Origin of the sequence: Pseudomonas sp. AL03 (assembly GCF_029960815.1) — a bacterium.
In the GTDB taxonomy this organism is placed as follows: Bacteria; Pseudomonadota; Gammaproteobacteria; order Pseudomonadales; family Pseudomonadaceae; genus Aquipseudomonas.
Genome location: NZ_JASBRE010000002.1, coordinates 1 through 115,343, shown reverse-complemented (window position 1 = coordinate 115,343; position 115,343 = coordinate 1). Strand labels below are relative to the sequence as shown.

Genomic DNA, 115,343 nt, shown 5'->3' with positions numbered 1-115,343 from the left:
GGCGACGCCGAGCTGGTGGGCATTCAGAAGAAAATCATTCTGCACGCACGCCGCCACAACAAGGCGGTGATCGTGGCGACGCAGATGATGGAGTCGATGATCCAGAACCCGATGCCGACCCGTGCTGAAGTGTCCGACGTGGCCAACGCCGTGCTCGACTACACCGACGCCGTGATGCTCTCGGCTGAAAGTGCGGCCGGCCTTTACCCGCTGGAAGCGGTGCAAGCCATGGCGCGCATCTGCATCGGCGCTGAAAAGCACCCGACCAGCAAGACCTCCAGCCACCGCATCGGCAAGGTCTTCGAAAGCTGCGACCAGAGCATCGCCCTGGCGGCCATGTACACCGCCAACCACTTCCCGGGTGTAAAGGCGATCATCGCCCTGACCGAAAGTGGTTACACGCCATTGATCATGTCGCGCATCCGCTCGTCCATCCCGATCTACGCGTTCTCCCCGCACCGCGAAACCCAGGCCCGCGCGGCCATGTTCCGTGGCGTTTACACCGTACCGTTCGACCCGGCATCGCTGCCGCCTGAGCAAGTCAGCCAGGCCGCGATCGACGAGTTGCTTAAATTGGGCGTTGTGGAGAAAGGCGACTGGGTCATCCTGACCAAGGGCGACAGCTACCACACCATCGGCGGCACCAACGGGATGAAAATCCTGCACGTTGGCGACCCGATGGTCTGAGTGACAATGCGCTGAAAAACAAAAGCCCCGCCATGTGAATGGCGGGGCTTTTTGGTTTTTGATGATCGTTCCCACGCGCAGCAAAGGAATGCCTCAACGGACGCTCCGCGTCCGCTCTAGGGACGCGGAGCGTCCCGGGCTGCATTCCCACGCGGAGCGTGGGAACGATCGACCGCGAGAATCAATGCCGGTTGAAAAACGCTGACAACATCGAAAATCAGCGCTCAACCACGGAGCACAAAGACATCCGCCAGCAGTTGATTGCGCGGCAATCCCGCCAGGTACAAGCATCGGGCAAAGGCATCGACGCTGTCGGGGGCACCGCAGAGTAAGGCCAGGGTTTGCCGGGAAACAAGCCGCAGTTGCGCCAAAGCCTCTGGCAACTCGGCCGCCGTCCAAAGCTCGATGCTCAGGTTCGGGCGGCTGGCTGCCATGGCCTGCAGCGGTCTGGCCAGATAATGCTCATCGGCATCATGGGCCAGGTGAATAACACGGATGACGCCTTGGTGATCCTGTCGCAACGCTTCACGCAAGACGCCAAACAACGGTCCCAATCCGGTACCGGCCGCGAGCAACCAAAGGGGGCGGGCGTTCCAGTCCAGGTCGTAATGCAATGCCCCGCCGCGCAACTCGCCGAGACGGATCGAGTCGCCGATCTTGAATTGACGGGCAGCATCGCTGAATTCCCCCGACTGGCGACACTCGAGATGGAACTCCAGAAACCGGTCTTCATCCGGCAGGCTGGCCAACGAATACGGGCGCGCCACGTTGCCCGCCCACAACACCAGATGCTGCCCGGCGCTGTAGCGCAAAGGACTCCGAGGGATCAGGCGCAAACGCAACACGCTGGTGCTCAACCAATCGACAGCCGCCACTTCGGCCGGGCGGCCATCCTGCTGAGGATCGAAGGTGTGCACCTGCAAGTCCTCGACCACCTGACACTGACACGCCAGGCGCCAGCCTTGCTGACGCTGGTCTGCGCTCAGGGCATCGGGTCGGCTGTCACTCGGCAGCCCTTGTACACATTGCACCAGACAGGCATGGCAACTGCCGGCGCGACAGCTGTAAGGCACAGACACGCCGTTCTGATTCAAGGCATCGAGCAAGTTGCTGCCCGCCGCCACCGACCATTGGCGTTCGCCGACCCGTAACTCAGGCATCGACGTTCTCCCACGCCGCCGCGCAACGATTGCGACCGTCACGCTTGGCCCGATAGAGCGCCTGATCGGCGCGCTGCAAGGCCTCGTCGAGATCGTCGCCCAGTTCCAGCAACGTCATGCCCGCCGACAAACTGAGATGGCTGACGTTGAGGCCGACCAGTTCGACATCCGTGAACGCAATGCGCAACCGCTCGCAACATGAGGTCAGGCGTTCGGCGTTGCAATCGGGCAACAGCACGACAAATTCTTCGCCGCCGTAACGGGCCAGAACATCACCCTCACGCAAGCAAGCGCTGGCCACGGCGGCAAAGGCTTGCAGCACCTGATCGCCCGCGGCGTGGCCGTGGACATCGTTGATCCGTTTGAAATGGTCGAGGTCAATCAGCGCCAGTCCATGCACGACATCGGCGTCCATGGCGTTGAGCTCACGGGAGGCCAGGCGCAGGAAATGTCGGCGATTAAACAGCCCGGTCAGTTCGTCGGTGGCCACCAGGTCTTCGAGCTGGCGCATCATCCCGCGCAGGGTGTCCTGATGCGCCTGCAAGGCAAATCGGCGCTGACGCATGCGTTGACGCGAGTCCTGGACGTAACGGGCATAAAGCTCCAGCCAGACCAACACGATGAGCAGCACGCACACCTGCAACGCGGCCAACGCTGGGTCGGGTAGCTGGAATTGGTAGCCCTCCCACAACGTGATGGCGCTGAAACTTGCGAACACCAACAGCGCGCACCGGAGAAAGGCCAGGCGCGAAAGATGAAACAACCCGAACAGCAGAATCAGCACGTAGAACACCAGAAACGCGCCACGAGCCTCATCCAGATGGGCGATCAGCCAGGTTTGCCAGCCCAGCCCCAGCAACACTTGCGCTTCGGTCAGGCTGGGGTCGGAAAAACGCAGGTTGCAGCCGCTGTAAAACACCGCGAACAACGCCGCCTGGCTGATCACCACCAGCGCACTGCCGATGGCCACATTGGCCAAGGGTTGCTCGTAATGACCCGTGAAAAACGCCAGCCACAGCAGCAGCAAAGCCAGGGCGTAGGTGCCGGCTGCGAGGGCAAAGCGTTTAAGTAACAAGCGCTGGATGGCGTTATGGGTCAATCGTTGACTCACCGTGCGAAAGAAGGCTGCTTGAGTGTCCTACTCTACAGACCGAATGCCACTGTAGTAGCGTGCCTGATAAATGACCATTCAATTTTCAGGGCGGAAAACTGGCGTCAAAGCCATGACCCGGTTTCCCCTGAACACAACATTCCCTGTAGCAGCTGGCGGAGCCTGCGTCCGGCTGCGCAGCAGTCGTCAATCCTGCGTATGCGGTCTACCTGACATACCGAGGTGTATGGTTTTACGACTGCTACGCAGCCGGACGCAGGCTCCGCCAGCTGCTACACGTATTGCGTCGAGCGACAAAGTCAGTCCAGGTCGCGCCACAGCGATGCGGTCCATGCGACCAACGATTGACTACCGGCGCGTGTGCCCGCCACCGAGGCGCGGTATACTGCCGCGCCTTTTTAGCGTCGCGCCAGCAGCCCCGGCGTGCCTTAAGAGGTGCTTGCAACCGACCGATGCACCCAAGCTGCAAGCACCTTATTGAATGTTCCCGTCTTTTAGAGGAGCGCGACTCATGACCGTGATCAAGCAAGACGACCTGATACAGAGCGTTGCTGACGCCCTGCAGTTCATTTCCTATTACCACCCCGTGGATTTCATCCAGGCGATGCACGAGGCCTACCTGCGTGAAGAATCGCCGGCAGCTCGCGATTCGATGGCGCAGATCCTGATCAACTCGCGCATGTGTGCCACCGGCCACCGCCCGATTTGCCAGGACACCGGCATCGTCACCGTGTTCGTACGCGTGGGCATGGACGTGCGCTGGGATGGCGCCACCATGGGCCTGGACGACATGATCAACGAAGGCGTGCGCCGGGCTTACAACCTGCCGGAAAACGTTCTGCGTGCTTCGATCCTCGCCGACCCGGCGGGCGCTCGTAAAAACACCAAGGACAACACCCCGGCCGTTATCCACTACTCCATCGTCCCGGGTAACACCGTGGAAGTGGACGTGGCGGCCAAGGGCGGCGGCTCCGAGAACAAGTCGAAAATGGCCATGCTCAACCCGTCCGACTCGATCGTCGACTGGGTGCTCAAGACCGTTCCGACCATGGGCGCCGGCTGGTGTCCACCGGGCATGCTCGGCATCGGCATCGGCGGCACCGCCGAGAAAGCCGCGGTGATGGCCAAGGAAGTGTTGATGGAATCCATCGACATCCACGAGCTGAAAAAGCGCGGCCCGTCCAACCGTATCGAAGAGATGCGTCTGGAGCTGTTCGAGAAGGTCAACCAACTGGGCATCGGCGCCCAAGGCCTCGGTGGCCTGACCACCGTGCTCGACGTGAAGATCATGGATTACCCGACTCACGCCGCTTCGTTGCCGGTGTGCATGATCCCGAACTGCGCCGCTACCCGTCACGCGCACTTCGTGCTCGACGGTTCCGGCCCGGCATCCCTTGAAGCGCCACCGCTGGACGCCTACCCGGAAATCGTTTGGGAAGCCGGCCCATCGGCTCGTCGTGTCAACCTCGACACCCTGACCCCGGAAGACGTGCAGAGCTGGAAGCCGGGCGAAACCGTCCTGCTGAACGGCAAGATGCTCACCGGTCGCGATGCTGCGCACAAGCGCATGGTCGAGATGCTGAACAAGGGTGAAACTCTGCCGGTGGACCTGAAAGGTCGCTTCATCTACTACGTCGGCCCGGTTGATCCGGTGCGCGAAGAAGTGGTCGGCCCTGCCGGTCCGACGACGGCCACGCGGATGGACAAGTTCACCCGTCAGATCCTCGAGCAAACCGGCCTGCTGGGCATGATCGGCAAATCCGAACGCGGCCCTACTGCGATCGAAGCGATCAAGGACCACAAAGCCGTTTACCTGATGGCGGTCGGCGGCGCGGCTTATCTGGTGGCGCAAGCCATCAAGAAATCCCGCGTTGTTGCTTTCGCCGAACTGGGCATGGAAGCGATCTACGAGTTCGACGTGAAAGACATGCCGGTGACCGTTGCGGTCGACAGCAAGGGCGAGTCGGTACACATCACCGGTCCTGCCATCTGGCAGAAAAAGATCAGTGAAAGCCTGGCGGTGGAAGTGCAGTAAGCGCTTCAACCTGCCACCACGGCCGGGTCATCTCTCAGATGCCCGGCCGTTTTTTTTGTGTCCCTTTTACTGTTCGCTATATAAGACTGACTTTCCCACGTCATTCGTTCTAAAAATACTGACCTCACCTGTCATATCTGACAGGTCACGCGGCCTGCTGATCTTGTTAGCTTTGCTCCATCCCGCGATACCGTTGCAACAGGCGGACGCAAAGCCGAAACAGGATCAGCCCCATGGAAGAACAAGCCTCCCTGAGCATCACTGAGCCCTCCATCGCCAAGAGTGCTTCCATTGCCACGATTGGCAAAAGCTGGGGATCGGTCGGCGTGACGGGCAGTGCCTCGTTCGAGTTACCGCTACCGCTTTCAGGCGGGCGCGGATTCGATCCTGCACTGGCGCTGAGCTATGACAGCCAGGCCGGTAACGGTCCGTTCGGTATAGGCTGGCGTTTGGGCGCCAGTGCCATCACTCGCCAGACCAGCAAGGGGGTGCCCGATTACCTCGACGTCGACATCATGGTTGGCCCCGGCGGCGAGGAGCTGATGCCCGAACTGGATGACGAGGGCAAGCCAACCTCCAGAATCGAGACCCAATACCGCGAGCTCGATATTGGCGAGCACCGCGTGGTGCGCTACTGGCCACGGGTCGAAAGTTCGTTCGATTTGATCGAGCATTGGCAACCGAAAGAAAGCCCGCCCTTTTGGCTGGTGCACGGGGCCAATGGCAGTCTTCACGTCTATGGCAAGTCTGATGCTTCGCGCCGTGCCGAACCGGTCGACCCGGCCAACCCTGACGCGCCGCCGCGTATCGGTGTGTGGTTGCTGCTCGAAAGCATGAACCCCCATGGCGAACATATCTGTTTCGACTACAAGCCCGAAGATCAGACGCACAACCCGGATGACTCGCACGACTATCGTGCCCAGCGTCACCTGCACCGGGTGCGTTACGGCAATGCCCGGGCCAGCAAAGACTTGTATGCCTGGACCGTTGAAAACCCGGCGAGCCTGGACTGGCATTTCCACCTGGTGTTCGACTACGGCGAACGCACCCTCGATCTGGAAGAGAAACCACTTTACGGACCGCCGTTCGATGAACCCGGCGAGGGTTATGGTGAGTGGCAACTGCGCAGTGATCCCTTCCACAGCTACACCTATGGTTTTGAACTGGGGACCCGACGCCTGTGCCATCAAGTGCTGATGTTTCATCACTTCCCAGAGCTGGGCTCAAATCCGGTGCTTGTTCGGCGATTGCTGCTGCAATACCAAACGACCTTCCTGGAATACACCCAACTGGTGGCGGCGCACTATCAGGCGTACGACGCCAGCGGCACGGTGGAAAACATGCCGCCGGTGGAGTTCGACTATTCAGGCTTCGAACTCAATAAGCAGTCGAGCCCGTTCTTCCCCTTCGAAAACATGCCCGGCATCGAGGACGGCGCGCACCACCAATGCGTCGATCTGTTTGGTGAAGGCGTGCCCGGATTTATCTGTCGTTACGACCGGAGCTGGTATTACCGCGAACCCTTGCGCTCGCCGACGGAGGCCGATGAAATCCATTACGGCCCATGGACAGAACTGAGCCGCATCCCCGTGGCCGATCGCAATCAACCGACCTATCAGGCGCTGACCGATCTGACCGGCGACGGCCGGCTCGACTGGATCCTCGCCTCACCCGGCGTGAGCGGTTTTCACACCCTCAATCCCGATCGCAGCTGGTCAGGGTTCATTCCCTTTTCGGCGTTCCCGGTGGAGTTCTTCCACACGCTTTCACAGTCTGGCGACTTGATGGGCGACGGGCTCAGTTCGATGGCGCTGATCGGCCCGCGAAGCGTGCGCCTGTACGCCAATCGGCGGGAGGACGGTTTCGCCCAGGCTCAGGACGTGGAGCACAAACCGGACACCGACCGCCTGCCGCTGTTCAGCAACTCACGCAGCGAACTGGTGATGCTGAGCAACTTGCTGGGCAGCGACATGAGCGAGCTGTGCCGCATCCGGCACGACGAAATCAAATGCTGGCCGAACCTCGGTCAAGGCCGGTTCGGCAAGGGTTTTGTCATGAGTACCCTGCCCTTCGACTACGCAACATTCGACGTGGCACGCGTGCGCATCGCCGACCTGGACGGCTCCGGCGCACCGGCACTGATTTATCTGAAGTCCGACGGTTTCGAGATCTATTTCAATCACGGCGGCAATGGTCTGGAGCAAACCCCGGTTACAGTCCCCTGGCCTGACGCCATCCGTTACGACAACCTGTGCCAGGTCACCCTTGCCGACCTGCAAGGCCTGGGTTGCGCGAGCCTGATCTTGACCGTGCCGCACATGGCGCCGCGGCACTGGCGCTACGATTTCGTCAGCGCCAAGCCTTACATGCTGGTGGCCAGCAACAACAACATGGGTTGCAGTACGCAGGTGATGTATCGCAGTTCCGCGCAGGAATGGCTGGATGAAAAACCAGCGACCAACCCAGTGTGCTACCTGCCGTTCCCCGTACCTGTGGTCAAACAACAAAACCAGCTCGATGAAATCACCGGTAACCGCCTGAATCAGTGTTTCCAGTATTTTCAGGGTTATTACGATGGCCGGAACCGCGAGTTTCGCGGCTTTGGGCTGCTGCGCCAGACCGACAGCGAAGCCGGCGCACGTGCTGCAGACGACATCGGTTTTACCGCCCCGGCGCTGGTCTGCACCTGGTTCCATACCGGGCGGCTGATCGATCTACCACGCGATGGCTACTTCAATCGTGATCCCGATGCCCTTGCATTGAAGCCCACGTTGTTTTGCCAATATCACCGCAACGACCATTTTGATGACCCCGTTGCGCCCGCCGACGAAGCCACCGCCCACGAAATCGCCCGCGCCCTCGCCGGTTCTGTGCTGCGCGTGGAGACCTACGCCGCCGACGATGACCTGGCCACGGCGGTGCCTTTCGCTGTGGAGGAAAGTCGTTACAAGGTCCGCGAACTGCGCAAAAAGGCAGGCCATGACGCTTACCCGATCATGCTGCCCTTGCCGCTGGAAAAGATCAGCTATCAGTACGAACGCTTCCAGAATGACCCTCTGTGCCGGCATGAAATCACGTTGGGCCATGACGAGTTCGGTTTGCCTGTGCATGCCATTACGGTCAGCTACGCACGACGCAGAAACCCGGATGATGACGAACCGCCGTTCGATGACGTTGATGAAAAGAAATGGTGGACGGATGCTCACGACCCGGCCCAACAGTCCTACTACCTGAGCGAGTCACGAACCACGTTCATTCACTTGAAGGAAGACCTGCAAGGCTGGCGACTGGGCCTTCCCTATCAGCAACGAGGCAATGCAATGGTGTTGCCCAAGGGGGCGGCACCTGCAGGACTTACTCCTGCAGATATCTCCTATGAACGGTTTATCGATCTATACGCCTCGCCCGAATGGGTCGCTCAGAGGCTACTGACCACGCAGTCTGTCAATCGCTACCTCAAGACTGACGATCGAACATTGCTTGCCGATGGCAAGGCCGATTTCGAGGCACTGCGGGCACCGCTGGAAATTGCACAACTGGACAAGACCGCACTGGAAGCCTACGACACGGTGCCGTCGCTCATTATTCGGGACGAGCTGGAAAGAGTCGGCTACTTGCCCATGCCCCTGGTGCTGGGGGTAGACGAGCTGGCAGACAAGGAGGAGGACGAGGAGAGAAATCTATGGTCGTCCCGCTATGGTTATGCCAAGTACGGCGAACTCGATAGTTTTTTCAACGTGATTGAGTACAACGAAACGCCAAGTCACGGCATCACGACCGCCCGTTACGACGCCTACTGCCTGCTGCCGAGCAGCATCAAGCAGCCGGATGGGTGCGAGGCCCGTTTCGAATATGACTATCACGCGCTGCAACTCATGCACAGCATCGACGCCAATGACAATGTCGAGGAAGCCCTTTACGAGCCGTCCGGACAACCACTTGCCATCAGTTTTTATGGAACCGAAGACGGCGTGGAGGTCGGTTTTCGCCCCCTCGACGAACACGTACGCCCCGAGGACCATCGTCCTGACCCAGCGATCGACGATCCGAAAGGCGCCCTGCAAAATGCGGCCAGTGTATTGCGCAAAGACCTGTTCAGCTGGATGGGTGAACTTCCCGTTTCCGTCAGGCAGACACCTGACTGGCTGAACACCTGGATCGCACAAGGTGACGTGCTACCCAGCCTGCACGTTCGCGCCAGCGCCCGTCATCGCCTGTCCCGGCTTAAATCCCTGAGCGGACCTGAACAAGCGCTGCTCGATCTGATCGACACCGTTCCCCGCGAACCCGTGCACAGTGTTGTCCTCACCGCCGACCGGTACCACGACGATGATCTGCAGCAAATCCAGATCATTAAAGCCTTCGTGGATGGTTTTGGCCGGCCATTGCAGATCAAACAATTAGTCGAACCCGGCCCTGCTTTTGTGGTGGAAAACGGAGAGCTGGTGATTGAAAACGGCGAACCAAAGGTTGCGCATGCCGATCCGCGCTGGCGCGTCAGCGAACGTGTGGAATACAACAACAAGGGATTGCCCGTGCGGGTGTTTCGCCCGTACTTCGCCAATGGGCACCGCTATATCAATGACCATTCCTTCCGTGAATTCGGCCATCACGATCAGAACTTTTACGACGTGCTCGGTCGCCCGAACAAAGTCATCAACGCCCGAGGGGATGTTGCGCTTGAAATCATTCATCCCTGGTACACCACCAGCCTGGACTTTAATGACACCTACGTTGCTCCACCTGAAGGTGAGCTAAAGGCAGGCAAACAATGACAACGACGGTTCATTGGCGCACCCCGAATGTGACGGCCATTGATAGTCGCGGCTTACCGATTCGCCAAGCCGAGTACTTGCGCAAGGTCATCGGCGGACCGCTGGCAACCCTGCTCACTCGCCAGCACTACGACGCCGCCGGGCGCCTGGTCGAGCAATCGGACCCGCGATTGTTCGGGTTCATCCCCAATCTGACTACGGTCTACCACCTTTCCGGTGAGCCGCTCAAAGTCGACTCCGTCGATGCCGGTTGGCGTTTGACGCTGCCCGGCGTGGCCGGGGAAGCGCTTCAACATTGGGACCAACGCGGCAGTCATTGGCGCACCACCTACGACCCTCAGTTACGCCCGATTGCCATCGAGGAAAACGGCCAGCCAAACGTCGAAATCTTTACCTATGCCGACGCCTCGGCCGATCCCGCCCACAACCTGCGCGGCCAGCCGACCGAACAGTTCGACCGCTCCGGCACCTTGAGGCTCGACAGCTACAGCCTGCTGGGGCAACCACTGCGCGAAACCCGAACCCTTGAGGGCGAGCCCTACCGCAGCAGCCGCATTTACAGCCCGCTCGGCACGGGGTTGAGCCAGACCGATGCCGGTGATCACCAGCAGCAATTGCGCTACGACATTGCCGGGCAGCTCAAGCAGGTTCAGCTGCGGATAAAAGGAAGCTTGAACTGGCAGCCAGTTCTGAAACACGCGCAGTACAACGCCAATGGTCAGATCACCGACCAACGCGCCGGCAATGACGTGTTCAGCACCTGGACCTACGATCCCGCCGATGGGCGCCTGTCCAAGCAACGAGCGCAAAAAACCACCGAGCCGGCTCTGCAAAACCTTGAATACTTCTACGACCGTGTCGGCAACATCACCCGCATCCTCGACCACGTCTTCACACCGACGTTTTTCGCCAATCAGCGGGTCGATGGCCACCGCGACTTCACCTACGACTCGCTGTACCGGCTGACCAGCGCCAGCGGCTACGACGACGGTCCACCTTCGGACATCCCGGGCCGGCCGCAGCCAACCGACCCCAACGACCGGCGCAACTACACCCAGACTTACCAGTACGATCACGGCGGTAATCTGATCAAACTCAGCCATGTGCGCGAAGGCGCCAGCCATACTCGCCAGATGTTCATCGACCCGGTCAGCAACCGTGGCGTGCGCTGGACCGAAGGTGATCCCGACCCGCAATTCGACAGATTGTTCGACCGTCATGGCAACCTGTTGGCGTTGCAGCCGGGGCGAGGTTTGCAATGGAACGCTCGCGATCAACTGGAGTGGGCGACATTGGTCCATCGCGACAACGGCCCCGACGACGCAGAGCATTGCCGCTACAGCCAGGGTGCACGGGTCTTCAAACGCCAAGAAACCCACACCACGAAAACCAGCCACTTTCACGAAGTACGCTATCTGCCGGGACTGGAAATCCGCACCCGCGACAACGGCGAAGAACTGCACGTGATCACCCTCGTCGGCGGCTTCGGCAGCGTCCGTTGTCTGCATTGGGTGACGGGTAAACCGACCGGTATCGACAACGATCAATTGCGCTACACCCTGGACGACCACCTGGGTTCCTGCCTGATGGAACTGGATCAACAGGCGCAACTGATCAACCACGAAGGCTACTACCCGTTCGGCGCCACGGCGTGGATGGCGGTGCGCTCGCAGATCGAAGTGGCGTACAAGTTCATCCGTTACTCGGGCAAGGAGATGGATGTCAGCGGGTTGTATTACTACGGCGCGCGATACTACGCGCCGTGGTTGCAACGCTGGATCAGCGCCGATCCGGCGGGGGATGTGGATGGCCTGAGTCTCTATGCGTTTGTGGGCAACAATCCGCTGAGCTATTTCGATAATCAAGGCAAAAAAAGAACACCCAGCGAGTTGAAGAATAGAATTGTCAGCGGTTTCCAGTTTCTATCCAGCGTCCATCATGAAATGGACACCTTGGACAAACAGCTCTCTGATCTTTCCCACCCGGCTGCATTCCGGTTGAACATTCTGAAAAACCTTGTCTATCAAATCGCCAACGGCGCTGTTGGCTGGTACACGTCATTCCACGGCGCAGGCGCCGCTGGCGGGGCCATTCCAAAATTCACCAACGCCAATCCGCATTTATCGGGCGGCGTGTTCGGCATGCTTCTGGGCAACAGAGTCGCCGATAAAAGTACCGGCTTGTATGCCCAACTGATGAGCCCCTTGAAACTCGACACCCCCATCGTGCCGGATCCTTCCGCGTTCAGCGCCGACACGCTTAAAGAACGGGCAGGATTGGGCCTGGCGGGAAACTCCAACGAAAATCTGTTTCGCCCTGCGACGGGTGATGAATTTATGGCTAACTCGATTGCACTGGTATCCAGAACGGTCGGGGCCTACATCCCAGGAGTCGGGGAAGCCTTTGCCATGGCGAAAGTGGCCGAAGACGCGAACCGGGCTGAGGAAGGGCTGTTCCAGATAGAGCTGCATGAAATCGAGTCGACGCTTGAGCAGTTGCGCGAAGCGACTGTGGGCGTAGCGGCACAGATCAATGCGGATTTCGCCGAACTGGGCATTAAAGAGTTTTATGACCAAGACCAATTTTATTTGAGGGATCTTGTACTAGGACGCGTGGGCACCGACAAGGCAAGCACGGTTCACCAGGCGAACCTTTCACCGTTCAAAGAGCGCGCGATAGGTGACATTAAGCGTACGCAAGTGACGCTAAAACGATACGGTCGACAGGTGGCAGAAAAAACCGCCAAAAGAGCGGCCTGACTTCGAACGAAACAGGTTGAAGGGAATTGCGATGACTGGCTCCGGGCAGGTGCGCTCTTTTGATGTCAGCGCCAATGACAATAACGGCATGCTACCGCGCGGTGTTGCGTCCCTGCACCACCGTACGCCGACACTGTTCGTCAACGACAGTCGCGGTTTGCCCGTCCGGCAAGTGGATTATTTGCGCAAGGTAGATGGCGGTGTTGTGGAGGGCCTCGTCACTCGCCAGTTGCATGACGCTGCCGGTCGATTGGCCGAGCAATGGGATCCGCGCCTGTTCGCCAGCGCCCCCAAACCCAACCTCGCCACCGTTTACAACCTGACCGGCGAACCACTCAAAGTCGACAGCGTCGATGCCGGCTGGCGTCTGAGCCTGCCGGGGCTGGCCGGTGAAGCGTTGCAACGCTGGGATGCGCGCGGCAGTCATTGGCGCATGACCTACGACAATCAACTGCGCATAGTGGCGGTCGCAGAAAATGCCCAGCCGGACGTCGAAACCTTTACCTACGCCAATGCCTCGGCCAACGCCGCCCACAACCTGCGCGGCCAGATGACCGCGCTGAAGGATCCCTCGGGCACCGTCACGTTCCACAGTTTCGCCCTGCTCGGCCAACCGCTGCGCGAAACCCGCACCCTCGATGCCGAAGCCTTTCTCAGCCACCGAACCTACAGCGCCTGCGGCGCCCTGCTCACGCAAGTCGATGCCGGTGGTCACCGACAGCAATTGCACTACGACCGTGCCCGACAACTGAATCATGTATCTCTGCAGCTGGCTGGCGCCGCCGAGCCGGAAGAGATTCTGCACGAGGCCCATTACAACGCCGCCGGTCAGCTCACCGAGCAACTCGCCGGCAATGGCGTTCTGAGCAGTTGGTTCTACGACCCGGCCGACAGTCGTCTGCTGCGGTTGCTGGCGCAGAAGGATCAGGAAAAACCATTGCAGGATTTTCACTACACCTACGACCCAGTGGGCAATGTTCTGCGCATCGAAGACCACAGTTTGGCCACCGTGCACTTCGCCAACCAGCACATCGATGGCCATCGCCAGTTTATCTACGACTCGTTATACCGCCTGACCGAAAGCCACGGTTTCGAGGGTGACATTCCCCACCTGCAACCGGGGCTGCCGGCACCGATCCGGCCGATCGACCCGGGCCGTCGCTTCAATTACACCGAGCATTACGAATACGACGCCGGCGGCAACCTGACCGAACTGCGGCATGTGCGTGAAGGCCACAACCTCACCCGACAAATGCGCATTGCCCCTCACAGCAATCGCGGTGTGCGCTGGCCAGCAGGCGATCCGGATCCGGTTTTCGACGAGCATTTCGACCCTCACGGCAATCAGCTGTGCCTACAACCCGGCACGCTGCCGCTGGCATGGAACAGCCGCGATCAACTGGCCAGAGTCACCGTGCTCCAGCACAGCAACGGCCTGCCCGATGACGAAGAGACTTACCGCTACAGCCAGGCCGAGCGGGTGTACAAATGCTCGCTGGCTCACACTCCGTCGATCACCCATCGTCGCGAAGTTCGCTACCTGCCAGGCCTGGAAATCCACACCCGCAGCGACGGCCAGCAGTTGCACGTGATCGTGCTGCCGGGCGCCCGCTGCCTGCACTGGGTTAGCGGCCAGCCCGCCGGCGTTGAGGCCGATCAGCTACGCCACAGCCTCGACGATCACCTTGGCTCGTGCTCACTGGAACTCGATCGCCAGGGCGGCGTGATCAGTCTGGAAATCTACTACGCCTTCGGCGGCACCGCGTGGTGGGCGACCCGCTCGGAACTGGAGGCCAGCTATAAAACCGTTCGTTACTCGGGTAAGGAAATGGACGCCAGCGGACTGTACTACTACGGCGCCCGTTACTATGCGCCATGGTTGCAGCGCTGGATCAGCCCTGACCCGGCGGGGGACGTGGATGGGCTGAATCTGTATCGGTTTGTGGCGAACAACCCTTTGCGCTACATCGATCAGCTCGGCACTCAACAGGAGGAAAGCCCAGCCCGACAAAAACTCATCGAGCACGCCGACTTTCTCGACACGACCAACCGCGAACTGAAAAAACTCAATTATCAGCTCTATAACCTCACCCGCACCCGCGACATCTATAAAACGGCGGGCAAAAAACTAGTGTTCAGCGTGGCCAGCTTCGCCGTCACAATCAAGGCCGGGGCATTCGGCGCAGTGCTTGGTGGCGGGGCAGCCAGTTTGACCGGGCCGGCGGCGCCGGTACTGGTTCCCGTAGCCGCAGCGATCACCGGCATCTTTTTTGCGGACGCCGCGAGCAAAGTCATGGAAAAACTGGGCGACGAAACGACCTTGGGTTACACCATCACTCCCGACCCCGTGTCACTCTCCGTCACTCGCCTGAAAGGTAAAGCCTCGACCGAGCCGTTCAGTATCACGGCAGTCGTAAAGAGTTTCAGCCCGGAGTCCTCGGCAGGCTTGACCAAACTTGGGATTGAAACCACCGCCAGGGCCATCGGCAAGAACCTCAAGGTGCCCTACCTGAAACAGGCGTTGGCTTTCGCCCGGCAAGCCTCTCAACTGACAGAAGCGCTCAACGGCGCTTTCGGCCAGGGTGATCTGGATCGGATCAGTGCACAGCTCGACGCATTGGAACGTCATTTCGACAAAGAAAACAGCGTCATACAGCTAGCGTTGCAGACTCTGACAGAGGCCGACGTCAAAGCGGCTTCGGTTCTCTTTGGTGCAGACGGGATGCCAGTGAAGACCTCGCCCCACGACCGCACGACCCTTGAACAAGAAACAACCATCGCGCGCGGCAAGATAAAACATGCCAGAAACTTGATCAGCAGGGTGTCCCAGTATTTAGCGCAGACACAACATGCGGCGTAATCCCTTGGCGCAACGGAGTGTGAAAACGTGGCCTCATCCATTCATCACCGCACGCCGAACATCAAGGGCTATGACCCGCGCCGCTTGCCTGTCAGGCAAGTGGAATACCTACGCACGTTTTCCAGTGATACGCCTGCCGCCCTGAAGACTCGCCAACAACACGATGCAGCCGGGCGCCTAATGGCGCAATGGGATCCGCGCCTGCCCATACCCAACCTCGTGACCGTTTACGGGTTGGGCGGCGTACCCTTGAAAGTCGACAGCGTCGATGCCGGCTGGCGGCTAAGCCTGCCGGGGCTGGCCGGGGAAGAGCTGCAGCATTGGGATCAACGCGACAGTCACTGGCGCACTACCTATGACCTTCAGCTACGTGTGGTCGCCCTCGAGGAAAATGGCCAGCCAAACGTCGAAACCTTTACTTATGCCGATGCCTCGGCCGATCCCGCACACAACCTGCGCGGCCAGTTGATCGAACAGGTCGATGCGTCGGGCAAACTGAGCCTCGACAGCTATGACCTGCTCGGTCAGCCACTGTTTGATTCCCGCACCTTCCACGATGCCAAGGCCTTCATCAGCCGTCGCACTTTCAGTCCACTGGGCGCGGCGCTGGAGCAGACTGATGCCGTTGGACATCGGCAACAGTCGAGCTACGACCTCGCTGGAAACCTCACCCAGGTGCAATTGCAGCTCAGCGGACACACCGACTGGCAATCGGTATTGGAGGACGCCAGGTACAACGCTGCCGGACAGATCGTCGAGCAGCGAACCGGAAACGGCTTGACCAGCCGCTGGATGTACGATTTGACCGACGGACGCCTGCTCCAGCAAACCGCACAAAAGGATCAGGCGTCGGTTCTTCAGGATTTCGAATATCAATACGACCGGGTGGGCAACATCACCCGCATCCTCGACCACGTCTTCACACCGACGTTTTTCGCCAACCAGCGGGTCGATGGCCACCGCGACTTCACCTACGACTCGCTGTACCGGCTGACCAGCGCCAGCGGCTACGACGACGGTCCACCTTCGGACATCCCGGGCCGGCCGCAGCCAACCGACCCCAACGACCGGCGCAACTACACCCAGACTTACCAGTACGATCACGGCGGTAATCTGATCAAACTCAGCCATGTGCGCGAAGGCGCCAGCCATACTCGCCAGATGTTCATCGACCCGGTCAGCAACCGTGGCGTGCGCTGGACCGAAGGTGATCCCGACCCGCAATTCGACAGATTGTTCGACCGTCATGGCAACCTGTTGGCGTTGCAGCCGGGGCGAGGTTTGCAATGGAACGCTCGCGATCAACTGGAGTGGGCGACATTGGTCCATCGCGACAACGGCCCCGACGACGCAGAGCATTGCCGCTACAGCCAGGGTGCACGGGTCTTCAAACGCCAAGAAACCCACACCACGAAAACCAGCCACTTTCACGAAGTACGCTATCTGCCGGGACTGGAAATCCGCACCCGCGACAACGGCGAAGAACTGCACGTGATCACCCTCGTCGGCGGCTTCGGCAGCGTCCGTTGTCTGCATTGGGTGACGGGTAAACCGACCGGTATCGACAACGATCAATTGCGCTACACCCTGGACGACCACCTGGGTTCCTGCCTGATGGAACTGGATCAACAGGCGCAACTGATCAACCACGAAGGCTACTACCCGTTCGGCGCCACGGCGTGGATGGCGGTGCGCTCGCAGATCGAAGTGGCGTACAAGTTCATCCGTTACTCGGGCAAGGAGATGGATGTCAGCGGGTTGTATTACTACGGCGCGCGATACTACGCGCCGTGGTTGCAACGCTGGATCAGCGCCGACCCGGCGGAGGATGTGGATGGGCTGAATCTTTATGCGATGGTGGGGAATAACCCGATTGTCTTTACCGACCCCACCGGCCAGTCTCTCGAAAACTTCATTGATGGTTTTCTGGAAACATCACAGCAACGGGATGAGAGAAAAGTGCGAAGCGCCAAAGGAAGTGCCCGACCAAGTCTGTCTAAGGCTGTTGACAAACATACAGCTATAGTGGGGCTCTCCGAACGCAGGGCAAAGGAAGCCCAAAGACAAATTCTCAACCATCGCTCGGCGAAGGCTTATGGAGCCTCCGCCGCGATCAGAACAGCCCTCCATATTGGAAGCCAGGCGGTCTCCTATGGCGCCGGTATTGCCATCGGTCTGGGAACAACGGCACTGGGTGCCGCCGCCGGCCCGGCAGGCGTAGCGACAGGTGCCGCCTTGGGGATCGTGACAAAAAAAGCAGTAAGCCTGGGTTTGGATTTTGCCTTGGAGCGATCAGGCCTGAGTGCATCGGTCAAATTCAAAGCCGGAAAGTTGGACCCGCAAAGGATCGTTGCCAAAGGTGAATACAAGACCGGGAGTTACAACTCTTACATCACCAATAAATTCAAGGGAATTGTGAACGGGGTCATCGCACTGAACCAAAAGGGCTGGTTAAAGGGAGCCAAAGAAGGCACCAACTTGGGAGCAACCACCGGGATGAAGTTGGCGGGTACAGCAATGTCCAGCGAAATCAGTGCGGGGTTTTCCGGCGCCCTGGGCCTGCCTGAGATAGTGCATGAAGTCATAGGTGCCGCGGCCAAACTCTCCCCAGAGAAAATTGCGAAGGCCGACTCAAATATTAGCCATCTGATCGACACGTTGAATACCAATATGAACAACATTGAGGCGATGTTCGGGGCTGCTGGAGTGAAGGCGATTAATACATACAGCGTCGTCCCCAGCAAATTCTACACCCCCTCCGGCGATACGGTCGAAAGCCTCAGGAAAATGACAAACAGCGCCATCCATGAGCTGAAGTATACCCAGGCAATGCTGCACTCTCGGTCGTCCAGATTCACCGCCGTGTAAACAGAGGCCACCGCCGAAGCAGTAACGAACGTGAGCGGCATGTTATGGTGCCCGCCCGAACGCCAACCTGTTTCCCACAGCATGCTGCCGACTTCCCGTACCGTGCGTTTGTCGTTGTATACCTTGTTGATCCTCGCCGGCGCGGCCCTCGCGGCCGGTTTGGCCATCCGTCACGCCGAGCGTCAGGCCTTGGTGGAAGACGCTGCCCGCGCCAATCAACAATTGGCGCTGTACGCGACGTCTCTGCACACCCTGATCGATCGCTACCGCGCCCTGCCCGCCGTGCTGGCGCTGGACCCGCAGTTGCGTTCGGCGCTGGCCGGCCCGGTCAACGCCGAACAGCAAGCGGCACTCAATCTGAAACTGGAAAAAATCAACGGCGCAGCCCAATCCTCGACCCTGGAACTGCTCGATCACACCGGCCTTGCCGTCGCGGCGAGCAACTGGCGCTTGCCCAGCAGTTATGTCGGCCACAATTACGGTTTCCGCCCCTACTTCAGCCAGACCCGCACCCAAGGCACGGGGCGCTTTTATGCCGTCGGCGTGACCAGCGGAATTCCCGGTTACTTCCTGTCCAGCGCGGTCACCGATGACAACGGCCAGTTCCTCGGCGCGATGGTGGTGAAACTCGAGTTTCCGGAACTGGAGCGCGAGTGGCGTCAGGGCAGCGACACCCTGCTGGTCAGTGACGCACGCGGCATTATCTTCATCGCCAACCAGCCGGGCTGGCGCTATCGCTTGTTGAAACCGCTGAGTGACAGCGATCACGCCGAACTCAAGGCTACCCGCCAATACGACAAACAACCGCTCACACCGCTGGAATACCAATCGGTCCGGCGCTTCGACGACAACAGTGATCTGTCGCGGGTCGTGGGGCCTGACGGGACCGCAAATTACCTGTGGGAATCGCTGCCGCTGAGCACTGAAGGCTGGACGTTGCATCTGCTACGCCGCCCGCAAGTCGCGTTCGAAGACAGCCGCAACGCCGGGCTCGCCGCTGCCGGGCTGTGGCTGGCGGTGGTGTTTCTGTTGCTGTTTCTCAATCAGCGCTGGCGTTTGGCCAAGCTGCGCCAGCGCAGTCGCGAAGAGCTCGAACAACTGGTGGAAGAACGCACTCGCGACCTGCGCACCGCTCAAGACGGTCTGGTGCAATCGGCCAAACTCGCCGCACTCGGCCAGATGTCTGCCGCGCTGGCCCATGAAATCAACCAGCCGCTGACCGCCCAGCGCATGCAGCTTGCTACTCTGAGACTGCTGCTCGATCACGGTCGGGTCGATGACGCCTACAAGGCGCTCAAACCGGTGGATGACATGCTGACGCGCATGGCCGCCCTCACCGGTCACCTGAAAACCTTCGCCCGCAAAAGCCCCAGCGGTTTACGCGAACGCCTGGACCTGGCGGCGGTGGTGGACCAATCGTTGCAGCTGCTCGACACACGGTTGCGCGATGAACAGGTGAGCACGGTGCTGCACCTGACGCGCCCGGCGTGGGTGCGTGGCGATGCGATTCGTCTGGAACAGGTGCTGATCAATTTGCTGCGCAATGCCCTGGACGCCCTGCAGGACAAACCCTGCAAACGCCTGGAAATCCGTCTCGAAGCCGACGAACAACTCTGGCGCTTGACGGTCACCGACAACGGTGGCGGCATTGCCGAAGAGCACTTGGCGAACGTGTTTGATCCGTTCTTCACCACCAAACCGGTGGGTGATGGCTTGGGCCTCGGGCTGGCCGTATCCTTTGCCATCGTTCATGAATCGGGCGGACGCCTGAGCGCCGACAATCATGCAAACGGCGCGGTGTTCACCGTGACGTTGCCCATCGACCTGGAGGCGCCTGGCTCATGCTGAATTCCGTGATGGTGGTCGACGACGAAAGCAGTATTCGCAGCGCCGTCGAACAATGGCTGAGCCTGTCGGGGTTCGAGGTGCAGTTGTTCAGCCGCGCCGATGAATGCCTGGCGCAGCTGCCCAAGCATTTCCCCGGCGTGATCCTCAGCGACGTGCGCATGCCCGGCATGACCGGCCTGGAACTGCTGGCCGAGGTTCAGCGCCGCGATGCCGACTTGCCGGTGATTCTGCTGACCGGTCACGGCGATGTGCCGATGGCAGTCGACGCCATGCGCGATGGCGCCTATGACTTCCTCGAAAAACCCTTCAGCCCCGAAACCCTGCTCGGCAGTCTGCGCCGCGCGCTGGACAAGCGGCGGCTGGTGCTGGAAAACCGCGCCTTGCACGAGCAGGCGGACAACCGCGCCAAACTCGATGCGACGCTGCTGGGCGTGTCCCGTGGTTTGCAGACGCTGCGTCGGCAAGTGCTGGACCTGGCGACGCTGCCGGTCAATGTGTTGATTCGCGGTGAAACCGGCAGCGGCAAGGAGTTGGTTGCCCGTTGCCTGCATGACTTCGGGCCACGCGCCGACAAACCGTTTGTGGCGCTCAATTGCGCGGCAATTCCCGAGCAGTTGTTCGAGGCCGAGTTGTTCGGCCATGAGAGCGGCGCGTTCACCGGCGCGTCGGGCAAACGCATTGGCAAGCTCGAATACGCCGATGGCGGTACGCTGTTTCTCGATGAGATCGAAAGCATGCCGCTGGCCCAGCAGGTGAAATTGCTGCGGGTGTTGCAGGAGCAGAAACTGGAGCGGTTGGGCTCGAATCAAAGCATCCGCGTGGATTTGCGAATCATCGCCGCGACCAAACCTGACTTGCTGGACGAAGCCCGGGCCGGACGTTTTCGCGAGGATCTGGCCTATCGGTTAAACGTGGCCGAGTTGCGGCTGCCGCCGTTGCGCGAGCGGCGTGAAGACATTCCATTGTTGTTCGAGTCGTTTGCGCAGAACGCAGCCGAGCGTTTGGGGCGAAGCTTTCCACCGCTGAGTGGTCCGCAGTTGAGCCATCTGCTGAGCCACGACTGGCCGGGCAATGTGCGCGAACTGGCGAATGTTGCCGAACGTCAGGTGTTGGGCCTGGGCGAGCCGGAACCCGTGGGGATCGATCCCGGGCAGTCGCTGGCGGCGCAGCAGGAAGCGTTTGAAGCGCATTGTTTGCGTGCGGCGTTAACCCGGCATAAGGGCGATGTGAAAGCGGTGTTGGAAGAGCTGCAGCTGCCGCGCCGGACCTTTAATGAAAAGATGCAGCGGCATGGCCTGACCCGCGAGATGTTCCTGCCCGAATGATCGTTCCCACGCTCCGCGTGGGAATGCCTCAACGGACGCTCCGCGTTCGGCTTTTGGGACGCAGAGCGTCCCGGGCTGCATTCCCACGCAGAGCGTGGGAACGATCAGGTTCGGCGAAAATCCGCTTGTCACCCTACGCACCATAAGCGGATTTCCGCTCACTTGAGCTTCACCCCCCCTCTAAACCGGCCCTCTTCGATATGGCACAGCTCCTGCTATAGCCCAAGCAGGCTGCGTTTCAACGCGCTCCACAAAAACAATTAAATGAAGGATCCATCATGGATAACTCACAAACCCTGCCTCTTGGGTCGACCGCTTCGCCTGCCAAAGAAAGAACCACTGCCAGTCGCATCAAATCGATCTTCAGCGGCTCTGTCGGCAACATGGTCGAGTGGTACGACTGGTACGTCTACGCCGCGTTCTCCCTGTACTTCGCCAAAGCCTTTTTCCCCAAAGGCGACACCACCGCGCAACTGCTGAACACTGCTGCGATCTTCGCCGTGGGCTTCCTGATGCGCCCGATCGGTGGCTGGTTGATGGGTCTGTACGCGGACCGCGCCGGTCGCAAGAAAGCGCTGATGGCTTCGGTGTACCTGATGTGTTTCGGCTCGCTGCTGATCGCCCTGAGCCCGGGTTATGAAACCATTGGCATCGGCGCGCCGATCCTGCTGATTTTCGCCCGTTTGCTGCAAGGCCTGTCGGTCGGTGGCGAGTACGGCACTTCGGCGACGTACCTCAGCGAGATGGCGACCAAGGAACGTCGCGGCTTCTACTCCAGCTTCCAGTACGTGACCCTTATCTCCGGCCAGCTCATCGCCCTGGCGGTGCTGATCGTCCTGCAAAACGTGCTGACCACCGAAGAGCTGTATGCCTGGGGCTGGCGTATCCCGTTCGCCATCGGCGCGCTGTGTGCCGTGGTCGCGCTGTACCTGCGTCGCGGCATGGAAGAAACCGAGTCGTTCACCAAGAAAGAGAAAGCCAAGGAAAGCGCCATGCGCACCTTGATGCGCCATCCGAAGGAACTGATGACCGTGGTCGGCCTGACCATGGGCGGTACGCTGGCGTTCTACACCTACACCACGTACATGCAGAAATACCTGGTGAACACCGTCGGCATGAGCATCTCCGACTCCACCACTATTTCGGCGGCGACGCTGTTCCTGTTCATGTGCCTGCAACCGATCATTGGCGGGCTCTCGGATAAAGTCGGTCGCCGACCAATCCTGATTGCCTTCGGTGTTCTCGGAACGCTGTTCACCGTGCCGATCCTGACCACCCTGCACACCATCCAGACGTGGTGGGGCGCGTTCTTCCTGATCATGGCGGCGCTGATCATCGTCAGCGGCTACACCTCGATCAACGCGGTGGTCAAAGCCGAACTGTTCCCGACCGAGATTCGTGCACTGGGCGTTGGTTTGCCGTATGCGCTGACCGTGTCGATCTTCGGCGGCACCGCCGAATACATCGCGCTGTGGTTCAAGAGCATCGGCATGGAAACCGGGTACTACTGGTATGTGACTGCGTGTATTGCCGTGTCGTTGCTGGTGTACATCACCATGAAAGACACCCGCAAGCATTCGCGGATCGAGACGGACTAAGTCCGCAATCGACACAAAAAAAGGGGCAGACCTTAGCCGGGTCTGCCCCTTTTCTTTGAATAGTCACAGTCCCCCAGTAGGAGCGAGGCTTGCCCGCGAAGGCGTCGTGTCAGCCAACATCAATGCTGAACTTGAAATCGCCTTCGCGGGCAAGCCTCGCTCCTACAGGGGGTCTCGTCGCTGGAAATAACTAATTCATCCTTACACTATGAACGCCCTCCGCACACCTCCCAGGAATTTACTCCATGGCTGACGATATCCATTTCTACGAACCCGCCAACGGCCACGGTCTGCCGCATGACCCGTTCAACGCGATCGTTGGCCCGCGTCCCATTGGCTGGATTTCCTCTCAGGATGCCAATGGCCGCTTGAACCTGGCGCCTTACAGTTTCTTCAACGCGTTCAACTACATTCCGCCGATCATTGGTTTTTCCAGTGTCGGGCGTAAAGACAGCCTGAACAACATCGAACAGACCGGCGAGTTCGCCTGGAACCTGGCGACCCGTCCGCTGGCCGAACAGATGAACCAGAGCTGTGCCATGGTCGCGCCTGAGGTCAACGAGTTCGAACTGTCCGGGCTGACGCCGGCAGCGTCGAAAATCATTCAGGTGCCACGGGTTGCTGAAAGCCCGGTGTCCTTCGAGTGCAAGGTCACGCAGATCATTCAATTGCAGCGGGCAGACGGCGAAGTGGTGCCGAGCTGGCTGATTCTCGGCGAAGTGGTCGCCGTGCATATCGCCAGGTGGCTATTGAAGGATGGCGTGTACGACACCGCCGCGGCAGAACCGATTCTACGCGGCGGTGGGCCAGCGGATTACTTCCAGCTGGGGCCCGAGGCGTTGTTCAAGATGTATCGGCCGGGGGCGAAAAGGTAATTACCAGATCAGGTCGCCGTCTTCGCCGACGCCTTTGAGGTGTGTCAATTCCAGCGCGGCGGCTTCATCGGCATCTCGGGCAGTTTTGAAGGTTTGCTCTGCGAGCAGCTTATGAAAGCGCGGCGCACCCGACCCACCGATGGCTTTGGTGGCGATTGCGGCGTAATAACCGCCTTCACGAGGTACGACGGCAGATACGGCTTCGAAGGTGTCAAAGGCTTTGCGTGCCATGGCGCGGATCCTGGCTAATTGAAAGTTGAGCCATTAAACCCTCAACCGGCCAGTTTGTGTACCGGTGCCTGCGGGTGACCGAGCGCCTGTCCCACCGAGACATCCTTGAAGGTATGGAAATCCAGGCTGTTGACCACCCGTTCCTGGATCACCTCGGCGAAAATATCCATGGCCGGGCTGTTGAAATACGCCGTAATGGCCTGTTGATTGATCCAGAAACCAGACACCAGCCACAACTCGGGATCGCATTGCGAATACTGCAGGGCAAAACTCAAGCAACCCGGTGCACTGCGAGACGGCTCGATCAAAGCGCTGAGGCGCGCACCGAGTTCCGCTGAACGCCCGACACGGGCACGGACAAAGGCCATATGACTGACGGGGATCTGCGTAGACATGTTCAACCCTCCCAGGTACTCGAGTGGCAGCCGTGGGACGGGCTGCGACAGGATCCAAGGTTAAGCGCCCGGACGCCGCGCCGTTAGTCGATTCCTGCCGGCTTGTTGCACAATCCTGCGACGCTGCATCCCGCACCTGTAACAACGAGTCAATGCTGTTACAGGACTGAAACACGACTTTCAAGCAAGTTTTCCCGACCATAAGCTGCCAAAGCAGCGCAACGCTTCAACCCCGTGCAGAATCAGGCAAGCTTTTGGCAGGATGTGTCTACCGCGTTGTCTTGCACAAACTTAAGCTCGGCTCATTACCAACGCCTCACCGAGGATGCCCTGCATGTCGTCGCTCGATCAATTTCAAGCCCCGCTGGACGCCGACATGGAGAAACAGCGCACGGAACTGGCCGCCATCATCCGCCGCAACACCCAGGAGGATGGCAGTTATGCCACTGCCGTCGGCTCGCTGTTCATGTCGCGACATAGCCAATCGCATAACTTCGCTCCGGTCCTGGCGCAACCGGCGCTGTGCATCATGGCCCAGGGGCGCAAAGAGGTTCGGCTGGCGGATGAATACTTCAATTACGACCCGCTGAATTACCTGGTGGTGTCGGTCTCGATGCCCCTGAGCGGACGTGTTGTGAATGTCTCGCCCGAGGAACCGATCCTCGCCGTTCGGCTGGACATCGACCCGACGGAAATCACAGCGCTGATTGCCGATGCCGGTCCCTTGGGCGTGCCGACCCGCCCCACCGGTCGCGGTCTGTATGTCGAACAAATCGACACCGCAATGCTCGACGCCGTGCTGCGACTGGCCCGGTTGCTGGAGACCCCGAAAGACATCGCCATGCTCGCGCCGCTGATTCGTCGGGAGGTCCTCTATCGGTTGTTGCGCAGCAAACAGGGGCATCGGCTGTATGAAATCGCCATCGCCAACAGCCAGAGCCACCGCATCAGCCAGGCGATCAAATGGCTCAACGGCAACTATGAACAGCCGCTGCGCATCGACGATCTGGCGAAGGAAGTGAACTTGAGCGTGTCGACGTTGCATCACCGGTTCAAGGCGATGACGGCGATGAGCCCGTTGCAGTATCAGAAGCAGCTGCGCCTGCAAGAAGCGCGGCGGTTGATGCTGGCGGAAGGGCTGGAGGCTTCGGCGGCGGGGTATCGGGTGGGGTATGAAAGTCCGTCGCAATTCAGCCGGGAGTACAGTCGGTTGTTCGGCGCGCCGCCGCTCCGGGATTTGGCGCGGTTGCGGTTGACCGTGTAGCTGAATTGAAACGCCCCCTGTAGGAGCGAGGCTTGCCCGCGAAGGCGTCGTGTCAGTCAACATCTATCTGAATATGAAATCGCCTTCGCGGGCAAGTCGGATCGCCGCACCGCTCGCTCCTACAGGGTTGGTGGTGTTTTTAGGCGCTGAGTACGCGGCACGCCTCAGCCGGCAACGTCACTGACACCGGATTGCCAATGCTCAACCCAAACCCCTGACACGGCGTACTCAACGCCGTAAACGAAACCCCCGAACACTCCACAGTCGTTTCAATCGTCGCGCCGATATCGCGCACGAACGTCACCTTACCGAGCAACCGATTCCCCGCCGTCGCCTGTGGATGCGACAGCTGCAGGTCTTCAGGGCGAATCAGCATTTTGACTTTCTCCCCCACCACAATGCTGCTGCAGATCGGCACTTGCAGCGCAGCGCCACCCGGCAACCCAATCTTCCCGTTGCCCAGCGCCGTGGCCGGAAAGATGTTGCCCGATCCGATAAAGTCCGCGACGAATTCGTTGGCCGGGTGCCGATAAATCTCAATCGGCGTGCCCACTTGCTGCACCCGATGCTCACCCAGCACCACCACGATATCGGCCATGGTCATGGCTTCACGCTGGTCGTGGGTCACCAGGATGGTGGTGATGTTCAAGCGTTGTTGCAGCTGACGGATTTCCACTTGCATCGACTCGCGCAATTTGGCGTCCAGCGCCGACAACGGTTCGTCGAGCAGCAGAATTTTCGGGTGATTGGCGATCGCGCGGGCAATTGCCACGCGCTGGCGTTGACCGCCGGAGAGTTTCGACACCGGACGGTCGATCATTTCCTGCAACTGAATCAGTTGCAGCAACTCCACCACTCGCGCCTGCTGATCGGCCTTGCTGACGCCACGCAGTTTCAGCGGATAGGCGATGTTCTCCCCCACCGTCATGTGCGGAAACAGCGCCAGCGATTGAAACACCATGCCGAAATTACGTTGATGCGCCGGGGTGTGGCCGATGTCTTCACCGTCCAGGCGAATCTCGCCGCCGCTCAGGGTTTCGAGCCCTGCAATCATGCGCAGCAAAGTGGTTTTGCCGCAGCCCGAAGGGCCGAGAAAACACACCAGTTTGCCCTCGGGCAAATGCAGGTTTACATCTTTTACCGCGCAGGCCGAGCCGTAATGTTTCTCGACGTTTTCCAGAATCAGACCAGTCATGTTGCACCTCAAGAATCAGAACGAAACGCCACCTTCACCGACCAGCTTCTCCAACGCCCAGATCAGGACGAAGTCGATCAGCACGATCAGCACGGCAAACGAGAAAACGGTAGGGTCGAGCGAAGACACGGTGCGGCTGTACATCCAGATCGGCACGGTCATGACGTCGATGGTGTAGAGGAAGTAGGTCACGGTGAATTCGTTGAACGAGACGATGAACGCCAGCAGCATGCCCGCCAGGATTCCCGACTTCATCAGCGGCACCACCACATCGATAATCGCCCGGGTCGGCGAGGCACCGAGCATCTGCGCGGCCTCTTCGACTTCGCTGCCGATGGACAGCATCGCCGCCGTGCAGTTTTTCACCACGAACGGTAACGCCAGGATCACGTGAGCAATCACCAACCGCGAGGTGGTCATTTGAAACGGCAGGCTGTCGAACACCAGCAGCAACGCTAGCCCCAACACCACCATCGGGAACACCAACGGCAACGACATCAATTGCAGCGCCACGGCTTTACCGCGGAACTCACAACGGGTCAGGGCATAAGCCGCCGGCACTGCGACAATCGTCGCAAACACCATGGTCAGGCACGCGACCATCAGGCTGGTGGTCATGACTTTGCCGAGGCTCAGCACATCGCTGGAATCCGGCGACACGAAGGTGTTCCAGGCAGCCTTGTACCATTGCAGGCTGTAGCTGCTCGGCGGGAAGTCGAGGTTCGACGCACCGCTGAACGACATCACGATCATCGTCAGGATCGGCAACACTGCCAACAGCAGAATGAAGCCCGACAGGATGCCGGCAAACTTGCCGGTCTCGCCGGGCAGCAGCCCATAACGCTTCTTGATCACAGAGCTCATTGCGAAGCCTCCAGCATGCGCCGACGACGGCCAGTGATGTATTCGGACAAGGTCATGATCGCGAGCGTGGTGACAATCAACACCACACCGGCAGCGGACGCGGCGGGCCAGTTCATCAGCGGAGCGATCTGGTCATGGACCATCACGGCCAGCATCGGCACGCGACGGCCACCGAGCAGCAACGGCACCACGAAGCTGCTGGCGTTGTAGGCGAACACCAACGTCGCGCCAGTGATGATCCCCGGCATACTCATCGGCAGCACCACCTGACGGAACACTTGCAAACGGCTGGCGCCCAGCGTGGCGGCGGCTTCTTCATAAGTACGGGCGACCCCGCGCATAGCGCTGGCTATCGGCAGCACGGCCAACGGGAACGCGGTTTGCACCAGGCCCATCAGTACGCCGTTCTGGTTGTACAGAAACATGATCGGTCGCTTGATCAGGCCCAGGCCCATCAGCGCCTGGTTGAGCATCCCGCCCGGGCCGAGAATCACCAGCCAGCCGTAGCTTTGCAGCAGCAGGTTGACCAGCAATGGCAGCAGCACCGCCGCGAGGAAGATCCGCCGTACGAAGGGTGAGGTCAGCCGCGACATGGTGTAGGCCACCGGAATCGCCAGCACCACCGCGATCACCGCGCTGATCAGCGCCAGACGCAGGGTCAGCAGCAAGGATTTGAGGTAATACGGTTCCAGCAATTGGGCATAACTGGCCAGGCTGAACCCGGTCCATTCCGCGCCCTTGGTGCCCACGCTCATGCGCAGTACCAAGAGGCTGGCGGCGATCAATACGCCCAGAAACAGCATCGACGGCGAGAGGAAAAACCAGGCACGCGTCGTCGGCGAAACACCCCGTTTGGTGCGCGATGGAGCGGCGCTTACCGGATGAGTCAAAGGTTGGTGTTCCATAGCAAAGGTCTCGTCAATGGAAGATCGTGGCGAGTGCTGCGCACTCGATCGCGGGCAAGCCTCGCTCCTACAGGTATTGCGACGCTCTTGTAGGAGCGAGGCTTGCCCGCGATGAGGTTCGAAGAACCTCCCTGCGATTCAGATCAGGAAGAAAAGATTTCCGTGTAACGACGAATCCATTGGTCATGCACGGAGGCCAGGAAGGCGTTGTCGTGCATGATCGCCTTCTCGGCAATCTGCTCCGGCGTGAGGATGTACGGGCTCTTGCGCGCTTCGGCGGAGATGATCGCCTTGGCGTTGACCGGACCGTTGTAGATGTCCTCAGCCATCTTGCCCTGCACCAGTGGGTCCAGAGAGTGGTTGATGAAGGCGTAGACCAGGTCGGTGTCACCCGGACGATTCTTCGGCATGACCGAGAGCATCAAGTCGGTGTAGAAACCTTCCTTCATGCCGAACGTGGCGCCCAGACCGTAGGCTGGATCGCGGATCTGTTTCGGGAAGAATGCCGGTGCGTACAAGCCACCCATGTCCAGGGAACCGGTGCGGAACAGTTCGGCGATCTGGTTCGGGTTTTCACCCAAGGTCACTACACGGTCCTTGAGCTCGGCGAGTTTCTTGAAGCCCGGTTCGATGTTGTGCTCGTCACCACCGGCCAGTTTGGCGGCGATGATGATCAGGTCCATCGCTTCGGTCCAGTTCGGCGGCGGCAGGAAGATGTTCGGCGACAGGTCGGCGTCCCACAGGGCGGCGTAGCTGTCCGGCGCTTCTTTAACGGTGCGGGTGCTGTAGACCAGACTGTTGCACCAGAGCAGGTAACCGATGCCGTGGCCATTAGCGCCGGTGCGGTATTTCTCCGGTACATCGACCAGGTTGGGGATGCGGTTGAGGTCGGGTTTTTCCAGCAGGTTGGCCGCGGCCAGACCTTCGGCGCCGACGCCGGCCAGGGTGATGATGTCGTACTGCGGACGATCACCAGCGGCCTTGAGTTTGGCGACCATTTCCGAGGTACTGCCGGTGCGGTCAGCAATGACCTTGCAGCCGTACTTGTCCTCGAAGGTTGCCGCGATATTGCGCAGTGCCGCGAGGCCGGTGTCATCGGACCAGGTCAGCAAACGCAAGGTCTTGCCCTGGAAGCGTGTGTCACTGGCGTTGGCCCGGATGAAGGGCATGCTCATGGCCGCCGCAGCTACCGACGCCACGCCCACGGTTTTGATGAATTGACGTCTGTTTAAATCATGCTCGCCCATGAAGGACTCCCTTTGTTTTTTTAAGTATGAGGTTGGTCGCAACCGTTGCATCCGCGCGGTCAGATCGGCTTAAAGTCCCCGGTTTCAAAGGGTTTGAGCTGAAATGACCGCTTCATCCTGAGGTCGTGCAAAACACCTGACTATCGAAAAAAACTCATTGTAGCCATGACGTCAGTGCATGCCTCATCAAGAGGCAGGTACTGACCGTTTTCGAGCCGTCAGAGCGCCCGAATCACGTGTTTGATTTCCTGGAAAGCCTGCAAACCCCACGGCCCCAACTCGCGGCCGATGCTGCTCTGTTTATAACCTCCCCAGGCGGTCTGCGGGAAGATCACTTGCGGCGCGTTGATCCACACAAGCCCCGCCTGCAAAGCGTTGGCAACCCGGTCTGCAGCTTCCGCGTCGCGAGTGACGACGCTGGCCACCAGACCGAACTGGCTGTCGTTGGCCAGGGCAATCGCCTCGGCTTCAGAGGCAAAATTGCGCACGCAGATCACCGGCCCGAAGATCTCTTCACACCACAACGCACTGTCCAAGGGCACATCAGTGAAAATCGTCGGCTGCAAAAAATAGCCGCGCGGCAGGTCTGCCGGACGATTGCCGCCGCACATCAGCTTGGCGCCAGCACTCAAACCGCGATCGATGTGGCCGAGCACACGCTGGTATTGCGCCTGATTGACCAGTGCGCCCATCTCCACGTTCGGATCGAACGGGTCGGCCACGCGAATGGCTTCGGTGCGGGCCTTCAAACGAACAAGAAATTCATCCGCCAGTTCATCAGCGACCAGCACACGGCTGGTGGCCGAACACATTTGCCCGGCGTTGAAGAAACCACCGCCACAGGCCACTTCCACGGCCAGTTCGATGTCGGCGTCTTTGAGCACCAGCAGCGAGGATTTACCGCCCAGTTCCAGGCTCACGCCTTTGACGGTTTCCGCCGCGCGTTGCATGACCTGCACGCCGACGGCGTTGCTGCCAGTGAAGGAAATCTTGGCCACGCGCGGGTCGGCCGACAACGGCGCGCCGACGGCCAGGCCGGTGCCGCAGACCAGGTTGAACACACCCTTGGGCAGACTGGCCTCAGCGATGATCGCCGCCAGTTCCAGTTCTGGCAGCGGTGTCACTTCGGACGGCTTGAGCACCACGCAGCAACCGGCGGCCAGGGCCGGGGCGAGTTTCCAGGCGGTGGTGACCATCGGGAAGTTCCACGGCACGATCAGGCCCACTACGCCGCAAGGTTCGCGGCGCACACGAGCGCTGAAATCGTCGGTAGGCAACTCGACATTGCTGTCCTGCCTGGCGTCCAGACCTTCGGCTAAACCGGCGTAATAGTCGAACGTGGCGATCACGTCATCGACGTCGATGGCCGCTTCGAACAGTGGTTTTCCGTTGTTGCTCGACTGCAAGTGCATCAACTGTTCACGACCGGCCTGCACCCCCGCAGCGATTCTGCGCAGGATCGCGCCGCGCTCGGTGCCGGTGGTTTTCGACCATTGCTTGAAGGCGTTGGTCGCGGCAGTAACGGCGTGATCGACCGCGCGCTCATCGCCGCCATTAACGGTGGTCAACAGGGCTTCGGTCGCCGGGTTGATCACCCGCAAATGTTCGTTGCCGGCCGACCATTGGCCATCGATGAACAGACCGTCCAGTGCCGTTGGGAAAGTCATGCGGAAAGTCATTTCGATACCGCCTTCATCCACTGGGTCTGATCGATTTCAATCAGGGTCGGGCCCTGGCGATCGGCGGCGGCACGCAGTGCGCTGCGCAGTTGTTCGACACCGTTGATGGCTTCGGCTGCACAGCCCAGCGCCTTGGCGACACCGATGAAGTCCGGGGTGTAGATGTCCACGCCAACCGGCTCGATGGCGCGGTTGACCATGTATTTCTTGATCTCTTCGTAGCCCTGGTTATTCCACAGCAGGACGATCACCGGGGTGCGCGCTTCCACGGCGCTGGCCAGTTCCGGCAGGGTAAATTGCAGGCCACCGTCGCCGATCAGGCACACCACTGGAGGCCGAACACCCCCTTCGACGCTACCGCCGAGCCAGGCGCCGATCGCCGCCGGCAAGGCATAACCGAGGGTGCCGTAACCGGTGGACGAGTTGAACCAGCGACGCGGACGTTCCGGGTTGAACGTCAGGTTGCCGGTGTACACCGGTTGGGTCGAATCGCCGACGAATACCGCGTCTGGCAGTTCGTGCAGGACGGTTTCCAGGAAGCGGGTCTGGGCCAGGGTCGGAGCGTCCCAGGTGGCGGCCAGTTCGTCTCGCAAGCGTGCGGCACGGACTTGGCCCCAATCGTTACGGCGCTCGGCCAGCGAGTGATGGGACAGTCCGCTCAGCAAGGCTTGAGCCGCGTTGCGCGAGTCGGCCACCAACGCGACCTTTGGCGGGTAATTACGCACGGTCTGGTCAGCGTCGATGTCTACACGCAGCAGCACACCGGGAATCTCGAAACCGCCCGCGAAGGTGATGTCGTAATCGGTCTCGGCCAGCTCGGTGCCGATTGCCAATACCACGTCAGCCTCGGCCACCAGAGCGCGAGTGGCGGCCAGGCTCTGGGTTGAGCCGATCAGCAACAGATGGTTGGATTCGAGCATGCCTTTGGCATTGATGGTCAAGGCCACCGGGGCGTCCAGCAGTTCGGCCAGTTCAGTCAACTCGGCGGCGGCATCGATGGCGCCGCCACCGGCGAGAATCAGTGGGCGCTTGGCACCGGCCAACAGCGCGGTCATGCGGCTGATGGCGCTCGGCGAGGCACCGGCGCGGTCGATGTTCACCGGGAGACTGCTGAGCAGGTCGTCGGCCTCTTCAACCAGCACGTCCAACGGAATTTCAATGTGCACCGGGCGCGGACGACCGGCCTGGAACAGGGCAAAAGCACGGGCCAGCACGCCCGGCAATTCAGCCGCCGACATCAAGGTGTGGGAGAACGCCGCCACGCCGCCGACCAATGCGCTCTGGTTCGGCAGCTCGTGGAGCTTGCCGCGACCGCCGCCCAACTGGCTGCGCGATTGCACGCTGGAGATCACCAGCATCGGGATTGAGTCGGCGTAGGCCTGGCCCATGGCGGTGGTGATGTTGGTCATGCCAGGGCCGGTGATGATGAAGCACACACCCGGCTTGCCGCTGGTGCGAGCGTAACCGTCGGCCATGAAACCGGCGCCCTGTTCGTGACGCGGAGTGACGTGGTTGATGCTCGAACGGGCCAGCCCGCGGTACAGCTCCACGGTGTGAACCCCGGGAATGCCGAACACCTGCTCGACCCCGTAATCTTCGAGTAACTTGACCAATACTTCGCCGCACGTCGCCATGTCTTTGCCCTTCTTGTTCGTTTGAGACGCCGGGCCTGCGCAGTGTTTATGATGCGTGGGCAGGTCCAGGGATGGCCTCATTGGAACGGGCGACACGTAGCCGCAACAATGGATAAAAAGTCATACTAGCCATGTCCTCACGTCATACCTTGGATCCCAATGAAACGACTGCCTCCCCTGCCGGCGCTGCACACTTTTCTGATCACCGCGCAGTGCTGCAACTTCACCCGGGCTGCCGAACAGCTGTACATCACCCAAGGTGCGGTGAGTCGGCAGATCGCCGGGCTGGAAGCACATCTGGGTTATGAACTGTTCATCCGCCAGGCCCGGGGCCTTGACCTGACCGCCGAAGGACAGGAGTGGCTGCCACGGGTGCAGCAGATTTTCGGCTTGATCGACGAGGCGGTGGAGCAGATCGGCGAGAAGCGCGAAACCCTGCAACTCAAGGCCCCGACGTGTGTCATGCGCTGGCTGTTGCCGCGGCTGTTGCAGTGGCAAAGGGAGCGCCCGGACGTGCCGGTGGAATTGACCACCACGGTCAAACACGGCGTGGACTTTCATCGCGAGCAATTCGATGCAGCGGTGATGTACGGTGCACCGCCGGACGGTTCATTGGTGTCCCAACACCTGTTTGATGAACAGCTGACGCCGGTCTGTTCCAAGCCGTTGCTCGACGGGACGGTGCCGCTGCTGACGCCGGAGGATCTGGAGCAGCACATGTTGCTGCACCCGACCCGGGATGAACGAGACTGGAAGGCCTGGCTGGCAACGGCTGATATTCGCCTGAGCAATGTCGGCAAGGGCCAGCATTTCGAAACGCTGGATCTGGCGATGTCGATGGCGTCCCAAGGGACCGGCGTGGCGATCGGGGATTGGTCGTTGATTGGTGATGATTTGAGCGCCGGGCGGCTGGTCATGCCGTTTGACTTGAAGGTGAAGACGGGGTTGGCGTATTACCTGGTTTTCCCCGAGAAACCCGGGCCTTCGCCGAAGTTGAGGGAATTGATGGGGTGGTTGGTGGAGCAGGCTCAGGCGCGTTGAGCCGAACCCTGTAGCAGTTGGCGAAGCCTGCGTTCGGCTGCGCAGCAGTCGCAAAACCAGACACCTCCGTGTGTCAGAAAAATCGTGGGTATCGGGTTTACGACTGCTTCGCAGCCGAACGCAGGCTGCGCCAGCTGCTACAGGTTTGCGGTGTTGCGGGAATCAGTAGCCCACTGTAAACCGCTGCCGCGAATGTGTCGGTGTTTCCACTTCATCGAGCATTGCAATCGCATAATCAGCAAACGTGATCCAGCTCCGCCCTGCACTGCTCACCAACAAATCATCCTTACCAACCCGAAACGCCCCCGTACGCTCCCCCTCAACAAACTCCGCCGACGGCGACAGGAAGGTCCAGTCCAGCTCCTTTTCCTGACGCAGGTTTTCAAGAAACAAAGCGCCTGCACCCGCCTCAGCCTTGTACGCCTGCGGAAATCCTTCGCTGTCGATGACGCGGGTTCCGTCCGGCAGCAACAGCGAACCGGCACCGCCCACCACCAGCAGACGTTTCACGCCGGCCTTTTTCATTGGACTGACCACGGCGCTGGCAGGAAGCGTCGTGAAGTGCGCGGCGCTGATCACCACGTCATGGCCAGCGACTGCCGCTTGCAAGGCTTCGGCGTCGAGCGCATCAACATTTTTGCTGACCACTCCGGCACGCTGGCCGATCTTCGAGGTGTCGCGGGCGATGGCCGTAACGCTGTGACCACGACGCAGCGCTTCTTCCAGCAGTTGGCTACCGGCACGACCGGTGGCACCAATGATTGCGATCTTGCTCATGACGTTCTCCAGTGTGGATCAGTGTGAGTGGGTGAATCGGGTTACCACTTCATCTCGCCCTTGGCGACTTTGGCACTCAGTTCCAGAGAGCTTTCTTCACCCAGTGTCGGGTAGCGTTTTTTCATCGCGGCGATCAGCGCGGCGGCGTCTTTTGCCTTGGCGGTTTCTTCGTCGAAAGCCTTGATGTAATCGGCGGTGAACTGCACAGCGGCCAGCGAACGGACGCTCTCACCCAGGTAATGACCCGGCACGATGGTTGTCGGCTTCAAGGTTTCAATGGCGTGCAGCGTCGTCAGCCAATCGGCATGGGACTGCGACGTCTGGGTGTCGGCCATCCACACGTGAATGTTTTCTGCGACGACGACGCCACCGACCACGGCCTTGATCGAAGGGATCCAGACAAAGGTGCGATCCGGTTGCTTGCCGTCAAGACCCACCACCTGCAGTTTCTGTCCTTCGAGCATCAGGCTGTCGCCCTTGAGTGCATCCGGCACGATGGTTTTGGCCGGTACGTCGGTGCCCATTTTCGGGCCCCAGAACGCCAGTTTGCCGTCGACGGTTTTTTTGATGTGATCCACGGTCGGCTGCGAGGCGAGCACTTTGGCTTTGGGGAATGCGGCGGTCAGGGTGTCGAGGCCGAAGTAGTAATCCGGGTCGCCGTGGCTGATGTAGATGGTGGTCAGTTGCTTGCCGCTGGCGCGGATTTTTTCGACCACGTGCTCGGCCTGGGATTTGCCGAATTGTGCATCCACCAAAATCGCGTCTTTCTCGCCGCTGACCAACACCGAGGTCACCGGGAAGATCGCCTTGTCGCCCGGGTTGTAGACATCCAGGGTCAGGGTCGATGCCGCCGCTGCGTGGGCGGCGAAACCGAGGGTGGCGGTGGCCAGCAAAATACGTTTAAGCGAGGTGAAGCCGATCATCTGTTGCTCCGTTGTCCGAATGCCATGCTTGGCGATGGGACAGAGCTTAGTTGCATGACTCAGTACAAAAAATGCGATGCTGGAACATAGTTTGTTTCTGAAAGTGGTCAAATCATGGATCGTCTACAAGCAATGCGGGTGTTCGTCACGGTGGTTGACCTCGGCAGCCAGTCGGCCGCCGCCGATCATCTGGACCTGTCACGGCCCGTGGTTTCGCGCTATCTCGCGGAGCTGGAGGATTGGGTCGGCGCACGCCTGATGCACCGCACTACGCGCAAGTTGAGCCTGACCGCCGCCGGCAGTGAAATCCTGCCCCGTTGTCGGCAAATGCTCGACCTGTCCACGGACATGCAAGCCGCCGTCAGCGAACCGGACGATGCGCCGCGCGGCGTGTTGCGAATCAGCGTCAGCACGTCGTTCGGTCAGGCACAACTGGCGGATGCCATGGCCGCTTACGTCAAACGTTACCCCGGCGTCAGCATCGACCTGCAGATGCTCGACCGCACGGTGAACCTGGTGGATGAGCGCATTGATCTGGCGATTCGCACCAGCAACGACCTGGACCCGAACCTGATCGCGCGGCGGCTGACGGTCTGCCGCTCGGTGATCTGCGCCTCCCCCGCTTACCTGCTCGAGCACCCGACGCCACTGCGGGTCGAGGACCTCAGCCAGCACAATTGCCTGACTCACTCCTACTTCGGCAAAAGCCTCTGGCATTTCGAGGAGGACGGTGAGCAGGTGTCAGTGCCGGTGCAGGGCAACATCAGCGCCAACGAAGCCAGCACGCTATTGCGCGCGACGATGGCCGGCGCCGGGGTGGCGATGCTGCCCAGTTATCAGGCCGGTGTGCCTATCCACAGCGGCGAATTGATCCGCCTGCTGCCCCACGCCGAACCTCGGCAAATGAATGTCTACGCGGTGTATGCCTCACGCAAACACATGCCGGCGACACTGCGCAGCATGCTGGATTTTCTGGTGCTCAGATTTCCGGAAGAGCCGGCGTGGGATGTGGGGCTTTAAGGAGAGATCGTTCCCACGCTCTGCGTGGGAATGCCTCAACGGACGCTCCGCGTTCGGCTTCAGATGGGACGCGGAGCGTCCCGGGCTGCATTCCCACGCGGAGCGTGGGAACGATCAATCGGGCATACAGGGCCCGACTGGCTGGCAACTCACTGGCGCTGACCTATGCTGAAAGCAGTACCGAAGGGTATTCGTTCAGAGGTCAACGCCATGAACATCAAAACAAGAAGATACCTCGCCATTTTCATCACCTGCGCGGCCACGCTCGCGCTGTATGGCACCGCAGCCTGGCGCGTCGAGCAGTTGCGACAACTGCCCCGTGAATACGCGAGCTGCAACTTCGAGCGCTGCATTCCCCACAACGCGACCCTCAACGCCCTCCGGTAACGAAGGAGATCAGGCCTTGTTGTCCTGATCGGCCTTCAAACGGTCGCGAAATGCCTTGGGCGAGATCCCCACTCGACGCCGGAACAGGCGCGTGAAGTTGGTCGGATCAGAGAACCCCAACACGTCGGACATCTCATAAATGGTCATGCTGGTATAGGTCAGCAAGCGCTTGGCCTCCAGCAACTGACGCTCGTGCATGATCTGCAACGCCGGTTGTCCCGCCAGCTCTCGGCAGGTGCCGTTGAGGTGGGACACGGAAATCCCCAGCCGATGGGCCAAGTCCTCGACCTTGACGTGTTGGCGATAGGTCTCTTCCACCAGTTGGATAAAACCGTTGAGGTATTCCCGGGCACGCTGCGGACGCTGGCTGGCGTTGCGGCGGGAAATCACCTGGCGGCTGACCCACACCATGATCACGCCGACCAGCGAATGCATGAGCATTTCGCGAGCTGGTTGGTGGCCGGTGTATTCGTCTTGCAGCGCTGAAAACACGCTGTTGAGGTATTCGCCTTCCTTGCCCGCGAGATAACTTTCGGCCTGCGCCAGGGCGTTCACAGCATTGCCCAGTTGCGCCTGAAGATGGGCGACCAGCGGCGCGGCAAGGGTCACCACAAACCCTTCGACGTCCTCGGAAAACCGATAGCCATGCACCGATAACGGCGGCAAAACCAGGATCGCCGGTTCGGTCAATTGCGTACGTTTGCCTTCGATTTCAAGCTCTGCCTGACCTTTGAATACGAAGAGCAACTGACACAAATCGGCGTGGCGGTGGGGTTTGATTTCCCATTGATGTTCGCGGCTGTGTTTGGAAATGGTTTCACAGTGCAGCAAGTCCGGGGTTGGCCAATCCAGGCTTTCACCGTAGAGCTTGAACACTGGAATCGAAGGTAGGTCAGGCTTGTTCATCACTTCAATCCAGGCCTCGGGGGTAGCGGGCGATAATCGCACCGATTGGCAGAATGTACAGATATCGGCTCAGTTTTCCCCTTCAATTGACAGACTCTCGGGGGAAAAATGCAAGCACTCGATCCATAAAAATAATTCACCGGGCATGGTCGCGTGGCACTTGCGAGTCTTGAAAACAATGAAAACGCTGAAAACTCAAATCGCCATCATCGGCGCTGGCCCCTGAGGTCACCCCCAACCTCATGGCCGCTCGTCGGGAGGCGCGGTGGGTGTGGCGTTGATGTCTGCACTGCTGCTGGCGTTGTTGCAGGACTCAAATTTCGCCCACTTGGCAGGCTCTTCGATGATTGCCGAGGGCAGTTCGGGGAATGTGCTGCTAGACGGCTTGAACGCCGCGCCGGGGGATGCGCAGAACGCCTTGCGCGCCGAACTGCTGATGACCTTCCGGCATTTGTTGATGGTCAGCGCGGCGGTGTCGCTGCTGGGGCTGGCGGCAGCGATTGCGATGCCGAACAGGGTGTTGCGTGGGCGGGAAGATAAGGTTCGCTGATCTCTGATACCGATCGTTCCCACGCTCTGCGTGGGAATGCAGCCCGGGATGCTCCGCGTCCCAGCCGAAGCGGACGCAGAGCGTCCATTGAGGCATTCCCACGCAGAGCGTGGGAACGATCAACAGCTGCTACCCACGCCGGTTGAGGCTCACTGCCTTGCGCGCAGCTGCTGCTGCAGATTCTGGATCTGCGCTTGAAGGGTGTTGATGTTGCGGGTGACCTGGCCACGGAAAGCGTCAAATTCGGCGGTGTTGGTCGCCCCTTGGGCAGGGGCCGGGCGATTGTCCTGTTCGCTTTTGAGCACAATGACTTCCTGCTCCAGACGCTCGATGGCAGCGCTCGGGTTGCCTTGCTTCTTCAGCGCGACGATGTCGGCGCCGAGGCTTTTCAGCTGTGCGTCGAATTTGTCTGTGTCCGCCGGCGCGCTTTTCAGCACGGCCACATCGCTGTTCAAGACTTTGACCTGAGCCTGTAATTGAATGGTGGCGGTCTGTTGCTCAGTGGTCTGAGCGGTCATCTGCGCCAAGCGTTTGTCCAGCTCGGTGCTCTGAGCGGTCATCTGCGCCAGGCGCTTGTCCAGCTCCGAAGTCTGGCCGGCAACGCCTTGCTGTTGTTTGCTCTGATCCTGAAGTTTGCTTTCCAGCTGCTTGATTTGCAGCTTCAAGGCTTCGCTGTCGCTGCTGACGTTGGTCTGGCTGGCTACAACCTTACCGGAAATGTCCTGCAAGCGCCCCGCCGCATCCTCACTGATACGCGCGAAACTTTCCTGGGTCGCCACCAATTGCTGTTCCATCAGCGAGAGCTGCTGAAAGCTCCACCAGGCAAGACCTGCAAAAGCAAAGAACAAGGCACCCACCAATGCCCACAGCGGGCCGGTGCTCGCGCTTTTGACGTTGACTACTGGCGCGGTCCGCGAATGCACGGAGGTGCGAGCGGTGGTCGGAAAATCATCGTCGTCGAGGCTTTTGGCACGCAGGCTCGGTACATCGTCGAAGTCGTCGTTGGCATCGTTACGCATGGACATTGAGTCAACCTTTGTGGAACGCGGTGATGGCTTGATGCGGCGCAGTATAACCCCCACTGCCGCATCGATTGACCCTGAACCCCGAACTCGGTTCAGTGTTGCCGCTCGTAACCCTGAGTCAGTGAATGTCCTGGGCCTTCCACCAGCCACAGAATTCATCGAGGGCGGTCCAGAGACTGACTTTGGGATCGTAGTCCAGATATTGCTGGGCGCGGCTGATGTCCAGGGTGAAATTTTTGTTCATGACCTGCATGCCCAGGCGCGACAGGGTCGGTTCGGGACGACCCGGCCACACCTTGCACACCCCCTCGTTGAGCGCCGCCACGGCGTAGGCCAAACCGTAGGAACGGTATCGGGTGACCTGTGGGACTTCCATCTTGCGCATCACGTAATTGACCACGTCCCACAGCGGAACCGGCGCGCCGTTGCTGATGTTGTAGGCCTTGCCCAAGGCCGAACCGCTGGCCAGCAAACTGCTGAGCAACGCTTCATTGAGGTTCTGCACGCTGGTGAAATCGACCTTGTTCAGGCCGTTGCCGATGATGGCGAGCCGTCCCTTGCGCTGCATTTTCAGCAATCTCGGGAAGATGCTCATGTCGCCGGCCCCTGTCACGAAACGCGGGCGCAGGGCAAGGGTTTCGAGGCCGAACTCCTGAGCGCCGAAAACCTTTTGCTCAGCCAGGTACTTGGTGGCGGCGTAGGGATGTTTGAAGCGCTTGGGCACCTGTTCTTCGGTCAGGCCCAGGTGATCGCGACCATCAAAGTAAATCGACGGCGACGACACGTGCACCAGTCGTCGAACCCGCTGTTTCAGGCAGGCCTCGACCACGTTTTCCGTGACCTGCACGTTGCCTTGATGAAAGTCCTGATAACGCCCCCACAAGCCGACCGCGCCGGCGCAATGCACCACGGCTTCGACGTCTGAGCACAGGTCGCGCGCCAGTTCCGGCTCGCTCAAGTCGCCCTGGATGAACTCGGCGCCACGGCGCACCAGATGCTCCACACTTTCGGCCCGGCGACCGTTGACCCGCACGTCCAGGCCTTGCTCCAGGGCGAAACGCGCAAAGCGCCCGCCGATGAAGCCGCTTGCGCCGGTGACCAGAATCTTCATGAATTGCTCCGAATATTTCGTTTTGCGTTTTGCATATAGCGTAGGGCGTGAGGACTTGACGCTGCCCATCAGTCCAACGGCACCAGCCATTGCTTTGACGAGCGCACCAACTGATCGGTCAGTAACCCCAGTAACTGACCGCCATTGCGCCAATGATGCCAGTACAGCGGCACATCGATCGGCTTATCTGGCAGAAGCTCCACCAATACGCCGCGCTCCAGTTGCTCGCGCACCTGCAGTTCAGGCACCAGGCCCCAACCGAGTCCCGCTTCTATGAGACGGATGAAGCCTTCGGACGAGGGGCATAGATGGTGTTCGAATCCGCCATCGACGCCGAGGGAGGCGAGGTAGCGATGCTGTAGGAAATCGTCAGGGCCAAAGACCAGCGCTGGCGTTTTCGACAACAGATCGGCACGCACACCTTCAGGAAAATGCCGGGCAATGAACGTCGGACTGGCCAACGCACGGTAGCGCATGGCCCCCAGCAAAACGCTGCGCGCGCCGGCCACCGGTCGCTCACTGGCGCAGACACACGCCGCGACTTCACCGGCGCGCATGCGTTTGAGGCCGACGGTCTGGTCTTCGACCACCAGATCGAGCAGCAGATGCTGCTGCGCGCAAAAATCCGCGACCGCCACGGCCCACCACGTGGCGAGGCTGTCGGCATTCAAAGCGATGCGCAGGCGTTCGGGCAAGCCTTCTTCGTCGAGTGCCGGCACCAGGGTTTGCAAGTCACGTTCAAGCAAACGCACCTGCTGCACATGGTTGAGCAGTCGTCGGCCGATTTCGGTGGGCGCCGGCGGTGTAACGCGCACCAGAACCGGTTGACCGACCCGCGCCTCGAGCAATTTGATGCGTTGAGAGATCGCCGACTGGGACAAACCCAACACCTGCGCAGCACGTTCGAAACCGGCCTGCTCAACCACCGCAGCCAAGGCAGAAAGCAATTTATAGTCGAACATCAGTTTTCCTAATGAGCGATCAGCATGATTGGTTTTTCTTATACAGCGTTGCACCGGAGAATGGCCAGCAAGAACTCTTGAACAAGGATCATCGACATGGCTGGCGAAACTTCATTGGCAACCCTGCTGCGCAGCATGAGCCCGCAACTCAACGTCGGCGAATACGTGTTCTGCACCCTGCGCGACGGCAAGTTGCCCGCGGGCCTTGAGATCGTCGGCAGTTTCCGCGAGCAGGAAGGTCTGACAGTGATTCTGGAACGTTCCCACGCCGAGAAGGCCGGTTTCAGTTTCGATTACATCGCGGCCTGGATCACCTTGAACGTGCACTCGGCCCTCGAAGCCGTCGGCCTGACCGCCGCGTTCGCCACGGCATTAGGCCAGGCCGGCATCAGTTGCAACGTGATTGCCGGCTATTACCACGACCATTTATTCGTCGGCCAGGCCGATGCCGAACGCGCCCTGCACGTGCTGCGGGATCTGGCGGCCAACGCGGAGTAAACATCTTATGTGGCAAAGTTATGTGAACGGCCTGTTGGTGGCCGCAGGGCTGATCATGGCGATCGGTACTCAGAATGCGTTTGTGTTGGCTCAGAGCCTTAGGCGCGAACATCATCTGCCCGTGGCGGCACTTTGCGTGACCTGCGATGCCTTGCTGGTGGCCGCCGGGGTATTCGGCCTGGCGACGGTGCTGGCGCAGAACCCGACGTTGCTGGCAGTCGCCCGTTGGGGTGGCGCGGCGTTTCTGATTTGGTATGGCAGCCTGGCGTTGCGTCGGGCCTTCTCGAAACAGAGCCTGCAACAAGGTGAAAACAAGACCGTGCGTTCGCTGCGCGCGGTGATGCTCAGCGCTCTGGCCGTGACCTTGCTCAACCCGCACGTTTATTTGGATACGGTGCTGCTGATCGGCTCCCTCGGCGCACAACAAACAGAGCCCGGCGCTTATGTGGTGGGAGCCGCGAGTGCGTCGTTGTTGTGGTTTTTTACCTTGGCATTAGGCGCCGCATGGTTGGCGCCATGGCTGGCCCGGCCAAGCACCTGGCGGATTCTCGATCTGTTGGTAGCGGTGATGATGTTTGCAGTGGCCTTTCAATTAATCGCTGGCTGATTATTCCAAAAGCCTCTGGAACCTCTATTCCACACAGTTGTTGCGTGGTTATGCCGCACCCCCGGTGCTATGATCCGAACCCGGCGCCGCAAAGAGTACAAACTCCCCGGCGCTTGTCTGGCCGCCCGTGATCGGCCTTGCGCTCACCGCAACTGACCTGATTAGGAGAATCATCATGGCTTTCGAATTGCCGCCGCTGCCTTACGCACACGATGCCCTGCAGCCGCACATTTCCAAGGAAACTCTGGAATACCACCACGACAAGCACCACAACACCTACGTCGTGAACCTGAACAACCTGGTGCCAGGCACCGAGTTCGAAGGCAAGACTCTGGAAGAAATCGTCAAGTCTTCCTCGGGCGGCATCTTCAACAACGCCGCTCAGGTCTGGAACCACACTTTCTACTGGAACTGCCTGGCGCCAAACGCCGGCGGTCAACCAACCGGCGCACTTGGCGACGCCATCAACGCAGCCTTCGGTTCGTTCGACAAGTTCAAGGAAGAGTTCAGCAAGACGTCCATCGGCACCTTCGGTTCCGGTTGGGGCTGGCTGGTGAAAAAGGCTGACGGTTCCCTGGCCCTGGCCAGCACCATCGGTGCCGGCAACCCGCTGACCAACGGCGACACCCCGCTGCTGACCTGCGACGTCTGGGAACACGCTTACTACATCGACTACCGCAACCTTCGTCCAAAATACGTCGAAGCGTTCTGGAACCTGGTCAACTGGAAATTCGTGGCTGAGCAGTTCGAAGGTAAAACCTTCACCGCTTAAGATCGACGCCAGTCAAAAAACCCGGCTTTTGCCGGGTTTTTTTTTGGGCCAGGAAAAGTCTTGCGGCGGCAGTTGGACCACCTTCGCGAGCAGGCTCGCTCCCACAAGGACACCACTGCACCTGTGGGAGCGGGCTTGCTCGCGAAGAACGATGACGCGGTAGAACTGACTGAACGCCTATTCCTGCGGGTCGACGATATCCAGCGCCCGATTAACGGCTAAGTCCGCCAACATGACGATCTGCGCAATGGCCAACGCGGTACTGCGCTGGGAGCCGCTCAGGTAGGTGGCGAAATCGCTGGCCAGAACACTTGCCGAGGCCAATGACTCACAGGCGTGGGCCAGGAGGGATTCGGTGTTCATGTCCGGGGAGATCAGGAACATGGGGCTGGGGTTGTAGGGTTTGGAGCTGTTGAAGGGGGGATCGGGGATTAATTTATCCAAGGGAATGCCTATGACGTTGGGTGCCATTCCCTCGCCGTTTCTCACGCGACGAAGAGGTGGCAGCTATGTGCGAGGTGAGAAACCGGTCATAGACACCCGGCCAGACCGAAGTCTGCCCGCACACAGCCGCCATAACGCATATGCAGCAGATAAGCTGGCGGCAATTATGCGGATACTGGCGATGGATGACTATGACTTGCCGGGTTCTCACACCCGATCGCTGAGTTTTCAGCGACACCCAAAAGGTTATTGAACCCGCTTCCTACGGGCAACCTGAAAACCTCGTGGGAAAGGTCTGGTTTTTTTACCGCTGTTTAAACGGACGCATCCGTTGCCTGTGCGGCCGCTATCGCGAGCAAGCTCGCTCCCACATTCAAAACGTGTACATCAGCAGAAACCAGAGCAATTTCCCACGATGAAACCAGCCTTCAGCCCCTTGCCCCAACGCCACAGCCGTCTAACATCAATCAAACGGAAAATATGTCCACATCCCCCTCAAGTTGAAGGACTCAACAACCGACACAGTACAACTAGCGCAAATACTCCATACGACAGCATTTCGGCCAAGCTACAGGCAAAACCCTATGTGATTGATTGTCCCTTTGACTGACATCACCGGATTGCCAATACTCATGGCAACTTGACGCTACCCGCACGGAACAAGGAATGACTCTTTGAAGCTGGAACTCAAGAACAGCTTGTCGGTGAAGTTGCTCCGGGTCGTGCTCCTGTCGGCATTGATCGTCGGCGTGGTCTTGAGCTGCGCTCAGATCGTTTTCGATGCCTATAAAACACGCCAGGCCGTGGCCAGCGATGCCCAACGCATCCTCGACATGTTCCGCGACCCCTCGACCCAGGCCGTCTACAGCCTGGACCGCGAGATGGGCATGCAGGTTATCGAAGGCCTGTTTCAGGACGACGCAGTGCGCAAGGCCTCCATTGGCCATCCCAACGAGGCCATGCTCGCGCAAAAGTCTCGCGAGTTGCAGCATTCCGGCAGTCGCTGGCTGACCGACCTGATCCTCGGCAAGGAACGCACCTTCACCACCCAACTGGTGGGTCGCGGCCCTTACAGCGAGTATTACGGCGACCTGAGCATTACGCTCGACACCGCCACCTACGGCCAGGGTTTCATCGTCAGTTCGGTGATCATTTTCATCTCCGGCGTATTGCGTGCCATGGCCATGGGGCTGGTGCTGTACCTGGTCTATCACTGGCTGCTGACCAAACCGCTGTCGCGAATCATCGAGCACCTCACGGAAATCAATCCGGACCGCCCCAGCGAACACAAAATCCCGCTGCTCAAGGGGCATGAAAAGAACGAATTGGGGATCTGGATCAGCACCGCCAACCAGTTGCTCGAGTCCATCGAGCGCAACACCCATTTGCGCCACGAAGCGGAAAACAGCCTACTTCGCATGGCCCAGTACGACTTCCTTACCGGTCTGCCGAACCGCCAGCAATTGCAGCAGCAACTGGACAAAATTCTGGTAGACGCCGGCAAGTTGCAACGTCGGGTCGCGGTATTGGTGGTCGGCCTGGACGATTTCAAAGGCATCAACGAACAATTCAGCTACCAGACCGGCGACCAACTGCTGCTGGCCCTCGCCGATCGCCTGCGAGCTCACAGCGGACGCCTCGGCGCCCTCGCCCGCCTTGGTGGCGACCAGTTCGCCCTGGTTCAGGCCGATATCGAACAACCCTACGAAGCGGCCGAACTGGCCCAAAGCATTCTCGATGACCTGGAAGCGGCGTTCGCCCTCGACCATCAAGAGATTCGCCTGCGCGCCACCATCGGCATCACCCTGTTCCCCGAGGACGGTGACAGCACCGAAAAACTGCTGCAAAAAGCCGAGCAGACCATGACCCTGGCCAAGACTCGCTCGCGCAACCGTTATCAGTTCTATATCGCCAGCGTCGACACCGAGATGCGCCGACGTCGCGAGCTGGAAAAAGACCTGCGCGACGCCTTGGCCCGTAACCAGTTGTACCTCGTCTACCAGCCGCAGATCAGCTATCGCGATCACCGAGTGGTGGGTGTCGAGGCGTTGATTCGCTGGCAGCATCCCGAGCACGGGCTGGTTCCGCCAGACTTGTTCATCCCCCTGGCCGAGCAGAACGGCACCATCATCGCCATCGGTGAATGGGTGCTGGATCAGGCGTGCAAGCAATTGCGCGACTGGCATGACCAGGGTTTTGTCGACCTGCGCATGGCGGTAAACCTGTCCACGGTGCAACTGCACCACGCCGAGTTGCCACGGGTGGTCAACAACCTGCTGCAGATGTACCGCCTGCCGCCCCGCAGCCTGGAGCTGGAAGTCACCGAAACCGGCCTGATGGAAGACATCAGCACGGCTGCCCAGCACCTGCTCAGCCTGCGCCGCTCCGGTGCGCTGATCGCGATCGACGACTTCGGCACCGGTTACTCGTCATTGAGCTATCTGAAAAGCCTGCCGCTGGACAAGATCAAGATCGACAAGAGCTTCGTTCAGGATCTGCTCGATGACGACGACGATGCGACCATCGTTCGGGCCATCATCCAGCTGGGCAAGAGCCTGGGCATGCAGGTGATTGCCGAAGGCGTGGAAACCGCCGAGCAAGAGGCCTACATCATCTCCGAAGGCTGTCACGAAGGTCAGGGCTATCTCTACAGCAAACCGCTGCCGGCGCGGGAATTGAGCGCGTATCTGAAACAGGCTCAGCGCAGTAACGCGGCTATTTTGTAAACATCACAAGATCGCAGCCTCGTTTCACTCTGTAGCAGCTGTCGAGTGAAACGAGGCTGCGATCTCTTGATCTACGACACAAACCCCGCGTGAATAAGAAATATTTCCAAGCACAACCCTTTACACATAATGCGAAAGATTTGCATTATGTCGCAGCTTTGCGCGCTTGCTGCGCCATTCCACCCCCTCTCGAAGCAGGATGTTCGCCATGATTCGTATGCCTCTGGCTACCGCCAGTCTGTTGGCCATCGCTATTTCCCTCGCCGGTTGTGGCGAAGGCAAAGACAAAGCTGTCGCTGCGCAGGCGCCGACTCCGGCGGCCAGCACCTCAGCCCCGGCCGCCGCACCTGCCGCTGCCGGTAAAGTCGACGAAGCAGCCGCCAAAGCCGTTGTCGCGCATTACGCCGACATCGTCTTCGCCGTTTACAGCGATGCCGAATCCACCGCGAAGACCCTGCAAACCGCCGTCGACGCCTTCCTCGCCAAGCCGAACGCCGACACCCTGAAAGCTGCCAAGGCTGCCTGGGTCGCTGCCCGCGTGCCTTACCTGCAGAGCGAAGTGTTCCGCTTCGGCAACACCATCATCGACGACTGGGAAGGTCAGGTGAACGCCTGGCCACTGGACGAAGGCCTGATCGACTACGTCGACAAATCCTACGAGCACGCACTGGGTAACCCGGGCGCCACGGCCAATATCATCGCCAACACTCAAGTTCAGGTCGGCGAAGACAAGGTCGACGTGAAAGACATCACCCCGGCAAAACTCGCCAGTCTGAACGAGCTGGGTGGTTCCGAGGCCAACGTTGCCACCGGCTACCACGCCATCGAATTCCTGCTTTGGGGCCAGGACCTGAACGGCACCGGCCCTGGCGCCGGCAACCGTCCAGCGTCCGACTACCTGGAAGGCAAAGGCGCAACCGGCGGTCATAACGATCGTCGTCGCGCCTACCTGAAGTCCGTGACCCAACTGTTGGTCAGCGACCTGGAAGAAATGGTCGGTAACTGGAAGCCGAACGTGGCCGACAACTACCGCGCCACCCTGGAAGCCGAGCCTGCCGAAAGCGGCCTGCGCAAAATGCTGTTCGGCATGGGCAGCCTGTCCCTGGGCGAACTGGCGGGCGAGCGCATGAAGGTTTCCCTGGAAGCCAACTCCCCGGAAGACGAACACGACTGCTTCAGCGACAACACCCACAACTCGCAGTTCTACGATGCCAAAGGCATTCGTAATGTGTACCTGGGCGAGTACACCCGCGTCGACGGCACCAAAATGACCGGCGCCAGCCTGTCGTCCCTGGTAGCCAAGGCTGACTCGGCTGCCGACACCGCGCTGAAAGCCGACCTGGCTGCGACCGAAGCGAAGATGCAGGTTATCGTCGATCATGCCAACAAGGGTGAGCACTACGACCAGCTGATCGCTGCCGGCAACACTGCTGGCAACCAGATCGTGCGCGACGCTATCGCTTCCCTGGTCAAGCAGACCGGCTCGATCGAAGCCGCCGCTGGCAAACTGGGCATCAGCGACCTGAACCCGGACAACGCTGATCACGAGTTCTGATCAACGCTGTCTGAGTGACTAAGAGGCGACCTTCGGGTCGCCGATCGTTCCCACGCTCTGCGTGGGAATGCCTCAACGGACGCTCCGCGTTCGGCTTTTGATGTGACGCAGAGCGTCACGGGCTGCATTCCCACGCTGAGCGTGGGAACGATCAGTTGCCCCACATCAAGCAAACGATAATTCCTCTTATTCAAACTCCCCTGCCCTGTTAGACTTTGCGCCCTTGTTTTGCTCGTCTTGCAGGATGCCTGATGCCCTCGCTGCCTCTTCGCTTGTCCGCACTGTTGCTGGCCCTGGGCCTGAGTGCCTGCGACGACGCCCCACGTTTTACCAAAGCCGAACCCGGTGAAGCCCGGTCCGGTGGCAGCGCGACCGTGCGAAAGACCGATCAGAACTCGTTTTCCCTGCCGTCCGCCAACCTGCCGCCGTCACGGCGCGTGGACTTCAGCGTCGGCAACAGCTTCTTCCGCAGTCCCTGGGTGATCGCCCCGTCGACCACCACCGCCCGGGATGGTATCGGCCCATTGTTCAACACCAACGCCTGCCAGAACTGCCACATCAAGGACGGCCGCGGTCATCCGCCCACGCCTGATGCGCAGAACGCCGTGTCGATGCTGGTGCGCCTGTCGATTCCCGATGCGCCGGCGTATGCCAACGTCATCGAGCAACTTGGTGTCGTCCCGGAGCCGGTCTACGGCGGACAATTCCAGGACATGGCCGTGCCCGGTGTCGTCCCGGAAGGCAAAGTGCGTGTCGATTACACGCCCGTTCCGATTCGTTTCAAGGACGGCACCGAAGTCGAGTTGCGCAAACCGACGTTGCAGATCACCCAACTCGGCTACGGTCCGATGCACCCTGATACCCGTTTCTCGGCGCGTGTCGCACCGCCGATGATTGGCCTGGGTCTGCTGGAAGCGATCCCCGACGAGGCGATCCTGGCCAATGCACAAGCTCAAGCAAAAGACAAAAACGGCATCGCCGGACGCCCGAACCGGGTCTGGGATGACACGCAGCAAAAAACCGTCCTCGGGCGATTTGGCTGGAAGGCCGGGCAACCGAACCTCAATCAACAAAATGTTCATGCGTTTTCCGGTGACATGGGCCTCACCACAAGCCTGAGGCCCGTCGACGACTGCACTGACACGCAAACCGCTTGCAAGCAGGCGCCCAACGGCAATGGCCCTGATGGCGAGCCGGAGGTCAGCGATAACATCCTGCGACTGGTGTTGTTCTACAGCCGTAACCTCGCCGTACCGGCCCGCCGCGATGTCAGCGCTCCCCAAGTGCTGGCCGGCAAGAATCTGTTTTTCCAGGCCGGGTGCCAGTCTTGTCATACCCCGAAATACACCACCGCCGCCAACGCCGCCGAACCTGAACTGGCCAATCAAGTGATTCGCCCTTACAGCGATCTGCTGCTGCACGACATGGGCGACGGTCTGGCCGACAACCGTAGCGAATTCCAGGCCAGTGGCCGCGACTGGCGCACCCCGCCATTGTGGGGCATCGGTTTGACGCAGGCGGTCAGTGGCCACACCCAGTTTTTGCACGATGGCCGCGCTCGCAATCTGCTCGAAGCCGTGCTCTGGCATGGCGGCGAAGCAACAGCGGCGCAGCAACAGGTTTTGTCTTTCAATGCCGAGCAACGCGCTGCGTTGCTGGCGTTTTTGAATTCCCTTTAATCCGTATTCCATTGCGGGAGCCCGACATGTTCCGTCCAAAATTGTTGTTCACCAGCCTTGCCGCGCTCGCCTTGGGCGCCTGTTCGCCTCAGGATCCGCAGGCCGTTACTTCGGCGGCCATCGCCAAGCAAGTGATCCTGCCGACCTACAGCCGCTGGGTAGAAGCCGACCGTCAACTGGCGGTCAGCGCCCTGGCCTTCTGCGAAGGCAAGGAAACCCTCGACACCGCCCGTGCCGACTTCCTGCATGCGCAGAAAGCCTGGGCCGAGCTGCAACCGCTGCTGATCGGCCCGCTGGCCGAGGGCAACCGTTCGTGGCAGGTGCAGTTCTGGCCGGACAAGAAAAACCTCGTGGGCCGTCAGGTCGAGCAACTGGTCACCGCGCAGCCGCAGATCGATGCCGCCGCCCTGACCAAGTCCAGCGTTGTGGTTCAGGGCCTCTCCGCCTATGAATACATCCTGTTCGACAGCAAGATCGACATGGCCGATGCCACCCAGAAAGCCAAGTACTGCCCGCTGCTGAGCGCCATCGGTGAGCGTCAGAAACAACTGGCCGAAGAGATCCTGTCGCGCTGGAACACCAACGACGGCATGCTCGCGCAGATGAGCAAATTCCCCAACCAGCGCTACGCCGACTCCCACGAAGCGATCGCGGACCTGCTGCGCGTGCAAGTCACCGCGCTGGACTCCCTGAAGAAAAAACTCGGCACGCCGATGGGCCGTCAGAGCAAGGGCATTCCTCAGCCGTTCCAGGCCGACGCCTGGCGCAGCAAGTCCTCGCTGCAAGGTCTGGAAGCCAGCCTGGCCGCGGCGCAAACCGTCTGGGTCGGTGTCGACAACAAAGGCCTGCGCGGTCTGTTGCCGAACGAGCAGAAACCCTTGGCCGACAAGATCGACGCCGCTTACGCTGCGTCCCTGAAACTGTTCGCCAGCAACCAGCGCTCGCTGACCGACATGCTCGGCGATGACGCCGGTCGCCAGCAACTCAACGATCTCTACGACAGCCTCAACGTCGTCCACCGCCTGCACGAAGGCGAACTGGCCAAGGCGCTGGGCATCCAACTGGGCTTCAACGCCAACGACGGTGACTGATGAGGGCAAGTTCCATGCTGCGACGCCAGGCTCTGACGTTAGGTAGTTTGCTGCTGGGTGCGGTGACACTCGGCGGCTGGACGCTGTTCAAGCAGAAGGACAAAAGCCCGCTGCTGCTCTCGGCGCGGGACGATACCGACGGCAAACATTATGCCGTTGGGTATCGGCTGGACGGCACCCGGGTGTTTGCCACCCAGGTCGGCCAGCGTTGTCACGACATCATCAACCACCCGACGCTGCCGATTGCGCTGTTCGTCGCCCGTCGTCCTGGGACCGAGAGTTACCTGATCGACCTGCGCGACGGCACGCTGCTGCAAACCGTGATCTCACGGCCGAACCGGCACTTCTACGGTCACGCGGTGATTCACAAGAGCGGCGACTGGCTGTACGCCACCGAGAACGACACCTCTGATCCGGGTCGTGGCTTGCTGGGTGTGTATAAGTTCGAAGGCGAGCGACTTATCCACAGCGGCGAGATCCCCACCCACGGCGTCGGCCCGCATCAGGTGTCGTGGATGCCCAATGGTGAAACGCTGGTGGTCGCCAACGGCGGCATTCGCACCGAGGCCGAAAGCCGCGTCGAGATGAACCTCAACGCCATGGAACCGAGCCTGGTCCTGATGCAACGCGACGGCACCCTGCTGAGCAAGGAAACCCTCGCCCAGCAGATGAACAGCGTGCGTCATTTGGGGATTGCCAGCGACGGCACCATCGTCGCCGGCCAGCAGTTCATGGGACCGTCTCACGAGCCTTCGCAGCTGCTGGCGATCAAGCGGCCCGGCCAGCCGTTCGTGGCCTTCCCGGTGCCTGAGCATCAGTTGCAGGCCATGGGGCATTACACCGCCAGCGTCGCGGTGCACAGCGAACTGCGCCTGGTCGCGTTGACCGCGCCACGGGGCAATCGCTTTTTCATCTGGGACCTGGACAGCGGTGACGTGCGCCTGGACGCGCCGCTTCCCGATTGCGCCGGGGTCGGCGCGGTAGCCGATGGCTTTGTCGTGACCTCGGGACAGGGGCGATGCCGGTACTACGATTGCCGCCAGACAGATCTTGTAGCAAAACCACTGGAGCTGCCCGCAGGGCTCTGGGACAACCACCTCCACCTCATCTAAACACGGTTCTTTGTAGCAGCTGGCGAAGCCTGCGTTCGGCGGCGAAGCCGTCGTGAGATCCGACGACGCGGTGTGTCAGACAAACCACGTTGCATGGATTTACGACGGCTTCGCCGCCGAACGCAGGCTGCGCCAGCTGCTACAGGTCGGGGTGACGCCCACCTGTAAGTTCTGCCAGTTGGAATCAACCTCCCACTCGGAGTAATGTGCCCGACTGTCTCACCTGATTTTCTCCAAGGAAGTGGAAATATGCTGCGTCGCCGCATGCTGATCATGTTGGGTGTTGTTCTGCTGATCGTACTGGTCCTGGCCGGTTACAAAGCCTTTTCCATCTACACGATGATTCAGGGCTTTGCTGCGCCGAAACCGCCGATCAGTGTCGCCGTGGCCACCGCCACCGAACGGCCGTGGCAAGCCCGCCTGCCGACCGTCGGCACCCTCAAGGCGCTGCAAGGCGTCGACCTGAGCCTGGAGATCGCCGGCACCGTCACCGATGTGCAGTTCCAGTCGGGGCAGAAGGTCAAGGCCGGTCAGCCGATCGTCCAACTCGATAGCGCCGTGGAAACCGCCCTGCTGGAAACCGCCCTCGCCGACCTCGGACTGGCCCAAGTGGATTACAACCGTGGCAGCCAGCTCGTGGGCAGCCAGGCGATTTCCAAAGGCGAGTTCGACCGACTCTCGGCGGTGTTCAAAAAGAACAAGGCCACGGTCAATCAGCTCAAGGCTTCGCTCGAGAAAAAACGCATCGTCGCGCCGTTCAGCGGAACCATCGGCATTCGTCAGGTGGACGTCGGTGACTACGTGGCCAGCGGCACCATGATCGCCACCCTGCAAGACCTCAGCAGCCTCTACGTCGACTTCTTCGTGCCCGAGCAGTCGGTGCCGAAGATCGCGATCGGCCAATCGGTGCAGATCATTGTCTCGGCCTACCCGGCGCAGAACTTCCCCGGGACCCTCAGTGCAATCAACCCGAAAGTTGAAAACAGCACACGCAACGTCCAGGTCCGCGCGACCCTGGCCAACCCCGACGGCAAACTGTTGCCGGGGATGTTCGCCAGCCTGCAAATATTGTTGCCCGACCCGCAGCCGCGCATCGTCGTGCCGGAAAGCGCGATCACCTACACGCTGTACGGCAATTCGCTGTATGTCGTCGCGCAGAAAAAAGCCGAAGACGGCAGCGTCGAAAAGGACGATAAGGGCGAGCCGATTCTGATCGCCGAACGGCGTTTCATTGAAACCGGCGAGCGCCGCGACGGTGTGGTGATGATCACAAAGGGCGTGCAGAACGGTGAAAAAGTGGTCACGGCCGGCCAGATCAAACTGGACAACGGCGCACATATCGCGATCAGCGACGACAAGACACTAGCCGAGAAGCGCAGTCAGCCTCGCGTTGACTGACAAGGAATCCCCATGGCTTTTACCGACCCGTTCATCCGCCGCCCGGTGCTCGCCACCGTGGTCAGCCTGTTGATTGTGCTGCTGGGCTTCCAGGCCTGGAGCAAGTTGCCGCTGCGCCAATATCCGCAAATGGAAAACGCCCTGATCACGGTCACCACCGCTTACCCCGGGGCCAACGCCGAGACCATCCAGGGCTACATCACCCAACCGATGCAGCAGAGTCTGGCCAGCGCCGAGGGTATCGACTACATGACGTCGGTCAGTCGCCAGAACTTCTCGGTGATCTCGATCTACGCGCGCATTGGCGCCAACAGCGACCGCTTGTTCACCGAATTGCTGGCCAAGGCCAACGAGGTGAAAAACCAGCTGCCTCAGGACGCCGAAGACCCGGTACTGAGCAAGGAAGCCGCCGACGCCTCGGCACTGATGTACATCAGTTTCTTCAGCAAGGAGCTGAGCAACCCGCAGATTACCGACTACCTGTCGCGGGTCATCCAGCCGAAACTGGCGACCCTGCCGGGCATGGCCGAAGCCGAGATTCTCGGCAACCAGGTATTCGCCATGCGCCTGTGGCTGGACCCGGTGAAGCTGGCCGGTTTCGGCCTGAGTGCCAGCGACGTGACCGATGCGGTGCGCAAGTACAACTTCCTCTCCGCCGCCGGCGAAGTGAAAGGCGAGTACGTCGTCACCAGCATCAACGCCAACACCGAGCTCAAATCCGCTGAAGCCTTCGCCGCGATCCCGCTCAAGGTCGAGGGCGACAGTCGCGTGCTGCTCAGCGATGTGGCGCGGGTTGAAATGGGCGCGGAAAACTACGACTCGATCAGTTCTTTCGGCGGCACGCCTTCGGTGTACATCGGCATCAAGGCCACGCCTGGCGCCAACCCGCTGGACGTGATCAGGGAAGTGCGCAAGATCATGCCGTCCCTGGAAGCCCAACTGCCGCCGAACCTCAAAGGTGAAATCGCCTACGACGCCACGCTGTTCATCCAGGCCTCGATCGACGAAGTGGTGAAAACCCTGTTTGAAGCGGTGCTGATCGTCATCGTGGTGGTGTTCCTGTTCCTCGGCGCGCTGCGTTCGGTGGTGATCCCGGTGGTCACCATCCCGCTGTCGATGATCGGCGTGATGTTCTTCATGCAGATGATGGGCTACTCGATCAACCTGTTGACTTTGCTGGCGATGGTATTGGCCATCGGCCTGGTGGTAGACGACGCCATCGTCGTGGTGGAGAACATTCACCGGCACATTGAAGAAGGCAAGACGCCGCTGGATGCGGCCATCGAAGGCGCCCGGGAAATCGCCATGCCGGTGGTCTCGATGACCATCACCCTGGCGGCGGTCTATGCGCCGATCGGCTTCCTGACGGGGCTGACGGGGGCGCTGTTCAAGGAGTTCGCCCTGACCCTGGCCGGTGCGGTGGTGATCTCTGGCATCGTCGCCCTGACCCTGTCGCCGATGATGTGCGCCTTCTTGCTGCGTCACGACGAAAATCCCAGCGGCCTGGCCCATCGACTGGACCTGATATTCGAAGGCCTCAAGCGCCGTTACCAAAGCATGCTGCACGCAACCCTGAACACCCGGCCGGTGGTGCTGGTGTTCGCGGTGATCGTGCTGTGCCTGATACCGGTGCTGCTCAAATTCACCAAGTCGGAACTGGCGCCCGACGAGGACCAGGGCATCATTTTCATGATAGCCAACGCCCCACAACCGGCCAACCTCGACTACCTGAGCACCTACACCGACGAGTTCGTCACGATCTTCAAAACGTTTCCCGAGTACTACTCGTCGTTCCAGATCAATGGCTTCAACGGCGTGCAATCGGGCATCGGCGGCTTCCTGCTCAAACCGTGGAACGAACGCAGCCGCACTCAGATGGAAATCCTGCCCGAGGTCCAGCGCAAACTGGAGAGCATTTCCGGGCTGCAGATCTTCGGCTTCAACCTGCCTTCCCTGCCTGGCACCGGCGAGGGGCTGCCGTTTCAGTTCGTCATCAGTTCCGCCAACGATTACGAGTCACTGCTGCAAGTGGCCGACCGGGTGAAAAAACGGGCAATGGAATCTGGCAAGTTCGCCTTCGTCGACCTCGACCTGGCGTTCGACAAGCCCGAAGTGGTGGTGGATATCGATCGCGCCAAGGCCGCACAGATGGGTGTTTCCATGCAGGATCTTGGCGGGACACTCGCGACGTTGCTGGGTGAGGCGGAGATCAACCGTTTCACCATTGAAGGTCGCAGCTACAAAGTCATCGCTCAGGTCGAACGGCCTTTCAGGGATAACCCCGACTGGCTCAACAATTATTACGTCAAGAACACCCAAGGTGAATTGCTGGCCCTGTCGACCCTGATCACGGTGACCGACCGGGCGCGTCCACGGCAGTTGAACCAGTTCCAGCAACTCAATTCGGGCATCCTGTCCGGGGTGCCGCTGGTCAGCATGGGTGAAGCCATCGACACCGTGCGCCAGATCGCTCGGGAAGAGGCTCCGGTGGGTTATGCCTTCGACTATGCCGGCGCATCACGGCAATACGTCCAGGAAGGCAGTGCGCTGTGGGTCACCTTCGCTCTGGCACTGGCGATCATTTTCCTGGTACTGGCCGCCCAGTTCGAAAGCTTTCGCGATCCGCTGGTGATTCTGGTGACCGTGCCGTTATCGATCTGTGGCGCGTTGATCCCGCTGTTCCTGGGCTGGTCGAGCATGAACATCTATACCCAGGTCGGCCTGGTGACGCTGATCGGGTTGATCAGCAAGCACGGCATCCTGATCGTCGAATTCGCCAACCAGTTACGCAGGGACAAAGGCCTGACGCCGCGCGAAGCCGTGGAGGAAGCGGCGGCCATTCGTCTGCGTCCGGTGTTGATGACCACTGCTGCGATGGTGTTCGGTATGGTGCCGTTGATCATCGCCACGGGGGCGGGTGCCGTCAGCCGGTTCGACATTGGCACGGTGATCGCCACGGGGATGTCGATCGGGACGTTGTTTACGCTGTTCGTGTTGCCCTGTGTTTACACGGTGCTGGCCAAACCCGATAAGCCATAGCGCCGATGATCGTTCCCACGTCGAGGCGTCGAACCGTCCGCGTGGGAATGCCGCAACGGACGCTCCGCGTTCGGCTTTTGAGGGGACGCGGAGCGTCCCGGGCTGCATTCCCACGCAGAGCGTGGGAACGATCAGCATCGGGAATAAAAAAGGCCTCGCGATTGGCGAGGCCTTTTATTTGGGCTTCAATCTGTTCAACTTTGTGGCCTCAATCCTTGAGAAAGACCGAACATGAACAGCAATAAATCATGATCGGGTTGTGATGCCACGGATGCCTTGGCAACGCGTGGCAACGGACAGTGCGCGTCGCCATTCACTGAACTGAGGACTTGCGTGCGGGGCTGCTCCCATGCCGCCACCGCCAGTGAAGCAACTGCCAAGGCTCCTATCAAAAACCCAACTCGTGCAATTTCGAGTTTCATTGCTATAAACCTTTGATAGCGCTGCCAAACGCCGTCTCATAAAAATAGACGAGTTTCTGCCAGTCCGTCGTGCTGAATGACGAGTGGCGACGCAGTTGTTTCATGTCATTGGACGCCGCGCGACGGGCGGTCAAACGGTGCCGGCATTTCTCCAGATCGATCAACGCCACTTCGACTTTGGCAGCCTCGCCTTCGCCGGTGACGCGCACGAATACGTGCTTGATGTAGAGGCAGCTGTGCTGCCAGCGCCCCTTGTGCATCCGAACCAGATTCTCGGCCAGATCCTTCAACACTCGATCATGCACGGCCTCACCGTGACGCTCGCGACCGCCGCCAGCGTACCAGTGCTCGATTTCCTCAAAGCCGTCCAGCGACTTGGTCACCAGCAATGCGCGCCATTTGTGTACAGGATCGCGCTGAGCACCGCAGAAAACGATCTCCGGAACACGAACGTCGAGCAGGTGCATGACAGTGAGCGCATCGCGCTCGCGCAACACCGTCGGCCGACCGAACGGGTGCAGCCAGCTGCGATAGATATGCCCGGTCTGACGTTTAACGTAAAGCAGCTGTCCATTGCTGCTCACGACGCGCTGCACGCCGCTTTCTCCTCCGCGACGGACGTTGGGCTCTTCCACCCATTCACCGCGCTGATTCCAGAAATAGTCGAAGCGGTCCTGAGGGGCGACGTCCGTTTCTGCTGCACATTGCACTGCCATTCTGTTACCTCTTGCGTAATACGTAGACCCGCCACATGGCATAGAGCGGTAAAAAGTCCAGTTGTTCCTCGATACGGAAACCCACCTGCTCGAATTCCTTTTCAACCGTAGCCGCCGGTAACACAAATCGATTTTGGTAACCTTGCTGCCCACGGGTTTTCTCGGCGCGCTTACGTTTCCACGCTTTGAAATTGCCGTCCACCCACAAAGAAAGGATCACGCTGTCGCGGGTGACGCGCTCGAACTCACGCAAAACAGTCAGTCGATGCTCGGCTTCACCGATGTGATGGAGCAAACGCATGCAAAAAATGCTGTCGACGGCGTTATCAGGTAAGGCAATGTCGAATGCAGAAGTGTGCAAGGGTTGTACCCGTTTCACCACATCGGCAGGTTGCGCCTGCATGGCAATCTTCAGCATGGACTCGGAGTTGTCAGCCCCGATGATGGCACGATTGGTTTTTTCCGCCAGCAATGGCCAGAAACGTCCCGCACCACAGGGCAAATCGAGGACCAGACCCGGCTCACCGGCCAGTGCCAGCGCTTTGCGCGCTAGTTGCTCGTCACGCCAGTGGGACAGACGGCGGGCAAGGCCATCCTTATGTTTGCGCAGGTATCGTTTAGCGTGTTGATCGTCGTATTTTTCGGAAAAATCAAGTTTGATCGGGCCGTCCATCAACAAGGTCTCCTGAGCCGTTGATGGCACCCACGATAGGTAACGCCGTGTCAGCGTCAGGTGATGCCTTTGTGAAAAAAATGTTATGTAAAACCTCGAATTATTTCGAGGCTTTACAGGACGACAATGATTGCTCCGGGCTACTGCGGTGCAATAGGTCGATCATTTCACATCCGACAAATACAACTCCACCTGAAAACGACAACCATTGGGTTCCATGTTCGTCAGGCTGACGTTCCAACCCTGGTTTTCACAGATCCGCTGCACCAGCGACAGCCCTAGCCCCAGACCCTCGCCGCGTTTCTCATTGCCCCGCACGAAGGGCTCGAACATCGCCTCGCGTTTTTCCTCTGGAATGCCCACGCCGCTGTCCTCGACGATGAAACCCGTGGCCGTCAGGGTCAGGCGGATGAACCCGTGCTCGGTGTAATGCAGCGCGTTACGCAGCAGGTTGCCCATGACCGCGTGCAGCAGGGTTGCGTTGTAGCAGGTGTTTGCCGGATTGCCCGGCTCAAAGATCAGCGCCAGCCCCTTGGCCTCGATCGGCTCGCGCCACAGATGGAGCAGTCCATCGGCTATCTGGTTCAGGGTCTGCTGGGGCGACATGCTGGCGTCTTCACGTTGTGCGCGGGCCAACATCAGGAAGGTTTGCACCAGCTCGCGCATCTCTTCACAGGCGCGGGCGATTCGCTCGACCTGAGCACGTCCACGCTGATCGATGCCGGGGTTTTCCAGCAGCAGCTCGCAGGAACTGGCCAGCACCATCAAGGGTGTGCGCAGCTCGTGACTGACGTCACTGGTGAACATCCGTTCGCGGGTCAACGCCTGGCGCAAGCGCCCGAGGGTGGCATCGAAGGCCACGGCCAACTCGCCCACTTCATCGGCGGCGTAATCCGGCGCCAGCGGTGGCGCCAGACCTAATAACTGATCACGGTGACGGACCTGGCGGGCCAGTCGCACCACCGGCGCCATCACTTTGCGCGCCAGTACCCAGCCGAGAAACACCGCCAATGCCAGACTCAGGACGAAGCCCACCAGCACCACGGCAAACAGCACCCGTTCACGCTCTTCGAAATCGCTCTGATCCTGCAACAGCACGTAGTGCCGGCCGTCGACGACTTCGACCATCGCGTGATACGACAGCTGCTCGCGAAACACTTCGTGAAAGCCCGGGTCCAGGTGCCGCAGGTCCTTGGGCAAATTGAAGTCGCCAGGCCCGCCGCTGAAATAGAACAGCTGGTCCGGCTCGGGACGGTGGCTCCAGTCCGAGACACTGTCCATCAGCAACAGACGTTGTAAATCGCCACCCAGCCCCGCCGAAATCAGTTTTTCTTCCACCAGGTGCACGGTCGCCACAATGCCCATGGCAAAGGCTCCCGCAACCAGTGCGCTCATCAGCGCAAAGGCGATGATGATCCGTTGAGCAAGGCTCTGTTTAAACTCCATCTCGGCCCTCGGCCAAGCGATAACCCACACCGTGCACGGTTTGCAGCAACGGTTTGGCGAACGGCTTGTCGATTACCTGGCGCAATTGATGGACGTGGCTGCGCAGGCTGTCACTGTCCGGGCAGTCATCACCCCACAGCGCCTCTTCGAGAATTTCGCGGCGCAGTACGTGAGGACTTTTCTGCATCAATACGGCCAGCAACTTCAGGCCCACCGGGTTGAGTTTCAGCAGACGTCCTTCGCGGGTCACCTCCAGGGTATCGAGGTCGTAGATCAGATCGCCGACCTGCAAGGTGCGGCGGCCGCCACCTTGGGCGCGACGCATGACCGCCTCGATGCGCGCCGCCAATTCAGACAGGGCAAAGGGTTTGATCAGGTAGTCATCGGCGCCGGACTTGAAACCTTGCAGCCGGTCGTCCAGTTGATCGCGAGCGGTGAGCATGATCACCGGCGTGTCGCGGCGCGCGTCTTCGCGCAGGCGTTTGCACAGGGTGTAGCCGTCGATACCCGGCAACATGATGTCGAGTACGATCAAGTCATAGTGCTCGGTGGCCGCCAGATGCAGACCTGACAGACCGTCCTGCGCGCAATCCACGGTGTAGCCTTTGAGCCCCAGGTAATCCGCAAGATTGGCCAGGATATCGCGGTTGTCTTCAACCAATAGAATTCGCATGGGTATCTCCTCCGTACACAGTAACGGCCGTCTTGGCCCGCGCAGCTTAAGGCCAAGTGTGGCTCAGGGCTAGGCCTGTGTGCAGTTGTAAACCCAGCCCATAAACCTGTTGAGGCCTTGACAAGTTTTTCACTATCGATTCACACACAGGCGACAGATCCAGGCTCAAACTCCGCGCGGCTGCACTCTTAAGAACATTTAACCGACCAAGGAACTGCCATGGTTTCGACCACCGCCCGACCCGCCTCCCGCCCCCTCAATTTCTGGGTGTGCCTGGGTGTTCCCGCCATCGCGGCGATCATTCTGGTGCTGCTCGAACTGACGTCCCTGGACATGGACCTTGCCACGCTGCTTTATGACCCGGTCGCGGGTGACTTCATCGGGCGGCACAGTTACTTCCTCGAAAACATCCTGCATGACCGCGCCAAGCAAGTAGTCATCGCCTTTTCGGTGTTGGCCATCTTCAGTTTCATCGCCTCCTTTTTCATGGACAGGCTCAAACCGGTCAAACGAGAACTGGGCTGCCTGGTGCTGTCTCTGGCTCTGGCGACTTCCTTTGTCACGCCAGTCAAAGCGGTGACGGCCGTTCAATGCCCATGGAGCCTTGAGCAGTTCGGCGGTCACGAAACCTATAGCGAACTGCTCAGCCCTCGCCCGCACACCGATAAACCTGGCCGTTGCTGGCCCGGCGGTCATGCGGCGACCGGTTTCACACTGTTTGCGCTGTTCTTTGTCCTGCGTGACCGTCGCCCGCGTCTGGCACGCAACGCGTTTGTGTTCGCTTTCGCGTTGGGCACGGTGTTTTCCATCAGCCGGATGATGCAGGGAGCGCACTTCTTTTCGCACAATGTGTGGACGGCAATCTTCTGCTGGCTGATTTGTCTGGGGTCTTACTACTACATCCTTTATCGCCCGGTTTCCAAGGCTGATCGAGTGACCCAGGCAGAAACGGTCAGCGTCTGATCCTTGACTTGAATGATGGGCAATAAAAAGCCCCGCCTGCTTATCGCAGGCGGGGCTTTTTTATAGGGGTAAGCTCGTACAGGGTAAGGCTGGCTTACATCATGCCGCCCATGCCGCCCATACCGCCCATGTCTGGCATGCCGCCAGCTGGTTTGTCGTCCGGAGCATCAGCGATCATGGCTTCGGTGGTCAGCATCAAGCCACCAATGGACGCCGCGGCCTGCAGAGCAGAGCGAGTCACTTTGGTAGGGTCGAGGATGCCCATTTCGATCATGTCGCCGTATTCGCCGGTAGCAGCGTTGTAACCGAAGTTACCCGAACCTTGCTTGACCTTGTCGACGACTACGCTTGGCTCGTCGCCGGAGTTGGCGACGATCTGACGCAGTGGCGATTCGATAGCGCGACGCAGTACAGCAATACCGACGTTCTGATCAGCGTTGTCGCCTTTCAGTTCGCTGATGGCTTGCAGAGCGCGAATCAGCGCTACGCCACCGCCAGGTACCACGCCTTCTTCAACGGCTGCACGGGTTGCGTGCAGGGCGTCTTCAACGCGGGCTTTCTTCTCTTTCATTTCAACTTCGGAACCAGCGCCAACCTTGATCACTGCAACACCGCCGGACAGCTTGGCCAGACGCTCTTGCAGTTTTTCACGGTCGTAGTCGGACGAAGTGTCAGCCACTTGCTGACGGATCTGCAGAACGCGAGCCTGGATATCAGCTTCAACGCCGGCGCCGTCGATGACGGTGGTGTTTTCCTTGGTTACGGCTACGCGCTTGGCATTACCCAGGTGTTCCAGGGTAGCGCTTTCCAGGCTCAGACCGATCTCTTCGGAGATAACGGTACCGCCGGTCAGGACAGCGATGTCCTGCAGCATGGCCTTGCGACGGTCACCAAAGCCTGGAGCCTTGACGGCAACCACTTTGACGATACCGCGCATGTTGTTCACAACCAGAGTCGCCAGGGCTTCGCCTTCAACGTCTTCGCTCACGATCAGCAGTGGACGACCTGCTTTGGCAACGGCTTCCAGTACTGGCAACAGTTCACGGATGTTCGAGATTTTCTTGTCGACGAGCAGGATCAGCGGACCGTCGAGCTCGGCAGTCATGGTCTCTGGCTTGTTGACGAAGTACGGGGACAGGTAGCCACGGTCGAACTGCATGCCTTCAACAACCGACAGTTCGTTTTCCAGGCCCGAGCCTTCTTCAACGGTGATCACGCCTTCTTTACCGACTTTTTCCATGGCTTCGGCAATGATGTCGCCGATGGAGTTGTCGGAGTTGGCCGAGATGGTGCCGACCTGAGCGATGGCCTTGGTGTCAGCGCAAGGCTTGGACAGGGCTTTCAGCTCTTTGACGATGGCGATGGTCGCTTTGTCGATACCACGCTTCAGGTCCATCGGGTTCATGCCGGCAGCGACGGCTTTCAGGCCTTCGTTGACGATCGATTGAGCCAGAACGGTAGCGGTGGTGGTGCCGTCGCCTGCGTCATCGTTGGCACGGGAGGCAACGTCTTTGACCAGCTGCGCGCCCATGTTTTCGAAGCGATCTTTCAGCTCGATTTCTTTGGCAACGGACACGCCGTCCTTGGTGATGGTCGGAGCGCCGAAGCTCTTCTCGATGATCACGTTACGGCCTTTAGGGCCCAGGGTCGCTTTTACTGCGTCAGCCAGGACGTTGACACCGGCGAGCATTTTCTTGCGGGCGGAATCGCCGAATTTAACTTCTTTAGCAGCCATGATCGATATTCCTTAAATACTTTGTAGTAACGGGAAAATGAGCGGGGAATCAGCCTTCGACAACAGCGAGGATTTCGCTTTCGCCAATTACCAGCAGGTCTTCGCCGTCGACTTTCACAGTGTTGCTGCCGGAGTACGGGCCGAACACAACCTTGTCACCCACTTTCACGGACAGCGCACGCACTTCACCGTTGTCCAGTACTTTGCCTGGGCCTACAGCGAGGACTTCACCCTGGTTTGGCTTTTCAGCAGCCGAACCTGGCAGGACGATACCGCCAGCGGTTTTCTTTTCTTCTTCGCTGCGACGGACGACGACGCGGTCATGCAGAGGACGAAGCTTCATTGTCGATCTCTCCTAATTGTGGTTTTCATCGGCCGGTGTATTCCCGGCGGGTTTAACAAATCCGGCGGTGCCGGGTGCGATTCGACGAGCGAACCGCGGAAGTCTGTCTGGCGTAATCGCCAGAAACCTTGCGGTGACCGTTACATAAGGGCGCATCAGCTTATTACAAGGGCGAGTAAGCAAATTTTTTCATGTTGCGGCCCCACAAACGAACACGGCACCCGAAGGTGCCGTGCCGGTGTAGCGGATTACTTGTTATCGCGGTGCTCGAACTCGCCTTCAATCACGTTAGGCTCACGGCCCAACGGCTCGCGCGGAACAGGACCGCCACGTGGCTGCAGGTCATCGGCGAATGCACGCTGACGGATCGCCTGCTCTTCGGCGCGCTGGCGCATTTTATTGGCCAACAGCCGACGAGAGATCGGCAGCAACATGATCAGGCCCAGCACATCAGTGACGAAGCCCGGCAGGATCAACAGACCACCCGCCAGCGCCAGCATCAAACCTTCAAGCATGGTCTGGGCCGGCAGCTCGCCACGGTTCAGGCTTTCACGAGCACGCAGCGCAGTGGCCAGACCGGCGATACGCAGCACGAACACGCCGAGCATCGAGCCGAGAATCACCAGCAGCAGGGCCGGGAAAAACCCGATCGCCCCGCTCACCTTGACGAATACGAACAGCTCCAACACCGGGAACAGTACAAAGAGCAATAAAAAAGGGCGCATCAAATGGTTCCTCAACGCAAGAATGCCTTGCCAGTAATCCCTAGATGACGTCGCCGATTCGTGAATTCAAGCGTCGGCCACTTCATTTTTCGGCCAATGTTCGGCGTGAGCCAGGAAAACCAAGGCTTCGCGCACTTGTGTCGGCGTATTACATGGCGCTTGAAACGGCAGCCAGTAGAGTCCCTGACCGATGCGCAGGTGCATGCCTTCGGTGTCGATACCCGCCAATTGCGCCGGCTCGGTTTTCGGCAGGCTTGCCAACTCGACGTAGTGGGCGATGGCTTTGGCGTGATCGGCATTCATGTGCTCGACCATGCTCGCTTCGGCCTTTCCGGCGAATGGGTTGGCCAGGGTCAGCTGATCGACCCAGTGAATCGCGCCGAAGCCACCGATGTAACGGTGGCGTACCGGTTTGAGCACCCAGAAATCGAAATCGTGGGCCTTGTGGTAGCTCTGCGAATCCGGGAAGTAGCGGTAGTAACGGTCAGCTGCCGCTTCGATAGCGGCCTCGTCCTCGAGCTTTTCTGCTTCGGCGAGGTAGGTCAGGCGACCAACGGCTTGCACATCTTCGGCTCCGCGCTCGCCCACAAACAGTGAGCATTTCGGATCTTTCTGCAGGTTATGCGTGTGCTGGGCGATACGGCTGATAAGGATCAGCGGCCGGCCCTGTTCGTCCAGACAGTACGGAACCACGGAGCCAAACGGGAAACCGGGCATCGCCTTGGAGTGCGTCGAGAGCACTCCCCGGTATTCCTTGAGAAGCAATTCTCGGGCATTCTTGGCCGCTTCAACGCTCAACTTATGACTCCTTATATAGAATCCGACGAAAAAAACGGACAGGCGCCTGGCATAAGTTCCAGTCCGCCATCGGGGCAGTTCTCATGTGCAGCCAGGCCACATCAGGTGCAGATCGAGAGGCTCTCTAAAAGGAACCCACTCCTCTGACCTGCTATTGGGGCATGCAAATGCAACTCACTGACAAAGTAATCATTATCACGGGCGGTTGCCAGGGTTTAGGCCGTTCCATGGCCGAGTATTTCGCCGCTAAAGGCGCGAAACTGGCGCTGGTGGACCTGAACCAGGAAAAACTCGACGACACTGTCGCCGCTTGCAAGGCTAAAGGCGTCGATGCTCGCGCTTATCTGTGCAATGTCGCCAATGAAGAGCAAGTGACCCATATGGTCGCCCAGGTTGCCGGAGACTTCGGCGCGATCCATGGCCTGATCAACAACGCCGGGATTCTGCGCGATGGCCTGCTCATCAAGGTCAAGGACGGCGAGATGACCAAGATGAGCCTGGCCCAGTGGCAGGCAGTCATCGACGTCAATCTGACCGGCGTATTCCTGTGCACCCGTGAAGTCGCGGCCAAAATGGTCGAGCTGAACAACAGCGGCACGATCATTAATATCTCGTCGATCTCCCGCGCTGGCAACGTCGGTCAGACCAACTACTCCGCCGCCAAGGCGGGTGTCGCTGCGGCGACCGTGACCTGGGCCAAGGAACTGGCACGCTACGGTATTCGGGTGGCGGGCATTGCACCGGGCTTTATCGAAACCGAGATGACGCTGAGCATGAAGCCTGAGGCGCTGGAGAAGATAACGTCCGCGATTCCGCTCAAGCGCATGGGCAAGACTGAAGAGATCGCCCATTCGGCGGCCTACATTTTCGAGAACGACTACTACACCGGTCGGATTCTGGAAATGGATGGCGGGTTGCGGATCTGATTCTGCGCCCATAAAAAAACGCCCGATGCAGATGCATCGGGCGTTTTTGTTTCAGTCAGGACCGCATCAATCGTCGCTGATCGTGATGTTCGGCATTGCCGGTGTCGCCGCTTCCTGCAACACGATCCGCGCGCCGACATGGCGGGCCAGTTCCTGGTAAACCATCGCAATCGGGCTGTCAGGCTCGGCGATTACCGTTGGCTTGCCGCCATCGGCCTGCTCGCGGATGATCATCGACAGCGGCAAGGAAGCCAGCAGCTCGACGCCGTACTGGTTGGCCAGCTTCACACCACCGCCCTCACCGAAAAGATGCTCGGCATGTCCGCAATTGGAGCAGATGTGCACGGCCATGTTTTCCACCACGCCCAGCACCGGGATGTTGACCTTGCGGAACATCTCCACGCCTTTGCGCGCGTCCAGCAACGCCAGGTCTTGCGGCGTGGTAACGATCACCGCGCCGGCCACCGGGACTTTCTGCGCCAGGGTCAGCTGGATGTCACCGGTGCCTGGTGGCATGTCGATGACCAGGTAATCGAGGTCGCCCCAGGCGGTTTGAGTGACGAGTTGCAATAAGGCACCGGAAACCATCGGCCCGCGCCAGACCATCGGCGTGTTGTCGTCGGTCAGGAACGCCATGGACATGACTTCGACGCCGTGGGACTCGATCGGAATAAACCACTTCTGATCCTTGACCTTGGGTCGGGTGCCTTCGGGGATGCCGAACATGATGCCTTGGCTCGGTCCGTAAATGTCCGCGTCGAGAATCCCGACCTTGGCGCCTTCGCGGGCCAGGGCCAAGGCCAGGTTGGCAGCGGTGGTTGATTTGCCCACACCGCCCTTGCCGGATGCCACGGCCACCACGTTCTTGACGTTGGCCAGCCCCGGGATCTGCGCTTGAGCCTTGTGCGCGGCAATGACACTGGTGATCTCGACGCGGGCGATGGTCACGCCGTCCAGCCCTTCAATGGCCATTTGCAGCAACTGCGCCCAGCCACTCTTGAACAGACCGGCGGCGTAACCCAGCTCCAGTTGGACGCTGACGCGATCACCCTGAATGTCGATGCCGCGCACGCACCCGGCGCTGACCGGATCCTGGTTCAGGTAAGGGTCGGTGTATTGGCGAAGGACGGCTTCCACCGCTGCGCGATTGACGACGCTCATGGGCAACTCCGATAGCAAGACTGGAAAATCAGGTGGGTATCCTAACCGTTCTATGGCCTGGACGGCATGCTTTCAAAACGTGACAAATAACCCATGGTCGAATGATACCTGTAGCAGCTGGCGAAGCCTGCGTTCGGCGGCGAAGCCGTCGCAAACCCAAGCGCCGCGGTGTGCCAGGCAAATCAGGGTGACAGGATTGGCGACGGCTTCGCCGCCGAACGCAGCCTTCGGCAGCTGCTACTAAGGTCCGCGGGGGTTGGCCTTGGGGGTGAAAAATATGCGCCGGCGCTTTATAGTGGCCGACCTCCGTTTCATCAAGTAGCCGAGCCCCATGTCCGAGCCACGCAAGATCCTCGTCACCAGCGCCCTGCCCTATGCCAATGGTTCGATCCATCTTGGCCACATGCTGGAATACATCCAGACCGATATGTGGGTGCGCTTTCAGAAGCACCGCGGCAATCAATGCATTTATGTCTGCGCCGACGACGCCCACGGTTCGGCCATCATGCTGCGCGCGGAGAAGGAAGGCATCACCCCGGAACAACTGATCGCCAACGTCCAGGCTGAACACAGCGCCGACTTTGCCGAGTTCCTGGTGGACTTCGATAACTTCCACTCCACTCACGCCGAAGAAAACCGTGAGCTGTCGAGCCAGATCTACCTGAAGCTGCGCGACGCCGGGCACATTGCCACGCGTTCGATCACTCAGTACTTCGACCCGGAAAAGAAAATGTTCCTGGCCGACCGCTTCATCAAGGGCACCTGCCCGAAATGCGGCACCGAAGACCAGTACGGCGACAACTGCGAAAAATGCGGTGCGACCTACGCGCCGACTGATCTGAAGGATCCGAAGTCGGCGATCTCCGGCGCCACCCCGGTGCTCAAGGATTCCCAGCACTTCTTCTTCAAGCTGCCGGACTTCCAGGAAATGCTGCAAGCCTGGAGCCGCAGCGGCACCCTGCAAGAGGCCGTGGCGAACAAGATCGCCGAATGGCTGGATGCCGGCCTGCAACAGTGGGACATCTCCCGCGATGCGCCGTACTTCGGTTTCGAAATCCCCGACGAGCCAGGCAAATACTTCTACGTCTGGCTGGACGCGCCAATCGGCTACATGGCCAGCTTCAAGAACCTCTGCGCCCGTCGTCCGGACCTGGACTTCGACGCGTTCTGGGGCAAGGATTCCACCGCCGAGCTGTACCACTTCATCGGCAAGGACATCGTCAACTTCCACGCGCTGTTCTGGCCAGCCATGCTCGAAGGTGCCGGTTTCCGTAAACCGACCGGCATCAACGTGCACGGCTACCTGACTGTCAACGGTCAGAAAATGTCCAAATCCCGCGGCACCTTCATCAAGGCCCGGACCTATCTGGACCACCTGTCGCCGGAGTACCTGCGCTACTACTACGCGGCCAAGCTGAGCCGTGGCGTCGACGACCTCGACCTGAACCTCGAAGACTTCGTGCAGAAGGTCAACTCCGACCTGGTCGGTAAAGTCGTCAACATCGCCAGCCGTTGCGCCGGTTTCATCCATAAAGGCAACGCCGGTGTGCTGGTGGCGGGTAATGCCGCGCCGGAACTGACCGAAGCGTTCCTGGCCGCAGCGCCGAGCATCTGCGACGCCTACGAGGCTCGCGACTTCGCCCGTGCCATGCGCGAGATCATGGGCCTGGCCGACCGCGCCAACGCCTGGATCGCCGACAAGGCCCCGTGGTCGCTGAATAAACAAGAAGGCAAGCAGGACGAAGTCCAGGCCATCTGCGCCTTGGGCATCAACCTGTTCCGCCAGCTGGTGATCTTCCTCAAACCTGTGCTGCCGCTGCTGGCCGCCGACGCCGAGGCGTTCCTCAACGTCGCGCCGCTGACCTGGAACGATCACGCCACCTTGCTCAGCAACCATCAGCTAAACGAGTTCAAACCGTTGATGACCCGTATCGACCCGGTAAAAGTGCAAGCCATGAGCGACGCTTCGAAAGAAGACCTGACCGCCAGCCAGACTGACACCGGTGACGCTGCACCTGTCGGCAATGGCGAACTGGCCAAGGATCCGCTGTCGCCAGAGATCGAGTTCGATGCCTTTGCCGCTGTCGACCTGCGCGTCGCCCTGATCCTCAAGGCCGAACACGTGGAAGGTGCTGACAAACTGCTGCGCCTGACCCTGGACATCGGTGACGAGCAACGCAACGTGTTCTCCGGGATCAAGAGTGCCTACCCGGATCCGTCCAAGCTCAATGGTCGCCTGACCATGATGATCGCCAACCTCAAGCCACGGAAAATGAAGTTCGGCATCTCCGAAGGCATGGTGATGGCTGCCGGTCCTGGTGGTGAAGAAATCTACCTGCTCAGCCCTGACAGCGGCGCCAAGCCAGGTCAGCGCATCAAGTAAGGTTGTGCAGTAAATCGATCCCACAGTCGTGCCTGGCGCGACTGTGGGATTTTTCATGTCTGGCCCACCCTCCGTCCTTGCCGGATAATGCCTAAGCTTTTTAGACCGCTCTGTTAAAAAGCCCCGTTCTTGCCGGCACGATCATGACCGAAATTGTTCTTACGCTTATCAGTGCAGCCCTGATCAACAACCTCGTGTTGCACTGGCCGCTGGGCGTCGATCCGCTGTTGCGCAACGAGCATCGGCAGGTCCACGCACTGGGCCTTGCGACGGCTTGCTTGATGCTGATCGTCGGCACGCTGGGCTACTCGGCCTACCGTTGGCTGCTGATCCCGCTGGAGCTGACGTCGCTGCGCCTTTTCGTATTCCTGCCTTTAAGCGTTTTGCTGATTGGCCCGCTGCTGAAAGTGCTTTCTCGGTCACTTCCAAAGCTTGCGTTCGATGGCCTCTGGCCCCTGCTGCTGGGCAACGCCGGCGTACTCGGCCTGATGCTGCTCAACGCTCAAGACGACAAAGGACTCTTCCACGCCATGGCCCTGAGCCTGGGTGCCGGGCTGGGTTTCTGGCTGGTACTGAGCCTGTTCAGCGACTTGCGCCAACGCACACTCGATAATGATATCCCCCTGCCCTTTCGTGGCCTGCCGATCGAGTTGATCGGCGCCGGACTGATCGCAGTGGCTTTTCTCGGATTCAGTGGACTGATCAAAACATGAGTCTGATTCAACGCATCGACGCCCTCTTGCCGCAGACCCAATGCGGCAAGTGCGGCCATCCTGGATGCAAACCGTACGCCGAAGGCATTGCCAGCGGCGAGCCGATCAACAAATGCCCGCCGGGCGGCAGCGAAACCATCGCAGCCCTGGCCGAGCTGTTGAACGTGCCAGTGCTGGAACTGGACGTCAGTCGCGGCTCGGCACCGGCGCAGATCGCTTATATTCGCGAAGCCGAATGCATCGGCTGCACCAAGTGCATCCAGGCCTGCCCGGTGGATGCCATTGTCGGTGCGGCGAAATTGATGCACACCGTGATCGTCGATGAATGCACCGGTTGCGACCTTTGCGTGGCGCCCTGCCCGGTGGATTGCATCGAGATGCGGCCGTTGCCGCTGGCCACGGTGCTACCGATTGTCGGCGGCCTGGCGTTCAGCCCTGAGGAACAACGCGCCCGGACGGCCAAGCGCGATCACGCACGGCGCCGATTCGAACAACGCAACGCTCGCCTGCGTCGTGAAGAAGAACAGAAAATCGCCGAACGTCAGGCCCGAGCCCAGCGCGCCGTCCAGCACAGTGAGGTGCCGGATACGGCGTTGAAAAAAGCCAAGATCGATCTGGCGATGAGTCGGGCGCAACTGAACAAGTCTCTCAAGGCGTTCGGGCATCCGCCGACCTTCGAACAGCAGTCGCAACTGATCGTCCTGCAACAACAGTTCGAGGCTGCCGAACAGGCGTTGGCGAAGCTGGAAAGCACTGCACCGCCGGCCCCGGCGCCCGTCGTTCCGGCGAAAAATGCGCAGTTGAATCGGGCAAAGATCCAGTTGGCCATGCGCCGCGCCGAACTCAAGAAAGCCCGCACCAGCGAAGTGCCGGCTGAGCAAATCGAAGCATTGGAACTCGCGGTGAATGAAGCCGAGCGCCAAGTGGATGCCTATGTCGCCCCTTGAATCGGTCGACGAGCGCCTTCAGCAGGCCATGAAGCTGGTATTGCTGGCCACCGTGCCAGGGATACTGGTGTTTTTCTGGCTGTACGGCTGGGGCGTGTTGATCAACCTGATTCTGACGGGTGTTACCGCACTGGCCGTTGAAGCGACCGTGTTGCGCTTGCGCAAGCTTGCGCTCAAGCCGACCTTGAGCGACGGCAGTGCGCTGGTCAGCGCAACGCTGTTGGCTCTGGCCTTGCCGCCTTATTGCCCGTGGTGGCTGACGGTCTGTGCCGCGGCGTTCGCGATGGTGTTCGGCAAACACCTGTATGGCGGCGTAGGAAATAACCCATTCAACCCGGCAATGCTCGGTTTCGCCCTCGTGATGGTGAGCTTTCCCCAACAGATGACCCACTGGCCGTCGTCCCATGGACTGGACCTGCTCGACGGCTTGCAGCAGGTGTTTGGGCTCAGCTTCAGCCAGACGCCGGATGCCTGGGTCCAGGCCACAGCGCTGGACAGCCTGCGGATCAACAAAAGCCTGACCATGGACGAACTGTTTGCCGCTAACCCGGCGTTCGGTCACTTCGGCGGCCGAGGCATGGAATGGGTCAACCTGGCCTTTCTGGCGGGCGGCGCGATTCTGCTGCAACAACGGGTGTTCAGCTGGCATGCGCCGGTCGGCATGCTCGCCAGCCTGTTCATCATCAGCCTGCTGTTCTGGAACGGCTCAGGCTCCGACTCCCATGGCTCGCCGCTGTTTCATCTGCTCACGGGCGCGAGCATGCTGGGTGCATTCTTCATCGTCACGGAACCGGTGTCTGGCGCAAAAAGCCCCGGCGCGCGACTGCTTTTCGGCGCGGGCGTCGGGCTGCTGACGTACCTGATTCGTACCTGGGGTGGTTATCCGGACGGCGTAGCCTTTGCCGTGCTGTTGATGAACCTCTGTGTGCCGGCGCTGGAGCGGTTTGTCGCCTCCAGACAGGAACGGGGTGCGCCATGAGCCGAGCATCGACCGCTGTGGTCCTGGTGTTACTGGCAGGCCTGGGGATTGGCGTGACGTACCTGGTCCAGCACATCAGCGCGCCGCGCATTGCGGCCGAACAGCGCCTGATCGACAGCCGTAACCTGCTGGATCTGCTGCCCGTCGAGCGCTACGACAATCAGCCGTTGGAACAGCCGCTCGCCCTCGAAAACACTGAGTTGGCCAACAGCACGCTGCTGGGTGGCTATCTGGCGACCAAGACTGGCCAACCCAGCGCCGTGTTGCTGCGCAGCCAGACCTTAGGCTATGAGGGCGCCATCGAATTGCTGATCGCCATCGACGCAAACGGCAAGTTGCTTGGCGTCAAAACGCTCAAGCAATCAGAAACCCCGGGGCTGGGTGGCAAGATTGCCAACTGGCCTAATGCCTGGTTTCAGCTGTTTGTCGGTAAATCTCGAACCGAACCCGCCGACGCTGGCTGGGCCTTGAAAAAGGATCAGGGGCAATTCGATCAATTGGCGGGGGCGACCATTACTTCAAGAGCAGTGATCAACGCCATCCATGACGCGTTGCGTTACTTCGATGAGCGCCGGCAACAGTTGATCGGGAGTAGCCCCCCATGAATATGTCATCGTCTCTGCGGAACTCGCTGATGCTCGCGCCGCTGATCGGCGCCACGGACTCACTGGTGTCCGCTTTGGGTTTGTGGCTGATGTTCATCGTAGTGATCAATGCCTTTGGTGTGTGCATGGGTGCCTTGCGATCTCGACTGCTCCCGGTGACACACCTGCTTGCCGGCGTCCTGCTGGCGGCCACGCTGACCAGCTGCGCGGAACTCGCCGCGCAACTCTGGTCGCTGCAATGGCACCACCATGTGGGGTTGTATGCAGGATTGATCGCCTTGCAATGCGTCGTGCTGGAAAACACCGGCTTTTTCCAGAGCGCCCGGCGTGATCGCCTGCGCCTGTGTGGCTTGTTCGGCGCGTTGATGGCGGGCCTTGGCTTGCTGCGCGAATTCATCGGCAACGGAACATTCGGCAGCCATCTGCCATGGCTGGCTGGCACTGCGCAAGCGGACTGGCAAGGCTGGGTACTGACCGCCGACGGTGGCTTGCGCCTGGCCGCCCTGGCCCCTGGCGGATTCATTCTGCTGGGACTGCTGATCGCCGCACGTCAGGCCTGGACCCGCTCGACGCCCTCTCACTGACCGCCTTCGAGGAAACGCACTGCCCATGAATGCCGCAAAACGTCTGGAAATTTTCCGCAGGTTTCACGAAGACAACCCGGAACCAAAGACCGAACTGGCGTACTCCTCGCCGTTCGAATTGCTGATCTCTGTGATTCTCTCGGCCCAGTCGACCGATGTCGGCGTGAACAAGGCCACTGCCAAACTCTATCCGGTGGCCAATACGCCGGCGGCGATTTATGCCTTGGGTGTCGAGGGACTGTCGGAATACATCAAGACCATCGGCCTGTTCAACAGCAAAGCGAAAAACGTGATCGAGACCTGTCGCTTGCTGGTGGAACGTCATGGAGGCGAAGTGCCGCAAACCCGTGAAGAGCTGGAAGCGTTACCCGGCGTCGGCCGCAAGACCGCCAACGTGGTGCTCAATACCGCATTCCGTCAGCTGACCATGGCCGTGGACACGCATATTTTCCGGGTCAGCAATCGTACCGGCATTGCTCCAGGCAAAAATGTGGTCGAGGTTGAGAACAAACTGATGAAGTTCGTGCCGAAGGAATATTTGCTCGACTCCCATCACTGGCTGATCCTCCACGGACGCTACGTTTGCCTGGCCCGCAAGCCTCGCTGTGGCAGTTGCCGGATCGAAGACTTGTGCGAATACAAGCAAAAGACTTCCGACGATTGAGGCGCTATTAGGTATTTTGATTTATCGATTGAAAAAATCTTTTTTACCCGCCGGGAGATTATCGCTATAAGGAGCGCCAAAGGCAGTCTTAGCCTGGAGTAACACTATGAGCACTGGCAAAGAGCAATTGGACGTAGAAGACGACTTCACCCCCGTTGAGGCTGATGACGCTGAGCCGGTGGTTGAAGTGGCGAAGACCAACCTGAGCAAACGCCGTACCATCGACAATCTGTTGGAGGAGCGCCGACTGCAAAAGCAATTGACCGATTACGATTTTGATCTATGACACCTAAAAGCCTCCCGAAACGGAGGCTTTTTACTAAGTGCCACGCCCTGATGCCCCCGCTTATCGCGCCTCGTCAAACGTTGAGGCCGTCACACCAAACCATTGCGTTGAGCCAATTCGATCAGGTCGACCAGAGAGCGAGCATTGAGTTTCAACAACAGGCGGGTCTTGTAAGTACTGACAGTCTTATTGCTGAGAAACATTCCATCGGCGATCTCCTTGTTGGTCTTGCCTCGGGCCAACTGCTGCAAGACCATCATTTCCCGTCCTGACAGACGATCCACCATATCGGCCTCGCTGGCGTTCCCCAAACTGGAACGTACGGTATGCAAGGCTTGATTCGGAAAGTAACTGTAGCCTGACAATACTGCCTTTATTGCACTGAGTAATTCGGTGAGATCCTGTTGTTTGCAGACATACCCGGCGGCACCCGATTGCATGCAACGCATGGAAAAATGCCCAGGTGCCTGAGAGGTCAGTATCAGAACTTTCATGGGCATTGCTGTCGAGGTTAAACGCGCGATAACTTCCAACCCATCAAGTTTCGGTATTCCAATATCCAGGATGACAATATCCGGCATATGTTCACGGGCAAGTTGCAATGCATCCACGCCGTTATCTGTCTCTGCAATGACTTCGTAGCCATGACGCTCCATTAGCATTCGTACCGCAAGACGAATGACGGGGTGATCATCCACGATCAGCACTTTATTCATGGGCAAGTCCAATTTTCGCTGTTCGAATTTTTAGAGCCCGCACAATAGCCTAGTCGTTTCATCCATGGCATGCCGCCCCCCTCGGCGACCTGCACCGAGAGACATTCCTTACAGACATTAGAGATTTATCTTACAAAACATCCAAAAATACCGGTGGCTAAAAACCTTATCGACCTGAAGGTATTTATATTTTCCGCAGTTTTTTTGTTTCTATTTACATCCAGAAAGCCAAATAACAGGGTCCGCTGCAAGCGATCCAACGAACACCGACTATTGAGCTACGCTTAAAAGTAACGGATGTTTTCGACCTGACACCCATACCGCAAACAGCGCACATCAAGGATTAAGAAAAAATCACACCAGGCAACACTTCAAAAAGATTCAATCCAACACAATCTTAAACATCAACAACAGATATACCCAACCCACGCTCATTGCCGTTACTATCCCCCATTGAAATCCAACCTTAAAGGAGCACCACACAAACAAAGACACCAATCAATTAGTTATTAAAATTAAAACCAATAACATTACCCATTTGAGAAAAGACAATATCCCCATGAGCAGAAAACATGAACAAACTAAAGAAAAAAATCATCAACCCGATGACCGTTATTGCCATATTTGCCGCTATTTCTGAAACATCGGCCGCCGTCTCACTGCCGTTTCTCGACAACAAGGAGAAAGAGCTCTATGTCTGGTTCCTGATCAGTTTTCCCTTTTATTTGCTTTTTCTTTTCTTCGCCACACTCAACTTCAACTACCGGTCGCTGTACGCGCCCTCCGATTATGGGAAAGGAAAGCATTTTTTAGACGTGTTGGACAACGCTGATCGCGGTCAGCGGCCCGATAACCTGAAGGACCCTCCCTCCGGGATCGGAATTCAGACAAGCCTCTCGGCGCTACAGCACGTGAGCCTGACCGAGCCGCTAAAAAACCTGCACATCGTCGATGCGCGGTGGTTGAGCAAAAAAAAGGAGTTTGGCGCCTGGATTGAAAAAAATCTGCACCCACAGGGAAGCCCTGCGCAAGTGATCGTATTTCTCACCTGTACCGATTCGGAGGCATTACTGAAGGAAAGCGCCCTCTCGCATTCAAAAGAGACAAAGAACCGCAACGGTCCAACACTCTGCATTGCTTACAATTTGAATTCACGTGGCCTGACGATACTTGATCACTCTTTTTACCTGACACGCAGCAGGTAACGCTTGAAGAGCTTTCAGAGAGAAGAAACAGAAGGAAGGTATTACAGAAACAAAAAGAACGCTGTTAAAACGATGTCCAGCAGGAAATCCTCCCTATTCAGATGTGTGGCCTTGTCATCGACAAGGCCACAACTCTATTCACTACGGTCATTCCATTACGGCTTCAAAAATCTCAGAAAAGCTTCCGGCCTTTGTTCGCCGCAATACGCATGCGCAAAGCGTTGAGCTTGATGAAGCCCGCCGCGTCGGCCTGGTTGTAAGCGCCGCCGTCTTCTTCGAAGGTCGCGATGTTGGCGTCGAACAACGATTCGTCGGACTTGCGACCGGTGACGATCACGTTGCCCTTGTACAGCTTCAGGCGCACAACACCGTTCACGTGGGCCTGGGACGCGTCGATCATCTGTTGCAGCATCAGACGCTCAGGGCTCCACCAGTAACCGGTGTAGATCAGGCTGGCGTATTTAGGCATCAGCTCGTCTTTAAGGTGAGCCACTTCGCGGTCCAGAGTGATTGATTCGATCGCACGGTGAGCGCGCAGCATGATGGTGCCGCCAGGGGTTTCGTAGCAGCCACGGGACTTCATGCCAACGTAGCGGTTCTCGACGATGTCGAGACGGCCAATACCGTGTTCGCCACCGATACGGTTCAGGGTCGCCAGCACGGTGGCCGGGGTCATTTCGACGCCGTCCAGTGCGACGATGTCGCCGTTGCGGTAGGTCAGTTCCAGGTACTGCGCCTTGTCAGGAGCCTTCTCCGGGGAGACAGTCCATTTCCACATGTCTTCTTCGTGCTCGGTCCAGGTGTCTTCCAGCACGCCGCCTTCATAGGAGATGTGCAGCAGGTTGGCATCCATCGAGTACGGGGATTTTTTCTTGCCGTGACGCTCGATCGGGATGTTGTGCTTTTCAGCGTAATCCATCAGCTTTTCACGGGATAGCAGGTCCCATTCGCGCCACGGAGCAATCACTTTCACCCCTGGCTTCAAGGCGTACGCGCCCAGTTCGAAACGAACCTGGTCGTTGCCCTTGCCGGTGGCGCCGTGGGAAATGGCGTCTGCCCCCGTTTCGTTGGCGATTTCGATCAGGCGCTTGGCGATCAACGGACGAGCGATGGAAGTACCCAGCAGGTACTCGCCTTCGTAAACGGTGTTGGCGCGGAACATCGGGAAAACGAAATCGCGCACGAATTCTTCGCGCAAGTCGTCGATGTAGATCTCTTTCACGCCCATGGCTTGTGCCTTGGCGCGTGCAGGTTCGACCTCTTCGCCCTGACCCAGGTCAGCGGTGAAGGTCACGACTTCACAGTTATAAGTATCCTGCAGCCACTTGAGGATCACCGAAGTGTCCAGGCCGCCGGAATACGCCAGAACGACCTTGTTTACGTCCGCCATGCCATCACTCCACGGGTTCTACGGAAAGCCGTCAAGTCTACCGGTCATGCAGGATAATTTACAGAGGCGCGACAGCTTATGACGACGAAGCGACATATTATGTCGAGTGAGCGACGAATACAGCGGGTTCAGGAAGTCGACGCGGCGCTCGCCGCTGCAGTGGCCTGAGGGGCTGGCTTTTCGGTGGGCGCAACCCGCGCCAGGTGCACATTGACCCGACGGTTCTTCGCCCGGTTGGCAGAACTGGTATTGGGCGCCAACGGATAACGCTCGCCGTGGAAGCGCAGGGTGATCTGCGATTCCTGAATACCATTGACCTTGAAGAAGTCCATGACCGCCAGAGCCCGGCGGCGCGACAGGTCACGGTTGGTCAGGCGGTTGCCGCTATTGTCGGAGTGGCCATCGAGTTCGATGTGGTTGACCGTCGGATCAGCCTTCATGAAATCCAGCATCACCAGCAACTGAGCCTTGGCCCGCGCGTCAAGATCGATGCCTTCGCCGGGGAAGCCAATTTCGGACTGTTTGACCTGCTCGAAATTCTTTGGCAGCAGTTTTGCCACGCAGCCCTGGTAGTCGTTGAAGGCCTTGCTGAACTTGACCGGCAACAGACGCACTTCCGACATCCGGCCATCGCCAGAGTAATGTCGAACAACCGGACTGCGGCCATCCATCAGGCCACTGATCAAACGCCCGGCCTGAACGTGCGAACTGTTGAACAGCACATTGCCACTGCCGATTCGCACAGACCCGAGGTTAATGTCGCCACGCCCCGGCTGCCAGGGTGCAGCCGCCGCCAGCAAGGTCGCCGAACCGCCGCCGATCATCGCGTTGTCGGCCTTCAGACGAAACGTCGCTTGCTCGCCGGCGCGGCGCACGAACTCGCCGGAACCAAAATCGGTGATCGGCTGAGTCAGGCGGCACTCGAACTTGTCTCCTTCGACCGTCCACTCGATGCTCTCCAGACGGGTCTGGAAAGTGAGCGCCATCGCGGGAAGGCTGGCAAATACGCTGAGCAAGGCTAAATAACGCTGGCGCACGGGAGGCTCCACTGGCTTCTACAACAAAAAGACCGACATACACAGGTTTACGGCATACCTGTTGGATATCGGAAGCTTCCTGCAAAACTTGATAGCGAGTGCCTGGAAGAGTCTTTTCCGGTAGCATTCCCCTCAGTTTGACCCGCCTGGAATCCCCTCATGTCCGACCGCCTGACCCTGCTGCGTCCCGACGACTGGCATATTCATCTTCGCGATGGTGCTGTGTTGACCAATACAGTCGCGGATGTCGCGCGCACCTTTGGTCGCGCCATCATCATGCCCAACCTGGTACCTCCGGTGCGTAACACCGCTGAAGCCGACGGCTATCGCCAGCGGATTCTCGCTGCACGCCCGGCCGGCAGTCGCTTCGAACCGTTGATGGTGCTGTACCTGACCGATCTTACACAGCCCGAAGAAATTCGCGAGGCCAAGGCCTGCGGATTCATTCACGCCGCCAAGCTGTACCCGGCAGGCGCGACCACCAACTCAGACTCCGGTGTCACCAGCATCGACAAGATTTTCCCTGCACTCGAGGCCATGGCCGAAGTCGGGATGCCCTTGCTGGTTCACGGTGAAGTCACCCGTGGCGATGTCGACGTTTTCGATCGCGAAAAAATCTTCATCGATGAGCACATGCGTCGAGTGGTCGAGCGTTTCCCGACGCTCAAAGTGGTGTTCGAACACATCACCACCGCTGACGCCGTGCAGTTCGTCAACGCGGCTTCGGCCAATGTTGGCGCGACCATCACCGCGCATCACCTGCTGTACAACCGCAACCACATGCTGGTGGGCGGGATTCGGCCGCACTTCTATTGCCTGCCGATCCTCAAGCGCAACACCCATCAGGAAGCCCTGCTCGACGCCGCCACCAGCGGCAGCGACAAGTTCTTCCTCGGTACCGACTCGGCGCCCCATGCCCAGCACGCCAAGGAAGCCGCTTGCGGCTGTGCCGGTTGCTATACCGCTTATGCCGCGATTGAGATGTATGCCGAAGCCTTCGAACAACGCAACGCGCTGGACAAGCTCGAAGCCTTTGCCAGCGTGAACGGCCCGCGTTTCTACGGCCTGCCGGTGAACACCGATCGCATCACCCTGGTCCGCGATGAGTGGACCGCCCCAACCAGCCTGCCATTTGGCGAGCTGACCGTAATCCCGCTGCGCGCCGGTGAAAAACTGCGCTGGCGCCTGCTGGAGGAACACGCGTGAGTGAAGACCATTTCGACGACGAACAGGAAGGTCAAGGCGGTGGAGGTGGTTCGCGCCACCCGATGGCTGAACGCTTCCGTGGGTACCTGCCAGTCGTTGTCGACGTTGAAACCGGTGGTTTCAACTCTGCCACTGACGCGTTGCTGGAAATTGCCGCCACCACCATCGGCATGGACGAAAAAGGGTTTGTGTACCCCGACCACACCTACTTCTTTCGCGTAGAGCCTTTTGAAGGCGCAAACATCGAAGCGGCCGCCCTGGAATTCACCGGGATCAAACTCGATCATCCGCTACGCATGGCAGTGAGTGAGGAAGCAGCGCTGACCGATATCTTCCGCGGCATCCGCAAGGCCCTTAAAGCCAATGGTTGCAAACGGGCGATTCTGGTCGGGCACAACAGCAGCTTCGATCTGGGCTTTCTCAACGCCGCCGTCGCGCGCCTGGACATGAAACGTAACCCGTTCCATCCGTTCTCGAGCTTCGATACTGCAACCCTGGCCGGTCTGGCTTACGGCCAAACGGTACTGGCCAAGGCCTGTCAGGCAGCTGATATCGACTTCGACGGTCGCGAGGCCCACTCGGCTCGCTACGACACCGAGAAGACGGCCGAGCTGTTCTGCGGCATCGTCAATCGCTGGAAACAAATGGGCGGCTGGGAAGACTACAACGACTGATCGTCGTCGGGTTTATCCCGCCCATAAAAAAACCGGCCTCAACGGCCGGTTTTTTTATGCCTCAAACGTGCCTTACAGCGCAGCAGCGTTCTCGGTCAGGTAAGCCGCGACGCCTTCGGTCGAAGCGGTCATGCCTTTGTCGCCTTTTTTCCAGTTGGCAGGGCAAACTTCGCCGTGCTCTTCGTGGAATTGCAGAGCGTCGACCAGACGGATCAGCTCTTCAATGTTACGGCCCAGCGGCAGGTCGTTGATGATCTGCGAACGGACAACGCCTTTGTCGTCGATCAGGAATGCGCCACGGAAAGCCACGCCGCCTTCGGACTCAACGTCGTAGGCCTTGGCGATTTCGTGCTTCAGGTCGGCAGCCATGGTGTAGCGAACTTCACCGATACCACCATTGTTGACCGGGGTGTTGCGCCAGGCGTTGTGGGTGAAGTGCGAGTCGATCGAAACGGCGATCACTTCAACGTTGCGAGCCTTGAAGTCAGACATGCGGTTGTCCAGAGCGATCAGCTCGGACGGGCAAACGAAGGTGAAGTCCAGTGGGTAGAAGAACACCAGGCCGTATTTGCCTTTGATGGCCGACGACAGGGTGAAGCTGTCTACGATTTCGCCATTACCGAGTACGGCCGGTACGGTGAAGTCAGGGGCTTGTTTGCCTACGAGTACGCTCATTGGATATCTCCTGGTGTAATAACGTGAAGAACTGGGCTCGCATCAGCCTGCCACCTTCAGGCGACAGCCCTGTGACACGAACCCGCTTCGCAAGGACCGGCCATCATACACTGCGTTTTTGACCTGTCCTTAACGGTTTTTTTGCCAAGGGAAATGCTGTCGACAGGTTTTCCGTGTGATCGACGCTGAGGGGGAAACCGTTCGTCAGCCTCGACCAAAGCTTTCTGAAACCACTTTGACAATCATTCTCGTTAACATTAAGATCCATCGCAATTGAGTCACAACCAGCGACGGTTTTCACTTATGTATGTCTGCCTCTGCACTGGCGTCACCGACGGTCAAATCCGCGATGCAATCTATGAAGGTTGCTGCAGCTATAAAGAAGTCCGACAGGCCACCGGCGTAGCCAGCCAATGCGGCAAATGTGCCTGCCTTGCCAAGGAAGTGGTCCGCGAAACCCTGACCAAATTGCAATCGGCTCAGTCCGCGATTCCCTATTCCGTAGAATTTACTGCCGCGTAAATACCCTATTTCAAAAAACCGGACTTGATGTTCGGTTTTTTTATGTCTGAAAATCAACCGCTTACGCTCTAGACGCGGAACACAAACATTCTTATTCCGATTAATTTTCACTTAATTTTCAATAACTTAGGTTTGACACTCTTAATTACGCGGCTCAAACTCTGCCTTATAGACAGCTAATACAGGGCAGGACCCCATCATGAAAGGCGACATTACAGTCATCCAGCATCTCAACAAGATCCTTGCCAATGAGCTGGTCGCGATCAATCAATACTTCCTGCATGCACGCATGTACGAAGATTGGGGTTTGAACAAGCTCGGAAAGCACGAGTACCACGAATCCATCGATGAGATGAAGCACGCGGACAAGCTGATCAAGCGCATCCTGTTCCTTGAAGGCCTGCCGAATGTCCAGGACCTGGGCAAACTGCAGATCGGCGAACACACCCAGGAAATGCTTGAGTGCGACCTGCGTATCGAACGCACCGGTCACGCTGATCTCAAAGTAGCCATCGCTCATTGCGAAACCGTTGGCGACTTCGGCAGCCGTGAACTGCTTGAAGATATTCTTGAGTCCGAAGAAGAACATATCGACTGGCTGGAAACCCAACTGGGCCTGATCGATAAAGTCGGTCTTGAGAACTATCTGCAATCGCAGATGGGCGAAGAGTAAGTTAGCGCCCGCTAAACTCGAGACAATAAAAAGCCCCGCGCTCCTTTAAAGAGGCGGGGCTTTTTTGTGCCTTCGCTCTTGTAGGAGCGAAGCTTGCTCGCGAAAGCGGTCTTTCAGGTAAGACGCCTTCGCGGGCAAGCCTCGCGCCTACAAAAAGCGGATCAGGCTTCGGTCTTGCTGGCAGCAGCAGCTTCGACAGCAGCCTTGATAGTGCTCTGCAGCGAACCATCAGCAGACATTTCAGTCATGATGTCGCTACCGCCGACCAGCTCACCACCGACCCACAGTTGCGGGAAGGTTGGCCAGTTGGCGTACTTTGGCAGGTTGGCGCGGATTTCCGGGTTCTGCAGGATGTCCACGTAAGCAAACTTTTCGCCACACGCCATCACGGCCTGCGCGGCTTTCGCGGAGAAGCCACACTGCGGGGCATTCGGCGAGCCTTTCATGTAAAGCAGAATGGTGTTGTTAGCAATCTGCTCTTTAATCGTTTCGATGATATCCATGGAACACCTCGGCTGAACTTTCCGACTCAGTGGTCGGCACGGTGGCGCATTGTAACGGAAACCCGAGCACCCTGCTCGGTCTCCCCGACAGACTTGATCAAGCCGCCGCCACGGTCACTGGCACACCGTTCAACGCCGCATTGCCCGACAACTCATCGAGTTGACACTCGTCGGTCAAGTCATTGGCGCTGGAGCCCGGTTGGCCACTGGCAATGGTCATCTGCACACCCGGCCGTGCATGGCCCCAACCGTGAGGAAGGCTGACCACGCCTTTCATCATATCCAGACTGCCGAGCACTTCAACTTCGATCACACCGACCCGCGAACTGACCCGCACTCGCTGCCCGTCGTTGAGCCCACGACTGGCCAGGTCATCCGGGTGCATCAGCAATTGATGGCGCGGCTTGCCCTTCACCAGGCGGTGGTAGTTGTGCATCCACGAGTTGTTGCTGCGCACATGCCGGCGGCCAATCATCAACAACTCATCAAAGGCCGGTGCTTGCAACGCCGCAAAGCGGGCGAGGTCAGCCAGGATCACGGCAGGCGCAGCCTGGACTCGCTGATTTGCCGTTTTCAGACGTGGCGCCAGATTGGATTTCAATGCCCCAAGATCGACACCATGAGGGTGATCAAACAATGTCGCCAACGATAGCTTGTGCTTCGACGCGTCGCCATACAGCCCCATCCGCAAGCCCTGATCGATCATCTGCGCCGGGGCGACGGTTGGTTTCAATGCTTTGCCAGTCTTCGCAGCAAAGGCCTTGGCCAGCCCCACGAAAATTTCCCAGTCATGCAACGCACCTTCGGGTTTGGCCAGGATCGCGCGATTGAACCGACTGACGTTACGCACCGCAAACATATTAAAAGTCGTGTCGTAATGATCGTTTTCCAGGGCCGATGTGGACGGCAGAATCAGGTCGGCATAACGCGTGGTTTCATTGATGTACAGGTCGATGCTGACCATGAACTCCAAACCGTCCAGTGCCTGCTCCAGTTGCCGGCCATTGGGCGTCGAGAGCACCGGGTTACCCGCCACGGTAATCAGCGCGCGGACCTGCCCTTCCCCTTCGGTGAGCATCTCTTCGGCCAGTGCCGACACCGGCAATTCTCCAGCGTATTCAGGACGCCCGGACACCCGACTCTGCCACAGATTGAAATGCCCGCCTGAAGTGGACGCCACCAAGTCCACCGCAGGTTCGGTGCACAACGCCCCCCCCACGCGATCGAGATTACCAGTGACCAGGTTGATCAACTGCACAACCCAGTGGCACAAGGTACCGAACGCCTGGGTCGAGACCCCCATGCGGCCGTAACAGACCGCCGTCGGCGCTGCCGCGAAGTCCCGCGCCAGTTGGCGGATCTGTTCGGCGGGCACTGCACACAGTGGGCTCATGGCCTCGGCGGTGAAACTGGCGACTGCCTCCCGCACCTCATCCAGACCCTCCACCGGCAAATGACTGTCGCGGGTCAGGCCTTCAGCAAACAAGGTGTTGAGCAGCCCGAACAACAACGCGGCATCGCCACCCGGGCGCACGAACAGATGCTGGTCGGCAATCGCCGCCGTTTCGCTGCGGCGCGGATCAACCACCACCACTTTACCGCCGCGCGCCTGAATGGCCTTCAAGCGCTTCTCCACATCCGGCACGGTCATGATGCTGCCATTGGAGGCCAGCGGATTGCCGCCGAGGATCAGCATGAAATCGGTGTGATCGATGTCCGGGATCGGCAACAGCAAGCCATGGCCGTACATCAAATGGCTGGTCAGGTGATGGGGTAATTGGTCAACCGAGGTCGCAGAAAACCGGTTGCGGGTTTTCAACAGGCCGAGAAAGTAATTGCTGTGGGTCATCAGCCCGTAGTTGTGCACGCTGGGGTTGCCTTGATAGACCGCCACCGCGTTCTGCCCGTGACGCTCCTGAATCGCCGCCAGACGTTCGGCGACAAGGCTGAAGGCATCTTCCCACTCGATGGGTTGCCATTCGTAGCCGACCCGAAGCATTGGCTGACGCAGACGATCAGGATCGTTCTGAATATCTTGCAGGGCGACAGCCTTGGGACAAATGTGTCCGCGGCTGAATGTATCCTGAGGGTCACCCTTGATCGAAGTGATCTGCACAGCGCCTTCGACCTCGGTGGTTTCGATGGTCAGGCCGCAGATGGCTTCACACAAGTGGCACGCACGGTGATGGAGAGTCTTGGTCATGGCCAGTCTCTGTCTTGTTCTGGGCGGGCAATATCGGCCGCGGGAACAAAACTATGGCGCCTGACTCACTGCTGCGCCAGCGACGTTCGTCTTGTGAATCGGCGGCCATCAGGCCAGCCGATGACCGCCGGAGATCAGTTCGGCGGCAGCCTCGGTGGCCTCTGCAACTGGATTTCCTGAACAGTTTCAATCTGCTCTTGAGCGACATGGACTCCCGTGAGTTCGCCTATCAGGCGCCAGTGCTCGTCGAGCCCGGTGCTAATGGTTGCCATGCGGTCAATCATCCGCCGGCCGGCTGCCTTGGTCACTTCGTCTTCACTGCGCATCAACTCGAAGGACATCGAAGTCATGGACGCGGTGAGGTGGGTCAGCGAGCGAGCCGTAAGGCCGAGTAATTCCATTAACTGTTGTTCTTTCGATTCCATTCCGAAGGCTTCCTGCGTCGTTCGTGGGTTAGTTATAACCCGCCTCCTTGCATAAGCAAATGTTTCAGACCAGACACATCGATCGTTCCTGAGCACAAAGGCGTCGAAAGACAGCTCAGAAACCGACCGCTGCTATCCATCCTCACCCCGTTTGATTGCAAAGCCCCGTGACCCCAGTGTACAAATGACGGGCTGCTGTCAGGAAACAGGCTTCAAAAGCGCTACTGCGGTCATCCCGTAGCCCCTCTGAAATCCCCTAAAAACCGTAGCCCTATTGGTAAGACGCGACATTTAATTATAAGATCGCGCCTTCCCCTATTTCGTCGCCCCGTGCGGCTTACGCCGCAGGTCTCGCCCGTTTTTCAGTTAAACAAGGCTTTGAGTATCTGCGGTCTGTTGCAAAAAGGTAGTCAATGATGAGCGCAAGGCACTTTCTCTCCCTGATGGATTGCACGCCCGAAGAGCTGGTCAGCGTGATCCGTCGAGGCATTGAGCTCAAAGACCTGCGTAACCGCGGCGTACTGTTCGAGCCTTTGAAAAACCGCGTGCTCGGGATGATTTTCGAGAAATCGTCGACCCGCACCCGTATTTCGTTCGAAGCCGGCATGATCCAGCTTGGTGGCCAGGCGATTTTCCTGTCGCCGCGTGACACCCAACTGGGCCGTGGCGAGCCGATCGGCGACTGCGCGATCGTGATGTCGAGCATGCTCGACGCCGTGATGATCCGTACCTTTGCCCACAGCACCCTGACCGAATTCGCCGCCAACTCCCGCGTGCCCGTCATCAACGGCCTGTCCGATGACCTGCACCCATGCCAGTTGCTGGCCGACATGCAGACGTTCCTCGAACACCGCGGCTCGATCCAGGGCAAAACCGTGGCCTGGATCGGCGACGGCAATAACATGTGCAACAGCTATATAGAAGCGGCGATGCAGTTCGACTTCCAGTTGCGCATCGCTTGCCCGGAGGGTTTTGAACCCAACCCTGAGTTCGTGGCCAAGGCGGGTGATCGGATCACCATCGTCCGCGACCCGAAGGATGCCGTACGCGGCGCCCACCTGGTCAGCACCGACGTCTGGACCTCCATGGGCCAGGAAGAGGAAACCGCCACACGCCTGAAGCTGTTTGCACCGTTCCAGGTCAACCGCGCCCTGCTCGACCTGGCCGCTCCGGACGTGCTGTTCATGCACTGCCTGCCGGCCCACCGAGGTGAGGAAATCAGCGTCGACTTGCTCGATGACAAGCGCTCCGTTGCTTGGGATCAAGCCGAAAACCGTCTTCACGCACAAAAGGCCCTGCTCGAGTTTCTCGTCCCGCCTTCGTACCACCACGCATGAGCCATCCATTACTGCTTAACCTGCGCAACCTCGCCTGTGGCTACCAAGACCAGCGGGTCGTGCAGAACCTCAACCTGCATTTGAATGCCGGCGACATCGGCTGCTTGCTGGGCTCATCGGGTTGCGGAAAAACCACCACCCTGCGGGCCATTGCCGGTTTCGAACCGGTGCACGAAGGTGAAATCCAGTTGGCGGGCGAGACGATCTCCCGCGCCGGTTTCACCCTCGCTCCGGAAAAACGTCGGATCGGCATGGTGTTCCAGGACTACGCACTGTTTCCGCATTTGAGCGTGGCCGAGAACATCGCCTTCGGGATCCGTAAACATCCTCAGAAAGATCGCGTCACCGAAGAGTTGCTGGAGCTGGTCAATCTGAAAAACCTCGGCAAACGCTTCCCGCATGAGCTATCCGGTGGTCAACAGCAACGCGTCGCTCTGGCGCGGGCCCTGGCACCGGAACCGCAACTGCTGCTGCTCGACGAACCTTTCTCCAACCTTGATGGCGAGTTGCGACGCAAGCTCAGCCATGAGGTGCGCGACATCCTCAAGGCCCGTGGCACCAGCGCGATTCTGGTGACCCATGACCAGGAAGAAGCCTTCGCGGTGAGCGACCATGTGGGAGTTTTCAAGGAAGGTCGTCTGGAGCAGTGGGACACGCCCTACAACCTGTATCACGAACCGCTGACGCCGTTTGTGGCCAGCTTCATCGGCCAGGGTTATTTCATTCGCGGCCAGCTGAGCAGCCCCGAGTCGGTGCAAACCGAATTGGGAGAGTTACGCGGTAATCGTGCCTACACCTGGCCGGTTGGCGGTGCGGTGGATGTGTTGCTGCGTCCGGACGATATCGTTTATGCACCGGACAACGACTTGAAAGCGCGGATCGTCGGCAAGTCTTTCCAGGGTGCGTCGACCTTGTATCGCTTGCAGTTACCGACGGGCGCACAGCTTGAGTCGATATTTCCGAGTCATGCTGATCATCAGGTGGGGTCGGAGGTCGGCATTCGTGTCGCGGCTGAACATCTAGTGTTGTTCCAGGCATCGGGCAGTACGGCGGCGCAGATTCCGATCATCGAGTCCGGCGTCCGCCGCTACAGCAGCGCTAGCTGATACCTGAATTTGTAGGAGCGAGCGGTGCGGCGATCCGACTTGCCCGCGAAGGCGTCAGGCCTGCCAATGAAGATGTCGACTGACACGACGCCTTCGCGGGCAAGCCTCGCTCCTACAGAGAAATCATCCGAGTAATAATTTTCCACTCGCAACAAGCGTCGCATTCCCGCCAATTCTCACCCGATCCCCTTCCAGTCGACAGAACAACTCCCCGCCTCGCGCCGAACGCTGATAAGCCGTCAGGCTCGACTTGCCCAAACGTTTCGACCAATACGGAATCAGGCTGCAATGGGTGGAACCGGTCACCGGGTCTTCATTGATGCCGATCGCCGGGGCGAAGTAGCGGGACACAAAGTCATGCTTGCTGCCCCTGGCCGTGACAATTGCCCCCGGCCACGGCAGTTTCGCCAGCGCCGCCATGTCCGGCTGACATTCGAGCACCGCCTGCTCGGATTCCAGCACCACGAACAACTCGTTCGACCCCAGCACATCAACCGCTTCCACACCCAGCGCGCGCTCGACATCCAGGGTCACGCCCACTTCCGACGGTACGATGGCCGGGAAGTCCAGCCACAAGCGCTCACCCTCACGGCTCACACTGAGCGGGCCGGACTTGCAGACGAAGTCCAGCCGCTCGACCGGCTCTTTATAGATTTCAAACAGAACGTAAGCGCTGGCCAGGGTCGCATGACCGCACAACGGCACTTCGGTGGTCGGGGTAAACCAGCGGATGCGCCAGCCCTGCCCTTCGCGCACCACGAAGGCGGTTTCGGCGAGGTTGTGCTCGGCGGCGATCTTCTGCATCAGCTCATCGGCAAGCCAGGCATCGAGGCGATAGACCATCGCCGGATTGCCACTGAACGGCCGATCACTGAACGCATCAACCTGGTGAAATTCAAGCTGCATAACCTTCTCCCTGAGTCAGGCGCGGCCGATATCGGCAAATTTGGCCTGAGTGTGTTCCGCCAATACCGCGGGTGCCAATTCGACTTCCAACCCACGTCGCCCCGCGCTGACAAAAATGCTGGCGAAGGGCTGAGCTGAATTATCAATGAAAGTGCGCAAGCGCTTTTTCTGTCCCAGCGGGCTTATCCCGCCCAAGAGGTAACCGGTGGATCGTTGCGCAGCGGCAGGGTCGGCCATTTCGACTTTTTTCACGCCCGCAGCATGAGCCAGGCCCTTCAAATCCAGACTTCCGACGACCGGCACCACGGCCACCAGCAATTCACCTTTCTCGCTGGCTGCCAGCAAGGTCTTGAATACCTGAGCCGGGTCCAATCCCAGTTTCTCCGCGGCCTCCAGCCCATAGGACGCCGCCTTCGGATCATGTTCGTAACTGTGCACGCGATGTTCGGCACGAACTTTTTTCAACAAATCCAATGCGGGGGTCATGGCAGCTCCAGGCTGGCGACAGAAGAAAAATACTGCGCTGAATTCTAGGCCATTGATCAATAAAAGGCTCTATTGCGGCGCTATTTCAAAGGCTTGGCGGCGCCTTCTGCCGTTCGTCCACGTTCAGCCTGCCGCGTGAACGATGTGGTCATTCACATGACTAATAGTTCGATTGTGACTGACGGTTCACTTTCGACCTTTGACAGCAGCGTTTCTTGTCTATATTTTTTCGAAACTGAATACTGTACGAATGTCTTACCGCAGCACCCAGCAGCAGGCCGAGAACAGGATGGGGATTCTGCCTCGGTGAAAATCGCGCTTTGACCCTGATGCCAAAGCGCCAGACAACAACAAAAACGAGGTTTTCAATGACAACTGCTTTACAACAACCGTCGCTCTCCAGCCAATGCATGGCCGAATTCCTGGGCACTGCGCTGCTGATTTTTTTTGGTACGGGTTGCGTTGCCGCGCTCAAAGTCGCGGGCGCCAGCTTCGGCCTTTGGGAAATCAGCATCATCTGGGGCATCGGGGTGAGCATGGCGATCTACCTGACCGCCGGCGTTTCCGGGGCTCACCTCAATCCCGCCGTCAGCATTGCCCTGAGCATTTTCGCTGACTTCGAAAAGCGCAAACTGCCGTTCTATATTCTCGCCCAGGTGGCGGGCGCCTTCTGTGGAGCGTTGTTGGTTTACACGCTTTACAGCAATTTGTTCTTCGATTACGAACAAACCCACCATATGGTTCGTGGTACTCAGGCCAGTCTCGAATTGGCATCGGTGTTCTCCACCTTCCCCAACCCGGTCTTGTCCACGGCACAGGCCTTCCTGGTTGAAGTGATCATCACCGCCATCCTGATGGGCGTGATCATGTCCCTGACCGACGACAACAACGGCTTGCCAAAGGGTCCACTCGCTCCGCTACTGATCGGCCTGCTGATTGCCGTGATTGGCAGTTCGATGGGGCCGCTGACCGGTTTTGCGATGAACCCGGCGCGCGACTTCGGTCCTAAACTGATGACTTTCTTCGCCGGCTGGGGTGAAATTTCCTTCACCGGCGGGCGCGATATCCCGTATTTCCTGATTCCGATTTTTGCACCGATTGTCGGTGCCTGCCTCGGCGCTGCCGCTTATCGCGGGCTGATTGCCCGTCACCTGCCCAGTGCCACACCTGCTACAAAGGAAGCAGCACCGGCCATTGACGGCAAACCAAGAACTTCTTGATACCGTTGGCGCGTGATCCTGCCCATTAAGAGCGCGCGCCGGACCTCACTCCCTTTTTTCGTCCAAGGCAATCGACATGACCGACACTCAGAATAAGAACTACATCATTGCCCTTGATCAGGGTACGACCAGCTCCCGCGCGATCATTTTCGACCGCGACGCGAACGTGGTCTGCACCGCCCAGCGCGAATTCGCACAGCATTACCCGCAAGCCGGCTGGGTTGAACATGATCCGATGGAAATCTTCGCCACTCAAAGCGCCGTGATGGTCGAGGCCCTGGCTCAAGCCGGCCTGCATCACGACCAGGTCGCCGCCATCGGCATCACCAACCAGCGCGAAACTACGGTGGTCTGGGACAAGACCACCGGCCGCCCGATCTACAACGCGATCGTCTGGCAGTGCCGCCGCAGCACCGAAATCTGCCAGCAGCTCAAGCGTGATGGCCACGAGCAGTACATCAGCGACACCACGGGCCTGGTCACCGACCCGTACTTCTCCGGCACCAAGCTCAAGTGGATCCTCGACAACGTCGAAGGCAGCCGCGAGCGTGCGCGCAAGGGTGAACTGCTGTTCGGCACTGTCGACAGCTGGCTGATCTGGAAATTTACCGGCGGCAAGGTGCATGTCACCGACTACACCAACGCCTCTCGTACCATGCTCTTCAACATCCACACGCTGGAGTGGGATGCGAAGATGCTGGAGGTGCTGGATATTCCGCGCGAGATGCTGCCGCAGGTTAAATCCTCGTCCGAAATCTACGGCCACACCAAAAGCGGCATCGCCATTGGCGGTATCGCCGGTGACCAGCAAGCGGCCCTGTTTGGCCAGATGTGCGTCGAACCCGGTCAGGCGAAGAACACCTACGGCACCGGTTGCTTCCTGCTGATGAACACTGGCGACAAAGCCGTAAAATCCAAGCACGGCATGCTGACCACCATTGCTTGCGGCCCGCGCGGCGAAGTGGCTTACGCACTGGAAGGCGCAGTGTTCAACGGCGGTTCTACTGTTCAGTGGCTGCGTGACGAACTGAAGATCATCAACGACGCCCACGACACCGAATACTTCGCCAACAAGGTCAAGGACAGCAACGGCGTGTACCTCGTGCCAGCCTTTACCGGTCTGGGCGCTCCGTACTGGGACCCGTATGCCCGTGGTGCATTGTTCGGACTGACTCGCGGCGTACGTGTGGATCACATTATTCGTGCAGCCCTGGAGTCGATTGCCTACCAGACCCGCGACGTTCTCGACGCCATGCAACAGGATTCCGGCGAACGCTTGAAATCCCTGCGCGTGGACGGCGGTGCGGTGGCGAACAACTTCCTGATGCAGTTCCAGGCCGACATCCTCGGCACTCGGGTAGAGCGTCCGCAAATGCGCGAAACCACCGCACTGGGCGCGGCTTACCTGGCCGGTCTGGCGTGTGGCTTCTGGAGCAGCCTGGATGACTTGCGCGGCAAGGCTGTGATCGAACGCGAATTCGAACCGACCCTGGACGAAACCGCGAAGGAAAAACTCTATGCCGGCTGGAAAAAAGCCGTCAGCCGCACCCGCGATTGGGAACCGCACGAGGGCGCTGAGTAAGCCAAGCCCAGCACACGAATAGGGTTGTAACTGGTCGGGAGCAGATTCCTGCGGCATCATGGGCAAATTTTGCACGGCAGCCCAAAGGAAGCCCCATGAATCTGCCTCCCCGTCAGCAGCAAATCCTCGAACTGGTCCGCGAACGCGGCTATGTCAGCATCGAGGAAATGGCTACGCTGTTCGTCGTTACACCGCAAACCATTCGCCGCGATATCAATCAGCTCGCGGAAGCTAATTTGTTGCGTCGCTACCATGGTGGCGCCGCTTACGATTCCAGCGTCGAAAACACCGCCTACGCCATGCGTGCCGACCAGATGCGCGACGAAAAACAGCGTATTGGCGAAGCCATTGCCGCGCAGATCCCCGATCACGCCTCGCTGTTCATCAATATCGGTACCACCACCGAATCGATTGCCCGGGCGTTGCTCAATCACAATCACCTGAAAATCATCACCAACAACTTGCATGTAGCCTCGATGCTCAGCGCCAAGGACGATTTCGACGTTCTGCTGACCGGTGGCAATGTCCGACGTGACGGAGGTGTGGTCGGTCAGGCCAGTGTCGACTTCATTAACCAGTTCAAGGTTGATTTCGCCCTGGTCGGCATCAGCGGTATAGATGAAGACGGCAGCCTGCTGGACTTCGACTATCAGGAAGTTCGGGTATCCCAAGCGATCATCGCCAATGCCCGACAGGTCATCCTGGCGGCTGACTCCAGCAAATTCGGGCGCAACGCCATGATTCGCCTGGGGCCTATCAGCCTGATCGATTGCCTGGTGACCGATCAGCAACCTGTACCGGCCTTGGCGCAGTTGTTGAGTCAGCACAAGATTCGGCTCGAGGTCGTTTAACCCCTCACATCTTCGTCGGCTGTACCGACGCCATCGTCGGAACGCCGCCCGGAGCAAGCTCGCTCCCACAGGTTCACCGTAACCCTTGTGGGAGCGAGCTTGCTCCGGGCGGCGTTCCGACGATAGCGATCTCTCATGCACCTCCTCTTTCGCGTCGTTATACGCATCTAAATGTTCGAAAATTTTCCTTTAACAGCCCTTCGATCAGTATTTTCAATCGAAGTTGACTGGCCGTGGGCGGCTTTATGGGCTACCATTTTCGAAAATGAACATAAATGTTCGAATTCCAATACCGAAAATCATAAAAGCCCGAGGCCAGCCGATGCCCACTTCTACCTTGCCTATGCCCCCTCTCGCTGAGGTCTACGATATCGCCGTCATCGGTGGTGGGATCAATGGCGTGGGGATTGCAGCGGATGCCGCCGGTCGCGGTCTTTCGGTGTTCCTTTGCGAAAAGGATGACCTGGCCAGCCACACCTCGTCGGCCAGCAGCAAGCTGATCCACGGTGGCCTGCGCTACCTCGAACATTACGAATTCCGTCTGGTGCGCGAAGCCTTGGCCGAACGCGAAGTGCTGCTGGCCAAGGCCCCGCACATCGTCAAGCAAATGCGCTTCGTGCTGCCGCACCGCCCACACCTGCGTCCGGCCTGGATGATCCGCGCCGGCCTGTTCCTTTATGACCACCTCGGCAAGCGAGAAAAACTCGAAGGTTCGAAAAGCCTGAAGTTCGGCCCGGACAGTCCGCTGAAAAGCGAAATCACCAAAGGCTTCGAATACTCCGATTGCTGGGTGGACGATGCTCGTCTTGTGGTACTGAACGCCATGGCCGCCCGCGAAAAAGGCGCCCACGTTCACACCCAGACTCGTTGCGTCAGTGCCCGTCGCACTAAGGGTCTGTGGCACCTGCACCTGGAGCGAGCCGATGGCAGTTTGTTTTCGATCCGCGCCAAGGCGCTGGTGAATGCGGCCGGCCCGTGGGTCGCCAAGTTCATTCGTGACGATCTGAAGATGGAATCGCCTTACGGCATTCGCCTGATTCAGGGCAGCCACCTGATCGTGCCGAAACTGTACGAAGGTGAGCACGCGCACATTCTGCAAAACGAAGATCAGCGCATCGTGTTCACCATTCCGTACCTGAACCACTTCACCCTGATTGGCACCACCGACCGCGAATACACCGGCGACCCGGCGAAAGTCGCAATCACCGAAGGCGAAACCGATTACCTGTTGAAAGTGGTCAACTCCCATTTCAAGAAACGCATCAGCCGCGACGATATCCTGCACAGCTATTCCGGTGTTCGTCCGCTGTGCAACGACGAATCCGACAACCCGTCGGCCGTCACCCGCGACTACACCCTGGCGCTGTCAGGCAGTGGTGAAGAAGCGCCGCTGCTGTCGGTGTTCGGCGGCAAGCTGACCACCTACCGCAAACTGGCCGAGTCGGCGCTGGCGCAACTGACTCCGTACTTCAAAGACATCAAGCCACGCTGGACCGCCAGCGCAACCCTGCCGGGCGGCGAAGACATGACCACCCCGCAGGCGCTGAGCTCGCTGATCCGCGACAAGTTCGACTGGGTCCCGAGCGAAATCTCCCGCCGCTGGGCCACCACCTACGGCAGCCGCACCTGGCGCATGCTTGAGGGCGTACAAAACCTCAGCGACCTGGGCGAACACCTCGGTGGCGGTCTCTACACCCGCGAAGTCGATTACCTGTGCAGCGAAGAGTGGGCGACCACGGCGCACGACATTCTGTGGCGCCGCAGCAAGCTGGGGCTGTTCACCACCCCGGCGGAACAGGAAAAGCTTGCGGATTACCTGAACAAGGTCGAACAGAACCGCAGCAAGATCGAAGCGGCCTGATCGGAAATCCGATTAAAAAGCCCCTGAATCTCACGATTCAGGGGCTTTTTTGTAGGTGCTCATTGCGCCAGATGCAGCAACAGGAAATCAATGAACGCCCTCGATTTGTGAGGTAAATGCGGGTTATTGGGAAACACTACGTTGACGGACTGCGAGGGCAGCGAATAGTCGGGCAACAGGCGGATCAGCCGCTCGCTGGCAATGTCGTCCTTGACCACCCACGCGGGCAGCACCGAAACCCCAAGGGACGACAACGTCATGGAGCGAATGGCCGTGGATGAATTGGATTCAAACTGATTGATCCCGTTGATCTCTACAGTCCCCAATTGCGGATGACGCAACGTCCACTGAGTCGGTGCCTGCAGGTTGCTATTGGCAATCCACGGCACCGAATTCAGGTCCTGGGGATTTTGCACCGGGTGACGCGCAAGAAACGCCTCGGCAGCCACCAAAACAATTTCATAATCCGCCAGCTTACGGCTCTTGAATGCCGAGTCCGACAAGTTGCCTAAACGGATAACCAGGTCTAACTTTTCCGCCACCAGATCATTGAGTGACGCGTTAAAGTTATAACAGAGTTTTATCTCCGGATAGCGCTCTACAAAGTGCGGAATCAACGGCAGAATATACGCCTCACCGTATTCACTGGTGGAACTGAAGCGCAGTTTACCGGAAACCCGATTATGCCCTTTTAATACATTATCGAAGGCAGTATCAATATCCACGACAATACCTTTGAACTCTTCATAAAAGTCCTGACCGATTTCGGTGAGGGATATATTTCGGGTATTACGAATCAACAACGTCGCTGACAGCACGTCCTCCAGCGCCTTGACATGCAGGCTGGCCATGGCCTTGCTGATGCTCAGGTAATTGGCGGCCTTGGTGTAAGAACCAAAATCGACCACGGCCAGAAATGTCTGGACCCGATTAAGATGAGTGTGCATAGCAATAGGGTTCACTGTTAAATCCTGTCAAACAGTGTTTCAAGGATAGTCGTATCGACAGTTCAAGTCCACCGCCCCTATGCTTTGCGGCAAAGGGGAAACAACATGACCTATCGCTACAAAGTTGCACTGATTTTTCTGATCGGCTTTTTTATAGACTGCATTAACATCTTTATGTCGGCGGTCGCATTACCAAGCATATCGACGGCGTTGCACGTTAGTACTTCAGACGTTGCCTGGGTGGCTAACGCTTACATTCTGGGGCTGACACTGATCATCCCGGTCAGCACCTGGCTGGCCGGTCGTTTTGGTCGTCGGGAAATCCTCACCGCCTCGATGATCGTGTTCACCGGCTCCGTGTGGATGTGTGGGCTGGCCAACAGTTTCAACGAACTGGTGATCTGGCGCTTCGTCCAGGGGATTGGCGGCGGCCTGTTGATTCCAGTCGGCCAGGCGCTGACGTTCAACCTGTTCAAGGGTGCGCAGCGGGCGAAAATATCCACATTGGTCATGGCCGTTGCCCTGCTAGCGCCCGCCATTTCACCAACCATCGGCGGCATCATCGTCGACAGCAGCTCCTGGCGCTGGGTGTTCTACAGCAACATCCCGTTCTCGCTGATCGCGGCATTGTTGTCCTGGTTCTGGATCAACGAAGCGCGGCCGACGAGTTTGCCCAGGCCCGACATCAAGGGCTTGTTGTTGGTCAGCGCGGCACTCGGCAGCCTGCTGATGGGCATGTCGTTGTATGGCGGCGACGCTACGGCATGGTTGGCCGCCCTCTTCGTCATGGCCGGCGTTGCTTTCGTCGTGCTGTACGGGCTGCACTACCGCACATGCAAAAACCCGATCATTGAACTGAGCCTGCTCAAAAGCAAAAAACTCAGCACCTCCATCTTTATTTATTACGCGATTCCCGGTGTGTTCACGGGGGTCAATTTGATGAGCATCTTTTTCCTGCAAAACACCCTGCACTTCAGCGCCCGACTGACAGGGATGTTCATGATTCTCTACGCCATCGGCGCGTTCATCGCGATGCTGATTTGTGGCCGGGTCTATAACCGAATGGGCGCAAAGCGGCTGTTTGCCCTCGGCATGTTGTTGCACAGCGTCGGCATTGCCACCCTGTTACTGGTGAACGATCCCTCAGACCTTCTGGTGATTGTCATCGCCTACAGCCTGATGGGAATCGGCGGCGGCATCGGTGCCAACACAGCACAAACCACGTCGTTGATGGACTTTGAGGGCAATGACACCCACAAGGCCAGTGTCATCTGGAACATCAACCGACAGATGTCATTCAGCATCGGCGCCGCCCTCTTCCTGATGGTTTTCAACCTGCTCTTGAAGCATTTCGATACCACCCAGGCCTACCACGTGACCTTCGCCATCGCCGCGCTGGTGGGCCTGCTCCCACTCTTTCAACTGAGTCAGTTGAACACTCAAAAGGACTGTCATGCACAACAAAATAGTTGAACAGGCGCACCACAGCATTCATCACGTGCACGAGCTGATCCACACCCTGTTCACCGATGCAAACGGTAAGGGGCAGGCCGCGCTCGAGCCGCTGATGTCGGCATTCGCCGAGCACTTCACCATGGTTACCACTTCGGCCGCCATCGTCAGCCGGGCGATGGTCGAACAGATGTTCAGGGGGGCGGTCGGCGCCAAGCCAGGCCTGGAGATCGTCATCAGCGACCTGCAGACAGTCTGGCAAGAAGGCGACAGCGTGGCGATCCGCTACAAGGAAACCCATCGCCTCGACCAGCGCGAAAGCTCACGGGTTTCGGTGGCGATCATTGGCATCCATCACCACAACGCCCAATGGATCTACCTGCATGAAACGCCGCTAAGCCAGGAAAGCTGATTTGGTATGAACGGCACGATCACTGGCTCTTGTCTGGCCGATGAGACGTTAGCAGCCCCAAACACCATTCGGTTTTCCGAACGCGACCTGTCGGTCGATTCGGTTAACCGGATTCGCCAACGTCAAAATCTGCGCCATAAATATTTAATACCCTTATAAATCAATGATTTGATCTGTTAGGCCTGGCCTGGCACGAGTCATGCTCTACACTCTTGGACGAATGTCCGCTGTGCCAACCCTTCGGGAGCCGGCAAGCATTCGAAGCACAAAAAGGGCCGATGAACTGGCTCCATATAAAAACAATGTCGAGGAAAATTTGATGCGCATCGTTCCCCATATCCTGGGCGCAGCCATTGCTGCCGCTCTGATCAGCACTCCAGTTTTCGCCGCCGAACTCACCGGCACCCTGAAGAAGATCAAAGAGTCCGGCGTTATCACCCTCGGGCATCGTGACGCTTCCATTCCGTTTTCCTATATCGCGGACGCTTCCGGCAAACCGGTTGGCTACTCCCACGATATCCAGCTGAAAATCGTCGAAGCCATCAAGAAAGAACTCGACTTGCCGAACCTCCAGGTCAAATACAACCTGGTCACCTCGCAAACCCGTATCCCGCTGGTGCAGAACGGCACCGTGGACGTCGAGTGCGGCTCCACCACCAACAACGTCGAACGTCAGCAGCAAGTTGACTTCTCCGTCGGCATCTTCGAAGTGGGTACTCGCCTGCTGTCGAAAACCGCTTCGGAGTACAAAGACTTCGACAACCTGAAAGGCAAGAACGTCGTGACCACCGCCGGCACCACGTCCGAGCGCATCCTCAAGTCGATGAACGCCGACAAGCAGATGGGCATGAACGTGATCTCCGCCAAGGACCACGGTGAATCCTTCCAGATGCTGGAGACCGGCCGCGCTGTTGCCTTCATGATGGACGACGCCTTGCTGGCCGGTGAAATGGCCAAGGCCAAGAAGCCTGCTGACTGGTCGGTAACCGGTACTGCCCAGTCCTATGAAATCTACGGCTGCATGGTGCGCAAGGGCGACGAGCCGTTCAAGAAAACTGTGGACGACGCAATCATCGCGACCTACAAGTCGGGCGAGATCAACAAGATCTACGAAAAATGGTTCATGCAGCCAATCCCGCCTAAAGGCCTGAACCTGAACTTCCCGATGAGCGAGAAGATCAAGGAATTGATCGCCAATCCGACCGATAAAGCGGCTGACGATAAGAAATCCTGATTTCTGACTAACCTTATCTCCTGAAAGGGCCGCTGCCCTTTCAGGGATAGTCACTCCCTGCTGGCATTTTTGGAAACACTCGAACCGGTGGCTGTCGAGCCGCTCGTGTGTGCCTGACCGTCAAGGTCGGGCGGGAACGGAGCTTCCCCAGGCGGGCATTTGTATATCGAACGATCTGAGGGGAGACCCTAATGAATTACAACTGGGACTGGGGCGTGTTCTTCAAGTCCACCGGCGTGGGCAGCGAGACGTATCTCGACTGGTACATTTCCGGTTTGGGCTGGACCATCGCCATCGCCATAGTGGCCTGGATCATTGCTTTGACGCTGGGCTCAGTTCTGGGCGTCATGCGCACCGTACCGAATCGCATCGTGTCGGGCATCGCCACCTGCTACGTCGAGCTCTTTCGTAACGTGCCGCTGCTGGTTCAGCTGTTCATCTGGTACTTCCTGGTGCCCGACCTGCTGCCACAAAACCTGCAGGACTGGTACAAACAGGACCTGAACCCGACCACCTCGGCCTTCCTCAGCGTCGTCGTGTGCCTTGGCCTGTTCACCACCGCCCGTGTATGCGAACAGGTGCGCACCGGCATTCAGGCGTTGCCGCGCGGTCAGGAATTTGCCGCTCGCGCCATGGGCTTCAAGTTGCCGCAGATCTACTGGAACGTGCTGCTGCCCCAGGCTTACCGGATCATCATTCCGCCGCTCACCTCGGAATTCCTGAACGTGTTCAAGAACTCGTCCGTGGCCTCGCTGATCGGTCTGATGGAGTTGCTTGCGCAGACCAAACAGACCGCCGAGTTCTCCGCCAACCTGTTCGAAGCCTTCACCCTGGCGACCCTGATCTACTTCACGCTGAACATGGGCCTGATGCTGCTGATGCGCATGGTCGAGAAGAAAGTTGCCGTACCGGGCCTGATCTCCGTAGGGGGTAAATGATGGAATTCGACTTCTCGGGCATCATCCCCTCCCTGCCGGGCCTGTGGAACGGCATGGTCATGACCCTGCAACTGATGGCGCTGGGCGTGGTCGGCGGGATCATCCTCGGCACGATCCTGGCACTGATGCGCCTGTCCCACAGCAAATGGCTGTCGAACATTGCCGGCGCCTACGTCAACTACTTCCGCTCGATCCCGCTGCTGCTGGTCATCACCTGGTTCTACCTGGCGGTGCCGTTCGTACTGCGCTGGATCACCGGCGAAGATACACCGATCGGCGCATTCGCCTCGTGCATCGTGGCGTTCATGATGTTCGAAGCGGCGTACTTCTGCGAAATCGTCCGGGCCGGCGTGCAGTCGATTTCCAAGGGCCAGATGGGTGCTGCCCAAGCCTTGGGCATGACGTATGGCCAGATGATGCGTTTGATCATCCTGCCGCAAGCGTTCCGCAAGATGACCCCGCTGCTGCTGCAACAGAGCATTATTCTGTTTCAGGACACCTCGCTGGTCTACGCGGTCGGTCTGGTGGACTTCCTCAATGCCTCGCGTGCCAGTGGCGACATCATCGGCCGCTCCAATGAGTTCCTGATCTTCGCAGGGCTCGTGTACTTCACAATCAGCTTTGCCGCCTCGCTGCTGGTCAAGCGTCTGCAAAAAAGGTTTGCCGTATGATCTCTATCAAGAATGTCAACAAGTGGTATGGCGACTTCCAGGTACTGACTGACTGCAGCACCGAGGTCAAAAAAGGCGAAGTGATTGTGGTGTGCGGGCCGTCCGGTTCCGGCAAATCCACCCTGATCAAATGCGTCAATGCCCTGGAACCGTTCCAGAAAGGTGACGTGGTGGTCGATGGTACGTCCATCGCCGACCCGAAGACCAACCTGCCGAAACTGCGTTCGCGCGTCGGCATGGTGTTCCAGCATTTCGAACTGTTCCCGCACCTGACCATCACCGAAAACCTGACCATCGCGCAGATTAAGGTGTTGGGTCGCAGCAAGGAAGAAGCCACCAAGAAAGGCCTGCAATTGCTTGAGCGCGTCGGCCTCTCGGCTCACGCCCACAAGCACCCGGGCCAGCTCTCCGGTGGCCAGCAACAGCGTGTGGCGATTGCCCGCGCGCTGGCGATGGACCCGATCGTCATGCTGTTCGACGAGCCGACTTCGGCGCTGGACCCTGAAATGGTCAACGAAGTACTCGACGTGATGGTGCAATTGGCCCACGAAGGCATGACCATGATGTGCGTGACCCACGAAATGGGCTTCGCCCGTAAAGTGGCGGACCGGGTGATTTTCATGGACCAGGGCAAGATCATCGAAGACTGCAAGAAAGAGGACTTCTTCGGCGACATCACCCACCGCGCCGAGCGTACGCAGCATTTTCTTAACAAGATTCTGCAGCACTAAAACGGTACTGCTCTTTCAGGAGCAGGCTTGCTCTTGTGGCGAGGGAGCAAGCTCCCTCGCCACAGGTTCCGCGTTCGATTGGAAACCAGAGCAAACCCGTTTGCCATGCTGGTTGACCCAAGGCATCTGTGATGAAATGCGACCCCTCTCTCTATCGCGCCGCGCCGCCATCACTCGCCGTGAAACCCCGTCTGATTCGCCATCTGTTCCTCCCGCCGCTGGTCATCGCCCTGATGATCGGATTGGGTTACATCGGCTTCTGGGTCAGTGAACACTACGGGATTCGCAGCCTCAGCGAGAACGGCCAGCGTCAGCTCGAACTGCACGCACGTGCCGTCGAGAGCGAGATCAGCAAGTACACCTACCTGCCCAGCCTGCTGGAACTCGAATCCAGTGTCTCAAAGCTGTTGGCCGACCCGTCACCGGAACACCGGCAGACGGTCAATGAATACCTCGAAGGCCTGAACCGGCGCAGCCGCAGCCGGGCGATCTATGTGATGGACACCACCGGTCGCGTCATGGCCACCAGTAACTGGCGCGATGTCGACAGTTACCTGGGCGAAGACTTGTCCTTTCGCGCCTACTTCCAAAACGCCGTGCGCGGTCAGCCGGGGCGCTTCTATGGCATCGGCAGTACCAACGGCGAGCCTGGTTATTATCTGGCCCATGGCCTGGAAGAACACGGCAAGATCATCGGCGTCGCGGTGGTCAAGGTCCGCCTCGAAGCCATGGAAGAGCGCTGGCAGCGTGCGCGGCTGGAAGCTTTCGTCAGCGACGAGAACGGCATCATCATTCTGTCCAGCGATCCGGCACGGCGCCTGAAATCGGTTGTGCCGCTGAGCGACGAGACCAAGGAAAAACTGGCCCGCAGCCTTCAGTACTACTGGTTTCCACTGAACGAACTGCAGCCGCTGGCCCGGGAACAACTGGCCGAAGGTGAGGAAAAACTGACGTTCCCCGCCAACAGCGAACTCGTGTCCGATGAAGAGAACATCAGCTACCTGTCGCAAACCCGCCCATTGAGCGATACCCCGTGGAATTTCACTTTGCTCACGCCCCTGCAGGATTTGCGGCGTGAAGCGATCAATCAAGGGATTCTGGTGGCGGTGGCGTTTGCTCTGGTGGCATTCCTGCTGATCGCCTGGAACGAGCGGCGCAAGGTGATCGCCACGCGCTTGGCCGCACGGGAAGCCTTGCAGGAAGCCAACAATCAACTGGAGCGTCGGATTACCGAACGCACCACCGATCTGCGCGCGAGCAACGAACGACTCAAGGGTCAGATCCGCGAACGGCGTCTGGCCGAAGAGACGCTACGGCGCGCCCAGGATGAACTGGTGCAGGCCGGAAAGCTCGCAGCCATCGGCCAGATGTCCACCAGCATCGCCCACGAATTGAACCAGCCACTGGCAGCGCTGCGGACGTTGTCCGGCAACACCGTGCGTTTCCTTGAGCGGGGCCAGTTGGACGTTGCCAGCACCAACCTCAAGACCATCAACGAACTGATCGACCGTATGGGCCGGATCACCGCCAGCCTGCGTTCGTTCGCTCGCCGCGGTGACGACAAAGGTCAGGCCAGCCTCTGCAAAGCGGTGGATGCAGCCTTGCAGCTGCTCTGTGGTCGCGTGGAAAGCGCTCATCTGCAACTGCACCGAGACTTCGCCGATCCCCAGGTGCAGATCGACCAGACCCGCCTCGAGCAGATTCTGGTCAACCTGATCGGCAATGCCCTCGACGCCATGCAGGCGCAGCCGCTGCCAGAATTGTGGCTCGAAGGCGAAGAGTTCAATGGCAAGTATCGCCTTCGTGTACGCGACAACGGCCACGGCATCGATGCCGAAGCACGCAAACATCTATTCGAACCGTTCTTCACCACCAAACCCGGCGAACAGGGCCTGGGCCTCGGCCTGACCCTGTCAGCGAGTCTGGCCGCTGCCACCGGCGGTCATCTGGGTGTCGAACACCCGGCCAGCGGTGGTACCACCTTCGTCCTCAGTTTACCGTTGGTAAGCCCCACTCACGCCGAGCCAATATGAACAACGACCTTAGTGTGCTGATCGTCGAAGACGACCCCCATGTGCTGCTCGGCTGCCAACAGGCGCTGACCCTGGAAGACATTCCCTGCGTGGGCGTCGGCAGCGCCGAAGAAGCGCTGGAGCGGGTCGGCGACAATTTTGCAGGCATCGTCATCAGCGACATCCGCCTGCCGGGCATCGACGGCCTGGAATTGCTGACCCGACTCAAGGCCCGCGACCGCAGCCTGCCGGTGGTACTGATCACCGGCCACGGCGACATCTCCATGGCCGTCGGCGCGATGCAAAAAGGCGCCTATGACTTCATGGAGAAACCCTTCTCCCCCGAACGTCTGGTCGACGTGGCGCGCCGTGCGCTGGAGCAACGCAGCCTCGCGCGGGAAGTCTCTTCGTTGCGTCGGCAACTGGCGGAACGGGATTCCCTCGAAGGCCGGATTATCGGCCGCTCACCCGCCATGCAAAACCTGCGGGAATTGATCGCCAACGTCGCTGATACGTCAGCCAACGTGCTGATCGAAGGCGAGACCGGCACCGGTAAGGAGTTGGTCGCGCGTTGCCTGCATGACTTCAGTCGACGGCACTCCAAACAGTTTGTCGCGCTGAACTGCGGTGGTCTGCCGGAAAACCTGTTCGAAAGCGAAATCTTCGGTCATGAAGCCAACGCCTTCACCGGCGCCGGCAAACGGCGGATCGGCAAGATCGAACACGCCGACGGTGGCACGCTGTTCCTCGACGAAGTGGAAAGCATGCCGCTGCCGCTGCAAATCAAACTGCTGCGGGTGTTGCAGGAACGCACCCTCGAACGCCTCGGCTCGAACCAGAGCGTGGCAGTGGATTGCCGAGTGATCGCGGCGACCAAGTCCGACCTGGATGAGTCGAGCAAGGCTGGCGAGTTTCGCAGCGACCTGTATTACCGCTTGAACGTGGTGACCCTCGAACTGCCACCACTGCGCGAACGACGCGAAGACATCCTGCAATTGTTCGAACACTTTCTGCAGCAGTCGTCCCTGCGCTTCGACCGCGCGGTGCCGGACCTGGACAACCAGACCATGTCAAATCTCATGAGCCACGACTGGCCGGGCAACGTGCGCGAACTGCGCAACGTCGCTGAGCGCTTTGCCCTCGGCCTGCCGGCCTTCAAGAAGTCCGGCGCCAGCGGTAGCAATCAGGGCCTGGCCTTCGCCGAAGCGGTAGAAGCTTTCGAACGCAACCTGCTCAGCGATGCCTTGCAACGCAGCGGCGGCAACCTGACCCAGGCGAGCCTGGAACTGGGCATGGCCAAGACCACGCTGTTCGACAAAGTGAAGAAGTACGGGCTGAGTCACTGATGGACCTGATTCTCAAAGCAACCCTGGGCGCGGCCGTGGTGGTGATCCTCGCCGCGCTGGCCAGGACCAAAAACTATTACATCGCCGGATTGGTGCCGCTGTTTCCGACCTTTGCGCTGATTGCTCATTACATCGTCGGCAAGGGGCGTTCGCTGGAGGACTTGAAGACCACCATCGTGTTTGGGATGTGGTCGATTATTCCTTACTTCATCTATCTGGCGACGTTGTATGTGATGGTGGACCGGATGCGGTTGGAGGCTTCGTTGGCGGTGGCGGCGGTGGCTTGGTTGATGGCGGCGACTGTGCTTGTCAGTGTTTGGGTTCGCCTCCACGCCTGACCACATTCCCCTGTGGGAGCGAGCTTGCTCGCGATAGCGGTATATCAGTCGACCTCCATGGTGACTGTCAGTCCGGCATCGTCGGAACGCTGGAGCGAAGCGAGAGCTCGCGTAACGTCCATGAGTGGTAACTGCATTTTGGGACGCGTCTGACATCAATTCGTTTGCGCCCTTGTTAGCGTTGCACTGAACCCGGCTCCAGGACGTTCTGTTGTGATCAGGCCTTGGAAGGCCTTTCACACGTGTTGCATCAACGTTCCCGAGCCTGTGCCACGTCACCAGACAAGGAACACTGGATGTTTGACGCTAACCCACACGCCCGCTTCAGCCTCACAATCAACAACTTTAAACATGACCTTCAGGTGCTCAGGTTCACCGGCAAGGAACTCATCAGCCAGCCTTACGCCATTGATGTCGAACTGGTCAGCGAAAGACCGGACCTGGACCAGGAAAGCCTGCTGAATAGACAAGCCTTCCTCGCCTTCAACGACGCTGGCAACGGCATTCCCGGGCAAATTCATCGCATTTTTCAGCAATTGACCGTCCCGCAGATCATTGCGCAGGTACTAAAAGACCACGGCATTTTCAGCAGCAGCGAAATCGAGATCGGTGGTACTCCCGTGCCCGAGGCAGCCACATCGTTATCAATGCCTTGGTCAGTTGATGGCTTGTCTGCGCCACCCGAACTGCCCCCAGTGATCGCGCCCTCCCAGGGCGCGTTGATGGCGGCCAGCAAATTGCTCGGCGCGGATTTCTGCCCGATCTGCGAGGCCTGTCGAGAGGGTATCTGCCTGACGGAAGGAACCGTCGCATGGTCGACGCACTCCCCCGCCAATGGATGACCGAACAGCGGCGCTTTGGCCATGAATTATGTGGGATGCTGGATTCAGAGAATGAGCGCGAAATCCGACAGTTATTGTTGAATTCAAGCCGCTTCGACCAACACCTGAGTGTTTACGGCGCAACCCTGGTTGCCGACCTGGGAGATGCCGGGCCGTTCGTCTTCACCTTCGATCAACCCGATGACAAACGCATCGGCGAATTGCTCAAGAAACCGGAGCGTCACTGGGGTTGGCTCGCCAGCCTTCAAAAGGGTGACCTCCCCCAACTGGTTAAACACTGGCAGGAACGGTTGATCATCGGTGCGCGCCCTCATCAGGCGTTGTACCGCTTTCACGACAACCGGGTATTGGCCCGCGCTCTGGAGCATCCGCCCGCAGAGGCTTATCCGGCCTAGCTCGGGCCGGCGATCAGCGTGTGCTACTGGCAAGGGACTCGCTGGGAATGTGCCGACAACCCCGCTCCCGGCCAGTATCCGGTGCCGGACCAACCGCTCTGGCACCAAGTGCCTGTAACCGATCAGCAGGCCATGGAGATTCGTCTGGCCATGCTCACCGCTATCTGTTGGCTGAACAGGCGCAAGCCTACGCCAAACTCGCCGAGCGCAAGGATCCTGAGGCGCGGCTGCGCGACCGGGGTTGCTGCCTCGCGTTCACCGTAGGCTGCTCCACTGGCCAGCGGAACACGTTCACCTTCACCGCTGATTTGCCGCTCAACTTTGCCTACATTGCAGCGGTTTACTACGTGCCCGCGAAGGGTGAAACCTGCACCGTTGAAACAAGGGATAACTTAGCGCCCGTTTTCAATAACGAATGGCGAAAGGAATACAAACCCGATTCTGAAATCACTATTCGCAGAACTCAGAAAGGCTGCCCATTGGTGGTCAGTCGTATCAAGTTGGAAATCAACTCGGCTTATGGAAAAACCTGGAGAGATGCAAGTGGGGATGCCGCCAGCGTGGTGAGGAAAGGCAGGGCTGGGGAGATACGTGGGTCAAAGTGCCCGGCGGCTGGAAGCGTTGCATGGGCAAAAGCTTTGAGGATCAAGACGCGTATTGCTTCGATAATCACACCGATTTCAGCACCTTCAAAATGGTGGATGGGCGCACCTGCACTATTTACCCCGGCTGCACGGAATAAGGAGATTTTGACATGACGTCATTGGAAAAGGATTTGGCATCAAGCTTGAGCAGTCGCGTGCTCACCTGCCCTGACGAGTACTACCGATACCCAAGCCTTCATCACGCACAACGACGAACTGATCCTGATTGCGGTACGTGGCACCTTCGAACTCGTCGCCGATGGCTTGCGCGATGCCGATGCGTTTCAAGTGCCGTTTGAAGACACCGACAACAAAGTGCATCGTGGTTTCTACGAAGCCGCGCAGAAAGCAGCCATCTTTGTCGTCAGGTATCTGGATAAATTCTACGCAGGGCGAAAGCTCATGATTTGCGGCCACAGCCTGGATGGCGCAGTGGCGTTGTTGCTTTCGGAAATGCTGCGTCGCAGTCCTGAAGGCTACAACATCCAGCTCTACACCTACAGCGCCCCCGCGCCGGTGACGCCAACTTCGCAAAAGGCGCGGCGCCGCTGGTGCATTACCGCATGGTCAACCACAACGACCCGGTTCCGAGCGTCCCCGGCAGCAGGATGAACACCAAAGCCGGTGTTTTCGGGGCGGGGGCGGCGCTGACCTTTGTCAACGTACCCGCCGGCCTGTCGGTGTTTGTGGCGGGCATTACCAACTGGACGGGCGAGCTCTACGAACACCACGGCACGTTGCGCAGTAAACGACGTGACCTGCTGGGGCGCCCGGATGCTTATGTGCGCACCCAAAAGCGGACGCTCGATGCGATCAATCATGAGATCGATAAGGTACAAACAACACGCACTCGATTGGCGCCCCTTCGGCACCGGAGCGTTAGCGAACAAGATGTTTACGGGCTGCTTTCAGAACAACCTGAACAACTGGCAGAAAACCTGCCGCGCTGGCAGGCACATCCAGAAAATCAGGCCACTGAGCAGTTGGCCATGGCACCAAAGAGCACGAACGATGACAGCCGCATACTCTCGATTTCGATTCGATCAGTTAAACGATTGTGGCGAGGGAGCAAGCTCCCTCGCCACAGGCTTCCTACTGTGCGTAAACCTGCTGCAACTGCGCTTGCGTCAACGCATCCTCAAACGGTACCGGCACCGATTTCACCGCGCCGTAGAGATTGCGATAGCGCCAGTAGTTGCCGTTGTTGGCCAGTTGATAACCGCGCTCGACCACGCGCTGGCCATCGAGCACATAACGCAAGGTTTCCTGCGCGGCTGCCGGCGGTGCCGGTTGCATCAGGTCGGTGGCCAGCACGCGCATGGATTCGTCGATGCACTCGTCGAGCACGGCCGTGACCTTCGCCAGATCCAGGCTGCCGTCGTCAATGCATTGCTTGCCGCAACGCCGGATCGGCTGGCTGGCCACTTCGATGCGCATGCGGTACAGCGCTGAACCGGCAATGTCCTGGACCTGCACCTGATTGATCAGCAAAAAACTGCCGCGATCAGCCGTCAGCACCAGCTTGGGTTCAATCACCAGACGCGCGGTGACTTGCCCCTCCCCTTGCTTCAGCCCGGCCATTTGCGAAGCCTGTTGATAGCGCTGTTGCAGACGTTCCTGCAAAGGCACGCCGGCAAGCAGATCGGCCATCGGGCGCGAATCCTTGAGGGCAGTCTTTTCCGCATCGCGCTGCAAGCTGCCACTGCCCATTTGGGTGTTGATCAGGCTCGCCACCAGCAAACCGGCCAACCCTGCCGCATTGGAACCCGCCACCAGGTTATGACTCGACGAAGCCGCCTTCTGCGCCGCCTCGGCGTCAATCACCGTGCTTGCACCGACAAACGCCTGTGGCAGCTGCATGTCCACTTTCAGCCCATGAGCCTGGACGTAGGACCCGGCACTCTGCGACTTGAAACCGGCCTCGGGCGCCGGTTTCTGCGCGCAACCGGCGAGCATCAACAAGGCCAGCGCGCTGGCCCCCATGATCGGGCACTTCATTGCTCGAACGGCGTGATCATTTGCTGACGGCTATTGTCCATGGCCTGGTAGAAGGCATTGGACAGGTTGGTGTAGGTCGGCTCATCCCACTCGCCCTGGGCGGCTTGCACCGCGGCAAAGGGTTTGAACCACAGCAGTTTGTTGTCGACCAGATCGACCACCATGCCCTGCCCGCTCACCTGTGCCATCGGAACGCTGGTCGGCACAAATCCGTAGTAGCTGCGGGTAGCACCGGTAGCGAAGACATTCACCAGCAACAGACGATCGACACCGTAAGCGCCCTTGATCGGCGTCAGGTCACGGCCCGTATACCCTTCACGGAAACTGGTTTCCTTATAGACTTTCAGGTCAACCGGCTCGTTGATTCGCTTGACCTTGTAGCCCTTGGCTTGCAGCTTGGCGACGATGATATCCGGCAAAGTGTTCAGGTCGCGCACTTGCCATTTTTCGACGTTGTCACTGAGTTTGCTGTTGACGCCCCGATTGATCGCGTAATCGAGCATCCCCTGTTGACCGGTCAGCGCCAGCACCGGCGCCGGCACCACAGTGATGGCCACGCCGATGGTCGGCTCTTTGGCATCCCAGAATTGTTTATCCAGCGGAACAGGCGGTTGAATGTGGGCGCAGCCAGTGAGGGTCAGGCAGGCGAGCAAGGTCAAGGCTGAAAAAGTGCGTAACGCGTGAAAGGTCATGGATCAAATCCCTATGATTTAAGAACGGTGCTGCCTGTGTCGGCAGCAACGGCATAAACAATAGTGGCATATTGACACTTTTCTGACGACTGAATTTCGTCAGTTCACCGTTCCCCCCTTCACCTCGCTCATGATTTGCCGAATCGCCCCGACAAAGGTCTCCACCGGCTGGCCACCGCTGACTGCGTATTGCCCATTGAACACCACGGTCGGCACCGAACTGACACCTCGCGACAGCCACAACTGCTCTTCCTCGCGAACCTCTTTGGCGAACTCGTCCGACGCCAGAATCGCCTCGGCCCGCTGCCGATCCAGCCCAACGCTTTGCGCAATCTGCGCCAACTGACCAGGGTCGGACGGATTACCGCCATCAGTGAAATACGCCTTGAACAGCGCGTCTTTCAAATTGAACTGCAACCCTTCCAGCCCCGCCCAGAAAAGCAAGCGATGGGCATCGAACGTGTTGTAGATGCGGCTGTTGCCGTCTGTGCGAAAGGCAAACCCGACCTCGGCACCGCGCGCGCGGATCATCTCGCGATTCTTCTGCGATTGCTCAGGTGTCGAGCCGTACTTCTCGGTGATGTGTTCGGTGATGTTCTGCCCTTCAGGCGCCATCTTCGGGTTCAGTTCGAACGGCTGGAAACGGATCTCGGCCTGCACCTCGTCGCCCAGCAAATCCAGGGCTCGGGTCAGGCCGTAGAGGCCGACAACGCACCAGGGGCAGGACACATCGCTGACGAAATCGATTTTCAGGGGGGTACTCATCACACACCTCGCAGGCTTGGATTGCGCCGGAAAGTTTGAACGATACACCCGAAAGACCTACAGCAGGTTCGGTGCCGCCACCGGATCAATCTGCGCCCAATGCGAGGTGTCTTCGCGGTGGGCCTGCAAGTACGGCAACACCGCCGCCAGCAGCGGCGCCTTGAACGCCTCCTGGAAACGATGCGCCAGCCCCGGAATCAGCTTCAACTGACTGCCGCGGATATGCGCCGCCAGGTGTACGCCGTGCATCACCGGCAACAGCGGATCGGCGGTGCCATGCACCACCAGCGTCGGTACTCGCAATTGATTGAGTAGCGCGACACGACTGCGCTCGGCGAGAATCGCCATGATCTGGCGCTTCACGCCTTCGGGGTTAAATGCACGGTCATAAGAGAGCGCCGCCTGATGCAGCAGCCCCTGCCGATCATCGCTCACCGTCGGGCTGCCCAGCGCCGCCAGCAAATCGGCTTGTTGTTCCAGCGCCACTTCGCGATTCGGCGCGCCGCGTCGCGACAACAACTGCACCAACGCCGCACTCGGCGCCGGCAAGCCTTCAGCCCCGGAGCTGGTCATGATCAAAGTGAGACTTTCCACACGCTGCGGCGCCATCGCCGCCATATGCTGGGCGATCATCCCGCCCATGCTCGCGCCCAGCACGTGGAATTGTTCAACGTGCAACGCATCCATCAGGCCAAAGGCATCGTCAGCCATGTCGGTCAGGGTGTACGGCGCCGACACCGGCAAACCGAGTTTGTAGCGCAGCACTTCGAACATCAGGTTGGCGTCGACGGGCGCTTGCCGCCAGGTCGACAGGCCGACATCCCGATTGTCATAGCGAATCACCCGAAACCCCTGCTGACACAGCGCGACCACCACCTCATCCGGCCAGTGAATCAACTGACCGCCCAGGCCCATCACCAGCAACAACGCGGGGTCGGACGCACGGCCGATGCTCTGGTACGCCAGGCTCACCTGCGCCAGATCGACATGCTTGGTCGGAACATTGATATCGCAACGAGACGCCGCCAGGGACGGCAAGCCAAACAACAGCGCGGCCAGGAAAACCGCTGTCGAGAAAAATCGTGCACACATGAAAAAACACCGAAACGCAAAACCCCAGTAGAGCGCGAGTCTGATGAAGTTTGTTCAAGCGCGCTGCCACAGTTGCGTGACAGTTTGATGAAGAGTGCTGAACGGTCGTATTTGCACAGAAGAACGTTCCCACGCGCGGGAACGATCAGATCAAATCAGGCCAACTGACTGCGCAATTGCCGAGCCGCCGCCACCATGTTCACCAACGCCGCCTCAGTCTCAGGCCACGCCCGAGTCTTCAACCCGCAATCCGGATTCACCCACAACCGCTCGGCTGGAATCCGTTTCACCGCTTTGCTCATCAACTTGACCATTTCGGCCGTGTCCGGCACCCGTGGCGAGTGGATGTCATAGACCCCCGGGCCGATGTCGTTCGGGTAGTCGAACGCTTCGAAAGCCTCCAGCAATTCCATGTCCGAACGCGAGGTTTCGAGGGTGATCACGTCGGCGTCCATGGCCGCGATGGACTGGATCACGTCGTTGAATTCGCTGTAGCACATGTGGGTGTGGATCTGGGTTTCGTCCCGCACACCGGATGCGCTCAAGCGGAAGGCTTCCACCGCCCAGTCGAGGTATTCCTGCCATTGCGCACGGCGCAGCGGCAAGCCTTCGCGGAAGGCGGCTTCGTCGATCTGCACGATTTTGATGCCGGCGGTTTCCAGGTCGACCACTTCGTCGCGCAGGGCCAGCGCCAACTGCTGCGCCTGGATTTTGCGCGAGACGTCTTCACGGGGGAACGACCACATCAGCATGGTCACGGGACCGGTGAGCATGCCCTTCATGACCTTGTCGGTCAGGCTCTGCGCGTAGGTGATCCAGTCGACCGTCATGGCGGTCGGGCGGCTCAGGTCACCATAGATGATCGCCGGTTTAACGCAGCGCGAACCGTAGCTCTGCACCCAGCCGAAACGGGTGAACAGGTAGCCGTCCAATTGCTCTGCGAAGTACTCGACCATGTCGTTACGCTCGGCTTCACCGTGCACCAACACGTCCAGTCCCAGGCGTTCCTGGACTTGCACGGCATGGCGGATTTCGCTGTGCATGGCGTCGGTGTAGTCGTTGGCCGACAGCTTGCCTTGCTTGAACGCTTGCCGCGCCAGACGAATCGAACCGGTCTGCGGGAACGAGCCAATGGTCGTGGTCGGGAATGCCGGCAGTTTCAACCGCGCACGTTGCTGCTCGATGCGTTTGGCAAACGGCGAATGGCGTTGGCTGTCCGCTGCGCCGATGGCAGCGATACGCGCCTGAACTTCGGCTTTATGGATACGCGGTGACTCGGCGCGGCTAGCCTGAATCGCACGACTTTCGGCCAGGGCGGCTTGCACTTTGGGCGATTGCGGGTCGTTCAGGGCATCGCGCAGCACGGCGATTTCGCCGCACTTTTGTACGGCGAAAGCCAACCAGCTTTTCAGTTCAGGATCGAGTTTGTCTTCGCGATCCAGATCCACCGGGCTGTGCAGCAGCGAGCAGGAACTGCTGACCCACAGGTTGTCACCAAAACGCTCCTGGGCCGGTTGCAGTTGCGCGAGGACTTGCTCCAGCTCGCAGCGCCAGACGTTGCGGCCGTTGACCAGACCCACCGAGAGAATCTTGTAAATCGGCAGACGGTCCAGCACCTGGCCGAGCTGATCCGGGGCGCGCACGGCATCGATGTGTAAACCTTGTACCGGCAGGCTGACCGCCAGGCCGAGGTTGTCTTCCAGACCACTGAAGTAGGTCGCCACCAGTTTTTTCAGCGGCGAGTATTGAAGGATGTGATAGGCGCGTTCGAAGGCGTTTTTCCAGGCCTGTGGCAGGTCAAGGGTCAGGATCGGCTCGTCAATCTGCACCCACTCAACGCCTTGAGCGGCGAGGCGACCGAGGATTTCGCCGTAGATCGGCAGCAGGCGTTCCAGTAGGTCGAGTTTGTCGAAGTCGTTGCCTTTGGCTTTGCCCAGCCACAAGTAAGTCAGTGGGCCGATGATCACCGGTTTGACGTTGTGGCCGAGGGCCTTCGCCTCGTCGACTTCGTCGAACAACTGTTCCCAGCTCAGCTTGAACTGCTGGTCAGCGGTGAATTCCGGGACCAGGTAATGGTAGTTGGTGTCGAACCACTTGGTCAGTTCCTGGGCGTATTGCGCTTTGCTGTGTTCGCCGCCGCAGCAGGCAGCCGTGGCGCCACGGGCCATGGCGAACAGGGTGTCGAGGGTCGGCAGGCCGCGTGAGTTCTTGGCGCTGTCGAAACGCTCGGGGATCACACCGAAGGTCAAGGAATGGGTCAGAACCTGGTCGTACCAGGCGAAGTCGCCCACGGGCAGCAGGTCGATACCGGCGTCTTTCTGCAATTGCCAGTGGGTGGCGCGCAGTTGGCGGCCGACGCTTTTCAGCGCGTCCTGATCCAGATCGCCCTTCCAGTAGGATTCGAGGGCTTTTTTCAGTTCGCGGTCAGCGCCGATGCGCGGAAAACCAAGTGTGTGGGCCAGAGCCATGGTGAATTTCTCCCTGTATAAGATGGCCCTATTGTCGACAGCCAACCCAACATGAGACAAACTCAACCTTTTCGTGTTGATCACAAGTTTTCCTCATGGAGCCCCCCGGTGCTTGAAATCCGTCACCTGAAGACCCTGCACGCCTTGCGCGAAGCCGATAGCCTGGTGGATGCGGCCGACCGCCTGCACCTGACGCAGTCCGCCCTGTCCCATCAGTTCAAGGAGCTTGAGGAACGGCTGGGGATGCCGCTGTTCGTGCGCAAGACCAAACCGGTGCGCTTCACCAGCGCGGGTTTGCGACTGCTGCAACTGGCCGACGCCACCCTGCCGTTGCTGCGCGGTGCCGAGCGCGATATCGCGCGGCTGGCCGGTGGCACCGCGGGGCGTTTGCACATGGCGATCGAGTGCCACAGCTGCTTCCAGTGGCTGATGCCGACCATCGACCAGTTCCGCGATGCCTGGCCGGAAGTCGAACTGGACCTGGCCTCGGGGTTCTCCTTCGCCCCGTTGCCTGCGCTGGCCCGTGGCGATCTGGATTTAGTGGTGACCTCCGATCCGCTGGAACTGGCCGGGATCACTTACGTGCCGTTGTTCACCTACGAAGCGATGCTCGCGGTGGCCAACCAGCACCGTTTGGCGAGCAAGGCCTACATCGTTCCGGAAGATTTGCTCACCGAAACGCTGATCACCTACCCAGTGGAACGTGATCGGCTGGACATCTTCACCCGCTTCCTCGAACCGGCCGATATCGAACCGGCGCAGGTCCGCACGTCGGAACTGACGGTGATGATGATGCAATTGGTGGCCAGCGGTCGCGGCGTGTGCGGCATGCCCCATTGGGCGCTGCATGAATACAGCTCACGGGGTTATGTGAAGGCCAAGCGGCTGGGCGAGAAGGGTTTGTTTGCGACGCTATACGCCGGGATTCGGGCCGACATGCTGGATGCGCCGTATATGCGCGATTTTTTGCTGACGGCCAAGGACACGTCGTTCTCGACATTGGATGGTGTCAGCGCAGTGCGCTGATCAGTCGAGGGTGCCCCCAAATGCGATCTGTAATTGGATGGACTCGCCCAAGCCGAGGCGTCAATGCGCCACGGTGGCAGTC

General features: G+C 59.1%; 98 protein-coding genes and 4 pseudogenes (1 of these 102 running past the window's edge). 60 read left to right on the top strand and 42 right to left on the bottom strand.

Annotation, left to right across the window (positions count from 1 at the left end):
* Window positions 1-687: the end of a pyruvate kinase gene (gene pyk / locus QK293_RS02665; protein ID WP_282375437.1), read on the top strand. It extends 765 nt beyond the left edge of the window; 687 of the gene's 1,452 nt are visible here — the last part of the coding sequence; the start codon falls outside the window, past its left edge; it ends in the stop codon at window positions 685-687.
* A 224-nt stretch (window positions 688-911) separates the two neighbouring features.
* Here pyk and QK293_RS02660 read toward each other — a convergent pair whose 3' ends face one another.
* Both QK293_RS02660 and QK293_RS02655 read right to left on the bottom strand, forming a co-directional pair.
* A complete protein-coding gene (locus tag QK293_RS02660) occupies window positions 912-1,847 on the bottom strand; it encodes an iron-sulfur-binding ferredoxin reductase (protein ID WP_282375436.1) in 936 nt (311 codons plus the stop codon).
* Window positions 1,840-2,946: a GGDEF domain-containing protein gene (locus tag QK293_RS02655; protein ID WP_282375435.1), complete on the bottom strand. Its 1,107-nt coding sequence runs from the start codon at window positions 2,944-2,946 to the stop codon at window positions 1,840-1,842. The genes QK293_RS02660 and QK293_RS02655 overlap by 8 nt, the downstream gene beginning before the upstream one ends.
* Before the next feature lie 523 nt (window positions 2,947-3,469).
* On the opposite strand from QK293_RS02655, the gene QK293_RS02650 reads away from it, so the two are divergent.
* The 9 genes from QK293_RS02650 to QK293_RS02610 all read left to right on the top strand — a co-directional run bounded on the left by QK293_RS02650 (window position 3,470) and on the right by QK293_RS02610 (window position 23,901).
* A complete protein-coding gene (locus QK293_RS02650) occupies window positions 3,470-4,993 on the top strand; it encodes a fumarate hydratase (RefSeq protein ID WP_057960547.1) in 1,524 nt (507 codons plus the stop codon).
* A 233-nt stretch (window positions 4,994-5,226) separates the two neighbouring features.
* Window positions 5,227-9,768, top strand: coding sequence for a SpvB/TcaC N-terminal domain-containing protein (locus tag QK293_RS02645; protein ID WP_282375433.1), 4,542 nt, complete (start codon window positions 5,227-5,229; stop codon window positions 9,766-9,768).
* Window positions 9,765-12,527, top strand: coding sequence for an RHS repeat-associated core domain-containing protein (locus QK293_RS02640; protein WP_282375432.1), 2,763 nt, complete (start codon window positions 9,765-9,767; stop codon window positions 12,525-12,527). The genes QK293_RS02645 and QK293_RS02640 overlap by 4 nt, the downstream gene beginning before the upstream one ends.
* A gap of 31 nt (window positions 12,528-12,558) precedes the next feature.
* Window positions 12,559-15,387, top strand: coding sequence for an RHS repeat-associated core domain-containing protein (locus QK293_RS02635; protein ID WP_282375431.1), 2,829 nt, complete (start codon window positions 12,559-12,561; stop codon window positions 15,385-15,387).
* A 27-nt stretch (window positions 15,388-15,414) separates the two neighbouring features.
* Window positions 15,415-18,255 carry an RHS repeat-associated core domain-containing protein gene (locus QK293_RS02630; protein WP_282375430.1) on the top strand — a complete coding sequence of 947 codons (2,841 nt, stop codon included), beginning with the start codon at window positions 15,415-15,417 and terminating at the stop codon, window positions 18,253-18,255.
* Between the two features lie 39 nt (window positions 18,256-18,294).
* Window positions 18,295-20,103 carry an ATP-binding protein gene (locus tag QK293_RS02625; protein WP_282375756.1) on the top strand — a complete coding sequence of 603 codons (1,809 nt, stop codon included), beginning with the start codon at window positions 18,295-18,297 and terminating at the stop codon, window positions 20,101-20,103.
* Window positions 20,097-21,428 carry a sigma-54 dependent transcriptional regulator gene (locus tag QK293_RS02620; RefSeq protein ID WP_282375429.1) on the top strand — a complete coding sequence of 444 codons (1,332 nt, stop codon included), beginning with the start codon at window positions 20,097-20,099 and terminating at the stop codon, window positions 21,426-21,428. Before QK293_RS02625 ends, QK293_RS02620 begins: the two co-directional genes overlap by 7 nt.
* Window positions 21,429-21,706: 278 nt before the next feature.
* The gene (locus QK293_RS02615) at window positions 21,707-23,026 is read left to right on the top strand and encodes an MFS transporter (RefSeq protein WP_282375427.1); all 1,320 of its coding nucleotides are present in this window, start codon (window positions 21,707-21,709) and stop codon (window positions 23,024-23,026) included.
* Window positions 23,027-23,271: 245 nt separating this feature from the next.
* Window positions 23,272-23,901, top strand: coding sequence for a flavin reductase family protein (locus QK293_RS02610; RefSeq protein WP_282375426.1), 630 nt, complete (start codon window positions 23,272-23,274; stop codon window positions 23,899-23,901).
* On the opposite strand, the gene QK293_RS02605 is transcribed toward QK293_RS02610, so the two are convergent.
* On the bottom strand, window positions 23,902-24,132 hold the full coding sequence (locus tag QK293_RS02605) for a hypothetical protein (protein ID WP_282375425.1): 231 nt from the start codon (window positions 24,130-24,132) through the stop codon (window positions 23,902-23,904). It abuts the gene before it with no gap.
* A 41-nt stretch (window positions 24,133-24,173) separates the two neighbouring features.
* Window positions 24,174-24,527 (bottom strand): antibiotic biosynthesis monooxygenase family protein, encoded by a 354-nt coding sequence (locus tag QK293_RS02600; RefSeq protein WP_282375424.1) that lies wholly within the window; start codon window positions 24,525-24,527, stop codon window positions 24,174-24,176.
* A gap of 334 nt (window positions 24,528-24,861) precedes the next feature.
* On the opposite strand from QK293_RS02600, the gene QK293_RS02595 reads away from it, so the two are divergent.
* Complete coding sequence (locus QK293_RS02595) at window positions 24,862-25,791, top strand: AraC family transcriptional regulator (protein ID WP_282375422.1); 930 nt, start codon at window positions 24,862-24,864, stop codon at window positions 25,789-25,791.
* A 139-nt stretch (window positions 25,792-25,930) separates the two neighbouring features.
* On the opposite strand, the gene QK293_RS02590 is transcribed toward QK293_RS02595, so the two are convergent.
* From QK293_RS02590 to QK293_RS02565, 6 genes are all read right to left on the bottom strand, one after another.
* On the bottom strand, window positions 25,931-26,986 hold the full coding sequence (locus tag QK293_RS02590; protein ID WP_282375421.1) for an ABC transporter ATP-binding protein: 1,056 nt from the start codon (window positions 26,984-26,986) through the stop codon (window positions 25,931-25,933).
* A 15-nt stretch (window positions 26,987-27,001) separates the two neighbouring features.
* Window positions 27,002-27,850, bottom strand: a complete 849-nt coding sequence (locus tag QK293_RS02585; protein ID WP_282375420.1) for an ABC transporter permease — start codon at window positions 27,848-27,850, stop codon at window positions 27,002-27,004.
* Window positions 27,847-28,755, bottom strand: coding sequence for an ABC transporter permease (locus tag QK293_RS02580; protein ID WP_282375419.1), 909 nt, complete (start codon window positions 28,753-28,755; stop codon window positions 27,847-27,849). The genes QK293_RS02585 and QK293_RS02580 overlap by 4 nt, the downstream gene beginning before the upstream one ends.
* Window positions 28,756-28,898: 143 nt before the next feature.
* Complete coding sequence (locus tag QK293_RS02575; protein ID WP_282375418.1) at window positions 28,899-30,002, bottom strand: extracellular solute-binding protein; 1,104 nt, start codon at window positions 30,000-30,002, stop codon at window positions 28,899-28,901.
* Window positions 30,003-30,220: 218 nt separating this feature from the next.
* A complete protein-coding gene (locus QK293_RS02570; protein WP_282375416.1) occupies window positions 30,221-31,669 on the bottom strand; it encodes an aldehyde dehydrogenase family protein in 1,449 nt (482 codons plus the stop codon).
* Window positions 31,670-31,677: 8 nt separating this feature from the next.
* Window positions 31,678-33,315 carry a 5-guanidino-2-oxopentanoate decarboxylase gene (locus QK293_RS02565; protein WP_282375415.1) on the bottom strand — a complete coding sequence of 546 codons (1,638 nt, stop codon included), beginning with the start codon at window positions 33,313-33,315 and terminating at the stop codon, window positions 31,678-31,680.
* Between the two features lie 159 nt (window positions 33,316-33,474).
* Between QK293_RS02565 and QK293_RS02560 the strand changes: the two genes are divergently transcribed.
* Window positions 33,475-34,356 carry a LysR substrate-binding domain-containing protein gene (locus QK293_RS02560; protein ID WP_282375414.1) on the top strand — a complete coding sequence of 294 codons (882 nt, stop codon included), beginning with the start codon at window positions 33,475-33,477 and terminating at the stop codon, window positions 34,354-34,356.
* A 162-nt stretch (window positions 34,357-34,518) separates the two neighbouring features.
* On the opposite strand, the gene QK293_RS02555 is transcribed toward QK293_RS02560, so the two are convergent.
* Both QK293_RS02555 and QK293_RS02550 read right to left on the bottom strand, forming a co-directional pair.
* The gene (locus QK293_RS02555) at window positions 34,519-35,133 is read right to left on the bottom strand and encodes an NAD(P)-dependent oxidoreductase (RefSeq protein WP_282375413.1); all 615 of its coding nucleotides are present in this window, start codon (window positions 35,131-35,133) and stop codon (window positions 34,519-34,521) included.
* Window positions 35,134-35,174: 41 nt separating this feature from the next.
* Window positions 35,175-36,056 carry an MBL fold metallo-hydrolase gene (locus QK293_RS02550; RefSeq protein ID WP_282375412.1) on the bottom strand — a complete coding sequence of 294 codons (882 nt, stop codon included), beginning with the start codon at window positions 36,054-36,056 and terminating at the stop codon, window positions 35,175-35,177.
* 114 nt (window positions 36,057-36,170) lie between these two features.
* On the opposite strand from QK293_RS02550, the gene QK293_RS02545 reads away from it, so the two are divergent.
* Both QK293_RS02545 and QK293_RS02540 read left to right on the top strand, forming a co-directional pair.
* Window positions 36,171-37,076, top strand: coding sequence for a LysR family transcriptional regulator (locus QK293_RS02545; RefSeq protein ID WP_282375411.1), 906 nt, complete (start codon window positions 36,171-36,173; stop codon window positions 37,074-37,076).
* Between the two features lie 165 nt (window positions 37,077-37,241).
* Window positions 37,242-37,463, top strand: coding sequence for a hypothetical protein (locus QK293_RS02540; protein WP_282375767.1), 222 nt, complete (start codon window positions 37,242-37,244; stop codon window positions 37,461-37,463).
* A 9-nt stretch (window positions 37,464-37,472) separates the two neighbouring features.
* On the opposite strand, the gene QK293_RS02535 is transcribed toward QK293_RS02540, so the two are convergent.
* On the bottom strand, window positions 37,473-38,369 hold the full coding sequence (locus QK293_RS02535; RefSeq protein ID WP_282375410.1) for a helix-turn-helix domain-containing protein: 897 nt from the start codon (window positions 38,367-38,369) through the stop codon (window positions 37,473-37,475).
* Window positions 38,370-38,616: 247 nt separating this feature from the next.
* Between QK293_RS02535 and QK293_RS02530 the strand changes: the two are divergent.
* Window positions 38,617-38,919, top strand: a pseudogene (locus QK293_RS02530) (MFS transporter); the annotation flags it as partial.
* 149 nt (window positions 38,920-39,068) lie between these two features.
* On the opposite strand, the gene QK293_RS02525 reads toward QK293_RS02530, so the two are convergent.
* From QK293_RS02525 to QK293_RS02515, 3 genes are all read right to left on the bottom strand, one after another.
* Entirely contained in the window at window positions 39,069-39,944 is an 876-nt protein-coding gene (locus QK293_RS02525; protein WP_282375409.1) for an ATPase, read from the bottom strand.
* A gap of 118 nt (window positions 39,945-40,062) precedes the next feature.
* Window positions 40,063-41,055, bottom strand: coding sequence for an NAD-dependent epimerase/dehydratase family protein (locus QK293_RS02520; RefSeq protein WP_282375408.1), 993 nt, complete (start codon window positions 41,053-41,055; stop codon window positions 40,063-40,065).
* Between the two features lie 68 nt (window positions 41,056-41,123).
* Window positions 41,124-42,017, bottom strand: coding sequence for a LysR family transcriptional regulator ArgP (locus QK293_RS02515; protein ID WP_282375407.1), 894 nt, complete (start codon window positions 42,015-42,017; stop codon window positions 41,124-41,126).
* Window positions 42,018-42,113: 96 nt separating this feature from the next.
* Between QK293_RS02515 and QK293_RS02510 the strand changes: the two genes are divergently transcribed.
* The 3 genes from QK293_RS02510 (at window position 42,114) to QK293_RS02500 (ending at window position 43,894) form a co-directional block, all read left to right on the top strand.
* Window positions 42,114-42,515, top strand: a complete 402-nt coding sequence (locus tag QK293_RS02510; protein WP_282375406.1) for an ACT domain-containing protein — start codon at window positions 42,114-42,116, stop codon at window positions 42,513-42,515.
* Window positions 42,516-42,522: 7 nt separating this feature from the next.
* Window positions 42,523-43,122 (top strand): LysE/ArgO family amino acid transporter, encoded by a 600-nt coding sequence (locus tag QK293_RS02505; RefSeq protein ID WP_282375405.1) that lies wholly within the window; start codon window positions 42,523-42,525, stop codon window positions 43,120-43,122.
* A 175-nt stretch (window positions 43,123-43,297) separates the two neighbouring features.
* Window positions 43,298-43,894: a Fe-Mn family superoxide dismutase gene (locus QK293_RS02500; protein WP_074874062.1), complete on the top strand. Its 597-nt coding sequence runs from the start codon at window positions 43,298-43,300 to the stop codon at window positions 43,892-43,894.
* A 177-nt stretch (window positions 43,895-44,071) separates the two neighbouring features.
* Here QK293_RS02500 and QK293_RS02495 read toward each other — a convergent pair whose 3' ends face one another.
* Window positions 44,072-44,338: a DUF6124 family protein gene (locus tag QK293_RS02495; protein ID WP_282375403.1), complete on the bottom strand. Its 267-nt coding sequence runs from the start codon at window positions 44,336-44,338 to the stop codon at window positions 44,072-44,074.
* Window positions 44,339-45,012: 674 nt separating this feature from the next.
* Here QK293_RS02495 and QK293_RS02490 point away from each other — a divergent pair.
* The 7 genes from QK293_RS02490 (at window position 45,013) to QK293_RS02460 (ending at window position 56,938) form a co-directional block, all read left to right on the top strand.
* Window positions 45,013-47,064 carry a GGDEF domain-containing phosphodiesterase gene (locus QK293_RS02490; RefSeq protein WP_282375402.1) on the top strand — a complete coding sequence of 684 codons (2,052 nt, stop codon included), beginning with the start codon at window positions 45,013-45,015 and terminating at the stop codon, window positions 47,062-47,064.
* 208 nt (window positions 47,065-47,272) lie between these two features.
* Window positions 47,273-48,619: an imelysin family protein gene (locus tag QK293_RS02485; RefSeq protein WP_282375401.1), complete on the top strand. Its 1,347-nt coding sequence runs from the start codon at window positions 47,273-47,275 to the stop codon at window positions 48,617-48,619.
* Between the two features lie 251 nt (window positions 48,620-48,870).
* Window positions 48,871-50,298: a di-heme oxidoredictase family protein gene (locus QK293_RS02480; protein ID WP_282375400.1), complete on the top strand. Its 1,428-nt coding sequence runs from the start codon at window positions 48,871-48,873 to the stop codon at window positions 50,296-50,298.
* 26 nt (window positions 50,299-50,324) lie between these two features.
* Window positions 50,325-51,389, top strand: coding sequence for an imelysin family protein (locus QK293_RS02475; RefSeq protein WP_282375399.1), 1,065 nt, complete (start codon window positions 50,325-50,327; stop codon window positions 51,387-51,389).
* A 14-nt stretch (window positions 51,390-51,403) separates the two neighbouring features.
* Window positions 51,404-52,501, top strand: a complete 1,098-nt coding sequence (locus QK293_RS02470; protein WP_282375398.1) for a DUF1513 domain-containing protein — start codon at window positions 51,404-51,406, stop codon at window positions 52,499-52,501.
* A 249-nt stretch (window positions 52,502-52,750) separates the two neighbouring features.
* Window positions 52,751-53,899 carry an efflux RND transporter periplasmic adaptor subunit gene (locus QK293_RS02465; protein WP_282375396.1) on the top strand — a complete coding sequence of 383 codons (1,149 nt, stop codon included), beginning with the start codon at window positions 52,751-52,753 and terminating at the stop codon, window positions 53,897-53,899.
* 12 nt (window positions 53,900-53,911) lie between these two features.
* Window positions 53,912-56,938, top strand: a complete 3,027-nt coding sequence (locus QK293_RS02460; protein WP_282375394.1) for a multidrug efflux RND transporter permease subunit — start codon at window positions 53,912-53,914, stop codon at window positions 56,936-56,938.
* Between the two features lie 194 nt (window positions 56,939-57,132).
* Here QK293_RS02460 and QK293_RS02455 read toward each other — a convergent pair whose 3' ends face one another.
* From QK293_RS02455 to colR, 5 genes are all read right to left on the bottom strand, one after another.
* Window positions 57,133-57,360: a hypothetical protein gene (locus QK293_RS02455; RefSeq protein WP_282375393.1), complete on the bottom strand. Its 228-nt coding sequence runs from the start codon at window positions 57,358-57,360 to the stop codon at window positions 57,133-57,135.
* 2 nt (window positions 57,361-57,362) lie between these two features.
* Complete coding sequence (locus QK293_RS02450) at window positions 57,363-58,076, bottom strand: lipopolysaccharide kinase InaA family protein (RefSeq protein WP_282375392.1); 714 nt, start codon at window positions 58,074-58,076, stop codon at window positions 57,363-57,365.
* A gap of 4 nt (window positions 58,077-58,080) precedes the next feature.
* The gene (locus QK293_RS02445; RefSeq protein ID WP_282375391.1) at window positions 58,081-58,749 is read right to left on the bottom strand and encodes a class I SAM-dependent methyltransferase; all 669 of its coding nucleotides are present in this window, start codon (window positions 58,747-58,749) and stop codon (window positions 58,081-58,083) included.
* 162 nt (window positions 58,750-58,911) lie between these two features.
* Window positions 58,912-60,195 carry a HAMP domain-containing sensor histidine kinase gene (locus QK293_RS02440; RefSeq protein ID WP_282375389.1) on the bottom strand — a complete coding sequence of 428 codons (1,284 nt, stop codon included), beginning with the start codon at window positions 60,193-60,195 and terminating at the stop codon, window positions 58,912-58,914.
* Entirely contained in the window at window positions 60,185-60,868 is a 684-nt protein-coding gene (colR, locus tag QK293_RS02435; RefSeq protein ID WP_095132512.1) for a two-component system response regulator ColR, read from the bottom strand. Before colR ends, QK293_RS02440 begins: the two co-directional genes overlap by 11 nt.
* Window positions 60,869-61,087: 219 nt before the next feature.
* Between colR and QK293_RS02430 the strand changes: the two genes are divergently transcribed.
* Window positions 61,088-61,831 (top strand): phosphatase PAP2 family protein, encoded by a 744-nt coding sequence (locus QK293_RS02430; protein WP_282375386.1) that lies wholly within the window; start codon window positions 61,088-61,090, stop codon window positions 61,829-61,831.
* A gap of 94 nt (window positions 61,832-61,925) precedes the next feature.
* On the opposite strand, the gene groL is transcribed toward QK293_RS02430, so the two are convergent.
* The 4 genes from groL to QK293_RS02410 all read right to left on the bottom strand — a co-directional run bounded on the left by groL (window position 61,926) and on the right by QK293_RS02410 (window position 65,432).
* Window positions 61,926-63,566, bottom strand: a complete 1,641-nt coding sequence (gene groL, locus QK293_RS02425) for a chaperonin GroEL (RefSeq protein ID WP_282375385.1) — start codon at window positions 63,564-63,566, stop codon at window positions 61,926-61,928.
* A 49-nt stretch (window positions 63,567-63,615) separates the two neighbouring features.
* Window positions 63,616-63,909 (bottom strand): co-chaperone GroES, encoded by a 294-nt coding sequence (locus tag QK293_RS02420; protein ID WP_007948593.1) that lies wholly within the window; start codon window positions 63,907-63,909, stop codon window positions 63,616-63,618.
* Window positions 63,910-64,157: 248 nt separating this feature from the next.
* Window positions 64,158-64,634 carry an FxsA family protein gene (locus tag QK293_RS02415; RefSeq protein ID WP_282375384.1) on the bottom strand — a complete coding sequence of 159 codons (477 nt, stop codon included), beginning with the start codon at window positions 64,632-64,634 and terminating at the stop codon, window positions 64,158-64,160.
* Between the two features lie 66 nt (window positions 64,635-64,700).
* Window positions 64,701-65,432 (bottom strand): HugZ family protein, encoded by a 732-nt coding sequence (locus QK293_RS02410; protein ID WP_282375383.1) that lies wholly within the window; start codon window positions 65,430-65,432, stop codon window positions 64,701-64,703.
* A 167-nt stretch (window positions 65,433-65,599) separates the two neighbouring features.
* On the opposite strand from QK293_RS02410, the gene QK293_RS02405 reads away from it, so the two are divergent.
* A complete protein-coding gene (locus tag QK293_RS02405) occupies window positions 65,600-66,358 on the top strand; it encodes an SDR family oxidoreductase (protein WP_282375382.1) in 759 nt (252 codons plus the stop codon).
* Between the two features lie 66 nt (window positions 66,359-66,424).
* On the opposite strand, the gene apbC is transcribed toward QK293_RS02405, so the two are convergent.
* Window positions 66,425-67,519 (bottom strand): iron-sulfur cluster carrier protein ApbC, encoded by a 1,095-nt coding sequence (apbC, locus tag QK293_RS02400; RefSeq protein ID WP_282375381.1) that lies wholly within the window; start codon window positions 67,517-67,519, stop codon window positions 66,425-66,427.
* A gap of 331 nt (window positions 67,520-67,850) precedes the next feature.
* Here apbC and metG point away from each other — a divergent pair, with 331 nt between their 5' ends.
* The 8 genes from metG (at window position 67,851) to QK293_RS02360 (ending at window position 74,680) form a co-directional block, all read left to right on the top strand.
* Window positions 67,851-69,902, top strand: coding sequence for a methionine--tRNA ligase (gene metG, locus QK293_RS02395; RefSeq protein WP_282375379.1), 2,052 nt, complete (start codon window positions 67,851-67,853; stop codon window positions 69,900-69,902).
* Window positions 69,903-70,045: 143 nt separating this feature from the next.
* The gene (locus QK293_RS02390) at window positions 70,046-70,615 is read left to right on the top strand and encodes an Rnf-Nqr domain containing protein (protein ID WP_282375378.1); all 570 of its coding nucleotides are present in this window, start codon (window positions 70,046-70,048) and stop codon (window positions 70,613-70,615) included.
* Window positions 70,612-71,562 (top strand): electron transport complex subunit RsxB, encoded by a 951-nt coding sequence (rsxB, locus tag QK293_RS02385; protein ID WP_282375377.1) that lies wholly within the window; start codon window positions 70,612-70,614, stop codon window positions 71,560-71,562. Before QK293_RS02390 ends, rsxB begins: the two co-directional genes overlap by 4 nt.
* On the top strand, window positions 71,549-72,541 hold the full coding sequence (locus QK293_RS02380; RefSeq protein WP_282375376.1) for an RnfABCDGE type electron transport complex subunit D: 993 nt from the start codon (window positions 71,549-71,551) through the stop codon (window positions 72,539-72,541). The genes rsxB and QK293_RS02380 overlap by 14 nt, the downstream gene beginning before the upstream one ends.
* Window positions 72,538-73,146: an RnfABCDGE type electron transport complex subunit G gene (locus tag QK293_RS02375; RefSeq protein ID WP_282375375.1), complete on the top strand. Its 609-nt coding sequence runs from the start codon at window positions 72,538-72,540 to the stop codon at window positions 73,144-73,146. The genes QK293_RS02380 and QK293_RS02375 overlap by 4 nt, the downstream gene beginning before the upstream one ends.
* Window positions 73,143-73,730 (top strand): Rnf-Nqr domain containing protein, encoded by a 588-nt coding sequence (locus tag QK293_RS02370; RefSeq protein WP_282375374.1) that lies wholly within the window; start codon window positions 73,143-73,145, stop codon window positions 73,728-73,730. Before QK293_RS02375 ends, QK293_RS02370 begins: the two co-directional genes overlap by 4 nt.
* Before the next feature lie 25 nt (window positions 73,731-73,755).
* Window positions 73,756-74,394 (top strand): endonuclease III, encoded by a 639-nt coding sequence (gene nth / locus QK293_RS02365; RefSeq protein ID WP_282375373.1) that lies wholly within the window; start codon window positions 73,756-73,758, stop codon window positions 74,392-74,394.
* Window positions 74,395-74,500: 106 nt separating this feature from the next.
* Window positions 74,501-74,680, top strand: a complete 180-nt coding sequence (locus tag QK293_RS02360; RefSeq protein ID WP_282375372.1) for a hypothetical protein — start codon at window positions 74,501-74,503, stop codon at window positions 74,678-74,680.
* 89 nt (window positions 74,681-74,769) lie between these two features.
* Here the strand turns inward: QK293_RS02360 and QK293_RS02355 are convergent, their stop codons facing one another.
* Window positions 74,770-75,396 (bottom strand): response regulator transcription factor, encoded by a 627-nt coding sequence (locus QK293_RS02355; protein WP_008155570.1) that lies wholly within the window; start codon window positions 75,394-75,396, stop codon window positions 74,770-74,772.
* 572 nt (window positions 75,397-75,968) lie between these two features.
* On the opposite strand from QK293_RS02355, the gene QK293_RS02350 reads away from it, so the two are divergent.
* A complete protein-coding gene (locus QK293_RS02350; protein ID WP_282375371.1) occupies window positions 75,969-76,601 on the top strand; it encodes a hypothetical protein in 633 nt (210 codons plus the stop codon).
* Between the two features lie 172 nt (window positions 76,602-76,773).
* Here the strand turns inward: QK293_RS02350 and QK293_RS02345 are convergent, their stop codons facing one another.
* On the bottom strand, window positions 76,774-77,991 hold the full coding sequence (locus QK293_RS02345; RefSeq protein WP_007898502.1) for an argininosuccinate synthase: 1,218 nt from the start codon (window positions 77,989-77,991) through the stop codon (window positions 76,774-76,776).
* Between the two features lie 128 nt (window positions 77,992-78,119).
* Window positions 78,120-79,028 (bottom strand): OmpA family protein, encoded by a 909-nt coding sequence (locus QK293_RS02340; protein ID WP_282375368.1) that lies wholly within the window; start codon window positions 79,026-79,028, stop codon window positions 78,120-78,122.
* 159 nt (window positions 79,029-79,187) lie between these two features.
* On the opposite strand from QK293_RS02340, the gene pyrC reads away from it, so the two are divergent.
* Both pyrC and rnt read left to right on the top strand, forming a co-directional pair.
* A complete protein-coding gene (gene pyrC, locus QK293_RS02335; RefSeq protein WP_282375367.1) occupies window positions 79,188-80,234 on the top strand; it encodes a dihydroorotase in 1,047 nt (348 codons plus the stop codon).
* Complete coding sequence (gene rnt, locus QK293_RS02330) at window positions 80,231-80,908, top strand: ribonuclease T (protein WP_282375366.1); 678 nt, start codon at window positions 80,231-80,233, stop codon at window positions 80,906-80,908. The genes pyrC and rnt overlap by 4 nt, the downstream gene beginning before the upstream one ends.
* Window positions 80,909-80,980: 72 nt before the next feature.
* Here rnt and QK293_RS02325 read toward each other — a convergent pair whose 3' ends face one another.
* Complete coding sequence (locus tag QK293_RS02325) at window positions 80,981-81,583, bottom strand: peroxiredoxin (protein ID WP_064679479.1); 603 nt, start codon at window positions 81,581-81,583, stop codon at window positions 80,981-80,983.
* Between the two features lie 303 nt (window positions 81,584-81,886).
* Here QK293_RS02325 and QK293_RS02320 point away from each other — a divergent pair, with 303 nt between their 5' ends.
* A complete protein-coding gene (locus QK293_RS02320; protein ID WP_282375365.1) occupies window positions 81,887-82,105 on the top strand; it encodes a bacterioferritin-associated ferredoxin in 219 nt (72 codons plus the stop codon).
* 199 nt (window positions 82,106-82,304) lie between these two features.
* Window positions 82,305-82,778: a bacterioferritin gene (bfr, locus tag QK293_RS02315; RefSeq protein WP_017340571.1), complete on the top strand. Its 474-nt coding sequence runs from the start codon at window positions 82,305-82,307 to the stop codon at window positions 82,776-82,778.
* Between the two features lie 161 nt (window positions 82,779-82,939).
* On the opposite strand, the gene grxD is transcribed toward bfr, so the two are convergent.
* The 3 genes from grxD to QK293_RS02300 form a co-directional block, all read right to left on the bottom strand.
* Window positions 82,940-83,281: a Grx4 family monothiol glutaredoxin gene (gene grxD / locus QK293_RS02310; RefSeq protein WP_282375364.1), complete on the bottom strand. Its 342-nt coding sequence runs from the start codon at window positions 83,279-83,281 to the stop codon at window positions 82,940-82,942.
* A 97-nt stretch (window positions 83,282-83,378) separates the two neighbouring features.
* Window positions 83,379-85,484 (bottom strand): molybdopterin oxidoreductase family protein, encoded by a 2,106-nt coding sequence (locus QK293_RS02305; RefSeq protein WP_282375363.1) that lies wholly within the window; start codon window positions 85,482-85,484, stop codon window positions 83,379-83,381.
* A 134-nt stretch (window positions 85,485-85,618) separates the two neighbouring features.
* Window positions 85,619-85,909 (bottom strand): hypothetical protein, encoded by a 291-nt coding sequence (locus QK293_RS02300; protein ID WP_282375362.1) that lies wholly within the window; start codon window positions 85,907-85,909, stop codon window positions 85,619-85,621.
* 416 nt (window positions 85,910-86,325) lie between these two features.
* On the opposite strand from QK293_RS02300, the gene argF reads away from it, so the two are divergent.
* Both argF and QK293_RS02290 read left to right on the top strand, forming a co-directional pair.
* Window positions 86,326-87,246, top strand: a complete 921-nt coding sequence (gene argF, locus QK293_RS02295) for an ornithine carbamoyltransferase (protein WP_282375361.1) — start codon at window positions 86,326-86,328, stop codon at window positions 87,244-87,246.
* Window positions 87,243-88,352, top strand: a complete 1,110-nt coding sequence (locus QK293_RS02290) for an ABC transporter ATP-binding protein (protein ID WP_282375360.1) — start codon at window positions 87,243-87,245, stop codon at window positions 88,350-88,352. Before argF ends, QK293_RS02290 begins: the two co-directional genes overlap by 4 nt.
* Before the next feature lie 123 nt (window positions 88,353-88,475).
* Here the strand turns inward: QK293_RS02290 and QK293_RS02285 are convergent, their stop codons facing one another.
* Both QK293_RS02285 and ybaK read right to left on the bottom strand, forming a co-directional pair.
* Window positions 88,476-89,258 carry a PhzF family phenazine biosynthesis protein gene (locus tag QK293_RS02285; RefSeq protein ID WP_282375359.1) on the bottom strand — a complete coding sequence of 261 codons (783 nt, stop codon included), beginning with the start codon at window positions 89,256-89,258 and terminating at the stop codon, window positions 88,476-88,478.
* A 15-nt stretch (window positions 89,259-89,273) separates the two neighbouring features.
* Window positions 89,274-89,744 (bottom strand): Cys-tRNA(Pro) deacylase, encoded by a 471-nt coding sequence (ybaK, locus tag QK293_RS02280; protein ID WP_007971306.1) that lies wholly within the window; start codon window positions 89,742-89,744, stop codon window positions 89,274-89,276.
* Between the two features lie 368 nt (window positions 89,745-90,112).
* Between ybaK and QK293_RS02275 the strand changes: the two genes are divergently transcribed.
* From QK293_RS02275 to glpD, 4 genes are all read left to right on the top strand, one after another.
* Window positions 90,113-90,964, top strand: coding sequence for an MIP/aquaporin family protein (locus QK293_RS02275; protein ID WP_282375356.1), 852 nt, complete (start codon window positions 90,113-90,115; stop codon window positions 90,962-90,964).
* Between the two features lie 76 nt (window positions 90,965-91,040).
* Window positions 91,041-92,546: a glycerol kinase GlpK gene (gene glpK, locus QK293_RS02270; protein ID WP_282375355.1), complete on the top strand. Its 1,506-nt coding sequence runs from the start codon at window positions 91,041-91,043 to the stop codon at window positions 92,544-92,546.
* A 95-nt stretch (window positions 92,547-92,641) separates the two neighbouring features.
* Window positions 92,642-93,397: a DeoR/GlpR family transcriptional regulator gene (locus QK293_RS02265; protein ID WP_007916700.1), complete on the top strand. Its 756-nt coding sequence runs from the start codon at window positions 92,642-92,644 to the stop codon at window positions 93,395-93,397.
* A gap of 322 nt (window positions 93,398-93,719) precedes the next feature.
* Window positions 93,720-95,258 (top strand): glycerol-3-phosphate dehydrogenase, encoded by a 1,539-nt coding sequence (glpD, locus tag QK293_RS02260; protein ID WP_282375354.1) that lies wholly within the window; start codon window positions 93,720-93,722, stop codon window positions 95,256-95,258.
* A 59-nt stretch (window positions 95,259-95,317) separates the two neighbouring features.
* On the opposite strand, the gene QK293_RS02255 is transcribed toward glpD, so the two are convergent.
* Entirely contained in the window at window positions 95,318-96,205 is an 888-nt protein-coding gene (locus tag QK293_RS02255; protein WP_282375755.1) for a LysR family transcriptional regulator, read from the bottom strand.
* A gap of 105 nt (window positions 96,206-96,310) precedes the next feature.
* Between QK293_RS02255 and QK293_RS02250 the strand changes: the two genes are divergently transcribed.
* From QK293_RS02250 to QK293_RS02190, 13 genes and pseudogenes are all read left to right on the top strand, one after another.
* Window positions 96,311-97,678 (top strand): MFS transporter, encoded by a 1,368-nt coding sequence (locus QK293_RS02250; protein WP_282375353.1) that lies wholly within the window; start codon window positions 96,311-96,313, stop codon window positions 97,676-97,678.
* A complete protein-coding gene (locus QK293_RS02245; RefSeq protein WP_282375352.1) occupies window positions 97,659-98,069 on the top strand; it encodes a DUF4440 domain-containing protein in 411 nt (136 codons plus the stop codon). Before QK293_RS02250 ends, QK293_RS02245 begins: the two co-directional genes overlap by 20 nt.
* Before the next feature lie 319 nt (window positions 98,070-98,388).
* Window positions 98,389-99,303, top strand: a complete 915-nt coding sequence (locus QK293_RS02240; RefSeq protein ID WP_282375351.1) for a glutamate/aspartate ABC transporter substrate-binding protein — start codon at window positions 98,389-98,391, stop codon at window positions 99,301-99,303.
* 191 nt (window positions 99,304-99,494) lie between these two features.
* Window positions 99,495-100,241, top strand: coding sequence for an amino acid ABC transporter permease (locus tag QK293_RS02235; RefSeq protein ID WP_282375350.1), 747 nt, complete (start codon window positions 99,495-99,497; stop codon window positions 100,239-100,241).
* Complete coding sequence (locus tag QK293_RS02230; protein WP_282375349.1) at window positions 100,241-100,912, top strand: ABC transporter permease subunit; 672 nt, start codon at window positions 100,241-100,243, stop codon at window positions 100,910-100,912. Before QK293_RS02235 ends, QK293_RS02230 begins: the two co-directional genes overlap by 1 nt.
* Window positions 100,909-101,643 (top strand): amino acid ABC transporter ATP-binding protein, encoded by a 735-nt coding sequence (locus QK293_RS02225; RefSeq protein WP_109634476.1) that lies wholly within the window; start codon window positions 100,909-100,911, stop codon window positions 101,641-101,643. The genes QK293_RS02230 and QK293_RS02225 overlap by 4 nt, the downstream gene beginning before the upstream one ends.
* Window positions 101,644-101,774: 131 nt before the next feature.
* A complete protein-coding gene (locus QK293_RS02220; protein WP_282375348.1) occupies window positions 101,775-103,676 on the top strand; it encodes a sensor histidine kinase in 1,902 nt (633 codons plus the stop codon).
* On the top strand, window positions 103,673-105,001 hold the full coding sequence (locus QK293_RS02215) for a sigma-54 dependent transcriptional regulator (protein ID WP_282375346.1): 1,329 nt from the start codon (window positions 103,673-103,675) through the stop codon (window positions 104,999-105,001). The genes QK293_RS02220 and QK293_RS02215 overlap by 4 nt, the downstream gene beginning before the upstream one ends.
* 8 nt (window positions 105,002-105,009) lie before the next feature.
* The gene (locus QK293_RS02210) at window positions 105,010-105,339 is read left to right on the top strand and encodes a GlpM family protein (RefSeq protein WP_282375754.1); all 330 of its coding nucleotides are present in this window, start codon (window positions 105,010-105,012) and stop codon (window positions 105,337-105,339) included.
* Window positions 105,340-105,635: 296 nt separating this feature from the next.
* Window positions 105,636-105,923, top strand: a pseudogene (locus QK293_RS02205) (type VI secretion system tip protein VgrG); the annotation flags it as partial.
* A gap of 227 nt (window positions 105,924-106,150) precedes the next feature.
* On the top strand, window positions 106,151-106,576 hold the full coding sequence (locus QK293_RS02200) for a DUF4123 domain-containing protein (RefSeq protein WP_282375345.1): 426 nt from the start codon (window positions 106,151-106,153) through the stop codon (window positions 106,574-106,576).
* 227 nt (window positions 106,577-106,803) lie between these two features.
* Window positions 106,804-107,318: pseudogene (locus QK293_RS02195) on the top strand (hypothetical protein).
* A gap of 82 nt (window positions 107,319-107,400) precedes the next feature.
* Window positions 107,401-108,236: pseudogene (locus QK293_RS02190) on the top strand (lipase family protein); the annotation flags it as partial.
* Window positions 108,237-108,312: 76 nt separating this feature from the next.
* On the opposite strand, the gene QK293_RS02185 reads toward QK293_RS02190, so the two are convergent.
* The 5 genes from QK293_RS02185 to metE all read right to left on the bottom strand — a co-directional run bounded on the left by QK293_RS02185 (window position 108,313) and on the right by metE (window position 114,235).
* Window positions 108,313-109,218, bottom strand: a complete 906-nt coding sequence (locus QK293_RS02185; protein WP_282375344.1) for a hypothetical protein — start codon at window positions 109,216-109,218, stop codon at window positions 108,313-108,315.
* Entirely contained in the window at window positions 109,215-109,910 is a 696-nt protein-coding gene (locus QK293_RS02180) for a hypothetical protein (protein WP_282375343.1), read from the bottom strand. The genes QK293_RS02185 and QK293_RS02180 overlap by 4 nt, the downstream gene beginning before the upstream one ends.
* A 99-nt stretch (window positions 109,911-110,009) precedes the next feature.
* Window positions 110,010-110,675 carry a DsbA family oxidoreductase gene (locus QK293_RS02175; RefSeq protein ID WP_282375342.1) on the bottom strand — a complete coding sequence of 222 codons (666 nt, stop codon included), beginning with the start codon at window positions 110,673-110,675 and terminating at the stop codon, window positions 110,010-110,012.
* 57 nt (window positions 110,676-110,732) lie between these two features.
* Window positions 110,733-111,767, bottom strand: a complete 1,035-nt coding sequence (locus tag QK293_RS02170; RefSeq protein ID WP_282375341.1) for an alpha/beta hydrolase — start codon at window positions 111,765-111,767, stop codon at window positions 110,733-110,735.
* Between the two features lie 155 nt (window positions 111,768-111,922).
* Window positions 111,923-114,235: a 5-methyltetrahydropteroyltriglutamate--homocysteine S-methyltransferase gene (gene metE / locus QK293_RS02165; RefSeq protein ID WP_282375340.1), complete on the bottom strand. Its 2,313-nt coding sequence runs from the start codon at window positions 114,233-114,235 to the stop codon at window positions 111,923-111,925.
* A 108-nt stretch (window positions 114,236-114,343) separates the two neighbouring features.
* Between metE and metR the strand changes: the two genes are divergently transcribed.
* On the top strand, window positions 114,344-115,261 hold the full coding sequence (metR, locus tag QK293_RS02160; protein WP_131060908.1) for a transcriptional regulator MetR: 918 nt from the start codon (window positions 114,344-114,346) through the stop codon (window positions 115,259-115,261).
* Window positions 115,262-115,343 lie beyond the last annotated feature (82 nt).

Coding starts and splice junctions, on each gene's coding strand:
- QK293_RS02660 (WP_282375436.1), bottom strand. CDS start 1,847: ATGCCTGAGTTACGGGTCGGCGAACGCCAATGGTCGGTGGCGGCGGGC.
- QK293_RS02650 (WP_057960547.1), top strand. CDS start 3,470: ATGACCGTGATCAAGCAAGACGACCTGATACAGAGCGTTGCTGACGCC.
- QK293_RS02645 (WP_282375433.1), top strand. CDS start 5,227: ATGGAAGAACAAGCCTCCCTGAGCATCACTGAGCCCTCCATCGCCAAG.
- QK293_RS02640 (WP_282375432.1), top strand. CDS start 9,765: ATGACAACGACGGTTCATTGGCGCACCCCGAATGTGACGGCCATTGAT.
- QK293_RS02635 (WP_282375431.1), top strand. CDS start 12,559: ATGACTGGCTCCGGGCAGGTGCGCTCTTTTGATGTCAGCGCCAATGAC.
- QK293_RS02625 (WP_282375756.1), top strand. CDS start 18,295: ATGTTATGGTGCCCGCCCGAACGCCAACCTGTTTCCCACAGCATGCTG.
- QK293_RS02620 (WP_282375429.1), top strand. CDS start 20,097: ATGCTGAATTCCGTGATGGTGGTCGACGACGAAAGCAGTATTCGCAGC.
- QK293_RS02615 (WP_282375427.1), top strand. CDS start 21,707: ATGGATAACTCACAAACCCTGCCTCTTGGGTCGACCGCTTCGCCTGCC.
- QK293_RS02610 (WP_282375426.1), top strand. CDS start 23,272: ATGGCTGACGATATCCATTTCTACGAACCCGCCAACGGCCACGGTCTG.
- QK293_RS02605 (WP_282375425.1), bottom strand. CDS start 24,132: ATGGCACGCAAAGCCTTTGACACCTTCGAAGCCGTATCTGCCGTCGTA.
- QK293_RS02600 (WP_282375424.1), bottom strand. CDS start 24,527: ATGTCTACGCAGATCCCCGTCAGTCATATGGCCTTTGTCCGTGCCCGT.
- QK293_RS02595 (WP_282375422.1), top strand. CDS start 24,862: ATGTCGTCGCTCGATCAATTTCAAGCCCCGCTGGACGCCGACATGGAG.
- QK293_RS02590 (WP_282375421.1), bottom strand. CDS start 26,986: ATGACTGGTCTGATTCTGGAAAACGTCGAGAAACATTACGGCTCGGCC.
- QK293_RS02585 (WP_282375420.1), bottom strand. CDS start 27,850: ATGAGCTCTGTGATCAAGAAGCGTTATGGGCTGCTGCCCGGCGAGACC.
- QK293_RS02580 (WP_282375419.1), bottom strand. CDS start 28,755: ATGGAACACCAACCTTTGACTCATCCGGTAAGCGCCGCTCCATCGCGC.
- QK293_RS02575 (WP_282375418.1), bottom strand. CDS start 30,002: ATGGGCGAGCATGATTTAAACAGACGTCAATTCATCAAAACCGTGGGC.
- QK293_RS02570 (WP_282375416.1), bottom strand. CDS start 31,669: ATGACTTTCCCAACGGCACTGGACGGTCTGTTCATCGATGGCCAATGG.
- QK293_RS02565 (WP_282375415.1), bottom strand. CDS start 33,315: ATGGCGACGTGCGGCGAAGTATTGGTCAAGTTACTCGAAGATTACGGG.
- QK293_RS02560 (WP_282375414.1), top strand. CDS start 33,475: ATGAAACGACTGCCTCCCCTGCCGGCGCTGCACACTTTTCTGATCACC.
- QK293_RS02555 (WP_282375413.1), bottom strand. CDS start 35,133: ATGAGCAAGATCGCAATCATTGGTGCCACCGGTCGTGCCGGTAGCCAA.
- QK293_RS02550 (WP_282375412.1), bottom strand. CDS start 36,056: ATGATCGGCTTCACCTCGCTTAAACGTATTTTGCTGGCCACCGCCACC.
- QK293_RS02545 (WP_282375411.1), top strand. CDS start 36,171: ATGGATCGTCTACAAGCAATGCGGGTGTTCGTCACGGTGGTTGACCTC.
- QK293_RS02540 (WP_282375767.1), top strand. CDS start 37,242: ATGCTGAAAGCAGTACCGAAGGGTATTCGTTCAGAGGTCAACGCCATG.
- QK293_RS02535 (WP_282375410.1), bottom strand. CDS start 38,369: ATGAACAAGCCTGACCTACCTTCGATTCCAGTGTTCAAGCTCTACGGT.
- QK293_RS02525 (WP_282375409.1), bottom strand. CDS start 39,944: ATGTCCATGCGTAACGATGCCAACGACGACTTCGACGATGTACCGAGC.
- QK293_RS02520 (WP_282375408.1), bottom strand. CDS start 41,055: ATGAAGATTCTGGTCACCGGCGCAAGCGGCTTCATCGGCGGGCGCTTT.
- QK293_RS02515 (WP_282375407.1), bottom strand. CDS start 42,017: ATGTTCGACTATAAATTGCTTTCTGCCTTGGCTGCGGTGGTTGAGCAG.
- QK293_RS02510 (WP_282375406.1), top strand. CDS start 42,114: ATGGCTGGCGAAACTTCATTGGCAACCCTGCTGCGCAGCATGAGCCCG.
- QK293_RS02505 (WP_282375405.1), top strand. CDS start 42,523: ATGTGGCAAAGTTATGTGAACGGCCTGTTGGTGGCCGCAGGGCTGATC.
- QK293_RS02500 (WP_074874062.1), top strand. CDS start 43,298: ATGGCTTTCGAATTGCCGCCGCTGCCTTACGCACACGATGCCCTGCAG.
- QK293_RS02485 (WP_282375401.1), top strand. CDS start 47,273: ATGATTCGTATGCCTCTGGCTACCGCCAGTCTGTTGGCCATCGCTATT.
- QK293_RS02480 (WP_282375400.1), top strand. CDS start 48,871: ATGCCCTCGCTGCCTCTTCGCTTGTCCGCACTGTTGCTGGCCCTGGGC.
- QK293_RS02475 (WP_282375399.1), top strand. CDS start 50,325: ATGTTCCGTCCAAAATTGTTGTTCACCAGCCTTGCCGCGCTCGCCTTG.
- QK293_RS02470 (WP_282375398.1), top strand. CDS start 51,404: ATGCTGCGACGCCAGGCTCTGACGTTAGGTAGTTTGCTGCTGGGTGCG.
- QK293_RS02465 (WP_282375396.1), top strand. CDS start 52,751: ATGCTGCGTCGCCGCATGCTGATCATGTTGGGTGTTGTTCTGCTGATC.
- QK293_RS02460 (WP_282375394.1), top strand. CDS start 53,912: ATGGCTTTTACCGACCCGTTCATCCGCCGCCCGGTGCTCGCCACCGTG.
- QK293_RS02455 (WP_282375393.1), bottom strand. CDS start 57,360: ATGAAACTCGAAATTGCACGAGTTGGGTTTTTGATAGGAGCCTTGGCA.
- QK293_RS02450 (WP_282375392.1), bottom strand. CDS start 58,076: ATGGCAGTGCAATGTGCAGCAGAAACGGACGTCGCCCCTCAGGACCGC.
- QK293_RS02445 (WP_282375391.1), bottom strand. CDS start 58,749: ATGGACGGCCCGATCAAACTTGATTTTTCCGAAAAATACGACGATCAA.
- QK293_RS02440 (WP_282375389.1), bottom strand. CDS start 60,195: ATGGAGTTTAAACAGAGCCTTGCTCAACGGATCATCATCGCCTTTGCG.
- colR (WP_095132512.1), bottom strand. CDS start 60,868: ATGCGAATTCTATTGGTTGAAGACAACCGCGATATCCTGGCCAATCTT.
- QK293_RS02430 (WP_282375386.1), top strand. CDS start 61,088: ATGGTTTCGACCACCGCCCGACCCGCCTCCCGCCCCCTCAATTTCTGG.
- groL (WP_282375385.1), bottom strand. CDS start 63,566: ATGGCTGCTAAAGAAGTTAAATTCGGCGATTCCGCCCGCAAGAAAATG.
- QK293_RS02420 (WP_007948593.1), bottom strand. CDS start 63,909: ATGAAGCTTCGTCCTCTGCATGACCGCGTCGTCGTCCGTCGCAGCGAA.
- QK293_RS02415 (WP_282375384.1), bottom strand. CDS start 64,634: ATGCGCCCTTTTTTATTGCTCTTTGTACTGTTCCCGGTGTTGGAGCTG.
- QK293_RS02405 (WP_282375382.1), top strand. CDS start 65,600: ATGCAACTCACTGACAAAGTAATCATTATCACGGGCGGTTGCCAGGGT.
- apbC (WP_282375381.1), bottom strand. CDS start 67,519: ATGAGCGTCGTCAATCGCGCAGCGGTGGAAGCCGTCCTTCGCCAATAC.
- metG (WP_282375379.1), top strand. CDS start 67,851: ATGTCCGAGCCACGCAAGATCCTCGTCACCAGCGCCCTGCCCTATGCC.
- QK293_RS02390 (WP_282375378.1), top strand. CDS start 70,046: ATGACCGAAATTGTTCTTACGCTTATCAGTGCAGCCCTGATCAACAAC.
- rsxB (WP_282375377.1), top strand. CDS start 70,612: ATGAGTCTGATTCAACGCATCGACGCCCTCTTGCCGCAGACCCAATGC.
- QK293_RS02380 (WP_282375376.1), top strand. CDS start 71,549: ATGTCGCCCCTTGAATCGGTCGACGAGCGCCTTCAGCAGGCCATGAAG.
- QK293_RS02375 (WP_282375375.1), top strand. CDS start 72,538: ATGAGCCGAGCATCGACCGCTGTGGTCCTGGTGTTACTGGCAGGCCTG.
- QK293_RS02370 (WP_282375374.1), top strand. CDS start 73,143: ATGAATATGTCATCGTCTCTGCGGAACTCGCTGATGCTCGCGCCGCTG.
- nth (WP_282375373.1), top strand. CDS start 73,756: ATGAATGCCGCAAAACGTCTGGAAATTTTCCGCAGGTTTCACGAAGAC.
- QK293_RS02360 (WP_282375372.1), top strand. CDS start 74,501: ATGAGCACTGGCAAAGAGCAATTGGACGTAGAAGACGACTTCACCCCC.
- QK293_RS02355 (WP_008155570.1), bottom strand. CDS start 75,396: ATGAATAAAGTGCTGATCGTGGATGATCACCCCGTCATTCGTCTTGCG.
- QK293_RS02350 (WP_282375371.1), top strand. CDS start 75,969: ATGAACAAACTAAAGAAAAAAATCATCAACCCGATGACCGTTATTGCC.
- QK293_RS02345 (WP_007898502.1), bottom strand. CDS start 77,991: ATGGCGGACGTAAACAAGGTCGTTCTGGCGTATTCCGGCGGCCTGGAC.
- pyrC (WP_282375367.1), top strand. CDS start 79,188: ATGTCCGACCGCCTGACCCTGCTGCGTCCCGACGACTGGCATATTCAT.
- QK293_RS02325 (WP_064679479.1), bottom strand. CDS start 81,583: ATGAGCGTACTCGTAGGCAAACAAGCCCCTGACTTCACCGTACCGGCC.
- QK293_RS02320 (WP_282375365.1), top strand. CDS start 81,887: ATGTATGTCTGCCTCTGCACTGGCGTCACCGACGGTCAAATCCGCGAT.
- bfr (WP_017340571.1), top strand. CDS start 82,305: ATGAAAGGCGACATTACAGTCATCCAGCATCTCAACAAGATCCTTGCC.
- grxD (WP_282375364.1), bottom strand. CDS start 83,281: ATGGATATCATCGAAACGATTAAAGAGCAGATTGCTAACAACACCATT.
- QK293_RS02305 (WP_282375363.1), bottom strand. CDS start 85,484: ATGACCAAGACTCTCCATCACCGTGCGTGCCACTTGTGTGAAGCCATC.
- QK293_RS02300 (WP_282375362.1), bottom strand. CDS start 85,909: ATGGAATCGAAAGAACAACAGTTAATGGAATTACTCGGCCTTACGGCT.
- argF (WP_282375361.1), top strand. CDS start 86,326: ATGAGCGCAAGGCACTTTCTCTCCCTGATGGATTGCACGCCCGAAGAG.
- QK293_RS02290 (WP_282375360.1), top strand. CDS start 87,243: ATGAGCCATCCATTACTGCTTAACCTGCGCAACCTCGCCTGTGGCTAC.
- QK293_RS02285 (WP_282375359.1), bottom strand. CDS start 89,258: ATGCAGCTTGAATTTCACCAGGTTGATGCGTTCAGTGATCGGCCGTTC.
- ybaK (WP_007971306.1), bottom strand. CDS start 89,744: ATGACCCCCGCATTGGATTTGTTGAAAAAAGTTCGTGCCGAACATCGC.
- QK293_RS02275 (WP_282375356.1), top strand. CDS start 90,113: ATGACAACTGCTTTACAACAACCGTCGCTCTCCAGCCAATGCATGGCC.
- glpK (WP_282375355.1), top strand. CDS start 91,041: ATGACCGACACTCAGAATAAGAACTACATCATTGCCCTTGATCAGGGT.
- QK293_RS02265 (WP_007916700.1), top strand. CDS start 92,642: ATGAATCTGCCTCCCCGTCAGCAGCAAATCCTCGAACTGGTCCGCGAA.
- glpD (WP_282375354.1), top strand. CDS start 93,720: ATGCCCACTTCTACCTTGCCTATGCCCCCTCTCGCTGAGGTCTACGAT.
- QK293_RS02255 (WP_282375755.1), bottom strand. CDS start 96,205: ATGCACACTCATCTTAATCGGGTCCAGACATTTCTGGCCGTGGTCGAT.
- QK293_RS02250 (WP_282375353.1), top strand. CDS start 96,311: ATGACCTATCGCTACAAAGTTGCACTGATTTTTCTGATCGGCTTTTTT.
- QK293_RS02245 (WP_282375352.1), top strand. CDS start 97,659: ATGCACAACAAAATAGTTGAACAGGCGCACCACAGCATTCATCACGTG.
- QK293_RS02240 (WP_282375351.1), top strand. CDS start 98,389: ATGCGCATCGTTCCCCATATCCTGGGCGCAGCCATTGCTGCCGCTCTG.
- QK293_RS02235 (WP_282375350.1), top strand. CDS start 99,495: ATGAATTACAACTGGGACTGGGGCGTGTTCTTCAAGTCCACCGGCGTG.
- QK293_RS02230 (WP_282375349.1), top strand. CDS start 100,241: ATGGAATTCGACTTCTCGGGCATCATCCCCTCCCTGCCGGGCCTGTGG.
- QK293_RS02225 (WP_109634476.1), top strand. CDS start 100,909: ATGATCTCTATCAAGAATGTCAACAAGTGGTATGGCGACTTCCAGGTA.
- QK293_RS02220 (WP_282375348.1), top strand. CDS start 101,775: ATGAAATGCGACCCCTCTCTCTATCGCGCCGCGCCGCCATCACTCGCC.
- QK293_RS02215 (WP_282375346.1), top strand. CDS start 103,673: ATGAACAACGACCTTAGTGTGCTGATCGTCGAAGACGACCCCCATGTG.
- QK293_RS02200 (WP_282375345.1), top strand. CDS start 106,151: ATGGTCGACGCACTCCCCCGCCAATGGATGACCGAACAGCGGCGCTTT.
- QK293_RS02185 (WP_282375344.1), bottom strand. CDS start 109,218: ATGAAGTGCCCGATCATGGGGGCCAGCGCGCTGGCCTTGTTGATGCTC.
- QK293_RS02180 (WP_282375343.1), bottom strand. CDS start 109,910: ATGACCTTTCACGCGTTACGCACTTTTTCAGCCTTGACCTTGCTCGCC.
- QK293_RS02175 (WP_282375342.1), bottom strand. CDS start 110,675: ATGAGTACCCCCCTGAAAATCGATTTCGTCAGCGATGTGTCCTGCCCC.
- QK293_RS02170 (WP_282375341.1), bottom strand. CDS start 111,767: ATGTGTGCACGATTTTTCTCGACAGCGGTTTTCCTGGCCGCGCTGTTG.
- metE (WP_282375340.1), bottom strand. CDS start 114,235: ATGGCTCTGGCCCACACACTTGGTTTTCCGCGCATCGGCGCTGACCGC.